Annotated in this window: 92 protein-coding genes, 1 tRNA gene and 1 pseudogene (2 of these 94 only partly in view); 59 read left to right on the forward strand and 35 right to left on the reverse strand. The window is 65.1% G+C overall.

Going from position 1 to position 115,343, the window contains the following annotated elements:
- From apbC to dcd, 3 genes are all read left to right on the forward strand, one after another.
- A protein-coding gene (gene apbC / locus WQQ_RS15680; protein WP_007186203.1) for an iron-sulfur cluster carrier protein ApbC crosses the window boundary here: on the forward strand, nucleotides 1-812 show its 3' portion. 265 nt of this gene lie to the left of the window's left edge; 812 of the gene's 1,077 nt are visible here — the last part of the coding sequence; the start codon falls outside the window, past its left edge; its stop codon occupies nucleotides 810-812.
- An 11-nt stretch (nucleotides 813-823) separates the two neighbouring features.
- Nucleotides 824-1,726 (forward strand): aldo/keto reductase, encoded by a 903-nt coding sequence (locus WQQ_RS15685; RefSeq protein WP_007186204.1) that lies wholly within the window; start codon nucleotides 824-826, stop codon nucleotides 1,724-1,726.
- 124 nt (nucleotides 1,727-1,850) lie between these two features.
- On the forward strand, nucleotides 1,851-2,417 hold the full coding sequence (gene dcd, locus WQQ_RS15690; RefSeq protein ID WP_040454237.1) for a dCTP deaminase: 567 nt from the start codon (nucleotides 1,851-1,853) through the stop codon (nucleotides 2,415-2,417).
- A 239-nt stretch (nucleotides 2,418-2,656) separates the two neighbouring features.
- On the opposite strand, the gene WQQ_RS15695 is transcribed toward dcd, so the two are convergent.
- On the reverse strand, nucleotides 2,657-3,208 hold the full coding sequence (locus tag WQQ_RS15695) for a mechanosensitive ion channel family protein (RefSeq protein WP_007186206.1): 552 nt from the start codon (nucleotides 3,206-3,208) through the stop codon (nucleotides 2,657-2,659).
- 508 nt (nucleotides 3,209-3,716) lie between these two features.
- On the opposite strand from WQQ_RS15695, the gene WQQ_RS15700 reads away from it, so the two are divergent.
- A complete protein-coding gene (locus WQQ_RS15700) occupies nucleotides 3,717-5,822 on the forward strand; it encodes an amidohydrolase family protein (protein ID WP_007186208.1) in 2,106 nt (701 codons plus the stop codon).
- Nucleotides 5,823-5,855: 33 nt separating this feature from the next.
- Here WQQ_RS15700 and glgA read toward each other — a convergent pair whose 3' ends face one another.
- Nucleotides 5,856-7,292, reverse strand: coding sequence for a glycogen synthase GlgA (gene glgA / locus WQQ_RS15705; protein WP_007186209.1), 1,437 nt, complete (start codon nucleotides 7,290-7,292; stop codon nucleotides 5,856-5,858).
- A 116-nt stretch (nucleotides 7,293-7,408) separates the two neighbouring features.
- Here glgA and glgB point away from each other — a divergent pair, with 116 nt between their 5' ends.
- The 14 genes from glgB (at nucleotide 7,409) to WQQ_RS15775 (ending at nucleotide 21,917) form a co-directional block, all read left to right on the forward strand.
- Nucleotides 7,409-9,304, forward strand: a complete 1,896-nt coding sequence (gene glgB / locus WQQ_RS15710; protein WP_007186210.1) for a 1,4-alpha-glucan branching protein GlgB — start codon at nucleotides 7,409-7,411, stop codon at nucleotides 9,302-9,304.
- 715 nt (nucleotides 9,305-10,019) lie between these two features.
- Nucleotides 10,020-10,805, forward strand: a complete 786-nt coding sequence (flgG, locus tag WQQ_RS15715) for a flagellar basal-body rod protein FlgG (protein ID WP_007186211.1) — start codon at nucleotides 10,020-10,022, stop codon at nucleotides 10,803-10,805.
- A gap of 4 nt (nucleotides 10,806-10,809) precedes the next feature.
- Entirely contained in the window at nucleotides 10,810-11,463 is a 654-nt protein-coding gene (gene flgH, locus WQQ_RS15720; RefSeq protein ID WP_007186212.1) for a flagellar basal body L-ring protein FlgH, read from the forward strand.
- Nucleotides 11,463-12,566 carry a flagellar basal body P-ring protein FlgI gene (locus WQQ_RS15725; protein ID WP_007186213.1) on the forward strand — a complete coding sequence of 368 codons (1,104 nt, stop codon included), beginning with the start codon at nucleotides 11,463-11,465 and terminating at the stop codon, nucleotides 12,564-12,566. Before flgH ends, WQQ_RS15725 begins: the two co-directional genes overlap by 1 nt.
- A 12-nt stretch (nucleotides 12,567-12,578) precedes the next feature.
- Nucleotides 12,579-13,487 carry a flagellar assembly peptidoglycan hydrolase FlgJ gene (gene flgJ, locus WQQ_RS15730; protein ID WP_007186214.1) on the forward strand — a complete coding sequence of 303 codons (909 nt, stop codon included), beginning with the start codon at nucleotides 12,579-12,581 and terminating at the stop codon, nucleotides 13,485-13,487.
- Between the two features lie 8 nt (nucleotides 13,488-13,495).
- Entirely contained in the window at nucleotides 13,496-15,376 is a 1,881-nt protein-coding gene (gene flgK, locus WQQ_RS15735) for a flagellar hook-associated protein FlgK (RefSeq protein WP_007186215.1), read from the forward strand.
- Between the two features lie 12 nt (nucleotides 15,377-15,388).
- Nucleotides 15,389-16,588, forward strand: a complete 1,200-nt coding sequence (flgL, locus tag WQQ_RS15740) for a flagellar hook-associated protein FlgL (protein ID WP_007186216.1) — start codon at nucleotides 15,389-15,391, stop codon at nucleotides 16,586-16,588.
- A gap of 54 nt (nucleotides 16,589-16,642) precedes the next feature.
- Nucleotides 16,643-17,518 carry an alpha/beta fold hydrolase gene (locus tag WQQ_RS15745; RefSeq protein ID WP_040454650.1) on the forward strand — a complete coding sequence of 292 codons (876 nt, stop codon included), beginning with the start codon at nucleotides 16,643-16,645 and terminating at the stop codon, nucleotides 17,516-17,518.
- A gap of 164 nt (nucleotides 17,519-17,682) precedes the next feature.
- A complete protein-coding gene (locus WQQ_RS15750; protein WP_007186218.1) occupies nucleotides 17,683-18,063 on the forward strand; it encodes a hypothetical protein in 381 nt (126 codons plus the stop codon).
- A gap of 167 nt (nucleotides 18,064-18,230) precedes the next feature.
- Nucleotides 18,231-18,542 carry a 50S ribosomal protein L21 gene (rplU, locus tag WQQ_RS15755; RefSeq protein WP_007186219.1) on the forward strand — a complete coding sequence of 104 codons (312 nt, stop codon included), beginning with the start codon at nucleotides 18,231-18,233 and terminating at the stop codon, nucleotides 18,540-18,542.
- 29 nt (nucleotides 18,543-18,571) lie between these two features.
- Nucleotides 18,572-18,829: a 50S ribosomal protein L27 gene (gene rpmA / locus WQQ_RS15760; protein WP_007186220.1), complete on the forward strand. Its 258-nt coding sequence runs from the start codon at nucleotides 18,572-18,574 to the stop codon at nucleotides 18,827-18,829.
- Between the two features lie 68 nt (nucleotides 18,830-18,897).
- The gene (gene cgtA / locus WQQ_RS15765) at nucleotides 18,898-20,004 is read left to right on the forward strand and encodes an Obg family GTPase CgtA (RefSeq protein WP_007186221.1); all 1,107 of its coding nucleotides are present in this window, start codon (nucleotides 18,898-18,900) and stop codon (nucleotides 20,002-20,004) included.
- 7 nt (nucleotides 20,005-20,011) lie between these two features.
- Nucleotides 20,012-21,133 (forward strand): glutamate 5-kinase, encoded by a 1,122-nt coding sequence (proB, locus tag WQQ_RS15770; RefSeq protein WP_007186222.1) that lies wholly within the window; start codon nucleotides 20,012-20,014, stop codon nucleotides 21,131-21,133.
- Between the two features lie 88 nt (nucleotides 21,134-21,221).
- Nucleotides 21,222-21,917: a DUF2490 domain-containing protein gene (locus WQQ_RS15775; protein WP_007186223.1), complete on the forward strand. Its 696-nt coding sequence runs from the start codon at nucleotides 21,222-21,224 to the stop codon at nucleotides 21,915-21,917.
- A gap of 76 nt (nucleotides 21,918-21,993) precedes the next feature.
- On the opposite strand, the gene WQQ_RS15780 is transcribed toward WQQ_RS15775, so the two are convergent.
- Together WQQ_RS15780 and rpsT are read right to left on the reverse strand one after the other, a co-directional pair.
- Nucleotides 21,994-24,264 (reverse strand): TonB-dependent receptor family protein, encoded by a 2,271-nt coding sequence (locus tag WQQ_RS15780; RefSeq protein ID WP_083844589.1) that lies wholly within the window; start codon nucleotides 24,262-24,264, stop codon nucleotides 21,994-21,996.
- Nucleotides 24,265-24,444: 180 nt separating this feature from the next.
- Entirely contained in the window at nucleotides 24,445-24,708 is a 264-nt protein-coding gene (gene rpsT, locus WQQ_RS15785; protein ID WP_007186226.1) for a 30S ribosomal protein S20, read from the reverse strand.
- A gap of 109 nt (nucleotides 24,709-24,817) precedes the next feature.
- Here rpsT and murJ point away from each other — a divergent pair, with 109 nt between their 5' ends.
- The 5 genes from murJ to ispH are packed head-to-tail and all read left to right on the forward strand — an operon-like array spanning nucleotide 24,818 to nucleotide 31,752.
- Nucleotides 24,818-26,374: a murein biosynthesis integral membrane protein MurJ gene (murJ, locus tag WQQ_RS15790; RefSeq protein WP_007186227.1), complete on the forward strand. Its 1,557-nt coding sequence runs from the start codon at nucleotides 24,818-24,820 to the stop codon at nucleotides 26,372-26,374.
- A 37-nt stretch (nucleotides 26,375-26,411) separates the two neighbouring features.
- Nucleotides 26,412-27,332 carry a bifunctional riboflavin kinase/FAD synthetase gene (ribF, locus tag WQQ_RS15795; protein WP_007186228.1) on the forward strand — a complete coding sequence of 307 codons (921 nt, stop codon included), beginning with the start codon at nucleotides 26,412-26,414 and terminating at the stop codon, nucleotides 27,330-27,332.
- Between the two features lie 45 nt (nucleotides 27,333-27,377).
- On the forward strand, nucleotides 27,378-30,257 hold the full coding sequence (gene ileS, locus WQQ_RS15800; protein ID WP_007186229.1) for an isoleucine--tRNA ligase: 2,880 nt from the start codon (nucleotides 27,378-27,380) through the stop codon (nucleotides 30,255-30,257).
- 10 nt (nucleotides 30,258-30,267) lie between these two features.
- Entirely contained in the window at nucleotides 30,268-30,774 is a 507-nt protein-coding gene (lspA, locus tag WQQ_RS15805) for a signal peptidase II (protein ID WP_007186230.1), read from the forward strand.
- 18 nt (nucleotides 30,775-30,792) lie between these two features.
- A complete protein-coding gene (gene ispH, locus WQQ_RS15810; protein ID WP_007186231.1) occupies nucleotides 30,793-31,752 on the forward strand; it encodes a 4-hydroxy-3-methylbut-2-enyl diphosphate reductase in 960 nt (319 codons plus the stop codon).
- 4 nt (nucleotides 31,753-31,756) lie between these two features.
- On the opposite strand, the gene WQQ_RS15815 is transcribed toward ispH, so the two are convergent.
- The 6 genes from WQQ_RS15815 to WQQ_RS23165 are packed head-to-tail and all read right to left on the reverse strand — an operon-like array spanning nucleotide 31,757 to nucleotide 38,972.
- Entirely contained in the window at nucleotides 31,757-32,230 is a 474-nt protein-coding gene (locus WQQ_RS15815; RefSeq protein ID WP_040454653.1) for a type IV pilin protein, read from the reverse strand.
- Nucleotides 32,231-32,235: 5 nt separating this feature from the next.
- The gene (locus tag WQQ_RS15820; RefSeq protein WP_007186233.1) at nucleotides 32,236-35,991 is read right to left on the reverse strand and encodes a pilus assembly protein; all 3,756 of its coding nucleotides are present in this window, start codon (nucleotides 35,989-35,991) and stop codon (nucleotides 32,236-32,238) included.
- A gap of 14 nt (nucleotides 35,992-36,005) precedes the next feature.
- Nucleotides 36,006-36,614: a pilus assembly PilX family protein gene (locus WQQ_RS15825; protein WP_007186234.1), complete on the reverse strand. Its 609-nt coding sequence runs from the start codon at nucleotides 36,612-36,614 to the stop codon at nucleotides 36,006-36,008.
- Entirely contained in the window at nucleotides 36,611-37,771 is a 1,161-nt protein-coding gene (locus tag WQQ_RS15830; protein ID WP_007186235.1) for a PilW family protein, read from the reverse strand. The genes WQQ_RS15825 and WQQ_RS15830 overlap by 4 nt, the downstream gene beginning before the upstream one ends.
- Nucleotides 37,768-38,382 (reverse strand): type IV pilus modification protein PilV, encoded by a 615-nt coding sequence (gene pilV, locus WQQ_RS15835; RefSeq protein WP_007186236.1) that lies wholly within the window; start codon nucleotides 38,380-38,382, stop codon nucleotides 37,768-37,770. Before pilV ends, WQQ_RS15830 begins: the two co-directional genes overlap by 4 nt.
- Entirely contained in the window at nucleotides 38,373-38,972 is a 600-nt protein-coding gene (locus tag WQQ_RS23165; RefSeq protein WP_007186237.1) for a GspH/FimT family pseudopilin, read from the reverse strand. Before WQQ_RS23165 ends, pilV begins: the two co-directional genes overlap by 10 nt.
- Nucleotides 38,973-39,157: 185 nt before the next feature.
- On the opposite strand from WQQ_RS23165, the gene thiO reads away from it, so the two are divergent.
- On the forward strand, nucleotides 39,158-40,240 hold the full coding sequence (thiO, locus tag WQQ_RS15845; protein WP_007186238.1) for a glycine oxidase ThiO: 1,083 nt from the start codon (nucleotides 39,158-39,160) through the stop codon (nucleotides 40,238-40,240).
- An 11-nt stretch (nucleotides 40,241-40,251) separates the two neighbouring features.
- On the opposite strand, the gene WQQ_RS24665 is transcribed toward thiO, so the two are convergent.
- Nucleotides 40,252-40,668: a type IV pilin protein gene (locus WQQ_RS24665; RefSeq protein WP_007186239.1), complete on the reverse strand. Its 417-nt coding sequence runs from the start codon at nucleotides 40,666-40,668 to the stop codon at nucleotides 40,252-40,254.
- A gap of 117 nt (nucleotides 40,669-40,785) precedes the next feature.
- On the opposite strand from WQQ_RS24665, the gene WQQ_RS23170 reads away from it, so the two are divergent.
- The 10 genes from WQQ_RS23170 (at nucleotide 40,786) to WQQ_RS15900 (ending at nucleotide 48,349) form a co-directional block, all read left to right on the forward strand.
- On the forward strand, nucleotides 40,786-41,370 hold the full coding sequence (locus WQQ_RS23170; protein WP_007186240.1) for a GspH/FimT family pseudopilin: 585 nt from the start codon (nucleotides 40,786-40,788) through the stop codon (nucleotides 41,368-41,370).
- Entirely contained in the window at nucleotides 41,364-42,239 is an 876-nt protein-coding gene (locus tag WQQ_RS23175) for a hypothetical protein (protein ID WP_007186241.1), read from the forward strand. The genes WQQ_RS23170 and WQQ_RS23175 overlap by 7 nt, the downstream gene beginning before the upstream one ends.
- 49 nt (nucleotides 42,240-42,288) lie before the next feature.
- Nucleotides 42,289-43,515 carry a hypothetical protein gene (locus WQQ_RS15865; protein ID WP_157534713.1) on the forward strand — a complete coding sequence of 409 codons (1,227 nt, stop codon included), beginning with the start codon at nucleotides 42,289-42,291 and terminating at the stop codon, nucleotides 43,513-43,515.
- The gene (locus WQQ_RS15870; RefSeq protein ID WP_007186243.1) at nucleotides 43,515-44,069 is read left to right on the forward strand and encodes a prepilin-type N-terminal cleavage/methylation domain-containing protein; all 555 of its coding nucleotides are present in this window, start codon (nucleotides 43,515-43,517) and stop codon (nucleotides 44,067-44,069) included. Before WQQ_RS15865 ends, WQQ_RS15870 begins: the two co-directional genes overlap by 1 nt.
- An 86-nt stretch (nucleotides 44,070-44,155) precedes the next feature.
- Nucleotides 44,156-44,231 (forward strand) — tRNA-Thr (locus tag WQQ_RS15875).
- A 276-nt stretch (nucleotides 44,232-44,507) separates the two neighbouring features.
- Nucleotides 44,508-45,134, forward strand: a complete 627-nt coding sequence (locus WQQ_RS15880; RefSeq protein ID WP_007186244.1) for an energy transducer TonB — start codon at nucleotides 44,508-44,510, stop codon at nucleotides 45,132-45,134.
- A 26-nt stretch (nucleotides 45,135-45,160) separates the two neighbouring features.
- A complete protein-coding gene (locus tag WQQ_RS15885) occupies nucleotides 45,161-46,027 on the forward strand; it encodes a MotA/TolQ/ExbB proton channel family protein (protein ID WP_007186245.1) in 867 nt (288 codons plus the stop codon).
- Between the two features lie 37 nt (nucleotides 46,028-46,064).
- A complete protein-coding gene (locus tag WQQ_RS15890) occupies nucleotides 46,065-46,493 on the forward strand; it encodes an ExbD/TolR family protein (protein WP_007186246.1) in 429 nt (142 codons plus the stop codon).
- Nucleotides 46,494-46,669: 176 nt separating this feature from the next.
- Nucleotides 46,670-47,104, forward strand: a complete 435-nt coding sequence (locus WQQ_RS15895) for an ExbD/TolR family protein (protein ID WP_007186247.1) — start codon at nucleotides 46,670-46,672, stop codon at nucleotides 47,102-47,104.
- 9 nt (nucleotides 47,105-47,113) lie between these two features.
- Nucleotides 47,114-48,349, forward strand: a complete 1,236-nt coding sequence (locus WQQ_RS15900; protein WP_157534715.1) for a hypothetical protein — start codon at nucleotides 47,114-47,116, stop codon at nucleotides 48,347-48,349.
- 123 nt (nucleotides 48,350-48,472) lie between these two features.
- Here the strand turns inward: WQQ_RS15900 and WQQ_RS15905 are convergent, their stop codons facing one another.
- The gene (locus tag WQQ_RS15905; RefSeq protein ID WP_007186249.1) at nucleotides 48,473-50,257 is read right to left on the reverse strand and encodes an acyl-CoA dehydrogenase; all 1,785 of its coding nucleotides are present in this window, start codon (nucleotides 50,255-50,257) and stop codon (nucleotides 48,473-48,475) included.
- 193 nt (nucleotides 50,258-50,450) lie between these two features.
- Between WQQ_RS15905 and WQQ_RS15910 the strand changes: the two genes are divergently transcribed.
- The 4 genes from WQQ_RS15910 (at nucleotide 50,451) to WQQ_RS15925 (ending at nucleotide 55,154) form a co-directional block, all read left to right on the forward strand.
- On the forward strand, nucleotides 50,451-51,692 hold the full coding sequence (locus WQQ_RS15910; protein ID WP_007186250.1) for an AraC family transcriptional regulator: 1,242 nt from the start codon (nucleotides 50,451-50,453) through the stop codon (nucleotides 51,690-51,692).
- Nucleotides 51,598-52,548, forward strand: coding sequence for a lysylphosphatidylglycerol synthase transmembrane domain-containing protein (locus tag WQQ_RS15915; protein WP_040454247.1), 951 nt, complete (start codon nucleotides 51,598-51,600; stop codon nucleotides 52,546-52,548). Before WQQ_RS15910 ends, WQQ_RS15915 begins: the two co-directional genes overlap by 95 nt.
- A 119-nt stretch (nucleotides 52,549-52,667) precedes the next feature.
- The gene (locus tag WQQ_RS15920; protein ID WP_040454249.1) at nucleotides 52,668-53,939 is read left to right on the forward strand and encodes an NAD(P)/FAD-dependent oxidoreductase; all 1,272 of its coding nucleotides are present in this window, start codon (nucleotides 52,668-52,670) and stop codon (nucleotides 53,937-53,939) included.
- A 123-nt stretch (nucleotides 53,940-54,062) separates the two neighbouring features.
- Nucleotides 54,063-55,154 carry an acyltransferase family protein gene (locus WQQ_RS15925; RefSeq protein WP_007186254.1) on the forward strand — a complete coding sequence of 364 codons (1,092 nt, stop codon included), beginning with the start codon at nucleotides 54,063-54,065 and terminating at the stop codon, nucleotides 55,152-55,154.
- Nucleotides 55,155-55,204: 50 nt separating this feature from the next.
- Here the strand turns inward: WQQ_RS15925 and WQQ_RS15930 are convergent, their stop codons facing one another.
- Nucleotides 55,205-57,379: a malate synthase G gene (locus tag WQQ_RS15930; protein ID WP_007186255.1), complete on the reverse strand. Its 2,175-nt coding sequence runs from the start codon at nucleotides 57,377-57,379 to the stop codon at nucleotides 55,205-55,207.
- A gap of 148 nt (nucleotides 57,380-57,527) precedes the next feature.
- Between WQQ_RS15930 and WQQ_RS15935 the strand changes: the two genes are divergently transcribed.
- A complete protein-coding gene (locus WQQ_RS15935) occupies nucleotides 57,528-58,274 on the forward strand; it encodes an SDR family oxidoreductase (protein WP_007186256.1) in 747 nt (248 codons plus the stop codon).
- An 8-nt stretch (nucleotides 58,275-58,282) separates the two neighbouring features.
- On the opposite strand, the gene WQQ_RS15940 is transcribed toward WQQ_RS15935, so the two are convergent.
- The 3 genes and pseudogenes from WQQ_RS15940 to WQQ_RS25275 all read right to left on the reverse strand — a co-directional run.
- Nucleotides 58,283-58,612 carry a hypothetical protein gene (locus WQQ_RS15940; RefSeq protein WP_157534716.1) on the reverse strand — a complete coding sequence of 110 codons (330 nt, stop codon included), beginning with the start codon at nucleotides 58,610-58,612 and terminating at the stop codon, nucleotides 58,283-58,285.
- Nucleotides 58,613-58,722: 110 nt separating this feature from the next.
- A complete protein-coding gene (locus tag WQQ_RS15945) occupies nucleotides 58,723-60,099 on the reverse strand; it encodes an endoglucanase (RefSeq protein WP_366489872.1) in 1,377 nt (458 codons plus the stop codon).
- Between the two features lie 240 nt (nucleotides 60,100-60,339).
- Nucleotides 60,340-60,681: pseudogene (locus tag WQQ_RS25275) on the reverse strand (endoglucanase); the annotation flags it as partial.
- Nucleotides 60,682-60,759: 78 nt separating this feature from the next.
- Between WQQ_RS25275 and WQQ_RS15950 the strand changes: the two are divergent.
- Entirely contained in the window at nucleotides 60,760-62,118 is a 1,359-nt protein-coding gene (locus WQQ_RS15950; protein ID WP_007186260.1) for an MFS transporter, read from the forward strand.
- On the opposite strand, the gene WQQ_RS15955 is transcribed toward WQQ_RS15950, so the two are convergent.
- Nucleotides 62,108-62,821 carry a TetR/AcrR family transcriptional regulator gene (locus WQQ_RS15955; protein ID WP_007186261.1) on the reverse strand — a complete coding sequence of 238 codons (714 nt, stop codon included), beginning with the start codon at nucleotides 62,819-62,821 and terminating at the stop codon, nucleotides 62,108-62,110. The genes WQQ_RS15950 and WQQ_RS15955 overlap by 11 nt on opposite strands.
- 100 nt (nucleotides 62,822-62,921) lie before the next feature.
- On the opposite strand from WQQ_RS15955, the gene WQQ_RS15960 reads away from it, so the two are divergent.
- From WQQ_RS15960 to WQQ_RS15985, 6 genes are all read left to right on the forward strand, one after another.
- Nucleotides 62,922-64,541, forward strand: coding sequence for a carboxylesterase/lipase family protein (locus WQQ_RS15960; protein ID WP_007186262.1), 1,620 nt, complete (start codon nucleotides 62,922-62,924; stop codon nucleotides 64,539-64,541).
- 24 nt (nucleotides 64,542-64,565) lie between these two features.
- Nucleotides 64,566-66,158, forward strand: coding sequence for a tannase/feruloyl esterase family alpha/beta hydrolase (locus WQQ_RS15965; RefSeq protein WP_007186263.1), 1,593 nt, complete (start codon nucleotides 64,566-64,568; stop codon nucleotides 66,156-66,158).
- A gap of 12 nt (nucleotides 66,159-66,170) precedes the next feature.
- Nucleotides 66,171-67,919 carry an AMP-binding protein gene (locus tag WQQ_RS15970; protein WP_007186264.1) on the forward strand — a complete coding sequence of 583 codons (1,749 nt, stop codon included), beginning with the start codon at nucleotides 66,171-66,173 and terminating at the stop codon, nucleotides 67,917-67,919.
- 106 nt (nucleotides 67,920-68,025) lie between these two features.
- The gene (locus WQQ_RS15975; protein ID WP_007186265.1) at nucleotides 68,026-70,557 is read left to right on the forward strand and encodes a TonB-dependent receptor; all 2,532 of its coding nucleotides are present in this window, start codon (nucleotides 68,026-68,028) and stop codon (nucleotides 70,555-70,557) included.
- A gap of 28 nt (nucleotides 70,558-70,585) precedes the next feature.
- On the forward strand, nucleotides 70,586-71,515 hold the full coding sequence (locus tag WQQ_RS15980; RefSeq protein WP_157534717.1) for an alpha/beta hydrolase: 930 nt from the start codon (nucleotides 70,586-70,588) through the stop codon (nucleotides 71,513-71,515).
- A gap of 18 nt (nucleotides 71,516-71,533) precedes the next feature.
- Nucleotides 71,534-74,893: an alpha-L-rhamnosidase gene (locus WQQ_RS15985; RefSeq protein ID WP_007186267.1), complete on the forward strand. Its 3,360-nt coding sequence runs from the start codon at nucleotides 71,534-71,536 to the stop codon at nucleotides 74,891-74,893.
- Here the strand turns inward: WQQ_RS15985 and WQQ_RS15990 are convergent.
- The 3 genes from WQQ_RS15990 to WQQ_RS16000 are packed head-to-tail and all read right to left on the reverse strand — an operon-like array spanning nucleotide 74,871 to nucleotide 79,101.
- Entirely contained in the window at nucleotides 74,871-75,644 is a 774-nt protein-coding gene (locus tag WQQ_RS15990; protein ID WP_007186268.1) for a DeoR/GlpR family DNA-binding transcription regulator, read from the reverse strand. The genes WQQ_RS15985 and WQQ_RS15990 overlap by 23 nt on opposite strands.
- A gap of 52 nt (nucleotides 75,645-75,696) precedes the next feature.
- Nucleotides 75,697-76,995 (reverse strand): sugar isomerase, encoded by a 1,299-nt coding sequence (locus tag WQQ_RS15995; RefSeq protein ID WP_007186269.1) that lies wholly within the window; start codon nucleotides 76,993-76,995, stop codon nucleotides 75,697-75,699.
- Between the two features lie 12 nt (nucleotides 76,996-77,007).
- Entirely contained in the window at nucleotides 77,008-79,101 is a 2,094-nt protein-coding gene (locus WQQ_RS16000) for a bifunctional rhamnulose-1-phosphate aldolase/short-chain dehydrogenase (protein WP_007186270.1), read from the reverse strand.
- A gap of 88 nt (nucleotides 79,102-79,189) precedes the next feature.
- Between WQQ_RS16000 and WQQ_RS16005 the strand changes: the two genes are divergently transcribed.
- Nucleotides 79,190-80,590, forward strand: a complete 1,401-nt coding sequence (locus WQQ_RS16005; protein ID WP_007186271.1) for an FGGY-family carbohydrate kinase — start codon at nucleotides 79,190-79,192, stop codon at nucleotides 80,588-80,590.
- A 59-nt stretch (nucleotides 80,591-80,649) separates the two neighbouring features.
- On the forward strand, nucleotides 80,650-81,723 hold the full coding sequence (gene rhaT, locus WQQ_RS16010; protein WP_007186272.1) for an L-rhamnose/proton symporter RhaT: 1,074 nt from the start codon (nucleotides 80,650-80,652) through the stop codon (nucleotides 81,721-81,723).
- Between the two features lie 47 nt (nucleotides 81,724-81,770).
- Here rhaT and WQQ_RS23180 read toward each other — a convergent pair whose 3' ends face one another.
- Both WQQ_RS23180 and WQQ_RS16020 read right to left on the reverse strand, forming a co-directional pair.
- Complete coding sequence (locus tag WQQ_RS23180; protein WP_007186273.1) at nucleotides 81,771-84,224, reverse strand: serine/threonine protein kinase; 2,454 nt, start codon at nucleotides 84,222-84,224, stop codon at nucleotides 81,771-81,773.
- A 154-nt stretch (nucleotides 84,225-84,378) separates the two neighbouring features.
- Complete coding sequence (locus WQQ_RS16020; protein ID WP_007186274.1) at nucleotides 84,379-86,655, reverse strand: acyl-CoA dehydrogenase; 2,277 nt, start codon at nucleotides 86,653-86,655, stop codon at nucleotides 84,379-84,381.
- Nucleotides 86,656-86,904: 249 nt separating this feature from the next.
- On the opposite strand from WQQ_RS16020, the gene WQQ_RS16025 reads away from it, so the two are divergent.
- Nucleotides 86,905-87,534 (forward strand): TetR/AcrR family transcriptional regulator, encoded by a 630-nt coding sequence (locus tag WQQ_RS16025; protein WP_007186275.1) that lies wholly within the window; start codon nucleotides 86,905-86,907, stop codon nucleotides 87,532-87,534.
- 41 nt (nucleotides 87,535-87,575) lie between these two features.
- Here the strand turns inward: WQQ_RS16025 and WQQ_RS16030 are convergent, their stop codons facing one another.
- Genes WQQ_RS16030 through WQQ_RS16040 form a run of 3 tightly spaced genes read right to left on the reverse strand, consistent with a single transcriptional unit; the run spans nucleotide 87,576 to nucleotide 90,600 of the window.
- Nucleotides 87,576-88,739, reverse strand: a complete 1,164-nt coding sequence (locus WQQ_RS16030) for a response regulator (RefSeq protein WP_007186276.1) — start codon at nucleotides 88,737-88,739, stop codon at nucleotides 87,576-87,578.
- Entirely contained in the window at nucleotides 88,736-90,049 is a 1,314-nt protein-coding gene (locus WQQ_RS16035) for a two-component system sensor histidine kinase NtrB (RefSeq protein ID WP_007186277.1), read from the reverse strand. Before WQQ_RS16035 ends, WQQ_RS16030 begins: the two co-directional genes overlap by 4 nt.
- On the reverse strand, nucleotides 90,046-90,600 hold the full coding sequence (locus tag WQQ_RS16040; RefSeq protein WP_007186278.1) for a heme NO-binding domain-containing protein: 555 nt from the start codon (nucleotides 90,598-90,600) through the stop codon (nucleotides 90,046-90,048). Before WQQ_RS16040 ends, WQQ_RS16035 begins: the two co-directional genes overlap by 4 nt.
- 148 nt (nucleotides 90,601-90,748) lie before the next feature.
- Here WQQ_RS16040 and WQQ_RS16045 point away from each other — a divergent pair, with 148 nt between their 5' ends.
- A complete protein-coding gene (locus WQQ_RS16045) occupies nucleotides 90,749-92,584 on the forward strand; it encodes a DEAD/DEAH box helicase (protein ID WP_007186279.1) in 1,836 nt (611 codons plus the stop codon).
- A 15-nt stretch (nucleotides 92,585-92,599) separates the two neighbouring features.
- On the opposite strand, the gene WQQ_RS16050 is transcribed toward WQQ_RS16045, so the two are convergent.
- Nucleotides 92,600-93,520 (reverse strand): peptidylprolyl isomerase, encoded by a 921-nt coding sequence (locus tag WQQ_RS16050; RefSeq protein ID WP_007186280.1) that lies wholly within the window; start codon nucleotides 93,518-93,520, stop codon nucleotides 92,600-92,602.
- A 76-nt stretch (nucleotides 93,521-93,596) separates the two neighbouring features.
- Between WQQ_RS16050 and WQQ_RS16055 the strand changes: the two genes are divergently transcribed.
- Entirely contained in the window at nucleotides 93,597-94,628 is a 1,032-nt protein-coding gene (locus WQQ_RS16055; RefSeq protein ID WP_007186281.1) for an isocitrate/isopropylmalate dehydrogenase family protein, read from the forward strand.
- Between the two features lie 124 nt (nucleotides 94,629-94,752).
- Here the strand turns inward: WQQ_RS16055 and WQQ_RS16060 are convergent, their stop codons facing one another.
- Nucleotides 94,753-95,598 (reverse strand): transglutaminase-like domain-containing protein, encoded by an 846-nt coding sequence (locus WQQ_RS16060; RefSeq protein ID WP_007186282.1) that lies wholly within the window; start codon nucleotides 95,596-95,598, stop codon nucleotides 94,753-94,755.
- Between the two features lie 105 nt (nucleotides 95,599-95,703).
- Complete coding sequence (locus WQQ_RS16065) at nucleotides 95,704-96,498, reverse strand: N-formylglutamate amidohydrolase (protein ID WP_007186283.1); 795 nt, start codon at nucleotides 96,496-96,498, stop codon at nucleotides 95,704-95,706.
- A 146-nt stretch (nucleotides 96,499-96,644) separates the two neighbouring features.
- Between WQQ_RS16065 and WQQ_RS16070 the strand changes: the two genes are divergently transcribed.
- The 5 genes from WQQ_RS16070 to rssA all read left to right on the forward strand — a co-directional run bounded on the left by WQQ_RS16070 (nucleotide 96,645) and on the right by rssA (nucleotide 101,955).
- Complete coding sequence (locus tag WQQ_RS16070) at nucleotides 96,645-97,844, forward strand: zinc-binding metallopeptidase family protein (RefSeq protein WP_007186284.1); 1,200 nt, start codon at nucleotides 96,645-96,647, stop codon at nucleotides 97,842-97,844.
- 143 nt (nucleotides 97,845-97,987) lie between these two features.
- Entirely contained in the window at nucleotides 97,988-99,223 is a 1,236-nt protein-coding gene (gene serA, locus WQQ_RS16075; RefSeq protein ID WP_007186285.1) for a phosphoglycerate dehydrogenase, read from the forward strand.
- Nucleotides 99,224-99,328: 105 nt separating this feature from the next.
- Entirely contained in the window at nucleotides 99,329-100,417 is a 1,089-nt protein-coding gene (gene dinB / locus WQQ_RS16080) for a DNA polymerase IV (RefSeq protein ID WP_007186286.1), read from the forward strand.
- 111 nt (nucleotides 100,418-100,528) lie between these two features.
- The gene (locus WQQ_RS16085; protein WP_007186287.1) at nucleotides 100,529-100,864 is read left to right on the forward strand and encodes a BON domain-containing protein; all 336 of its coding nucleotides are present in this window, start codon (nucleotides 100,529-100,531) and stop codon (nucleotides 100,862-100,864) included.
- A 110-nt stretch (nucleotides 100,865-100,974) separates the two neighbouring features.
- On the forward strand, nucleotides 100,975-101,955 hold the full coding sequence (gene rssA, locus WQQ_RS16090) for a patatin-like phospholipase RssA (RefSeq protein ID WP_007186288.1): 981 nt from the start codon (nucleotides 100,975-100,977) through the stop codon (nucleotides 101,953-101,955).
- 62 nt (nucleotides 101,956-102,017) lie between these two features.
- Here rssA and WQQ_RS16095 read toward each other — a convergent pair whose 3' ends face one another.
- The 5 genes from WQQ_RS16095 to WQQ_RS16115 all read right to left on the reverse strand — a co-directional run bounded on the left by WQQ_RS16095 (nucleotide 102,018) and on the right by WQQ_RS16115 (nucleotide 110,119).
- Complete coding sequence (locus WQQ_RS16095; RefSeq protein WP_007186289.1) at nucleotides 102,018-103,700, reverse strand: AMP-binding protein; 1,683 nt, start codon at nucleotides 103,698-103,700, stop codon at nucleotides 102,018-102,020.
- 40 nt (nucleotides 103,701-103,740) lie between these two features.
- Entirely contained in the window at nucleotides 103,741-105,468 is a 1,728-nt protein-coding gene (locus WQQ_RS16100; protein WP_007186290.1) for an AMP-binding protein, read from the reverse strand.
- An 8-nt stretch (nucleotides 105,469-105,476) separates the two neighbouring features.
- Nucleotides 105,477-106,985, reverse strand: a complete 1,509-nt coding sequence (locus WQQ_RS16105; protein WP_007186291.1) for an aldehyde dehydrogenase family protein — start codon at nucleotides 106,983-106,985, stop codon at nucleotides 105,477-105,479.
- Between the two features lie 95 nt (nucleotides 106,986-107,080).
- A complete protein-coding gene (locus WQQ_RS16110) occupies nucleotides 107,081-109,213 on the reverse strand; it encodes a PQQ-dependent dehydrogenase, methanol/ethanol family (protein ID WP_007186292.1) in 2,133 nt (710 codons plus the stop codon).
- Nucleotides 109,214-109,255: 42 nt separating this feature from the next.
- Nucleotides 109,256-110,119, reverse strand: a complete 864-nt coding sequence (locus WQQ_RS16115) for a transporter (RefSeq protein WP_157534749.1) — start codon at nucleotides 110,117-110,119, stop codon at nucleotides 109,256-109,258.
- 325 nt (nucleotides 110,120-110,444) lie between these two features.
- Here WQQ_RS16115 and WQQ_RS16120 point away from each other — a divergent pair, with 325 nt between their 5' ends.
- The gene (locus WQQ_RS16120; RefSeq protein ID WP_040454256.1) at nucleotides 110,445-112,355 is read left to right on the forward strand and encodes a sigma-54-dependent Fis family transcriptional regulator; all 1,911 of its coding nucleotides are present in this window, start codon (nucleotides 110,445-110,447) and stop codon (nucleotides 112,353-112,355) included.
- Nucleotides 112,356-112,364: 9 nt separating this feature from the next.
- Here WQQ_RS16120 and WQQ_RS16125 read toward each other — a convergent pair whose 3' ends face one another.
- Nucleotides 112,365-113,033: a glutathione S-transferase family protein gene (locus tag WQQ_RS16125; RefSeq protein ID WP_007186295.1), complete on the reverse strand. Its 669-nt coding sequence runs from the start codon at nucleotides 113,031-113,033 to the stop codon at nucleotides 112,365-112,367.
- Between the two features lie 31 nt (nucleotides 113,034-113,064).
- Nucleotides 113,065-113,886, reverse strand: coding sequence for an ion transporter (locus tag WQQ_RS16130; protein WP_007186296.1), 822 nt, complete (start codon nucleotides 113,884-113,886; stop codon nucleotides 113,065-113,067).
- Between the two features lie 210 nt (nucleotides 113,887-114,096).
- On the opposite strand from WQQ_RS16130, the gene WQQ_RS23185 reads away from it, so the two are divergent.
- Both WQQ_RS23185 and WQQ_RS16140 read left to right on the forward strand, forming a co-directional pair.
- Nucleotides 114,097-114,837 (forward strand): MbnP family protein, encoded by a 741-nt coding sequence (locus WQQ_RS23185; protein WP_157534718.1) that lies wholly within the window; start codon nucleotides 114,097-114,099, stop codon nucleotides 114,835-114,837.
- Nucleotides 114,838-114,840: 3 nt separating this feature from the next.
- On the forward strand, nucleotides 114,841-115,343 hold the 5' end (the start) of the coding sequence (locus WQQ_RS16140; protein WP_007186298.1) for a cytochrome-c peroxidase. It continues 535 nt past the right edge of the window; 503 of the gene's 1,038 nt are visible here — the first part of the coding sequence; it begins with the start codon at nucleotides 114,841-114,843; its stop codon lies beyond the right edge, outside the window.

Consider the following 115,343-nt stretch of genomic DNA (forward strand, 5'->3'; position numbering starts at 1 on the left):
ATCTTCAGCCGCTCGCGCAGATTCGCAACATCATCGCCATCGCGAGCGGCAAGGGCGGTGTCGGCAAGTCCACCGTCGCGGTCAACTTCGCGCTCGCGCTGCAGGCCGCGGGTGCGCGCGTCGGCCTGCTCGATGCCGATATCTACGGCCCGAGCCAGCCGCGCATGCTCGGCAGTTCGGCGCGCCCGAGCTCGCCGGACGGCAAGATCATGAACCCGGTCGTCGCGCACGGACTGCAGGCGATGAGCATCGGCTTTCTGGTCGACGACACCCAGCCGACGATCTGGCGCGGACCGATGGTCACCTCGGCGCTCATGCAGCTGCTGACGGAGACGCGCTGGCAGGATCTGGACTATCTGATCATCGACATGCCGCCGGGTACCGGCGACATCGCGCTGACGCTGTCGCAGCGCATTCCGCTGTCGGGCGCGGTGGTGGTGACCACGCCGCAGGACATTGCGCTGCTCGATGCGCGCAAGGGCCTCGAGATGTTCAAGAAGGTCAACGTTTCGGTGCTCGGCGTGGTCGAGAACATGAGCGTGTTCTGCTGCCCGAATTGCGGCCATCAGACCGCGGTGTTCGGCACCGGCGGTGGCGACAGGCTTGCGCAGGACACCGGCGTCGAAGTGCTCGGCCGCCTGCCGCTGGACGCGCGCATTCGCGAACTCGCCGACAGCGGCAACCCGACCGTCGCCGCGGAGCCGGATTCCGATGCGGCCAAGCTTTATGGCGAGATCGCCTTGCGGGCGGTGGCACGGCTCGCGCACGGAGCGGTCGAGGCGTTTCCGAGCATCGAGATGTCGGACGACTGAGGCGCTCTTCGATGAAGCGCCGAACGCTGCTGCGGAGCGTCGCTGCGATGGCGGCGTTACGGCAGATCGGGGCCTGGGCGCAGGCATCCGCAGAGCCTTTGCTCAAGCGGCGCATTCCAGTCTCGGGCGCGGAGCTTCCGGTGATCGGTCTCGGCACTTCGGGGGCCTTCGAAGTCGGCGATTCGGCAGCCGAACGCGAGCCGCTTGCCGCGGTGCTCGATGATCTGCTGAAGCAGGCGGGCAGCGTCGTCGATACGGCGCCGAGCTATGGCAGCGCCGAAGCGGTACTCGGCTCGCTGCTCGCCGCAAGGGCCCAGCGCGAGCGCTGCTTTCTGGCGACCAAGATCTCGTCCTATTCACCGCAGGCCGCCAAGGCGCAGTGGCAGAATTCGCTCGCGCGTCTGCGCACCGACAAGGTCGAGCTGCTGCAAGTGCACAGCCTCGTCGACCTGCAGTCGAACCTGCGCTTCTTGCGCGAGCTGCAGCAGGCCGGCAAGACGCGCTACATCGGCGTCACGCACTACCGCGACGAGGCGCACGCGGAACTCGTCGACGTGGTGCGCAGAGAGAAGCTCGACTTCGTGCAGATCAACTATTCGGTGGTGTCGCGCTCGGTGGAGCGCGAGCTGCTGCCGCTGTGTGCCGATCGCGGGGTCGCCGTGCTCGTCAATCGCGCGTTCGAGGACGGGCGCCTGTTCGCGCAGGTGAAGGGCAGGCCGTTGCCGGAGTGGGCCGGCGAGATCGATTGCGAGTCCTGGGGCCAGCTCATGCTCAAGTTCGTGCTCGCGCAGCCGGCGGTCACCTGCGTCATTCCGGCCACGGCCAAGCCCCGCAACCTGCTCGACAACCTCGGCGCCGGTCGCGGGCGCATGGCCGACGCCAAGCAGGCGCAGCGGATCGCGGCGCTGTTCTGAGTTTCGGCTGCCGAGCGATCGCGAATCAGGGGCTCGGCCGTGGCTTGGCCCCGGCAGCCCGCTGGCTCACAATGCACGTCCCGAGCCGCCCGCCGGCTCTTTCCCGAAGCAGACCGCATTGACGATGAGCATCAAATCCGACCGTTGGATCAAGCGCATGGCCCGCGATCACCGCATGATCGAGCCTTTCGAGGAAGGCCAGGTGCGCACCCACAACGGCGGCCGCATCGTCAGCTACGGCACCAGCAGTTACGGCTACGACGTGCGCTGCGCGGACGAATTCAAGATTTTCACCAACATCAACTCGACGATCGTCGATCCGAAGGATTTCGACTCGAAGAACTTCGTCGACTTCAAGGGCGAGGTCTGCATCATTCCGCCGAACTCGTTCGCGCTTGCGCGCACGGTGGAGTATTTCCGCATCCCGCGCTCGGTGCTCACGATCTGCCTCGGCAAGAGCACGTATGCGCGCTGCGGCATCATCGTCAACGTGACCCCGCTCGAACCCGAGTGGGAAGGCCACGTCACGCTCGAGTTCTCCAACACCACACCGCTGCCCGCGAAGATCTACGCCAACGAAGGCGTGGCGCAGATGCTGTTCCTCGAATCCGATGAAGTCTGCGAAGTCAGCTACAAGGATCGTGGGGGCAAGTATCAGGGTCAGACTGGCGTGACGCTGCCGAAGACCTAAATTCGCTGCGGGTTTGCGCCGCGAAACCCACGATCGGGCGCCACTCGCTTAACGCTCCGATCCCGCGCGTTGCGCGGGGCCCTCGTCGCTGCTCGCGTCGCCACCGCTTGGGCAAGTACCAGGGCCAGACCGGCGTGACGCTGCCGAAGACTTGAAGCGCCGGGAATCGTAAAAGCGGGCTCCGGCTTCTACGATTCCCGTCTCCCGTCTCCCGTCTCCCGTCTCCCGTCTCCCGTCTCTTAGCGATAGCGCCGCAGAATCCGTTGGAAGAACTGGCTGTTCGGAATCTGCAGCATCGCCGCCGGCTTCTGCACGCCCTCTTCGTGGACTTCCTCGAGCGTGGTGTAGATCAGGTTGATGTCGATCACGCGGCCCTTGGCGCCGGGCTTGTCGCTGGCTTCGACGAGCTCGATCTGGTCGCCGATGCGGAACGAGCCGGTGATCGCGATGAGCAGCGTGCAGAAGATGTTCGACAGCACGCTCCAGGCCGCGAAGAACGCGACGGCCGCCACCGCGGCGAAGCCGGTGAACGCGGTCCACAGGACCGAGCCCGAAACACCGAAGCGCCCGAGTGCGGCCAGCACTGCGGCCAGGTAGATCAGAAAGCCGCTCAGGCGGCGCGTCATGATTACGACTTCACGCGGCAGGGCGTAGCGCTGGCCCAGGCGCTGAATGAGCTGGCGGACCAGCGTGCGTAGCAGCCAGGCGCCGACCAGGATCAACAGCACTTGAGTGGTCGGCACGATCACGTCGAGCCAATCGTGCGCCCAGGCGGGAAACCATTCTTTCATCGGTGAGACGCCGGTATTTGCAGCGGGCGCGCATTTTAGGCCGGATGGACCGGCTGCGTCCGTTGCCGAGGCCGCTCGCCGATATGGAGCAGGGTCCGGCCTGGAACGGCTTTCCCCGGCGGGTTCATGCCGTGCCTGCCTAGATCGTGATCGAGCATCAGGCCGGTCGGCAGCCGGGCCACTCGCGAGAGCGATCCATTTCCTGGGGAACTATGTCGAAGGCGCTCGGCACGACGACCGGTCCGCGAGTTCCATCGAGCGAGTTCGGGGGGCAGGTCGATGCCGCAGAGCTCCTGAAAGCCGCCAGGCATCGAGCCCCCGCTCCAATCAAGCGCCGTCGAGCCGCGCGATTGGTCGACGTGCCGCGTGGCGAGGTTCAGGTCGTCGAGCCCCACGGCGATCCCATGGCCTTCGCGCGCGGGTGTGATCCGGCAGGAAAACCCCGTCGCGGCAGGGCCCTGCTTCGGCTAGCCTCGCGCGCTTACTGATCATCCAACGAAGGTCTCGAATGTCTTGCAGCGGATTGCGTCGCCTGGCGGTGGTCGTCGGGCTGTCGTGCGCCGGTTTCTTCGGTTTCGGCAGCAGCGCGGCCTGGGCCGCGCCCGAGGAATTCGAGGTGCTGTTCCAGGGCGAGGTCGCCGGTTCGATGAAAGTCGAGCGCAAGGCCGATCGCATCGCGGTGGATTTCCGCTATCGGGACAACGGCCGTGGCCCGGATTACCAGGAAACCATCCGGCTCGACGCCGCCGGCCACCTGCTCGAATACCGCATCCAAGGCACTTCCACATACGGCGCCCCGACGCGTGAAAGCTTTGCGCGCACGGGCGCGCAGACGCGCTGGACCTCGATGGTCGACAGCGGCTCGGCCGTCACCAAGGAGCCGGCCGGCTACGTGCCGGTGGAAGCTTCGCCGTACATGACCGCGCTGCTCGTGCAGCAGGCGCTGACGATGCCCGAAGGCCGTATGGGCGTACTGCCGATGGGTTCGCTGCAGGTGCGCCGGCTGAAGGCGCTGCCGGCCAATGGGGCGATACCGGCGCTGGTGATGGTGGAAATGACCGGCCTCGATCTGCAGCCCGGTTATCTGTGGTTCACCGACGGCCCGCTGCCGCGCTTTTTCGCGATGGTCTCGCCGGGCTATGTCGCGATCCTGCCGCGCGGCAGTGCGAGCCTGGTCCAGGTGCTCGAAGCCGCGCAGCTCGAAGCCGAAGACGCCTGGGCCGGCGAGCTCGCGAACACGCTGCCGCACCATCTGCCCGAGCCCATCGTGATCCGCAACGCGCGCGTGTTCGATTCTGAAAACGCGCGCCTGTTGCCGGATCTGCACGACGTCTACGTGTTCCGCGGGCGTATCGCCGAGATCAAGCTCGCGGGCTCCGATGCGCGCGAACCGGGTACCGAGATCGATGCGCAGGGCCGGACGCTGTTGCCGGGGCTGTTCGATCTGCACGCGCACGAAGATCCCAACGCGAGCGCCCTGCAACTCGCGGCCGGCGTGACGACGGTGCGCGACATGGGCAACGACAACGATATGCTCGATTCGCTGGTCCGGCGCATCGAGGTCGGCGATCGCATCGGCGCGCGCATCGTGCCGGCCGGTTTCATCGAAGGACGCAGCGAGTTTTCGGCGCGCGGCGGCTTCGTCGTCGACAGCCTGCAGGAAGCCAAGAACGCGGCCGACTGGTACGCGCAGCGCGGCTACAAGCAGCTCAAGCTCTACAACTCGGTGAAGTCCGAATGGGTCGAGCCGCTGGCGACCTACGCGCACGACCAGGGCCTGCGCGTGAGCGGGCACATTCCGGCTTTCATGCGCGCCGAGGAAGCCGTGCGCGCCGGCTACGACGAGCTCACGCACATCAACCAGGTGCTGCTCAATTTCCTCGTGCAGCCCGGCGACGACACGCGGACGCTGCAACGCTTCTACCGCATCATGGAGAACGCGCATGCGCTCGACCTGAACTCCGAACCCGTGCGGCATTTCATCGACCTGCTCAAGCAGCGCGGCATTTCGGTGGATGCCACGCTTGCGGTGTTCGAGGACATGTATCAGCGCCAGGGACAGATGCACCCGAGCTACGCGATGGTGGCCGATCACTTTCCGCCCGCGATGCAGCGCACGCTGCGCAAGAGCTCGTTCGATGTCACGCCGGCCAACGTAGCGCGCTACAAGGCCTCGTACGACAAGATGGGCGAGATGGTCGTCGCGCTGCATCGCGCCGGGGTGCCGCTGGTCGCGGGCACCGATTACATCCAGGGTTTCACCTTGCATCGCGAACTCGAGCTCTACGTGCGCTACGGCATTCCGGCCGCCGAAGCGCTCAAGATCGCGACCTACAACGGCGCGCGCTACACCAACACACTCGATCGTCTCGGCACCATCACGCCCGGCAAGCTCGCCGACCTCGTGCTCGTCGACGGCGACCCGACGCGCGACATCAACGCGATCCGCTCACCGATGCTGACGATGCAACAGGGTGTGGTGTTCTTTCCGAACGAAATCTATCCGCGCTTCGGCATCCAGGCCTTCGTCGGCCAGCCGCTCATGAAGATTCACGAGGATCGGAATTCCGCCGAATCCAGGCCCTACGCACCGATGCGCCATCGTCATCACTGACGGGACGGCGCATCGGGCGGGCGACAGGAACGCTCAGGCTCGGTAGAGCTTCAGATACTCCGCGGCCGCGCGTTCCCACGAGAAATCGCGCTCCATGCCGGCGAGCTGCATCTGCTTCCAGACGCGCGGGTTGTTCTGCTTGAGTTCGATCGCGCGCTCCACGCCCCAGAGCACGCCGCCGATGTCGGCGTTCTCGAAATGCACGCCGGTGGCGCTGCCGTTGGCGATATTCTCGATGCTCGCATCGGTGACCGTGTCCGCGAGCCCGCCGGTGCGGCGCACGACCGGGATCGTGCCGTAGCGCTGGCTGTACATCTGGTTGAGTCCACAGGGTTCGAAGCGCGACGGCATCAGGAAGATGTCGGCGCCGGCCTCGACGAGATGCGCGAGCCGCTCGTCGTAGCGCAGGTGCGTGCCAACGCGGCCCGGATAGCGCGCGGTGGCGTCGCGCCAGCCTTGTTCCTGCTCCTTGTCGCCCGAGGCGAGCACCGCGAACTGCAGCCGCGGATGGCGGATCAGCAGTGCGTCGAGCGCGCCGAGCACGAGATCGCTGCCTTTCTGCTCGGCCAGCCGCGTGACGATGCCGACGACGGTCGCCTCGCTGTCCTCGGCGAGCCGCAGCTCGTGCTGCAGCGCCTTCTTGTTGGCGTTCTTGCCCTGCTTGAGGCTCGCCGGTGAAAAGCGCCGCGCGATGAGCTTGTCGGTGGCGGGCGACCAGGCCTCGGTTTCGACGCCGTTGACGATGCCGACGAGCTGGCCCGAGCGCCAGCGCAGCAGGCCGTCGAGCCCGTTGCCGTACTCGGGCGTCTGGATTTCGTGCGCGTAGTTCGGGCTCACCGTGGTGATAACGTCGGCGGCCGAAAGCCCGGCCTTCATGAAGTTGAAGCCGCCATGCATTTCGACGCCGTCGATGGACCAGAGCTGGCGCGGCAGGCCGAGGAAATCGAAGGCCTCGCGCCCGAACCAACCCTGATACGCGATGTTGTGGATCGTGAAGATCAGGCGTGGACGCGGGTTCTCGGTCGACAGCCAGGACAGCGCCGGGCCGGTCTGCCAGTCGTTGGCGTGCACCACGTCGGCGCGCCAGCCGGCAGCGCCGAGCGCAAGCCCGTGCACGGCCTCGCAGAAGCAGCCGAAGCGCCAGGCGTTGTCGGCGAAATCACGGCCGAACTCGTCGCGGTACGGATCGCCCGCGCGGTCGTAGAGATACGGCGCGTCGACCAGCCAGATCGTCAGCGAGGTGTTCGGGAGCTGGCCTTCGATCACGCGGAAATGCTGGCCGCGCAGGTGCAGGCTGCCGATCTCGCGGATGTTTTCGAGTTTGCCAGGCAGGCCGCGATAAGCCGGCAGCACCACGCGCACGTCGACGCCGGCACGGGTCAGGGCCAGCGGCAGGGCGTAGGCCACGTCGGCGAGACCGCCGGTCTTGATCAGCGGCCAGCATTCGCTGGCGGCGAAAAGCACGCGCATGAGGTGATCCGGGTCCTGGGTTCAGTTCATTGGGGCGGGGTTGCCCGTAGGATAGTGGCCGAGGGCTCGCCCTGCGACCCAAACCACCGCCGATCTCAGGCAAGGACTTCGACCGCGTGACCTCCAAAGTGCCCGCTGCGCTCGCCGATTTCGACCTGCATCTGTTTGGAGAAGGCCGGCACTGGCACGCCCAGGAATTTCTCGGGGCGCATGCTTCGGAGGCGCATGGCATCGCGGGAACGCGTTTTGCTGTCTGGGCGCCGCATGCCAAGGCCGTGAGCGTCGCGGGCGACTTCAATGCCTGGAGCCACACCGCGCATCCGCTGCGCGGCAGCGACAGCGGCGTCTGGGAAGGCTTCATCGCGGGCATCGGCTCTGGCGCGCTCTACAAGTTCGCGATCCAGACGCCGCACGGCGAATGGCTGCTCAAGTCCGATCCGTATGGCCGCCTGTTCGAAATGCGTCCCGCGACTTCGAGTGTGGTGGTCGCGCCATCGGCGCATGCCTGGACCGATGCGGACTGGATCGCGCGTCGCCGCGAAACCGATTGGCAGCGCGAGCCGGTTTCGATCTACGAGCTGCACCTGGGCTCCTGGCAGCGAAGTGCCGACGGCGCGTTTCTGAACTATCGCGAGATCGCGCGGCGGCTCGTTCCGTACGTGGTCTCGATGGGCTTCACGCACGTGGAGCTGCTGCCGGTATCCGAGCACCCGTTCGACGGCTCCTGGGGCTACCAGACCATCGGGCTCTACGCGCCGACGCGCCGCCATGGCGAGCCCGACGATTTCCGCTGGTTCGTCGATCACTGCCATGCGCACGGCATCGGCGTGATCCTCGATTGGGTGCCCGCGCATTTCCCGAAGGATGCGCACGGCCTGCGCCGCTTCGACGGCCTGCCGCTCTACGAGTATCCGGAACCGCATCGCGGCGAGCATCCCGAATGGGGCACGCTGATCTACGACTACGGTCGTCCGCAGGTGCGCAATTTCCTGATGTCCAACGCGCTGTACTGGATCGAGGAATTCCACCTCGACGGCCTGCGCGTCGACGCGGTGGCCTCGATGCTCTACCTCGACTACGGACGCAATCCGGGCCAGTGGCAGCCGAATCGGTACGGCGGCCGCGAGCATCTCGAAGCCGTGCAGTTCCTGCGCGACTTCAACCAGGCGATGCATGATGTGCATCCCGGCGCGCTCGTGATTGCGGAGGAATCCACCTCGTGGCCCGATGTCTCGGGCGCCGTGGAGTACGGCGGACTCGGCTTTTCGATGAAGTGGGACCTGGGCTGGATGCACGACTCGCTCGACTACTTCAAGCGCGACCCGATCCACCGGCGCTACCACGCCAACCACCTGACTTTCGGCTTCATGTACGCCTGGACCGAGCGCTTCGTGCTGCCGCTCTCGCATGACGAAGTCGTGCACGGCAAGAGCCCGCTAATCTACAAGATGCCCGGCGACGAGTGGCAGAAGTTCGCCAACCTGCGCCTGCTGTTCGTATTCATGTGGACGCGGCCCGGCAAGAAGCTGCTGTTCATGGGCGGCGAGTTCGCGCAGACGCGCGAATGGGATCACGACCGCGAACTCGACTGGTGGCTCGATCGGCAGCCGCTGCACGCCGGCGTGCGCGCGCTGATCGGCGATCTGAACCGCCTGCATCGCGAGCTGCCGGCGCTGCACGAGCTCGATGCGGAGCCGCAGGGCTTTACCTGGATCGACTGCAACAACGTCGACGAATCGATCTTCGTCTACCGGCGGCGCGACTCGGCCGGGCGCGAGGTGGTGATCGTGATCAATGCGACGCCGGTGGTGCGGACGAATCATCGGATCGCGTTGCCGAGCGCGGGCGTCTGGATCGAGCGGCTCAACTCCGACGCGCTGGCTTATGGTGGCAGTGGAGTGGGCAACTCGGGGCGCGTGGTGGCGGTCGAGGAGCCGTGGATGTCGCTGGACTGCAGTGCCTGGATTACGGTGCCGCCGCTGGGGGCTTTGGTGCTCGAGGGGCCGGGATGAGCTCTGTTGTTTGTGTCGTTGGGGCTGTTGTGAGCTGAGGGCTTTTGGCCTTCCCGGCCGGGGCTTACTTTCTTTGCTCCTGCAAAGAAAGTAAGCAAAGAAAGCAGGCCCCGAGTCCGCGCCCGTTCGTCGCGGAGCGACGAACGGGTCCCCGGCTGGAGCGACGTGCTCGGGGTCGCTTCGACGCGACATCCTGTCGCGACGAAGCTCAGGCGGACGTCCTGTCCGGCTGCCCCGCTGCGCGCGCCGCTCCGGCCGGCGCTGCCAGGGGGTGAACATCTACGCAACGGCACAACGGCACGCAACGGTGCTGCCGTTGCTTTTGACTTTGATCCCTTGTGAGGCACCGAGCAGCGGAGCGCGCGCAGGGGTCGGCGGGCAGGGATGTCCGCCGAGTTTCGTCGCGACCAGAATGTTGCCTCGCGTCGAAACTCTTGCCCCGAGCACGTGAGCAGCGCAGGGGACTTTCGCGTAGCGAAAGTGCGTCACCAGGGTGTGCGCTCGATGCCTACTTTCTTTGCACAAGCAAAGAAAGTAGGGCCCGACCGGCGAGGTCGAAAGCCATCAGGGCACAGCTGGCCTAGCCACCAGCCGCCAGCGCCCAAACCTCGCTAAAGTCCGCCGCCGTCTTTTTGACACGCCCTCCCCAGCACCCCTGGCCCAGGACTTGTACTGGCAGGCCAAACGCCGACTCTCCGGCGTGCGGAGCCGCCACATGAACTCAGCCCTCTGGGTCGCCAAGACCGGTCTCGATGCGCAGCAGACGCGCATGGCCGTCGTCTCCAACAACCTCGCCAACGTCAATACGACGGGTTTCAAGCGCGGGCGCGCCAACTTCGAAGACCTGCTCTACCAGAACGTGCAGACCGCCGGCGCCCAGAGCAGCACGCAGACGCAGCTGCCGACGGGGCTGTCGATCGGCACCGGCGTGCGCATCGGGGCGACCGAGAAGATGTTCGCGCAGGGCAATCTGCTGCAGACCAACAACTCGCTCGACCTGGCGATCAACGGCCGCGGCTTCTTCCAGATCCTGATGCCGGACGGCACCATGTCGTACTCGCGTGACGGCAGCTTTGCGCTCGACAGCCAGGGCCAGGTCGTCAACGACCAGGGCTTTCCGCTGCAGCCGGGCCTGCAGATTCCGCAGGGCGCGCAGGACGTCAGCATCTCGGCCGACGGCATCGTCTCGGTGACGCTCGCAGGGCAATCGACGCCGCAGCAGGTCGGTTCGCTGACGCTGGCCGATTTCATCAACCCGGCCGGCCTGCAGCCGCGCGGGGACAATCTCTATGCGGAGACCGCGGCTAGCGGTTCGCCGCAGACCGGCACGCCGGGGCTCAACGGCATCGGCTCGCTTGCGCAGGGCTCGCTCGAATCCTCGAACGTCAACGTCGTCGAGGAAATGGTCAGCATGATCGAGACGCAGCGCGCCTACGAGATGAACTCGAAGGCGATCTCGACCACCGATCAGATGCTGCAATTCATCACCAGCAATCTGTAAGGCCATGCGCGCTTTGCTCCTCACCGCGATCGCCCTCGCGATCAACGTTCCGCTGGTCGGCTGCGCCGCGAATGCGAGCCGGCCCGTGGTCGAGACCTCGGCACCGAGCTTGCCGGTGGCGAGCGTCGAGCCGGGCGCCATCTACTCGAGCGGCGGCGGACTCGCGCTGTTCGAGGACAACAAGGCGCGCAACGTCGGCGACGTGCTGACCGTGGTGCTCGTCGAGAGCACGCAGGCGAAGAAATCGGCGGCGACGAGCACGAGCAAGAAGCAGGATGTTTCGCTCGGCGACATCAGCGCCTTCGGCAAGGACCTGACCTACGGCGTCGGCTTCAACGGCGATCGCAGCTTCGCCGGCAAGGGCGATACGAGCCAGAGCAATTCGCTGTCGGGCAGCGTCACCGTGACCGTGGTGCAGCGCTATGCCAACGGTAACCTGCTGGTGCGCGGCGAGAAGCAGTTGCAGCTGAATCAGGGCTCCGAAGTGGTCAAGCTCGAAGGCCTGGTGCGCGCGGCCGACATCAGCACCGCCAACACGGTGTCGTCGGATCGCGTCGCCAACGCGCGCGTGACCTATGCGGGGCGCGGAGCGCTCGCCGATTCGAATGCGCAGGGCTGGCTCGCGCGCTTCTTCTCTTCGCCCTGGATGCCGTTCTGATGAACAAGCTCAAGATCATCATGAGTGTTGCGCTTGGCGTGCTCGCATCGAATGCACACGCCGAGCGCGTCAAGGATCTGGCGAGCGTGCAGGGCGTTCGCACGAATCATCTGGTCGGCTACGGCCTGGTCGTCGGCCTCGACGGCACCGGCGACCAGACCACGCAGGCACCGTTCACCGTACAAAGCCTCAAGAGCATGTTGCAGCAGCTCGGCGTAACGGTTCCGCCCAACGTCAATCCGCAGCTCAAGAACGTTGCGGCGGTTGCGCTGTCCGCCGAGCTTCCGCCGTTTTCCAAGCCCGGCCAGATGATCGATGTCACGGTTGCCTCGATCGGCAATTCGGGTTCGCTGCGCGGCGGCGCGCTGCTGATGGCGCCGCTCAAGGGCGCGGACGGCCAGGTCTATGCGATCGCGCAGGGCAACGTCGTCGTCGGGGGCCTCGGGGTGTCGGGCAAGGACGGCTCGCGCGTGAGCGTGAACGTGCCGAGCGCCGGCCGCATTCCGAACGGCGCGTCGGTGGAACGCTCGGTGCCGGGCGCCTTCGATGGCGCCGGCGATCTGCTGCTGAACCTGCACACGCCGGATTTCACCACCGCCGCGCGGCTCGCCGACGGCATCAACAACGCGCTGCATTCGCCGGTGGCGCGTGCGCTCGATCCGGTGACGGTGTCGGTGCAGGCGCCGAGCGATTCGAACCAGCGCGTGCTGTTCATGGCCTCGCTCGAAGCCATCGACGTGAGCCCCGGCGATGCGCCGGCGCGCGTGATCGTCAACTCGCGAACGGGCACCGTCGTCATCAGCAGCCTCGTCACCGTGAGGCCCGCCGCAGTCGCCCACGGCAGCTTGTCGGTGACGATCGCCGAGCGTCCCATCGTGAGCCAGCCTTCCGCGTTCTCGGATGGCCAGACCGTCGTCGTTCCGCAATCCGCGATCGAAGTGACGCAGTCGGGCGGAACGATGTTCAAGTTCGCCTCGGGCGTGAATCTCGACGACATCGTGCGCGCGGTGAACCAGATCGGCGCCGCGCCGGGTGATCTCGTCGCGATCCTCGAAGCGCTCAAGCAGGCCGGCGCGCTGCGCGCTGAGCTCGTGGTCATCTGAGCGCCGATCGCCATGTCCGCCCAGCCGGTCAATGCACTCGATTTCTCGCAGTACGCGGGATTGCGTGCGGCCGCCCAGCAGAACGATCCGGCCGCGCTCAAGCAGGCGGCGCAGCAGTTCGAGGCGCTGTTCATGCAGATGATGCTCAAGAGCATGCGCGACGCGCTGCCGGGCGATTCCACGCTCGGAAGCCAGGGCGATTTCTACACGGGCCTCTACGATCAGCAGCTGTCGACGACGCTGGCGAGCGGCAAGGGCATGGGCCTGGCCGACCTGCTCGTCAAGCAGCTCGCGCAGTCCTCGAGTGCGCCGGGCGCGGCTTCGGCGTCGGTGAATTCCGCCAGCTCGATCGCGGCGTATACGAAGACCGCGAAGAGCGCCGGCATCAGCGAATCCGGCGAAGCCGGCGCTTGCGAATGGACGCCCGGCGATGCCGACAGCTTTCTCGATGCGATCCGTCCGCATGCCGAAAAGGCAGCGCAGGCGCTCGGCGTTCCGACGCGCGCGATCATGGCCCAGGCCGTGCTCGAGACCGGCTGGGGACGCCGCATTCCGCGCGACACCGACGGCCGGCCGACGCTCAATCTGTTCGGCATCAAGGCCGGTTCGAGCTGGAGCGGCAAGACCGTCGAAACCGCAACGAAGGAATACGTCGACGGTGGGTTCCGCAACGAATCCGCGAGCTTCCGCGCCTATGGATCGCTGTCCGAAACCTTCGACGATTACGTCCGGTTCCTGAGCCGCAATCCGCGCTACGTCGACGCCCTGCGCGAGGACAGCGTCGGCGGTTTCGCGCAGGGCCTGCAGAAAGCCGGCTATGCGACCGACCCGGCCTACGCGCACAAGATCGTCGATGTCGCCAACAGCCGCGACATGAGTGCTGCGCTGACGCGTGGCAAGCCGCGCCTCCATAGCGTCTAGGAGAACACATGAGCTCCGATCTGCTCGGTATCGGTTCTTCCGCGCTGATGGCGTATCGCGCGGCGCTCAACGTCACGGGCCAGAACGTCGCCAACGCGAACACCGCGGGCTACACGCGCCAGCGCATCGAGCTGCAATCGAGCACGCTCGGCACGACCGCGGCCGGCGTCAGCGTGCGCAGCATCGCGCGGCTCGGCGATCAGCTCGTCACGCAGCGGCTCATCGCGCAGGACAGCGGCCATTCGCGCATCGCCACCTTGTCGTCGCAGGCCGCGCAGACCGACGGCTGGCTGTCGGGTTCGACGACGGGCCTGTCGCAGCCGCTCGAGAATTTCTTCGACGCGATCAACAGCCTCGCGGCAAGTGCCTCGTCGACGGCGTCGCGCCAGGTGGTGCTGCAGGGCGCGCAGACGCTGGCGTCGCGCTTCAACGATCTGCAGGCCAGTTTCAACACCAGCGATCGCGACGTCGATGCGCGCCTGGTCGATGCGACCTCGACGATCAACGTGCTGGCCAAGCAGGTCGCGACACTCAACCAGCGCATCAGCGAAGCGACGACGACCACCCCGGGCCGGACGCCGAACGAGCTGCTCGACCAGCGTGACCAGCTCGTGCGCAAGATCGCCGAGCAGGTCGGCATCGAGACGAGCACGGCCGACGACGGCTCGGTCAACATTTCGCTCGGCAGCGGGCAGCCGCTCGTGCTCGGCAACCAGGCATCGACCTTGAGCGTCGCGAACGACGAATTCGGCCGTCCGCGCGAGCTGATGCTGAGCGGCGGTGGCGGCGCTCCGGTTTCGGTCAGCAACCAGGTTTCGGGCGGCGTGATCGGCGGCCTGCTCGATTATCGTCGCGAAGTGCTCGATCCGGCGATGGCGCGGCTCGGCAGCATGGCGGCGGCCTTCGCTTCGGCGATCAACGCGCAGCACGCCGAAGGCATGGATCAGTTCGGTCAGATGGGTGGCGATCTGTTCACGATGCCGACCGGCACGGTCAGCGCCGCGAGCGCCAACACCGGCACCGCGAAAATCGCGGCCGCCTTGAGCGACGTCGACACCGCGGGCGCCCAGGACTATGTGCTGGGCTACGACGGCGCGCGCTGGAACATGAGCAGCGTGAGCAGCGGTGCTTCGATCGCGCTGAGCGGCAGCGGCACGGCCGACGATCCGCTCGTCGGTGGCGGCCTGAGCCTGACGCTGAGCGGCAGCGCGAACGCCGGCGATCGCTTTCTCGTGCAAGCCACGCACAGCGCGGCCGGCCAGCTCAAGCTCGCGATCAGCGATCCGGCGCGGCTCGCGGCCTCGAGCCCCGTGCGCACGAGTGTCGGTGCGACCAATACGGGCGTTGCGACGATCGGCACGCCCGAAGTGCTCGATGCGGGCAACGCTTCGCTGCTGAGCGATGCGACGATCGCGTTCACCTCGGCCGATCGCTTCACGATCAATGGCGGTGGCGACTACGCGTACACATCGGGCGGCGCGATCGAATTCAACGGCCTGCGCGTGCAGATCAGCGGAACGCCCGCGAGCGGCGATACGTTTTCGCTGAGCCGCAGCGACGGCAGTTCGGGCGACAACGGCAACGCGGTGTCGCTCGCGGCGATCGCCGACCTCGGCCTGCTCGACGGCGGCCGCTTGAACCTGGCGGGCGCCAACAGCGCGCTGGTTTCGAAAGTCGGTTCGCAGGCCGCGCAGGCGAGCGTGCAGCTCGATGCGCAGACCACGCTGCGCTCGCAGCTGCAGAGCGAGCGCGATTCGCTGTCCGGCGTGAATCTCGACGAAGAAGCCGCCGATCTCATGCGCTATCAGCAGGCCTACCAGGCGGCCGCGCAGGTGGTGTCGATGGCGAACACGCTGTTCGATTCGCTGCTCGCGGCCGTGCGGCGATAAGGGAGTTCAACGATGAGCATTCGGGTCACCAGCGCGGGTATGGCGGAGCAGGGCATCGCGGTGATGCAGGCGCAGATGCAGGCGCTGTCGAAGGTGCAGACGCAGCTCGCGACCGGCCAGCGCTTCCAGCGCGCGGGTGAAGATCCGGTCGCGGCGGGGCAATCGCTCAACATCGAGAAGGCGCTTGCGGACATCGGCCGCTGGAAGAGCAACATCGGTTCGGCGAACGACCGCTTGTCGCTCGAGGAGACCACGCTCGCGAGTTCGGTCGCCACGCTCGATCGCGTGCGCCAGCTCGCCTTGCAGGCCAACTCCGACACGCTGAGCGATTCCGATCGCGCCTCGATCGCCAAGGAGATGAAGGAGCGCCTGAGCGAGCTCGTGGCGCAGGCGAATACGCGCGACGGGCAGGGCGTCTACCTGTTCTCGGGCAGCCGCAGCGACAGCCGGCCGTTCGAGCGCACCGCGGGCGGCGTGCGTTATCAAGGCGACACCCTGAGCGCCTCGCTGCCGATCGGCTCCAATCGCAACGTCGCGCTGAGCGACAACGGCCAGGACGTCTTCATGACCTTGGCGTCGGGCGACGGCCGGCTCACGGTCGGCGCGGGAACCGCGAACAAGGGGCTCGCGAGCGTGCAGGACGTGCACTTCACCGATGCGAGCCAGTGGGACGGCGGCCGTTATCGCGTGCGCATCGACGATGGCCAGTACAGCGTGCTCGATGCGAACGACGGCGTGGTGGCCGGCGGCCGCTACGAATCGCAGGTCGCGATCCAGTTCCGCGGCGCTTCGATCACGCTCGTCGGCGAGCCGTCCGATGGCGACGAATTCACGCTGGGCCCAAGCCGGCAGCAGGACGTCTTCAGCACCGTGCAGAACCTCGTCGACCTGGTCTCGAGCGGCGGCCGCAGCCCGGCGCAGCGCACGCAGGACCAGACGCGCATGTTCGACGCGCTCAAATCGCTCGACACCGCGATCGATCATCTCGGCAACGTGCGGGGCGGCGTCGGCGCCAGGCTCAATGCCATCGAAGACGCCGAGGCCCAGCTCGACACGCGTTCGACGCAGTTGCAGGAGCGGCTGGCCGGCTTGCGCGAGGCCGATTACATCGAAACGGCGGCACGCCTGTCGCAAACCGAAACCGCGTTGCAGGCCGCGCAGCAGAGTTATCTGAAGGTTCAGGGGCTCAGCCTGTTCGACTACATGAAGTGACCCCTTCGTTCCGGGCGGTTGGGGTGGCGGCGCGCTCGTCGCTACTATGGCGGCATGAACGATAGAACCAGCTCAGGCGCCGTGTTCGAAGTGCGCCGCTACCCCGTCCCGGGCGGCATCGCAGTCACCGCCGACGTCGGCGGCGACCCGCGCCACCCGGCCGTCATCCTGACCCACGGCGGCGGCCAGACCCGGCATTCCTGGCACGGCGCGATGCGCGAGCTCATCGCCCAGGGCTACCACGTCATCAATCTCGATGCGCGCGGCCATGGCGACAGCGACTGGTCGCCGGATGGCGTCTATTCGGTCGAGCTGCTTTCCGACGATCTCAAGGCGGTGATCGCCACGCTGCCGAACGCGCCGGCGCTCGTCGGCGCCTCGATGGGCGGCATCACCTCGCTCCATGCGGTCGGCACCAGCGATCGGCGCATCGCCAGCGCGCTGATCCTCGTCGACGTGGTGCCGCGCGTGGAGGCGACCGGCGGCGCCAAGATCATGGCGTTCATGCGTGCCAGGCCCGAAGGCTTCGCGAATCTCGAGGAAGCGGCCGACGCGGTCGCCGCCTACAACCCGCATCGTCCGCGCCCGCGCGACATCTCCGGGCTCATGAAGAACCTGCGTCTGCGCGAAGACGGCCGGCTGCATTGGCACTGGGACCCGCGCTTCCTGAGCATGGACCCGCCCGAGCCGCCGATCGTCACCGAGCGCCTGCTCGAGGCCGCGGCCCGCGTGCGCGAGCCGACGCTGGTGGTGCGCGGCCTGCAGAGCGACATCGTGTCCGAGGCCGGCATCGAGGAGTTCCGCCGCTACCTGCCGACGCTCGAAGTCTTCGATGTGCCGGGAGCCGGGCACATGGTCGCGGGCGATCGCAACGACGCGTTCAACCAGGGCGTCACCGACTTTCTGCGCCGGCATCATCCGGCGCGCTGAGCGCCGGGGCGTTTTGCACTGGACTTCGAGGCCGGCCAGCAGAATGCCGGGCCCGGCCCGGTCGCCGAAAAAATAGTCAGGGTCCCGGCGCCGTCCGCCGATGCGGCTCCCGACGCAGGCACCGCTTTTGCGTATGGAGGTGACGATCCTGCCGAGGCGACGCCATGACCACCCTGCGCGAAAGCACCCATACCGACCTTCCGATCGCCATCGGCCTGCTTCCGGTTCGCACCAACGGCCAGCTCGGCGACGGCGTCGACGCCAGGGCCCTGGTCGACCTGATCGATCGCTGCCTCGAGCACGGCAGCGCCGAGAAGCGCCGTCATTACATCGATGAAATCGTCGTTCGCACCGAAGCCTGCGTAGACGCCGGCGTGATCGAGGCGATGACCTCCGACGATGCGCTGCCGATGCATTGGGCTCACCTGAAGGACATCACCGACGAGATGACGCGCGTGCCGCTGGGTTCGCGCCGGCTCGACCAGTGCCTGGGCCGTCTCAAGCTCGCTCTGCGACATATGTCCGGCGGCCCGTTCTCGGCCTGAAAGCAGCTACGGGTGCCGGTCGTCGGCCGGCTTGGAGCCCGCCAGCGCCGTTGTGACAAAAGCATTGACGATTGGTGGCACGCTCACTAGAATCCCGCCTCCCTACGGCAGCCCCTGACTTTCCGAAGTCTGCTGCCACCGCTCGGAAACGTCTTTTGGAGCAGCCGATGTACGCCGTCATCAAGACCGGAGGCAAGCAGTATCGCGTTGCCGCTGGCGAACAGCTCAAAGTGGAAAGCCTGGTTGCCGAAGTCGGCGCGACCATCTCCTTCGAACAGGTTCTCCTGGTCGGCGAAGGCGAAAGCGTCAAGGTCGGCGCTCCGTTCGTTTCGGGTGGTGTCGTGACCGCTGAAGTGGTCCGTCACGGCCGTGGCGACAAGATCCGCATCATCAAGCACCGTCGCCGCAAGCACTATCACAAGGAACAGGGCCACCGCCAGAACTTCACGGAAGTGAAGATCACCGGCATCTCGGCCTAAGTCCAGACTCAAGATTTCGGAGCACAGTCATGGCACACAAAAAAGCAGGCGGTAGTACCCGCAACGGTCGCGATTCCAAGTCCAAGCGTCTTGGCGTGAAGCTGTTCGGCGGTCAGGCCGTCATCGCAGGCAACATCATCATCCGTCAGCGTGGCACGCAGTATCACGCTGGCACCGGCACCGGCATCGGCAAGGATCACACGATCTTCGCCAAGGTCGATGGCAAGATCGCTTTCGTGGCCCGTGGCCCGAAGAACCGCACCTACGTGGACGTCGTCGCGGCTTAAAGCCCGGCGCCACGCAAGGTGCAAAGAGCCCCGTCTCGACGGGGCTTTTTTGTGGTCGGAGTATTGCAATGAAATTCGTCGACGAAGCGCTCATCGAGGTTTACGCCGGTGATGGTGGCAACGGCTGCGTGAGCTTTCGGCGCGAGCGCGCGATTCCGTTCGGAGGACCGGACGGCGGTGACGGCGGTGACGGCGGCAGCGTCTACGCGGTGGCCGATTACAACCTCAACTCGCTGGCCGATTTCCGCTTCACGCGCGTGTTCCGCGCCCAGCGTGGAGAGAACGGCCAGACCTCGGAATGCACCGGCCACGGTGGCGCGGATCTCGAAATTCCGATGCCGCTCGGCACGCTGATCTACGACACCTCGACCGAGGAACTGATCGGCGAGCTCACGCGTCGTGGCAGCCGCATCAAGATTGCGCAAGGCGGCTTCCATGGCCTGGGCAACAAGCGATTCAAGTCGAGCACCAACCGGGCTCCGCGAAAATCGACGCCGGGTTCTCCGGGCGAACAGCGCGAGCTGCGGCTCGAGTTGTCGCTGATGGCCGATGTCGGGCTGCTCGGCATGCCCAACGCGGGCAAGTCGACCTTGCTGTCCTCGGTGTCGGCTGCGCGCCCGAAGATTGCGGACTATCCGTTCACGACGCTGTATCCGCAGCCCGGCGTGGTCGCGGTCGGCGAGCATCGCTCGTTCGTGATGGTCGACGTGCCGGGGCTCATCGAAGGCGCTGCCGACGGCGCGGGGCTCGGCATCCGCTTCCTCAAGCATCTGCAACGCACGCGACTGCTGCTGCACATGGTCGATGTGATGCCGCCCGATGGCAGCGACATCGCCGAGAACATTCGCGTGATCAACGCCGAGCTCGCCGAGTTCAGCGAAGAACTGTCGAGCCGCGAGCAGTGGCTGTGCTTCAACAAGATCGACGTGCTCGCGCCCGAAGAACGCCAAGAGCTCATCGACAGGACGCTCGCCGAACTCGACTGGCAGGGCCGCTGGTTCGCGATCTCGGCGGCGACGCGCGAAGGCTGCGACGTGCTCGCCCGCGAGGCGATGGCCTGGGTCGAGGCGCATGCGCCGGTCATCGAAGACGAGCCAGAAGACGAGCCGGAAGTGATGCCGGAGCGTCCGCCGCACGAGCAGCAGCTGTCCGACGAAGACGACGACAACCAGTAAAGGCTGCATGGACCGTCAAACCCTGACCCGCGCCAAGCGCTGGGTGATCAAGATCGGCAGCTCGCTGGTGACCGCCAAGGGCCAGGGGCTCGACCGCGAGGCCATCGCCGACTGGTGCGCGCAGATCGCCGCATTGCGCGCCGAAGGCCGGCAGATCGTGCTGGTGTCATCGGGCGCGGTCGCCGAGGGAATGGCCCGACTCGGGCTCAAGAAGCGCCCAAGCATCCTGCACGAGCTGCAGGCGACGGCCGCGGTCGGGCAGATGGGCTTGGTGCGTGCCTGGGAGCTCGGTTTCGAGGCGCACGGCCTGCGCGCGGCGCAGATCCTGCTCACGCATGAGGACGTGGCCGATCGCGGCCGCTACCTCAATTCGCGCAGCACGCTGACGACCTTGCTCGAATTCGGCGTGGTGCCGGTGGTCAACGAGAACGACACGGTCTCGACCGATGAAATCCGCCTCGGCGACAACGACACGCTCGGGGCGATGACGGCCAACCTCATCGAGGCCGACCTGCTGGTGATCCTGACCGACCAGGAAGGCCTGTTCGATGCCGATCCGCGCAACAACCCGGACGCCAGGCTGGTGTCCGAGGCTTCGCTCGCCGAGCCGCAGCTCGCGGCGATGGCCGGCGACAGCAAGGGCGTGCTCGGTCGCGGCGGCATGCGCACCAAGCTTTCAGCGGCTCACATCGCGGCGCGCAGCGGTGCGGCGACGGTGATCGCGCACGGTCGCGCGCCCGAGGCGCTGCTGCAGATCGCGCGCGGTCAGGCGATCGGCAGCCTGCTCAAGCCCGCGCAAACGGTGATGGCGGCGCGCAAGCGCTGGATTGCGGGCCAGCTGCAGGTTCGCGGTCAGCTGCATCTCGACGAGGGCGCCGTGCAGGTGCTGCGCGCGCAGGGCAAGAGCCTGCTGCCGGTCGGCGTGAAACGCGTCGAAGGGCAGTTCGATCGTGGCGACCTGGTCGCCTGCCTCGATCCCGAAGGGCGTGAGATCGCGCGCGGCCTCGTCAACTACGGGCACGTCGAAGCGCTGCGCATCCTCGGCGCCAAGCGTGAAGAGCTCGCGCAGCGGCTCGGCTATCCGGGCGAGCCCGAGCTCGTGCATCGCGACAATCTGGTTCTGGTCTAGCGCCCGAAAGCGAACGTCGTCGTCGAGACGACGTATCCTTGGGCGCTCCGGCACTTCGCTGCCGCTGCATCGACTCCAAGATCCAAGGATGAAAAAGACGCTCCTGCTGCTCGCCGGCCTGCTGATCTCCTCGCAGGCTTTGGCCGAAACCATCACGCAGCAATCCGGCTGGGCCGGCTGGAACGGCAGCTTCAAATTCAGTGAGCACTGGGGTTCACTGAGCGACGTTCAGATTCGCTCGGGTGACAACTGGGCCGACACGCAGAACCTGATGTTCCGGCCCGGGCTCACGTACTTCATCAATTCGCGCAGCAACTTCACGGTCGGCTATCTCTGGAACGGCACCTTGAACACGCCGGGCCACGATCTGGTCGAACACCGCATCTGGCAGCAGTACATTTACACGCAACAGCTCGGCTCGGTGCCGCTCACGCATCGCTTGCGCCTGGAGCAGCGATTCATCGAGCAGGCTTCGGGCGGTGACCGGCGCTTCGCACAGCGCCTGCGTTACTTCGCGCGTTCGGTGATCCCGCTCGGGCACCCGGACGGCGCGTTCACGCGCGGGCCTTTCATCGGGCTGCAGAACGAAATCTTCTTCAACGTCCAGCACCGCGATGCAGTCAACGGCGCCTTCTTCGACCAGAATCGCGCCTACCTTGCGGGCGGCTATCGACTCAGCAAGCAGATCGATCTCGAGCTCGGCTATCTGAACCAGTACATCAACGGCCGCGTCAACGACACGCTCAACCACGTCGTGCAGTTCGCGCTGTATACGCGATTTTGACGCGGTTTTGAGGCGGCTCTGACGCGCCGATGGCGTGCGCGCATTGCGCGAGCACGCCATCGATTTGCAGTATCGATCAAAAGCGCAAGGTCGCTCCCGCCATCACGGAACGCTCGGCGCCCGGGCGCAGGCCGTTGACGTGGTCGGTGACGTAGAGCTTGTCGCTCAGGTTGCGTCCCTGCAGCCACAGCGTCGTGCGCGGCTTGCTGCCGAAGCTGTAGCTCGCGCGCGCCGAGAAAATCGTGTGGCTTGCGACTTCGCCGAGTACGGCGGGTTCGCGGATTTCGATGTTGTCGCCGGCTTGCAGTGGAACGCCGTCTTCGTCGGCGAGCGTGCGGTTGCGCGTGTTCGCCAGATCGGTGAAGAAGCTGCCGAAGTGACTCGCGGTGGCGCTGATCTCCCAGCCCGCACGATGCGCGATGCCGAGCGTGAGGCTGCCCGCATTGAGCGGCACTTCGGGAACGCGATTGCCGTCGAGTTCACCTGCGGTGAATTCGGCGCGCGTGTAGTTGTAGGCGAGTTCGGCGAACGGAGCGAGGCCGCTGTGCGTGTCGGCCGGTGAAAGCCCGAGACGAAGGCCCAGGTCGATGCCGTAGGCGATCGAATCTTCCGCGTTGACGACCAGGTTTTCGCCGTCGATCGTGTATGGCTCCTGCACCACGGTGTCGCGAATCACGTTGTAGAACACCGCGCCGTCGATGCGCAGCGAGCGCGCAGGCGCGGTGCGAAAACCGACCTGCGAATTGATGCCGGTCTCGGGCTTGAGCGGAAATTCTTCGGCCGTGCGAGCGAACGCCGGCGTGTAGCCGCGCGCGACGTTGCCGTAGAGCTGCGTGCGTTCATCGAGATCGTAAAGCGCCGCGATACTGGGCAGTACGAGCGTGTGATCGTCGGCTTGGCGCTCGTTGATGAGGGTGTCGGCTTCGAACTTGAGATCCTTGCTCTGCGTGTAGTGCTCGACGCGAACGCCCGGTGTGATCGACAGCCGGCCGAAGCGCAGGGTGTCCTGGAAAAAGCCGGAAACCGCCGAGGCCTGGTACTTCTCGAGCATCGCTTCTTCGAACTCGTTCTCGCCGAAGTAGTGGCCGCGATTGTTCACGTTGAGCACTTCGCCGACGTCTCCGAAAGACTCCGCGTTGTCGAGGAAATGCCGCTCGAAGCGTATGCCCCACTGCAGGTCGTGGCGGGTGCCGAAAGCCCACAGGTCCGAGAGCTGCATGCGCGAATCGACGCCGTAGGTGTTGTACTGGCGGCTGCGGCTGATCATCACGCCGCTTTGTCCGCGTACGAATTGGCGCGCGGGATCGTCGTAGACGAAGTCGGGCAGGGCATCGAGCTCGATTTCATCGGGGTCGACCGTGAAGCGCGGACGATCGATGTCGGTGGCGAACAGACTCGTCGACATCGACAGCCGCTCGCTGATCTGGAAATCGTGCGTGAGCGCGTACTTCTGGTAGTCCACCGCCATGGTGTTGTACTGCTGGCCGAAGCGATCGCGCTTGCGGCGCGGGGCCAGATCGAACTCGATCGGCGTCAGATTGCTCTCGTCGTAATGCGAGCGCTCGCGCAGGTACGTGGCAGAGGCGCTGAGCGTCTGCCGCGACGACAAGGCCCAGTCGGCGCGCGCGTAGAAGTCGTCGAACTGCGTGTCTTCGGTGTCGAACACGCCATCGGCATTCATGCCCGTGTACGAGAACACGGTGCCGAGCGCGCCGTCGGTGCGCGAGTGCATCAAATGCCGCTTGAAGCTGCCGAGATTGCCGCCGGCCGCTTCGACCGTGGTCTGCGGCGTCAGCGTCGGGCGCTGGTTGATGAAGTTGACGATGCCGTGATTGTTGAGCGGACCGTGCAGCACATGGCCGGCGCCCTTGAGCACGTCGATGCTCTGCAGGCGCTCGACCGGCGGCGTGTAGTGCGCGCTCGGATCGAGATAGGCCGAGGCGTTGATCGGCACGCCGTCTTCGAGCAGCAAGGTCTTGCGCGAGCGACGCGACGGGGCGCCGCGAACGCCGATGCTCGATCGGCGGCCGAGTGCGTCGTCGTCGATATGGCGCAGGCCCGGAATGAAATCGAGCGCATCGTGCAGCGTGTACGGACGCAGGGCGTCGATCTGCTCGGCGCTCAGGCGCGCGGCGGCGCCGGGCGTTTCATCGATATGGTCGGGCAGGCTGCCTTCGACGTTGATCGGCGCCAACAGAACCGTTGGAGGCTCATGGGTCGCGCCGGACTGAGCCGGCGTGGCGGCGGCGCGTCTGCGGCGGTCTTCCGATTCCTGGGCCGAGGCCCCGTCCATTGCGCCGCACAGTCCGGCGAACATGACCAGCGCCCCACGCGTGGCGAGTGACATCGCTTCCTCCCTTTGCCTTGCGGCATCTCATCGGTTCCTTGACGAGGGGCAGAGTAGGAAAGCGGGGTGCGCCGGTAATCGGGAAGTTCTCCCGATTTGGAATCCGGGACAAACGCCGGACAAACGAAAACGCGGGCCTTGCGGCCCGCGTCGTACCACTTTCAGCAGAACGGCGTCAGATCAGGCGAGAGCCTTGATGTGCGCGATCAGGCGGCTCTTGTGGCGAGCGGCCTTGTTCTTGTGGATCATGCCGCGGTCGGCGTAACGATCGAGAACCGGCACCATTTCCTTGTAGGCGGCTTCGGCAGCGGTCTTGTCCTTGGCGTCGAGGGCCTTGACGACCTTCTTGACGTAGGTGCGGATCATCGAGCGCTGGCTCGCATTGCGGGCACGGGCTTTCTCGGACTGACGTGCGCGCTTGCGGGCGCTAGCGGTGTTGGCCAAAGTGAAACTCCAAAAATGAGGCGACAAATCGAAGGGGCGCTAGTATTGTGATCGACCCCCTGGTTGTCAATCTTCCCGACGGCCGAAAAGCTCGTCCAGACGGCCTCGCATGTCCCGATCCCTGCTCAAATCCACGAGTATCGTCAGCGGCCTGACGCTCGCCTCGCGCGTGCTCGGCCTGGTTCGCGAGATTACGCTCGCCCGGGCTTTCGGCGCCGGACCGCTGCTCGATGCCTTCTTCGTCGCGCTGATGCTGCCCAATCTGGGCCGCCGCATCTTCGCCGAAGGCGCGTTCTCGCAGGCCTTCGTGCCGGTGTTCACCGAGACCCACAAGAGCCAGCCGCACGAGGAGGTGCGCGATCTGGCCGCGGTGGTCATGGGCACGCTCGGCGGCGTGCTCGCGCTGGTGACCCTGATCGGCTGCCTCGCGGCTCCGCTGCTGGTCTGGGCCTTCGCGCCGGGCTTTCGTTCCGACCCGGCGCAGGAAGCGCTCGGGGCCGATCTGCTGCGCTGGACCTTTCCTTATCTGATGTTCATTTCGCTGACCTCGATGGCGGGCAGCATCCTGAACAGCTATGGGCGCTTCGCGGTTCCGGCCGCGGCGCCGGTGATCCTGAACCTCTGCATCATCGGCTCGGCCTGGATTTCGGCCGATTCGGTCATGGTGCTGGCCTACGCGGTATTTCTGGCCGGGGTGCTGCAGCTGCTGTCACAGCTGCCTTCGCTGGCGCGGCTGCGATTGTTGCCCGCCCCGAAGTTTTCGCTGCGCGACGCGCGCGTGAAGCGCATCGCCGGTCTGATGCTGCCGGTGGTGATCGGCTCGTCGGTGGCGCAGGTGAGCCTGCTGCTCAACACGAGCCTGGCGACGCTGATCGCCGACGGCGCGGTGAGCTGGCTCAATTTCGGCAGCCGCCTGATGGAGTTCCCGACCGGCATCTTCGCGATCGCGGTCGGCACGGTGATCCTGCCGGCGCTGTCGGCCAGGCACACCGATCGCTCGCCCGAGCAGTTCTCGGCGACCCTCGACTGGGGCCTGCGCACGATGCTGCTGCTCGGCCTGCCGTCGGCCGCGGGCCTGATCGTGCTCGGCGGGCCGCTGACGGCGACCCTGTTCGGCCACGGCCGCTTCGGCGCGCACGACGTGCTCATGACGACCTGGACGGTCTGGGCCTACGGCTTCGGCTTCATGGGCTTCGCGCTCGTGAAGGTGCTGGTGCCGGGCTTCTACGCGCGCCAGGAGACCAAGCTGCCCGTACGTTTCGCGACCATCGGCCTGTTCTGCGGCATGGCGCTGAGCCTGACCACCTTCCTGGTCTCGCGCCGGCTCGGCGTCGAGGGCGCGCACGTCGGCCTGGCGCTGTCGACCTCGCTGACGGCCTGGGTCAATTCGATCCTGCTGTATCGCCGGTTGCGTCGCGACGGCATCTACACGCCTTCGGCCGGCTGGATGCGGTTCGGCGCGCAGCTGTTCGTCGCCACCGCGCTGATGGCGATCGTCGCCTGGGCCGGCGCGCGAACCGACTGGATGGCCCTGCCGGTGACCGGCCGCGTGCTGCGACTGTCGGCGACGGTGACGGTCTGCGGGCTCGCCTACTTCGGCAGCCTCGGGCTCATGGGCCTGCGCCCGCGGCATCTGCTGATGGGGCGACGCGGCGGAGCGGTATAATTTCGGCCCTTCCTTGTTCCGGCACGCCCGAAGTCCCATGGAGCTGATCCGCGGCTTTCACAATCTGCGTGACGAGCATCGCGGCTGCGTGCTGACCATCGGCAATTTCGACGGCATGCACCTGGGCCATCTGGCGCTCGTGCGCAAGACGCAGGAGCTGTCGCAGCGCTTCGGGCTGCCCGCCACGGCGCTGACCTTCGAGCCGTCGCCGCGCGAATTCTTCCAGGGCGACAAGGCGCCGCCGCGCGTGACGACCTTCCGCAGCAAGGTCGCAGCCCTGGCGGCGAGCGGGCTCGATCGCGCCGTGATCGCGCGTTTTTCGGGCGAACTTTCCAAATGCCCGGCCGGCGATTTCGTCGACGAATATCTGGTGCGCCGGCTCGGCGTCGCGGCCATCGTCGTCGGCTACGACTTCCGCTTCGGCCAGAAGCGCGAAGGTGACGAAACCGTGCTGCGCAGCCGCCACGGCCACGAGGTGCATGTCGTCAGCCAGGTGCTCGTCGGCGGCGAACGCAGCAGTTCGACGGCCTTGCGCGAAGCGCTCGCGGAACCCGATTTCGAGCGCGTCGAGCGCCTGCTCGGTCGCCCGTACGCGCTCCTCGGCCGCGTGCGCCACGGCTTGCAGCTCGGCCGCACGCTCGACATGCCGACCGCGAACATCGACCTGCATCGCCCGCTGGCCTTGCGTCACGGCGTCTACGCGGTGCGCGGCAAGGTGCGCGGACGCTGGTGGGATGGCGTCGCGAGCATCGGCGTGCGCCCAACCATCGGCACCACGCGCTGCCTGCTCGAAACCCATCTGTTCGGCGACTGCGGCGATATCTACGGCGAGGAGATGGTCGTCGAATTCCGCGCTTGGCTGCGGCCGGAGCTGAAGTTCGATTCGCTGGCCGAGCTCGCCGCCCGCATGCAGCAGGATGCCGAAGACGCCCGCCGAATCCTGGGCGCCGCCGCCTGAGACTGGCGGCCGGCGCCTTATCCCGATTTTCTTGAAGTGACCACCGTGAACGACGCGACAAAAGACACGACCCAAGCCGGGGCCGAATACAAGACTACCGTCAACCTGCCGGAAACCGCGTTTCCGATGCAGGCCAACCTCGCCAAGCGTGAGCCGGACTGGCTTGCGCGCTGGGAATCGCAGGGTCTTTACGCGCAGATCAGCGCGGCCACCGCGAAGCTGCCGGCGTATCACTTCGTCGACGGCCCGCCGTATGCGAACGGCGACATTCACATCGGCCACGCGGTCAACAAGGTACTCAAGGACATCGTCGTCAAGAGCGCTCGCCTGGCCGGCCATCACGCGCCGTTCGTGCCGGGCTGGGATTGCCACGGCCTGCCGATCGAGCTGCAGGTGGAAAAGAAGTTCGGCAAGGTCGGCGAGAAGCTCGACGCTGCCGCGTTTCGCGCCAAGTGCCGCGAATACGCGCTCGAGCAGGTCGAGCGCCAGCGCGTCGATTTCAAGCGCCTGGGCATTCTCGCGGACTGGGAAAAACCCTATCTGACGATGCAGCCGGCCTACGAGGCCGAGCAGCTGCGCGTGCTCGCGCGCATCGTCGACAACGGTCATGTGGTGCGCGGCTTCAAGCCCGTGCACTGGTGCCTCGATTGCGGATCGTCGCTCGCCGAGGCCGAGGTCGAATATCAGGACAAGCAGTCGACCGCGATCGATGTGGCGTTTCCTGTCGCAGACGAATCTTTGGCCAAGTTCGCTCGGGACTTTGGTGTTTTAGAGGCTCCCGCCGCATTTGTGATCTGGACGACGACGCCTTGGTCGTTGCCCGGTAATCAGGCAATCAGTGTTCACCCTTCGCTGCAGTACGTACTCGCCGACTTCCATTTCGAAGATTCTGAAGTGCGCCGTCTTGTCGTGGCCGAGGGCTTGCTCGAAGCGTGCGCTGCAAGATGGAAGGTTTCCAAGTGGGAGGTTCTGGGAAAGCTGAGCGGCAACGAGTTATTCGGCCTCAATGCGAAGCATCCCTTTGCCGATCGTTTCAGCCCGATCTTGACCGGTGAGCATGTCACGCTCGATGCCGGCACCGGCCTCGTTCACACCGCGCCCGCTCACGGCGTCGATGACTTCGTTGTTTGTCGAGCGCACGGAGTCGAAGTGCTTAATCCGGTAGCGGTGAACGGGACATACAAAGCCGACACCCCAGTGGTTGGCGGCATCTTCCTACGCAAGGCAGAGGGTCCCATTCTCGATGCGCTACGCACTGGCAACGCGCTCGTACATGCCAATTCAATTTCGCACAGCTATCCGCATTGTTGGAGGCACAAGACTCCGCTAATCACGCTGGCGACGCCGCAGTGGTTCATCGCAATGGACATCGCCGGCCTGCGCGGCGCGGCGCTCGAGGCCATCGACCAGACGCGCTGGATTCCGGGTTGGGGCCGCGACCGCATCCACGGCATGGTGGCCGACCGTCCCGACTGGTGCATCTCGCGCCAGCGCACCTGGGGCGTGCCGCTGTCGCTGTTCGTGCACAAGCAGACGCAGGAAAAGCATCCGAAATCGGGCGAGCTGCTGCGCAAGGTCGCCGATGCGATCGAAACCGGCGGGCTCGAAGCCTGGTTCGGTTCGACGGTTGCCGACTGGTTGCCGGCGGGCGAAGCCGAGCAATACGACAAATGCCCCGACACGCTCGATGTCTGGTTCGATTCGGGCAGCGCCTTCCAGTGCTCGTTCAAGGCGACCAATCCCGCTGCGCTCGACGCCGACGGCCTCGCGCCGCAGGCCGACATGTATCTCGAAGGCTCGGACCAGCATCGCGGCTGGTTCCATTCCTCGCTGCTCAACTGCGTCGCCACGCGCGGTGCGTCGCCTTACAAGGCCGTGCTCACGCATGGTTTCACGGTCGACGAGCAGGGTCGCAAGATGAGCAAGTCGCTCGGCAACGTCGTCGCGCCGCAGCAGGTGCTCAAGACGCTCGGTGCCGACGTGCTGCGCCTGTGGGTTTCGGCCAGCGATTACAGCGGCGAAATCGCGATCAGCGACAACCTGCTCAAGCGCATGGCCGATGCGTATCGCCGCATCCGCAACACCGTGCGCTATCTGCTCGGCAACCTGCATGGCTTCGACGTGACGAGCGATCTCGTCGCGCCGAGCGAGATGCTCGCGATGGATCGCTGGGCGATCGCGCAGGCTGCAAAGCTGCAGGATGAAATTCGCGATGCCTATGCGGTGCAGCAGTTCCATTCGGTCTATCAGAAGCTGCACAACTACTGCGTCGTCGATCTCGGCGGCCTGTATCTCGACGTGCTCAAGGATCGCCTCTACACGACGGCGCCGAAGAGCCTCGCGCGCCGCTCCGCGCAGACCGCGCTGCTGCACATCGCAGAGGCAATGGTGCGCTGGATCGCCCCGGTGCTGTCGTTCACGGCCGACGAGATCTGGCAGCTGCTGCCAGGCGATCGCTCGCAGTCGATCTTCGCGCAGCAGTTCTACCAGCTGCCGAGCGTCGATCTGTCGGGCGACGGCATCGACTGGACTCGCCTGGCAGCCGCGCGCGAAGCGGTGAAGAAGCAGCTCGAAGAGCTGCGTGCCGCCGGCATCATCGGCTCGGGTCTCAACGCGAGTGTGCAGCTCTACGCTGACGGGGAACTCGCGCAGACACTCAGCAAGCCGGGCGACGAGCTGCGTTTCTGGTTCATCACTTCGGGCGCGAGCGTGCGTCCGTTCGCCGATGCGCCTGCGAGCGTAACGACGGTGACGCTCGAGAACGGCGATCGGCTCGCGCTGCAGTCGCAGGCCTCGCCACACGAGAAATGCGAGCGCTGCTGGCACCAGGTCGCCGATGTGGGCTCCAATGCCGAGCATCCGACGCTTTGCGGACGCTGCGTGAGCAACGTATTCGGTGACGGCGAAAGCCGTCGCGTGATCTGAGCGCCGCGCCGTGACTTTCCAGTTCCGCAACGTCTATTGGCTCTGGCTCACGGTGCTGACCTTGCTGCTCGATCAGGTCAGCAAGCAGCTCGTCGCCAAGAACATGCAGCTGTTCGACGAGATTCCGCTGCTGCCGTACCTGAACCTCAAGCGCATGCACAACACCGGAGCCGCGTTCTCGATGTTCAGCGATTCGTCGCCACTCGTGTTCGTGGCCATCGGCGTGGTCGTCAGCGTGGGCATCCTGATCTGGCTGCGCCGCAATCCGCGCGGGCAGACGCTGGTCGCGGTGGCGCTGTCGCTGATCATGGGCGGCGCGCTCGGCAACGTCATCGATCGCGTCACCCGCGGCTATGTCGTCGATTTCATCGATTTCTACATCGGCGGCTGGCACTTCGCGGCCTTCAACATCGCCGATACCGCGATCAGCGTGGGCGCCGGCTTCATGGTGCTCGACATGCTGCTCGAAATGTTCCGCAAGAAGCCGCAAGCGCAGCCGCCCGCTGCGAACGGCTGAGTCGCCGAGGATCTCGCCGTGGAAATTCTGCTCGCCAATCCTCGTGGTTTTTGCGCCGGCGTCGACCGCGCTATCGAAATCGTCGAGCGCGCGCTCGAACAGCTCGGTGCGCCGATCTACGTGCGCCACGAAGTCGTGCACAACCGCTTCGTCGTCGAGAGCCTGCGCAACAAGGGCGCGGTGTTCGTCGAGGAAGTGGACCAGGTGCCCGAAGGCGCGGTCTGCATCTTCTCGGCGCACGGGGTCTCGCAGCAGGTTCGCCAGGACGCGAGCGCGCGCAAGCTCACGGTGTTCGACGCGACCTGTCCGCTCGTGACCAAGGTGCACATCGAGGTCAAGCGCTACTCGCGCGAAGGCCGCGAGGTGGTGCTGATCGGCCACGCCGGGCATCCGGAAGTCGAAGGCACGATGGGCCAGTTCGACGAGTCGCAGGGTGGGCGCATCCATTTGGTCGAGACGCCTGACGACGTGCAGACGCTGCCGATCCGCAAGCCCGAGCACATGGCCTACGTGACCCAGACCACCTTGTCGATGGACGACACCGCGCGTGTCATCGATGCGCTGCGTGCACGCTTTCCGATGATCAGCGGGCCGCGCAAGGACGACATCTGCTACGCCACGCAGAACCGCCAGGATTCGGTCAAGGATCTGGCGGCGCAATGCGATGTGCTGCTGGTGGTCGGCTCGCGCAACAGCTCCAACTCGAATCGCCTGCGCGAACTCGCCGAAAGCCGCGGCACGCCGGCCTGGCTGATCGACGGTCCCGACGATATCCAGCCCGAATGGATGAACGGCAAGCTGCGCGTCGGCGTCACCGCTGGTGCCAGCGCGCCCGAGGTGCTCGTGCAGCAGGTCGTCGGCCGGCTCAAGGAACTCGGCGGCAGCGTCGCCAAGGAGCTCGCGGGGCGCGAGGAAACCATCGTGTTCTCGCTGCCGCAGGCTCTGCGCAAGGCCACCGGAGCGGTGCGCAGCAGCTAGGGACTCAGCGGCTCCAGCAGGTCGCCGCGGTGCCCACCGAAGAAAGCCGGATGCCGGTGGAAGTCAGGCACAGGTTCATGCACGTGCTGTCACTGGTTTGGGTGCCGACCGGCTTTGCCATCACCATGTAGCTGGTGCCGACCGCACCGCTCTTGGCTGCGCAGCTGCTCGAATCCATCGCTTCGATGGAGAGCTGGTAGATGGCGTTGGTCGACGCATCCGCGGTGCTCCCGTCACGCGAGAGGTACTGCTGCAGCTGGATGTCCGACAGTGTCCTCGTATAGCTCTTGTGCACGATGAAGTAGCTCTCGAGCCGAGAAGACGCATCGACGAGCGCCGTCTTGGCGACGGTGCGATTCGCGCGCATGACGTAGCTGCGGTAAGACGGCACCGCGATCATCGTCAGAATGCCGACGACGACGACCGTCACCATCAGTTCGATCAACGTAAAGCCACCTTGCGTCCTTGCTGTGGTCATGTCGTTCACGGTTGTCTGATCGCCTTTTCTTCGTCGCCACGCCGCTCGCGCCAGAAGTAAGGGTAGGTGGGAGGATTGATCGTGCTCATGGTCTGCGCGTTGGCGGTCAGCGCGCTCGCGGTCAGCGGACTGAATTCGCCCGGCAGCCCGGGCGATACACCGGCGCCCTGGCGCAGATCACCGAAGCTGTCGGTCATGAATTGGCTGTAGCGCGGCCGCGAATCGCTTAGCGCGACGCCGTAGAGACGGCTCGATCCTTCGGACGGTTCGCAGGATTGCGTGGTCGTGTCGGGCGGCACGTAGGTGCTGAAGAAGCTCGTGCCGTCGGTGCTGAGCGGCTGCGACAGCAGCTTCTCTCCGCTCGCCGACAGCCGCAGTCTCCAGCCCGTGCTGAGGTCGGAGGAGTTCGAGCAGCTGTCGCTGGCGGTGGCGCAGGCGGTGGTCAGATCGGCGAACGCGCTTTGCCCCTTGAGCCCGGCTTCGGTGGTGATGACGTCGTCCTTGGTCAGCGAGCTGGCGGTGCGGAAGTCGCGATAGGCGTAGAGATAGTTTTCGGTGGTGACGTTGAGCGGGTCTTCGCGATCGCCGGAGCCGAACAGCACGACGTCGAAGCTGCCGACGATGGCGGTGCGATACGGCGCGTAATCCGGTGCGTGGAAGAAGCGGCGATCCTGAGTGACGGTGCTGGTGCTGGCGTTGTGGCGGCCGACGCTCGCGAGTGGCGTCGCCACCCACTTGCTGCGATCGCTGCCCGGAAAATCGGCGCGCCACAAGCGGCCGCCGGTGTCGGCGACATAGAGACGATCGGTGATGCCGTCACCATTGGTATCGACGATGGTGACATCGGCCGGAATGCTGTTGACGAGCAGCGGATGCTGGAATGCCTTGGTGCTGCTGTTGTACGGCGTGCTGCTGCTGAACGTGCCTTGCCTGGCCTTCCAGATGAGGTCGCCGGTTTCGGCGTCGACGATGTACAGCGCGTTGCCGACGCTGTCGTCGGTGCCGATGCGTCCATCGCTGCCGCGTGCGTAATCCTTGCCGATCCTGTTATTGCTGCTGTCGCGGCCGCCGTTGTAGCCGCCCGCGAAGATCAGCACCGGCTTGGTCGACGTGCTGCTGCCTTCGGTGACGCTCATGCGGCCGATCTGCGGCGACGAGAAGGTGAGGCCGAGCTCGCTGTAGTTCGATGCCGTGCCCGAAACCAGACCGCTGCTTCGATACAGGCCATCGGGTCCGATGCGCCAGAGCAGCGACGGCGAGTCGGGGTTGGTGACGTTCATGCCGTAGACGTAGCGTCCGCTGCGGCGCAGTCCGAAGAACATCCAGGCGCGGTCGTTGGCGTTGCCCGATTCGATCCTGCCGTCGGCGGGGCCGCCGCTGCTGCTGCGATCCTGCACGAGCACCGCGGGCGCACCGTCGACGCCATACGGGAACTGCGCGGTCGCCACGTTCTCGCGCAGCACCTGCTGCTGGTTCATGACCACGCGCGGCATGAAGCCCCAGTTCTCGACGCCGTCGCTGTTGCGGACCATGCGCAGGTAGCCGTCGGCGGCACCGTAGACGACGCGAATGTCCGGGCTCGCCGCCGTGTAGCCGCCGCGCGCGCCGTAGTTGATCGCCACCGGCCGCGAATGCAGCAGCGCGCCGTGCATCCAGCTGCGACCCGTCACGCCGGTGACGCTGGTTCCGCTGCCCTTGGGCGTCGCGGCGGTGCCGACGTCGAAGCCGCGCGCGTAGAGCAGCAGCGAACGGCGCAGGGTGTCGTCCGCGGTCGCGGTGCCGGTGACGCCGAGATCGGCCTTGAGCTCGTCGCGCACGGTCTGGCTGTCGGCGTCGAGTGCGGCGAGCGACAGCTGCCCCGAGGTTCCGAGCCGATCGAAGAACAGCTGGCGCTGGTTGTCGCCGTTGACGCGCCCCGGGTTGCCTCCGCCGGCGAGCGCGAAGCCTGGAATCTTCTGCCCGGCGCCGCCGAGCGCGGTCGCGCGCCCATCGGCGGACAGGGAGCCGAGCAGGCCCGTGTTGGTCCAGTAGGTCACCGCGCTCGACTTGATGCGGCCGTCGCTGCTGTCGATCGCGAGCGCATTGCGCGCGTCGTAGTACTGATAGTTGTTGCTGCCGTCGACCTTGACGTTGAGCTTCTTGAGATTGCCGTCCCAGCGCGGCGTCTTGTCGACCGAAGGCTTGAACAGCGTGAAGAAAGCCTCGGGACGCACGATCGACGCCTGCGTGAGATCGGCCGTCAGCGTCGGCGTGTTCAGCGAGGCATCGACGCGCAGCACCGGCTTGAGCAACTGCGCCGCGGTCTGCCCGAGGCCGAGCAGGCCGAGGCTGTCGACATAGGTGAGCAAGGTTCCGCCGGCATTGGCGAGCGAGCTCGTGCTCGTCAGCAGGTCCTGGATCAGGAAATACGAATTGAGGCTGATGTCGCGGCCGGTGATGTCCTTGAAGCCCGGGCTCTTGGCCTGCTGCACGACATCGGCGAGCGTGATCGCACCGCTCGGCAGGCCCGGGAAATACGAGCGCAGCGTCGCATCGGACTCGGTGTCGCGAATGTTGTTGGTGAGCATGATGTTGAGCACGTTCGCGGTGCGGCATTCGAGCGGCGGCTGCACGTAGTTGCCGTTGGCGAGCTCGATGCTCGTGTCGCGCGTGAGCAGGCCCGTGAGCCCATCCCAGCGGGCCAGCGGCGCGTTGTAGACATCCTTACCGGCGAGGTAATGCGTGAGCTCCGCATAGACTTCCTTGCCCTGGTACGGCGGCAGCAGCGAGGCCGGCGTGGTCAGCGCGGTGCCGACGAGCGCGGTCGTCGAGTTGAGCAGGTTGGTCGGGTTCAGCGTGTTGGTCAGCAGCGTGGTGACGCGGCTCAGCAGCTGCGTGATCGAGCCTTGATCGACCAGCGAGGTGAAGCCCACGAGCATGTAGGCGCCGTTGCTGCATCCGCTGGTGCTGCGTCGGGGGCCTGGAATGCTCGCGCTGTCGGCGAAGCTGCAGTTGGCGCCGGGCGATCCGGTCAAATTGCTGCGGTCGGCATGCGACAGCATGATCGCGACTTTCGAATTGATCAGGTTGTTGAGGATCGATTCGAGCAGACCGAGCAGTCCCACCTGGCCGAGATTCAGGATGCCGCTGAACGTGCTGTTGAGCAGGCCGAGAATCGCGGCCGGCAGCTGGCCGACGACGGTGGTCAGCAGGGGGCTCACGAGCCCGGTGACGAGCTGGCCGACGAATCCGCCGAGCAGGCCGTTGACGATGGTGCCCAGCAGCGGAATGCCGAGCAGGAAATTCAGGGTGCCGCAGGTCAGGGTCGACACGCCGCCGAGCAGCGGGGCCAGCAGCGGACCCAAGAGCGGCAGCTGCACGACCGGCGAAGTCACGCCGAGCAGTCCATACAGGTCGCACAGGGCCGTTGCGCTGCCGCTGCAGGTCGTGCTGCTGGTGCAGGTGTAGTTGCCGATGAGCAGGTTGGTCAGGAACTGCGCCGGATTGCTGGTGATGCCCGCCAGCAGATCACTGAGCACCATCGTGTTGGTGATATTGAGGCAGAGCTGCGGCGCGCTCGGATTGTTCGGGTTGCTGGTCTGCGTCAGCACGCTGTTGCAGATGCCGAGCAGGTTCAGGTCGAGCACGATCACCGTGTACGGCGGCTTGATGCTGTTGTTGGCCGGATTGGTGTAGATCTCGATGTCGTCGGCGACGGCGTACTGCGTGCAGACGATCAGCCCGAGCAGCAGCGCGCAAAGACGATGCACCCATTTCTTCATGGCCGATGTCCTCATCATTGCTGTGTCAGACCCTTGATCTGCGCCACGCGCACGTAAATCCCCTGCGCTACTTCGGCACCGCCCTGCGGGGCAGAGCCATCGTTGGTCGAGACCCGGTCGTAGCCGGCGATCAGCGTGAACGATGCAAGCTGGAAGCGATCGCCGCTGTCGCCGCGGCGCAGCGCGTTCACCGGAGCGTAGTCTCCGCTGCCGACCGACTCGCGGCGCAGCGCGGCGTACGAATAACCCTTGTGGATCGTCGCGGGCAACAGGTTCACGTCGACCTTGTCGGACGGGCAGCTGAAACCCTGCTGGGCCGACAGATCGCTAGAACTCAGCTTGTCCCCGATCGCGCAGCCCTGCACGTAGTTGGAGCCCGGCAATACCGGCAGGCGATCGACCTGGGTCTTGCGATAGGCCCACATGCCATCGAGCGCGGTCTGTCCGTTCTGCAGCGCATCGACGCGCCCGACCTCGTTCTGCGCGAGTCGCAGGTCGATGTTGCCCGCGCGCATCGCCGCCAGTCCGAGCAGGGTGATGATGACGAGGAAGAACACCGCGGTGGCGAGGGCCGCGCCGTGTTCGTTGCGGGATGGCGGTCGGGCGTGCGCGTGATGGTTCATGGCGATGTCTCGGCCCCCGGGTTGCGCAGATAGACCGTGGTGGAATAGACGCGCCGATAGTAGCGCTTGGCCGTGGTGTCACTGTCCGACGCGGGCGCGTAGCTGTCCGCGTCGCCGAGCTTGTAGGTCTTGTCGTCGGTGTACGAGCCGTCGGACGTCGACGAGCGTACGCGTAGGGCGATCTGCGCGGTGACGGCGTTGACGGCGATGCTTCGATCGCTCGGCGTATCGGTGAAGCTGTCCGGCGCGCCGTCGTTGTTGGTATCGAGCCCCCAGGTGATCTGCAGGTCTTCGATGCCTTCGGCTAGGCACTCGGTGTAGAAGCCGAGCGCGCTGCTGCTGCCGCTGCAGCTCGCGGTTTCGCCGCTGCCCGAGTAGCCGCTGCTGCAAAGTTCCTTGCGGCACAGCGAAGGAATTCCGTCACCATCCGTGCGCGCGTAGTTACGCACGTAGTAGATGCGCGGCAGAAAGCGCGAGTAGCTGCGCGGTGCGGATATCGGTGGATTGATGCCGGTAGTGAATGCCGCGTCGCTGGCGTTGTCCGCGGCGGTCGCGGCCGAGGGCCAGCGCACGAGCGCGCCGGCGACGCCATTGGTCATCAGGTAGAAGCCGTAGGGAGTGCCGGTGATCTGCGAGGCGGAAGACGCTTGGGTGAGCGAGACTTGGCCGACCGCGCGGCGGATCGCGACCGCGTCGGTACCGCTGCGATAACCGCCGACGCAACGCCATTTCGAAGCGATGCCTGCGGTTTCCTTGTGATTGCGAAACTCGACGCGGTTGCTGCGCACGCCGGTGCTGTCCCTGACCTTGAGCCTCAGCGCCCAGCGATCGGTGGCGGCGGCTCCGCAGTCGAGTGCGGCGGTCAGTGCGGTCGAGGCCGAGGTGTCGCTGAACGCGGCGGCGTCGAAATCGGGTTGCACTTCCTCGACGCGGCCCATGCCGCCCCAGTAGCCGGCCATGCTCAGCTCGCGCGACAGCGTCGACAGCGCGAAGCGCGCCTGGTCCTGCATGCTCGCGAGCATTTCATTCTGGCGGTTGCTGCGATTGGTGTAGACGAACAGCGTGCCGACGCCGACCAGCAGCACGAGACCCAGCGTGAGGCTGATCATGAGCTCGACGAGCGTCAGGCCGCGTTGCGAGTGGAGCGAGCGTTTCATACGAACTCGATGACGATGTACTGGCGGATCGCATCGGCCGTGCCGCTGGCCGGATCGGTGTAGCGGCCCAGGCCGGTGCCGCAGCTGTCGTAGCCATCCTCGCTCGACAGCAACTGCGTCTGCGTGTTGTTGAAGCTGCGCCAGGCCACAACCACGCGATATTTGCTGCCGATCCTCTTCACGCAGCCGGTCGGCGAAACCAGACCGCCGACCGCGTCGCTGCCGATTTTCTCCTCGCTGCCGAGCAGCTTCTGACCCCATTGTTTGAGATCCCAGCCGGCCAGCTGGCTCAGTGTGCAGACCGAGCTCGAGCAGTCGGTTGAGGAGGTGATGGCGGTCGCGTCGTTCGTCAGCACGCCATCGAGATACAAGGCTTTGTTCGCATCGGAGACCAGGGCATTGGAGGATACCGCGCGGATGCGCTCGATCATGTCCTGGGCCAGCGCCGCGGCCGCCGTCCGCTGCGTGGTTTCGTAGCCCACTTTCTTCGAGGCCGCCTGCAGGCCGGCCACGGTGAGCAAGCCCACCGCAGTGACGAAGATCGTGATCAGCACTTCCACCAGCGTGAAGCCGGCGGCGCCTCGCGGTCTGGCGGGCGGGATCAGGCGCATGCGCCGGTGGTGTCTGCGGTACCGATCGCACGCAGGCTCACGTAACCGCTCAGCGCGATCTCGACGCGCCGGCTGTCCTTCAGGCGCCCGCTTTTGTCGCAGAGCGTGAAGTTCAAGGACTGCGCGGTGCGCCCGTTGCTGCCGAACTGCACGACCGGCGTGTCGGCGGTGGCGCTGAGCTTGATGGTGAAGGCATCGCCGCTGCCATCGGCAGTCACCCGGCCCACCGGATCGAACACGCCGATGATGTCGTCGGCGCTCGCGGGTTCGCTCGCGTCGACGCTGCCATTGGTGTCGCGATAGATGATCCAGCCCTGCGACCACCTGCCGCTGGCGATCGCGCAGCTCGGTGTGGAGCCGGTGGTGAAGTAGTTGCGCCGGCAGACGCTGATCGTGGTGTTGCGCGCGATCGCTTCGCTGCGCGCCTGGTTCAGCGCGGCCATCAGCAGGCGTCCACCCTGAGCCCGTGATGCGCCGAGCCCTTGCGTCTGGAACTGCGGAACCGCAATCGCCATCAGGATGGCGGCGATGCTCACGGTGACCAGCAGCTCGAGCAGCGTGAATCCGGAGTGTCGAGGGATGAACGGCATGTCACCGTTATACCAACGGCCCAAAGGCCGACCGTAGAGCCCTGACGGGCGGTGTTGCTTTGCAGGCTCAAGGGAAACTGCGGACAATTCGCCGCGTTTTGTGGCCCGGGGCGCATGCAACGGCCCCGGGCCGCTCCTTCGATCGAATTGACTTGCGCATTTCGTTCCGCACTCCGAGTCGAGTCTTGGCACTGTCTCCTCCGCAACACGTCATCATCGTCGGCGCCGGTGCGCTCGGCATGCTTACCGCGCTCGAGCTGCATCGCCGCGGCCTGCGCGTCAGCCTGGTCGAGAAAGGGCGGGCGGGGCGCGAATCTTCCTGGGCTGGCGGCGGCATTCTGAGCCCGATCCTGCCCTGGAACTACCCGGAGCCGATCTGGCGGCTGAGCCGTCGCAGCCTGGACCTCTACCAGGCGCTGGGCATCGAGCTGGCCGGGCGGACGGGCGTCGATCCCGAGCTCAGCGCGAGCGGCGCCATTTCGCTCGACCCGCAGCCACGCGCGCAGGCGTTCGCCTGGTGCGAGCGCGAGCGGCTCGAAGCGCGGCCCTGGCGCGGACCGCTCTATATCGGCGGCCCGGAGCAGTCCGGCGTGGCGCTGCCGTGGATCGGTCATGTGCGCAATCCCCGGCTCTGTCGCGCCTTGCGTTCGCATTTGCTGCAGCTCGGAGTCGAGTTGCTCGAGCATTGCGCGGTGACCGGCTGGTACATGAAGGCCGGTCGGGTCGTCGGCGTGCGGACCGCTGACGGCGAACGCCGTGCCGATGCGGTGGTGCTCGCGGCCGGGGCCTGGAGTGCGCAGCTCGAAGCGTCGCTGCCGGTGGCGCCCGTGCGCGGCCAGATGCTGCTGCTGGCCTGTGAGCCCGGGCGACTCGCGAGCATCGTGTTTCGTGACGGGCGTTACCTGATTCCGCGCCGTGACGGGCGCATCCTCGTCGGCAGTACGGTGGAGCACGGTGGTTTCGACACGGCCGTCAGCGCACAGGCACGTGAGGAACTGCTGGGCTTCGCGGTCGAAGTCCTCGGCCGCGAGGTGGCCGGCAAGGTCGAGCATCACTGGGCTGGCTTGCGTCCGGGAACCCGCGACGAGCTGCCCTACATCGGCGAGCACCCCGATCTGCCGGGGCTATTCCTGAATACCGGACACTATCGAAACGGACTCATCATGGGCCCGGCGTCGGCCGAGCTGCTCGCCGATCTGATGCTCGGCCGTCCGACGCGCATCGACGCCGCGCCGTACCGTGCGGAGCGTGCCCGGCGGCGGGCCTGAGCGGCGGAGCCTCAGCGCCAGCACTCGTTCGGATGGTGCTGGCCGCTCTGGTCGACTTCTAGCACCTTGCAGTCGATCGGCCCCTGATGGTCCTGGTTCTGCGCCCCGATCGACGTCGCCGTCGCGCGCAACACGTAGCTTGTGGCGTTGGCGACGGGAACCGACCACTCGTAACGACCGTCTCTCGACTGCTGGGCCAGGCCCAGCTCGCTGGCGTCGGCATAGCTGGGATTCACTGCGCGCCAGCGCTCCTGCTGCAATTGCAGTTGCGTCAGGCTGGCCTGCGCCTCGCTGCGTCGTGTCTTGATCAAACCGTCGCGATAGCTGCTGGCGGCCATCGACGCGAGCAAGCCGATCACGAGCAGGGTCATCGCGAGCTCGACCAGGGTGTAGCCCGGCGAAAGGGAGGGAATTCGGTTCGTGTGCATCCGTGGCTCCGTGTTTGAACGGATTCTGCGTGCGGATGCGCCGCGAATCGGTGAACTCGCGCGCATTTGAATGCGACGGCGACGTTTAGATTGATGCGCATCGCAAACGGATGCGCCATGAGATCGTTCCCTGAACCCTGCGACCGCGTCGTCGGTTATTCGCTGATCGAGGCGATGGTCGTCGTGGCGGTGATCGCGATCGTGTTGTCGATCGCCATTCCGTCGTATGCCGCCATGACGGCGAGAGCACGGCTGCGCTCCGCGGCCGACCATCTGCGCAACGATCTGGGCGAAGCCAGAACCCAGGCATTGCAGCGCGGACAGCCGGTTTACCTGAGCTTCTCGCGCAGCGAGGACGGAGCGAGCTGGTGTTGGGGCATGAGCCTGCAAAGCGGATGCGACTGCACTCGGCAGGACGAGAGCTCGGCCCGCTATTGCTATCTCGACCTCGACGCCACGCGCTCGCCGGCTCGCCGTTTGTCTCGCGTGGTCGACAGCAAGCGCTATCCGCAGGTTCGTCTCGACGGCTTGCCGTTCGGAGGCTCCTTGCGATTGAGCCCGGTGCGGCCGGAAACACTGGCCGGCAACGCGAGTTTCAGTGCACGGGGACAAAGCCTGCGCCTCGTCGCGAGCCGCTCCGGGCGTTTGCGCCTCTGCTCGCCAAGGGGGGCGCAATACCTGGCAGGGATGCCCACATGCTGAGGCAAGGTGGCTGGACGCTGATCGAGCTCATGCTTTCGCTGAGCCTCGGCCTGATCGTCACCGGCAGCGCCCTGGCGCTGCTCATGACCACTTTGGCGACGAGCCGCGATGCACTGGATCTGGTTCGCCTGAATCAGGACGTACGTCACCTCGTGAACAGCATGCAGCGCGATTTTCTGCGGGCCGGATACTGGCAGGCGATGGACGCGGTCGCGCATGTATCGGCTCGCTGTGATCTGCAGATACTCGATGCCGGAGCAGGCAGCCTCACGGTTCGCGCGATCGTCTCGGGTGGCGGTTCACCGTGTTCTGCATTTGGTGCGCCACTATCCGCCGACCTGCTGCCGGGACGCGGCCTGGTGATCAGTCAGCTCGATCCGCAGGGCCAGCCTGTCGTGAAAAAACTGCGCATCGAAACGGTGGTCGATGCCAGCCGGCTCATGGTCGCGGGTTCGCTGGCCCTGCCACTGGTCGCGGCCGGCAGCTGGACCATCGACAATCCGTTCTCGACGATCGCCCAAACGGGTGATTGCCTGGTGTTCGGCTACGACGAGGACGGCGACGGCCGGCGCAGCGATCAGGAGTGGTTCGGCTATCGCCTCGATGCGGGTGCGCATGCGGTTCGCGGCGTCAACAATGCACGTAACTGCCAGTCCGGCGATTGGGAGAACATCAGCGACGAGCGAACCGTGGCGGTTTCCGCGTTGAGACTGCAGCTTCCTTTCTCCGTGCTGCAGACGGGAGCGGGAACCGACTTGCGCCGCAACGTGGCGACGCTGCAGATGGAAGCCAGCCTCAAGCGCGATGCGCGGGCCGATCGACAGCCGCAAGCGCGTGCGCGGATTCGCAACGATGCTCAGGCCTGGTAAGCCTGCGATGTTTCAACGTGGAGCGGCCGCGCTCGCGAGCGTGATCGTCATGCTCGGCCTGATCAGTCTGGTCACGCTCGGATTCGTCGTCGCCCTGCTCGGGGAGCAGCGCAGTCTGGCGAGCGAGGAGAGATCGCAGCTGGCCGCGATGCTCGCCGACTCCGCGCTCGATCAAGGGATCGCCTACCTGCGCCGCAATGCCTGGGACATCACGGGGCAGGGCGGAGCGGGTCCGGTTCCGGCGCACTGGAGACCGTGTTCGGCATCGAACATCGATCCGCCTTGCGGTGATGGTACTCGCAACCTGTACGACCACCGCTGGCTCGCCTACGCCGATGTTCCAGGTCTGAGACCGGTCTCGTCGGGATCGTGCCGCGTTCACTACCTGGTACGGGTCGTCGACGGCGACGCTGCCGCATTCGAAACCGTCACCGTCTTATCGCAGGGATCGACACGGGATGGAATGGGGCAGGCCCGGCAGCGCGTTTCCATTCGATTGAATCCCCGCGTATCCGCCGTCGCGGCGGCTCCGCTGATCGCGGCAGGCGCGCTGACGGTGAGCGACGATGTGAGCGTCGTCGTCGACGATGCGCTCGGCAAGCCGAGGTCGGCCTGGGCTTCGGCCGATGCACGCTTCATCGGTGCTTCCCGAAGCTGTCTGCGCAGTGAGTACCTGGCGGGCGCGCAGGAGCCGACCGCCGATTGCGGCGCCTGCCGCTGTCCCGACGAACCTACGCGCTTGCTCAGCAAGGCGGCCGCGGAAGGCGCTGATGTCTTCGATCGCGACGGCAATGTGGGACACAACCCCGATGTCACCTCGTACATTTCCGATCCGCTGCTGCAGTTTTTCGGCCTGTCGCGATCCAGGGCGGCGCTGTTGTATGGCGAAGCGGTCGCAATCGCCGGCTGCGCTGCGTTGACCGAGGCTTCTAACGGACTGTTCTGGATCGATGGTCCTTGTTCGATACCCGCGAACCGGCTGGCCGGTGCATCCGACGCGCCGCTGGTCCTGATCGTCGGGGGCGGAGATTTGAGCTTGGGAGCGGGCAGTCGTCTGCATGGCCTCGTGATCATGCTGCCCGCGCCGGGGATCGCCGCGCAGATCGACTTGTCCGAGAGCGCAATCTTCGTTGGCGCGCTCGTTTCGGCCGGGGGCATGACCGTTTCGGGTGCCGGAGCGCTGATCCATGACGTGCCCCTGCTGCGCAAGCTCGCACAAGGGCGTGGAGGCCTGATCGCCCTGGCGCCGGTTCCCGGCAGTTGGCGCGACTGGTGATGGTCTCGATCGAACGACAGCGCGGACTCGGCCTCGTCGAAGTGCTGCTGGCGCTGCTCGTGCTCGGAATCGGCATGCTCGCGCTCGGCCGACTCACGGCGCTGGCCTTGCGTGAGATCGAGATCGGGCGGGCGCGGGCCGTGGCAGTGCAGCTGGCGCGAGAGAAACTCGAAGATTTACGAAGTTTCGCGCAACTTGAGGCGGGGCCTGCCGGAATCTTCGGTTTCGACGAGATCGGTTCCTCCGACGGTGGTGCGGAAACCGAGCTGGGCAATCTGCAGTTGCCTGCCGGAGGGCTGGAAATCGACGGGCTGAAATTCACGCGAGAATGGACGATCCGCCCGTTCTACCTCTGTGATGCAGAAACGGCCGCCACGGAAGAAGCCTGCATCCCCGGGCGACGTGCCGACCTGCTCTGGATCACGATGACGCTGTCATGGATCGATCTGAGCGGCGCTGCGGGTTCGGTGATCGTCGAGGCCGCTATCGCTGCATTCGAGCCGGCGCTCTCCTCCCAAGCCCTTCTGCGCCCATCGCCCGTTCTTGCACCGTAATTAGACATGCCGGGAATACTGAAATAACGTCACTGGGTGACGGAACGTTGTCGCCCGCGGATCACCGCCCTATAATCCGCGCCCCTGCCGGGATAGCTCAGTCGGTAGAGCGACTGATTCGTAATCAGTAGGTCGGAGGTTCGATTCCTCTTTCCGGCACCATCGATGAAAAACTTAGAAAGCCGCTATCGTTTCGTATAGCGGCTTTTTTTGTTGGGCCGAAGCAAAATCAGTGCACGCCGGTTTGAAACCGTATAGTGGACTGGCTATCATCGGTGACGGGTATTGCCGAAGATGCTCAATCTTGGCTAGACCTGTCGGTTCAAAAGTTCAACAATCAAGGTAGATGGCAGTCTTATGCCAATCAGCCGGTAATAAATGAAGCGCTTTTAAAAGTGGCTTCATATTGAGACTGCAATAGTCACTTGGAGGAGCTGGATGGAATTCGGTCAACGTCGAGATCCTACTCGGCGCGTTGTCGGGCTTGTCGGTGTGGTGCTGTTCCACGTACTGCTGGTTTGGGGCCTCGTGAGCGGTTTGGCACGCAAGGCCGTAGAGCTGCTGCCTGCACCGATTGAAACCAAGATTCTCGAGGACGCTCCGGTCGAGGAAGAGCCGCCGCCTCCGCCTCCGCCCCCGAAGCTGGACGTTCCGCCGCCGCCGTTCATCCCGCCGCCGGAAATCACGATCCAGACGGCGCCGCCACCGACCAATACGATCACGACGACGCAAACCCCGCCGCCGCCGACCCCGGCTCCGCAGCCGGCACCGCGTCCCGCGGGCGTCAGCAAGGCTCCGGTCGTCAAGGCCAAGGCCTGCCGCGAACCCGAGTATCCGGCCGTTTCCGAGCGTCTCGGCGAGACCGGCACGGTGCTGCTGCAGCTGCTCGTCGGTGTCGATGGCAGGGTCACTGAAAGCAAGATCGAAAAGAGCAGCGGCTTCGAGCGTCTGGACAAAGCCGCGCAACAAGCGTTGTCACGCTGCAAGTTCGAACCCGGTACGACGGACGGTCAACCGACCGCGGCCTGGGCTCAACTCAAGTACACATTCCGCAAGCAGAACTGATCACGATTTTTTTGAGGAGCCAACAGATGTCTTTCACGAAGCACCTGCTGCAGGCCCTGACCGTCGCCGGTCTGATGGCCTTGTCGCCCACCATTCTGGCCCAGGATCCGGCTCCGGCCGCCCCGGCTGAAACCGCCGCTCCCGTTGAAGCGGCTCCCGCAGAGGCCGCCCCCGCAGAGGCCGCCCCGGCTGCTCCCGCAGGTGACCACGAGACGATCGCCGTCGAAAACCCCTACGGCATCGGCGCACTGTGGGCGCAGGGCGACTTCGTCGCCAAGGGCGTACTGGTGCTGATGCTGATCATGTCGGGTGCCACCTGGTACATCATGATCGTCAAGTTCATCGACCAGCAGAAGCTGAGCAGCCAGGCCAAGGCGGCCAACGCCACGTTCTGGTCGAGCCGCTCGGTCGAGGAAGGCGCCAAGTCGCTCAAGGCCGGCACGCCGTTCTGGTACATCGCCGACCGCGGCATCGCGGCGAGCAACCATCACGAAGGCACGCTGGTCGAGCAGATCGACCTGTCGAGCTGGATCACGATGAGCATCAACCGCGCCGTCGACGAGATCCAGAGCCGGCTGCAGGGTGGCCTGGCGGTTCTCGCCACCGTGGGTTCCACCGCACCGTTCGTGGGTCTGTTCGGCACGGTCTGGGGCATCTACCACGCACTGACCGCCATCGGTATCTCGGGCCAGGCCTCGATCGACAAGGTCGCGGGTCCGGTCGGTGAAGCACTGATCATGACCGCCATCGGTCTGGCGGTCGCCGTGCCGGCGGTCATGGGCTACAACTGGCTGGTCCGTCGCAACAAGGCGGGAATGGAGACGGTGCGCAGCTTCAGCGCGGACCTGCACTCGGTGCTGCTGTCGGGCACGCGCGTCGGCGAAAAGAAGTAAGGCCTAGAAAACTCCCAGCCAGAAGCAGGAGAACGCCATGGCCATGCAAGTAGGCGGAGACGACGAAGGCGAAGACGCCGTCGTCTCCGCGATCAACACCACGCCGCTGGTCGACGTGATGCTGGTGCTGCTGATCATCTTTTTGATCACGATTCCGGTGGTGACGCAGACGGTACCGGTGAAGCTGCCGAACGAGCGCAACCAGGCGCTGCAGACCAAGCCCGAGAACATCGTGATCGCGATCGACAAGGACGGGAACATGTACTGGAACGTCACGCGCATTCCGGATACCAACGCCCTGTTCGAGAAGCTGAAGGTGGAAGCGGTGAAGGTCCCGCAGCCGGAAGTGCACATTCGCGGTGATCAGACGAGTCGTTACCAGGCTGTTGGGCAAGTGATGGTGACGTGCCAGCGTGCGGGTATCGCGAAAGTCGGGTTCATTCTCGAACCGCCGCCGAGAGGCTAAGCAACAAGATTGTCCCCTCTCCCGCGTGCGGGAGAGGGTGGTGCGAAGCACCGGGAGAGGGGCTGATCGGAAAGTGCGCTCACTTTTCAGGCGAACCCTCTCTCCCCTTGCTCACGCAAGGGACTCTCTCCCGCAAGCGGGAGAGAGGACCAATCAAATCGAACGGAGCAATCCCAATGGGCATGAACGTAGGAAGCGGCGGTGGCTCCGGTGATCCGGAAGTCGTTGTCGACGTCAATACCACGCCGCTGATCGACGTGATGCTGGTGCTGCTGGTGATGCTGATCATCACGATCCCGATCCAGACGCACGCGGTGAAACTCGACATGCCACAGGCGAACAGCCCGCCGAGCGACGCGCCGCCACCGCCCGCGGTGGACCTGGAGATCGACTTCGACGGCACGATTCTGTGGAACGGCTCGCCGATGGACCGCGGCACGCTCGAAGCGAACTTCCGTCGCGAAGGTCATGCCGACGTCGCCAACCAGAGCGAGTTTCACATTCGTCCAAACAAGCTCGTGGAATACAAGTACGTTGCGGGTGTCTTAGCCAGCGCACAGCGCAACGGCGTGACCAAGATCGGCATCGTCGGCAACGAACAGTTCATGTAGGTATAGACCATGACTCAGACTTTTAAGCGAAACCGTCTTTCGGCCCTCGTTCTGCTCATGGCGGCTCAAGCCGCAGTGAGTGGCGTGGCATTCGCGGCCGGCAAGCAGACCATCAGCGCCGAAGTGGGCGCTCCGCTGCAGGAGGCACAGAAGGCACTTCAGTCCAAGAACTACAAGGAAGCCTCTGCCAAAATTTCAGCCGCCGAAGCAGCCGGCAAGGGAAAGCTCACTTCGTACGAAAGCTTTGTCATTGAACAGCTGAAGTCTTCGGCCGCGTTGGGGCAGGGCGACTACAAGTCCGCGTTGGCCGCTTACGATCAGATCCTGGCTTCGCCGGAACTGCCGGAAGGCGAAAAGGTTCAGCGCCTCGATGCCTACGTGAAGATCGCCTATACCGCCAAGGATTACGCCAAGACGGCCGAAGCGATCCAGAAGTACAAGGCGGCTGGCGGCACCAGCCCCGACACCCTCGGCCTGTACGCGCAGAGCCTGTATCTCGCCGGCAAGTACAAGGAAGCCGGTGCCGAACTGACGAGCCAGATCAATGCGCTCGAGGCGGCCGGCAAGAAGCCCACCGATACGCAGCTGCAGCTGCTGGCCTCGTGCGCGCTCAAGCAGAACGACATGAACGCGTACGCGGCGGCGCTCGAGAAGATCGTCACCTTCACGCCGAAGCCCGAATACTGGCTCGACCTGATCGTGCGTACGGGCAACAAGGCTGGCTTCTCGCCGGCGCTGACGCTCGACACGTATCGCCTGCGCAAGGCCACCGGCACGATGGAAAAGACCGGCGACTACATGGAAGCCGCGCAGCTCGCGCTGCAGGCCGGCTATCCGGCTGAAGCCAAGGGCTTCGTCGACGAAGGCTATTCCAAGAAGCTGCTCGGTGAAGGTGCCGATGCGCCGCGTCATCAGCGCCTAAAGGATCTGGTTGCGAAGAAGCTCACCGAAGATCAGGCCACGCTGGCCGAAGGCGAAAAGGCCGCTGCCGCGCAGGCCACCGGCGACGCGCTCGTCGCCACCGGCTTCAACCTCGTGACCTACGGCCAGAACGACAAGGGCCTGCAGCTGATCCAGCAGGGCATCGCCAAGGGCGGTCTGAAGGCTCCGGAACAGGCCAAGCTGCATCTCGGCGTGGCGCAGGTGCTGGCCGGCAAGAAGTCCGAGGCGAACAAGACTTTCGCAGGCGTCGGCGGGACCGATGGCTCGAAGGATCTCGCCCGTCTTTGGACGCTCGTCCGCTAGGACTGGGACTTAAGCCTTCGACATAAGGAAAATGGCCGCGAGAGCGGCCATTTTCTTGTGCTGCGTTCCGGAGAGGCTGATCCGGCCGACCGCACGCAGCCGGATCAGCGCGACCGCCGACGATCAGAACGCCTGGTCCGAGATTTCGAGCGTCCCCCCAGCTCCGTTGACGACCGCATGCGCCAGGCCCGGGGCTTGCGACAGTACGTGGTCGGCGTAGAAGCGGGCGGTGATGAGCTTGGTCTTGTAGAAATCCGAGCCCTTGCCCGCCGCGATATGGCCGGCCGCAATCGAAGCCGAGCGCGCGAGCTGCCAGCCGCCGGCGACGATGCCGAACAGCTTCAGTAAGGGCACCGAGCTCGCGAGCACGCTGCGCACGTCCGGGCCGTAGTTCGCCACGACGTACTGCACGCTGCGATCGAAGGCATCGATACCGGCTGACAGCGTCTCGCGCAGGGCGGCGAATTCCTCGCCCTTCAGCGACTCGGCCGTCTCGCGCATGCTCGCGATCACGGTCTTGGCGGCATGGCCATTGTCACGCGCCATCTTGCGGCCGACGAGGTCGGCGGCCTGGATGCCGGTGGTGCCTTCGTAGATTGCGGTGATGCGTGCATCGCGCAGGTGCTGGGCAGCGCCGGTCTCCTCGATGAAGCCCATGCCGCCGTGGATCTGCACGCCGAGCGAGGCGATGTCGATCGAATTCTCGGTGCTCCAGCCCTTCACGATCGGAATCATGAGGTCGACGAAAGCCTGCGCCTTGGCCTTTTCGGCCGCATCGGGAGCCAGTTGCGCGGTGTCCATTGCCGCGGCGACCACGGCCGCGAGCGCGCGCATGGCCTCGGTCTGCGCCTTCATGAGCATGAGCATGCGGCGCACGTCCGGGTGGCGAATGATGGCCGCCTTGCCGCCGCCCTTGACCCCGGCCTCGGCGCCCTGGACGCGATCGCGCGCATAGGCCAGGGCGCGCTGGTAGGCGCGCTCGGAGATGCCGATGCCTTCGATACCGACCGAATAGCGGGCCGCGTTCATCATGATGAACATGTATTCCAGGCCGCGATTCTCTTCACCGACCAGATAGCCGACGGCGCCGCCGGCCTGGCCGAAGGCGAGCACCGCGGTCGGGCTGCCATGGATGCCCATCTTGTGCTCGATCGAGACGCAGCGGACATCGTTGCGCTCGCCAAGGCTGCCGTCCGCGTTGACCATGAACTTGGGGACCACGAAGAGGCTGATGCCCTTCACGCCTTCCGGCGCGGTCGGCGTGCGCGCGAGCACGAGGTGGATGATGTTGTCGGTCAGATCGTGCTCACCGTAGGTGATGAAGATCTTCTGGCCGTCGATCTTGTAGCTGCCGTCGCCCTGCGGAACCGCGCGCGTACGCACCGCGGCGAGGTCCGAGCCGGCCTGCGGCTCGGTCAGGTTCATCGTGCCGGTCCATTCGCCGCTGACCATCTTCGGCAGATAGGTTTCCTTGAGATGCTCCGAGCCGCGCAGCTCGATCGCCTCGATCGCGCCTCGCGTCAGCATCGGGCATAGGGCGAAGGCCATGTTCGCGCCGTTCCACATCTCCTCGACCATCGCCGAAACCAGGCGCGGCAGGTTCTGGCCGCCGATCTCGCCCGGGCAGGCGAGCGCGTTCCAGCCGCCTTCCACGAACTGGCCGTAGGCGTTCTTCCAACCCGGCGTGGTGGTGACTTCGGTGTCCTTCCACCTGGCGCCGTTGGTGTCGCCGGCGCGGTTGAGCGGGGACAGTACGCCGCCAGCGAACTTGGCGGCCTCTTCGAAGACGGCTTGAACCAGGTCGGGCGTCGCCTCCTCGTAGCCGGGCAGCTTGTTCACGGCATCGAGCCCGGCGAGCTCCTCGACGACGAACTGCAGATCGCGCAGTGGGGCGGTGTATTCGCTCATGGGAAGTCCTTGGCGGATTGAGGGTAGGCCGTTACGAACGGCTAAGGCAGCGAACGATAGTGGGCGCCTGGGTTGGAAGCGACACCCATCGGGGTAGCCCCCGCGTTCGCGATAAGGCGACAAGTTTAAAAAGCCTCCATTCGCCGGCGAATGTCGAAAACCGCCATCCGCGATGAGAGAATTGGTCATTCCTATGGGAACCCAGAAAAACGAGACCGTGCAGGACCATACCGCGGGCACCGTGTCGATCGCCTTCGTGCGCGAGGTGATCGCCTCGGCGGCTCGGCGTGGCCAGCCGGCTGCTCCGCTGCTGGCCGCAGCGCAGATTCCATCCAAAGCGCTCGAGAACGACGCGGCGCGCGTCTCGCCGGGCCAGTTCGGTGCCCTCTGGCTCGCCGTAGGCCGGGCGCTCGACGATGAGTTCTTCGGCCTCGACTCGCGTCGTGTGAAGGTCGGCAGCTTCGCGTTGATCGCACGCAGCGGGCTGCAGGCGCGGAATCTGCGCGAAGTGCTGGTCGGCATCTCGCGTTTCTTCCGCATCCTGCTCGACGATATCCGCATCGATTTCGAGACGGGTGCCGAAAGCGCCGAGTTGCGGCTCGTCGATCTGCTGCCGCGCGGCCCGGCTGGCGAGATCGACCGAGTTCTCGCCCACGAAACCCTGCTGACCCTGATTCACGGCCTGGCCTGCTGGCTGATCGCGCGGCGCATTCCGGTTCGGCGAGCGCTGTTCGCCTATCCGCGCCCGCCCTGGGGCGAGGAGTACAAGGCGGTGTATTCGAGCGACTCGCAGTTCGATGCGCCCGTCACGCGGATGATCTTCGATGCCCTGCTGCTGGAGACGCCGGTTGCCCAGACCGAGCGCACGCTCGGGGATTTCCTGCGCGGTGCTCCGGGCAACTTCATCCTCAAGTACAAGAACGAGAACAGCCTCTCGAGCCGGGTGCGCCGCCATCTGCGCTCGCGGCCGCCGTCGGACTGGCCGAGTTTCGAGGTGCTGGCCGATGAGTTCCACATCGGCGCGACCACGCTGCGACGCCGGCTCGAACGCGAAGGCACCAGCTTCAGCGCCATTCGCGACGCGGTGCGTCGCGATCTGGCGATTTCGCATCTGCAGCGCTCGGACGCCAGCATCGCGGATATCGCGCTGACGCTCGGATTCGCCGAGCCGAGCGCCTTCCATCGCGCGTTCAAGCAGTGGACCGGCGTCAGGCTATCGAGGCGACGGAAGGCAGGCCAAGGCGCGCGAGCCGATCTGAGCGAGGACGCCGCAAGTCACTGCTCATTCAGTACCTACCGACAGACTAGGCCCCGAATCCCTGGGTCGGACCTTGCTCGGCATGGACAAAGCAAAGTGGCAGCAACGCGGCAAGCTGATCCTGTCGATCGTGTTCCTGGTGGCCGTCGCGTGGATCGTCATCGATCGGGGTTCTGAGCTCGACTGGAAGGAAATCACCACCTCGCTGCTGCGCTACGACGCGCTGACGATCGCGGGCGCTTTCGGGCTCGCCTTGATCGGCTATGTCGCGTGCAGCGCTTACGATCTGCTGTCGAAGCATTACGTCCATCACGACATTCCGGCCCCGACCGTCATGAGTATCGCGTTCGTGAGCTACGCGGTGAACCTCAATGTCGGCGCCCTGCTCGGCGGCCTGGGCTTTCGCTACCGGCTGTATTCCCGCTACGGCCTCGAGACCGCACGCACGACGCAGATCATCGGTCTCTCCGTACTGACGAACTGGGTCGGGTTCATCCTGCTCGCGGGCCTGGTGCTGCTGATCGCCCCTCCCAAGCTGCGTGATTCCTGGCACATGGGGTCGGCCGCGCTGCAGGGACTCGGCTTGCTGATGCTCGGCATCGTCGCGGCTTATCTGGTGTTCTGCGCGAGTTTCCACGGGCGTTCGCGGGAGATCCGGGGCGTGCATTTCGAATGCCCGACGCTTCCGTACGCGGGCGCTCAACTGGCGCTCTCGTCGGTGAACTGGCTCGCCGCATCGGCAGCCGTGTATCTGTTGCTGCCGCGCGAGGTGGCGTTTTCGCAGGCGATGATCGCGTTCATGGCGAGCGGCCTGGGCGGGCTCATCGTGCGCCTGCCGGCCGGCATCGGCGTGCTCGAAGGCACTTTTCTGGCGATCCTGGGCGGCACGATCGGCCACGGACGCCTGCTCGCGGCGCTGCTGGCGTTCCGGGCGGTGTACTACATCGCGCCATTGATCGCAGCCCTGTTGCTGCACTTCTGGCTCGAGATCCGGGCCAAGCGCTCGGCCGCGGCGGCTGCCGCGCCCGGCTGAGCGCCCCGCCTCGAACCGGAATCTGCTCGCCTTATCTAAGGCGGCGCCTTGAGCGTGACGCCCAAGATGCCTACTCTTGTCAGGTTACAGAGGCCTAATAACGACGAGAGAAGGGTGCAATGACGACAGAGGAAACGTCCCAGCCGGTGTTGATCGTGGGGGCTGGTCACGCGGCGGGCGAGATGGCGACCGCGCTGCGCATGAATGGATACAAAGGGCCGATCACCCTGATCGGCGAGGAACCGCATCTGCCGTATCAGCGCCCGCCGCTGTCGAAGGCGTTTCTGTCGGGCGACATCACCCACGAGCGTCTTTATGTGAAGGGGCCGGCGGTCTACACCAACGCTGCGATCGATTTCATTCCGAACAGCCGCGTCACCGCGATCGACAAGGCCGCCAAGACGGTCACGCTCGAAGACGGGCGCACGCTGTCGTACAGCAAGCTCGTGCTCGCCACCGGGGGCCGTCCGCGCCAGCTCTCGCTCGGCGACGAGCGCGTCAACAAGGCGCCGAACCTGCACTACCTGCGCACGATCGGCCACGTCGACAACATGCGAGAGCAGTTCAAGCCCGGCAACAAGCTCGTCATCATCGGCGGCGGCTACATCGGCCTCGAAGTGGCTGCGGTCGCGCGCAAGAAGGGCATCGACGTCACCGTGTTGGAGGCGATGGATCGCGTGCTGCAGCGCGTGACCGCGCCGGAAGTTTCGGCCTTCTACCAGCAGGTGCATGGCGAAGCCGGCGTCAACATCCTCGTCAACACCGCGCTCACCGGCTTCGAGTTCGACGCCGAGGGCAAGGTCACCACGGTACTGACGGCCAATGGGCACAAAATTCCGGCTGACGTGATCATCGTCGGCATCGGCCTGATTCCGAACGTCGAACTTGCCGAGCAAGCGGGCCTTGCGCTCGAGAACGGCATCGCCGTCGACGAGTACGGCCAGACCTCCGATCCGGACATCCTCGCCATCGGCGATTGCAGCAGCCATCCGAACGCCTACGCGGGCCGCCGCCTGCGCCTGGAATCGGTGCCGAGCGCGCTCGAACAGGCCCGCTCCGCGGCCGCCCTGCTCGTCGGCCAGAAGAAGCCGTACAACGCGGTGCCGTGGTTCTGGTCGGACCAGTACGACCTCAAGCTGCAGATGGTCGGGCTCAACCAGGGTTACGACACCGTGGCGCTGCGCGGCTCGCCGGCGAATCGCAACTTCCTCGCGTTCTACCTGAAGGACGGCGTGGTGCTGGCGGTGGATTCGATCAGCCGTCCGCAGGAGTTCATGGTCGCCAAGAAGCTCGTCGCCGAGCGCGTCAAGGCGGATCCGATGGTGCTCGTGGACGAGTCTCAGCCGCTCAAGGCCCTGGTGCCCGCAGCGCCGGCTCCAGCGGCTTCCTGAACCGCATCGAGTGACCAGAGACGGCCCGGAATTCCGGGCCGTTTTGGTTTTCGCGCTCGTCGGGCCAGAGCTTGCGGCAGGTCGGTTCACGCGCAATTCAAGCGGCGACGGTCCAATGGGCCGATGGCTCGCCAGATCGAATCGCTCACCGGCTTGCGCGGCATCGCCGCGATCGCCGTCGTCGTCCATCACGTCAACGTCTTCGTCATCGGTGGGGACATCGTGCTGCGCGGCCAGCCGTTCGTCGATCTGTTCTTCGTGCTGTCGGGCTTCGTCATCGGCCTCGCGTATCTGAAGCCGGGCTCCAGGCATTTCGATTGGAGCGGGTTTTTCCGTGCGCGCTTCGCCCGCATCTATCCGCTGCACCTGGTGACGACGCTCGCGATGGCGGCCGGTGTCGCGATGCTCGCGTATCAGCACGGCGAGCCGCTCGACGAGCGTTACTCCGCAATGTCGGCGCTGCGCGAACTCACGCTGCTCGGCGCGATGCCGATGATCGCCGCCGAGCGACTCTGGAATTATCCGTCGTGGTCGATCAGCGTCGAGTGGTGGAGTTACTTCACCGTGTTCCCGCTGATCCTGTGGCTGCGCGGCTCAGTCACGCGAACGCTCGCGATCGGCTTTTGCGTGCTCGCCTGCGGCGTCGGCGTCGGGCTTCATTTCTTCGATCCGACGCGTGTCTTCATCGGCTGGCCCGCGTTCCTGCGTGCCGCCGTGGGCTTCGGCCTGGGTTGGGTGGTGTGGGAAATCTGGCGACGCGGCGCCCAGCCGGTTCGAGCGGGCTATCCGCTCGCCTTGCTCGCTGCGATGCTCGTCGCGATCTATGCGATTCCGGCGATGCGCGCGGACGATCACGATGCCTGGTTCCTGATTCCGCTGTATCCGCTGCTGATCTACGCGCTCGCGAGCGCCGATCGCCAACCGGGCAATGGGCTCAATCGCAGGGCTGCGGTCCGGCTCGGCGAGATCAGCTATTCGATCTACCTCGTGCATCCGCTCGTGCTGCTGCTGTTGCAGACGCTGCACCCGCGCATCGCGGCGCTCGCATCGCGCAACGAGCTGCTGGTGATCGAAAGCCTGCTAGCGCTCGCGGCGACGGTCCCAATGGCGGCGATGACCTATGCGCTGATCGAAAAGCCAGCGCGTCAGTGGCTGACGGACAAGGCAGGCAAGCGCATCGGCAGTCCGGACGCCCCAAACGCACATCGCGCCTGATGGCTCAGGCGCGATGTGGTGTAGAGCGGCAGTGGCGACTGCGCTGAAGCTCAGCCCTTGAGCTTGGCTTCCAGTCGACGCTGATGCAGCAGCGGCTCGGTGTAGCCATTCGGCTGCGAAGTCCCCTTGAACACGAGGTCGCAGGCCGCGGCGAACGCAACGCCATCGAAGTTCGGCGCCATCGGGCGATAGAACGGATCGCCGGCGTTCTGCTTGTCGACGACCACGGCCATGCGCTTGAGCGTCTCCATGACCTGCGCCTCGCTGGTCAGGCCATGGCGCAGCCAGTTGGCGATGTGCTGGCTGCTGATGCGCAGCGTCGCGCGGTCTTCCATGAGGCCGACGTTGGAGATGTCGGGCACCTTCGAGCAGCCGACGCCCTGGTCGATCCAGCGCACCACGTAGCCGAGGATGCCCTGCGCGTTGTTGTCGAGCTCCTGCTGGATCTCTTCGGCCGTCGGACGCGCATCGCCCATCAGCGGAATCGTCAGGATGGTATCGACCTTGGCGCGACGGCCGCCGGCCGCGATTTCCTTCTGGCGCGCGAACACGTCGACCTGGTGATAGTGGATCGCGTGCAGGGTCGCGGCGGTCGGCGAGGGCGTCCACGCCGTCGTCGCACCGGCTTTCGGGTGGCCGACTTTCTGTTCGAGCATCGCCGCCATGAGGTCCGGCATCGCCCACATGCCCTTGCCGATCTGCGCCTTGCCGGGCAGGCCGCAGGCCAGGCCGATGTCGACGTTCCAGTCTTCGTAGGCGCTGATCCACGGCTGCGACTTCATCACCGCCTTGCGCACGACCGGACCGGCTTCCATCGAGGTGTGGATCTCGTCGCCGGTGCGATCGAGGAAGCCCGTGTTGATGAACACCACGCGCTCGGACGCCACCTTGATGCAGGCCTTGAGGTTCACCGTCGTGCGGCGTTCCTCATCCATGATGCCGATCTTGATCGTATTGCGCGGCAGGCCGATGAGGTCTTCGATGGCGCCGAACAGATCGACCGCGAACTGCACTTCCTCCGGGCCGTGCATCTTCGGCTTGACGATGTAGATGCTGCCGGTCTTGGAGTTGCTGAGCGTGTTGAGCTTCTTGACGTCGTAGGACGAGATCAGGCTCGTCACCACGCCATCGAGAATGCCTTCCGGAATCTCGCGGCCCTGGCCGTCCAGCACCGCCGGGTTCGTCATCAGGTGGCCGACGTTGCGCACGAACAGCAGGCTGCGGCCCGGCAGCGTGAACTCGCCGCCGCTGGGCTTCACGTAGGTGCGATCGGTGTTGAGCTTGCGCGTGATCGTACGGCCGCCCTTCTGCAGTTCTTCGACGAGGTCGCCCTTGATCAGGCCGAGCCAGTTCGAATACGCCACGACTTTGTCGGTGGCATCGACCGCCGCGACGGAATCTTCGCAGTCCTGGATCGTGGTGATCGCCGATTCGAGCACCACGTCCTTCACGCCGGCCGCATCGGTCTTGCCGATCGGGCTCGCGCGGTCGATTTCGATCTCGACATGCAGGCCGTTGTGCTTGAGCAGGACCGAGGTCGGCGCGGTCGCATCGCCGGTATAGCCGACGAACAGCGACGGCGTGGCGAGCCCGGTCTTGCCGGCGGCCGTCGTCACCGACAGCTGGCCGCCCTCGATCGTGTAGGCGGTCGCATCGGCGTGGCTGCCGCTGGCGAGCGGAGCGGTGGCATCGAGGAAGGCCTTCGCATAGGCGATGACCCTGGCGCCGCGCACTTCGTTGTAGCCCGGGCCCTTGGTCGCGCCGCCTTCTTCGGAGATCGCGTCGGTGCCGTAGAGCGCGTCGTAGAGGCTGCCCCAGCGCGCATTGGCGGCGTTGAGCGCGTAGCGCGCGTTCATCACCGGCACCACGAGCTGCGGGCCGCACTGCTCGGCGATTTCGGCATCGACGTTCTGCGTGCTGATCTTGAAGTCGGCCGGCTCGGGCAGCAGGTAGCCGATCTCGGTCAGGAACTGCTTGTAGGCCGCCGCATCGTGCGGCTGGCCGGCGCGCTCGCGGTGCCAGGCATCGATCTGCGCCTGGATGGCGTCGCGCTTGGCGAGCAGCTCGCGATTGCGCGGGGCGAAGGTATCGACCAGGCTTTCGAAGCCCTTCCAGAACGCGCCGCTGTCGACGCCGACGCCCGGGAGGATGCGCTGTTCGATGAGATCGTGGAGGACCTGGGCAACCTCGAGGTTGCCTTTGCGAATGCGGACGGTCGTGCTCATGCGGCTTAAGCTCCGGCAGGCGTGGAAGAGGGGCAGGCATTCTACACATTTAAGCTGTCAGTCCGGCGAATGGATAGCACCAGTTTTGCCTATAACGTGCGGACCTAGACCAAAGGCTAGTGCGCCGTACCCGACGAGGAATTTCCGCATGCGACGCAGCATTCTGATCACCGGGGCGAGCTCCGGCCTGGGCGAAGGCATGGCTCGCGAATGGGCTGCCAAGGGCCGCGATCTCGCGCTCTGCGCCCGTCGCCTCGACCGGCTCGAAGCCCTGCGCGACGAGCTGGTCGAGCGCCATCCCAACATTCGCGTCAGCATCCGGGCTCTCGACGTGAATGACCACGAAGCCGTGTTTCGCGTATTTCGCGAATTCCACGACGAATTCGGCACGCTCGATCGAATCATCGTCAACGCCGGAGCCGGCAAGGGCGGGCCGGTCGGCACCGGGCTCTTCGAAGCCAATCGCCACACGGCCGAAACCAACTTCGTCGCGGCGCTCGCCCAGTGCGAAGCGGCGATGGAAATCCTGCGCGAGCAACGCCAGGGCCACCTCGTGATCATCTCGTCGATGAGCGCGATGCGCGGCATGCCGCGCATCATGGCCACCTACGCGGCGACCAAGGCCGGCGTCGCCGCGCTGGCCGAAGGCCTGCGCATCGAAATGCGTGGCAAGCCGATCAAGATCAGCACGATCTACCCGGGCTACATCGACACCGACATCAATCGCAAGATGAAGAGCCGGCCGTTCGTCGTCGACACCGTCACGGGCTGCAAGGCGCTCGTCAAGGCCATCGAACGTGAGCCCGACAAAGCCTATGTGCCGGGCTGGCCGTGGACGCCGATCGGCTTCGTGATGCGGCGGCTTCCGCTGTCGGTGCTGGGCAAGCTGAGCTAGCCACGCCCTCAAGGAGCGAGGCCGCCCCTGGCGTCGATCGCCTTCCGCATCGCCGCGATGGTCTTGGTCGCACGGAACTCGGCGACGTCCCTGGCCCACTGCGCCATTGGCTTCTTGTCCTCGATCCAGACGCCGTCGGTCGTCGCGAGGTTCGCCTTCACACGCTCCTTCGCGGCATCCGGGTCGGCACCCCTGACTTCGATCTCGACCGCTGGGGCGTCATGCACGTGGTCGCTGGCCTGGCATTCCTTCATTACGCCTTTGCTGCGCAGAAAATCGTAGACGCTGCGGTATTCGTAGTATTCGGCAGATGGGCGACCAGAGGCGCCGCGTTCCACTGTGCGTTGAGCTTGCGGGCCACCGCGTCCAAGTCCTTATCCAACAGTCGCTCCGTACTTTTACCGATGGCCTTGAAGCACGGAGCCAACACCTTCGTCGGGTTCCCTCATCAACGGCAGTGTAGGACGCCCTCGACTATGCCGGCGGCAGCCGCTCGCAGCTTCAGCAATTGCCGATCTGGCGAATGTTGCTGCTGAACTGCGGCCCCAGATAGAGCGATCGATGGTGCCGTGCGTGCAAACCGTGCCGGAATGAATATTTCGGTATCACCCTCGATTTCAGGATCGAGATCGATCGAAAAGCGGAATACACCTTCATCCTGCGAGTAGTGGACTTGGAGAATCCGGCCTTGGGCGCGCTGGAGGTAGGGCCGGCAGAATCCCGCTACGGCGCGACCTCCGTCGTCGTCGCCAGGCTGCTGGTCGCACGAGAAAATCGACAGATCCTCCTGATTCCAGCCGTCGCCGACGCGAAGATCGTTGCGGTTGGATGCGGTGTAGTTCCATTGCGTGGACGACAGCAGCAGCGTGTCGAGCGTGTCGTAGACACTCTGCAATGCCAGCGCCTGGGCCTGCCAGACTGCGCTGTTGCGCTCGCCTGCGCTCCAGCGGTGGAAGGATTCACCGTCGTTGAGGTCGAAGGGCACGCCGAATTCGCCGATCAGCGTCGGCGCGCCGCCGTTGAGTCGTTCGCCTATGGTGCGGAAGTAGGCGAGTTGCAAGCCGTAGAGCTTCCTTTTTTCTGTTTGATGCGCGGCATTCGGCGTCGATGGGCTGCGCTTGCTCCATAGCAGTGCCAGATCGTACCAGTGGCTCGCATTGATGGTTGCCGGTGGCATGTCTTTCGGAAAGCTGCGCCCCTGCGCGATCAGATGCGGATTGATCTCGGCGAACAGCAGCCAATCCGGATTGTGGCTGCGGATGGCCGCTGCCATGCGATGAAAGAACGGCTGCATGAAATCGCGTTCGTGATCGATACGCTGCCCGGCGTTCTTGATGAAGAAATCCTCGTCGACGACCTGCGCTGCGGTTTCGCCTGCGCGCCAGGCACCGGCCTGCTCGAACGGATCGGAGCCGTCCGACAGCCAGATCGATGTCCTCGAGCTGTTGTATTCGACTTCGTGTACCGCAATGCTTCCATCCGCGGCGCGCGAATAAAACGGAACCTTCGTCGTCAGCCCGCGTGCTGCCCTGAGTCCGTCGAACGGCGTCCACATCGGGCCCAGGCGCAGCGGCGAGTGATCGCTGATCGGTGGCGGTGCCGGACGCTGCGACATCTTCTGCCCCACCCAGCCGATGCCGGGCTCGTTGAGACTGTCGAAACCGATCACGTTGGGTAGCGAGGCGACACGCTTTGCGATCGCGGCGACAGCGCCGAAATAGTGGCGCTGCAAGTAGTGCTGCACGTTTTCGCCATCGACCTGCCATTGCGGCGTCAGGGTGGCGCCGGCGAAGAACGCGGTCCACATGATGCCGTTGGCTGCCATGCGATAGTTCACCGGCCAGCTCATCGCCGGATAGCGCGATTCCTGGCGCCGTTCCGGGTTCGAATAGTCGTAGCGATACTGCATCACGTGCGCGGCCGCAGCGGCATCGAAGCGGCGGAAATCGATCCCGAGCTTTTCGAAAGTCCAGCCGGGCGCGCCGCTGCCGCCCGACATGCGGCTCCACGCGTCCTGATGAAAATCGATGAACACCGCGAGCCCGTGCGCGGCCGCGCGTTCGCAGATATGGCCGACGTAGTCGACGTAGTGGGCATCATGCTCGCCAGGGCCGGCGTGCTCGACGGCTTCCCAGGTGACCAGCAGGCGCAGTGTGTTGAAGCCCCAGCGCGCGATACGCCCCAGATGCGTGTCGGCTTCGGCGAGTGGAAATGGGCGCCCGACGAAACTGACGCTGCGATGATCGCTGAAATCGGAAGGACGATCGGTGCCGCCGTCGGGATAGGGCAGCTTGCAGTCACCACCCAGATTGACCCCGCGCAGGATCAGGTGCCGGCCTTGCCGATCGACGAAACGCGTCCCTTCGATTCTCACCCAGAGCTTTGACATTTTGATGTGATCCCCCATACTTCGGAAAACTCATTATACAAATGGTGAGTGAAAATGCATGCACATAATCATGAGAGCTCCCGGGAGAGAGTCGACATGGAACTCAACATGGGTCTGGGGCGCCGCTTTGCGCTGGGCGCGGGTGACTTCGGCTTCAATCTGTATTGGCAGACGGCGTCGATCTACCTGCTGTTTTTCTATACCGACGTGCTCGGTCTGGCGCCTGCCGTCGCGGGTGCGATCTACATGGCGGCTCTGATCTGGGATGCGGCGCTGGACCCGTTGATCGGCTCGCTGGCGGATCGCACGCGTACGCGCTTCGGCCGCTATCGCCCGTATCTGCTGTTCGGCGGCTTGCCGCTGGCGGTGATCTTCGCGGCGATGTTCGCCGGTCCGGCGGGTGACAGCACCGCAGGCATGGTGTTCGCCGCAATACTGCATGTCGGCTTTCGCAGCCTGTATGCGGTGATTTCGATTCCCTATGCCTCGCTGTTCGCGCGCGTGACCCGCGATGCGCGCATTCGGGCTGATCTCGCCGGCATTCGCATGGTGTTCGCGACGGTCTCGGCACTGCTGGTCGCCAGTCTGACTTTGCCGTTGGTGAAAGCGCTCGGAACGGAGGATGCGCCGCGTCGCGGCTGGGTGATGCTGGCGCTGATCTTCGGCGTGATCGCGAGCTTGAGCCTACTGCTCGCCGCTTGGGCCGCGAAGGGCTACGACAAGATCGAGGATCAAGCTCAGCAGAAGCCGCCGATGAAGGCGCTGCTGCGCTCCTTGTATCTGAATCGTCCGCTGATGCTGGTACTCGGGGCGGTCATGATCGCGTCGATATCGTCGACGCTGTTCGGAAAAAACCTGCTGTACTACTTCAAGTACGTGGTCGGTCGCGCCGAACTCGGCAGCGCGGCGATGGGTGTGGTGGCGCTGGTCGCGGCATTGTCGGTCCCGATCTTCACCTGGTTGGCACGCACCTACGGCAAGCGCCGCGCCTGGCTTGTCGGTGCGGTTCCCGCGATCATCGGTATCTGCTGCTGGCATTGGTCCGATGGCATGCCGCTGCCGTTCCTGTTCGTATCGCTGGCGCTGTGTGCGATGGGCACCGGCGCCTACGGTGTCTGCTTCTGGTCGATGCTCCCGGATACCGTGGAATACGGTGAATGGCGTAGCGGCGTGCGCGCCGAATCACTGATTTTCGGTTGCGGCGTGCTCGCGCAGAAAGTCGCGCTCGGCGTCGGTGCAGGCGTGCTGGGCCTTGCACTGAAGCAGATCGGATACGTGCCCAACGAGCTGCAGTCGGCGGCGACCTTGAACGACCTCAAGCAGTTGATGTTCTGGGTGCCGCTGATCGGCGGCCTGGTATCGGCCGCGCTGGTCTATTTTTATCCGATCGGGCTCAAGGAGCATGCGCGCATCGTCGAGGAAATCGCGGCGCGCAAGCTGCCGGTCAGCGAATGAAAACGCCCAGCACCGCTTCGATGTGTGCTTCGATGACGGCGTCGTCTGCCGGATCGATGTTCCAGACGCGCCGCACTTCCGGCGCCAGCGTGTAGAACGACTGCGCGGCGCCAACGATCACGTAGACCAGTGCCGGGGCCGAGGCTTTCGGCAGAATGCCTTCGCCCTGCAGCATGCGCACGAAGCGTTCTGCGGAACGCGAGGTTTCGCCGATGAAATGATCGGCTGCCCAGTGCAGCCTTTCGCTGTCGCGCACGCTCTCCTGGACCATGAGACGCGCATGCTCGGGATGGCGCGCGCAATACAGCACGTAGCGGCGCAAAGCCTCGCGCGCGAACTGGCGCCGGCTTTCGCGTGTGCGCAGCTGCACCGTGGATGGCGGCGCCGACAGTTCGGCGAATTGGCGCGCGAACAGAAACGTCACCGCTTCGCGCCACAACGCGTCCTTGCTGTTGAAGTAGTACTTGATCAGCGCGTGATGCACTCCGGCCAGCTCCGCAATATCGCGGGTCGAGCTGCCAGCGAAGCCGTGCTCGGAGAACACCTGCAACGCAGCCTGCAGGATCGCGGCGCGTGTCGCTTCTTTCTGCTGCAAACGCAGGTTGACGCGCGGTTCATCCGGCTGCGCACTGGCGTGAGAGGCCGTTTTTGCTTTCGGCTTTGCTTTTTTTTTCTTCTGAGCGGTCTTGAGGGCTTTTGACATCGGTGTGGCCTGGGTTATGATCGATCTCATTATACAACTGGTGAATAAGAGGCGTGACTCTTTCCGAGAGTCTAAGCCGCGAACTGGTGAGGAGAGTTGGATGCGCGTTTCAAGTCATCATTTGTCGATGTTCGTGTTGTTGGGCAGCTTGCACATTGCCAGCTCCTGCGCGGCCCCGCAGTCGACGACCGCGGTGGAGCGGCAGGCTGCCGTTGCGGTACCGGGCACCGGTCAGACCACAGCCACGGTGCGTGTCGAGACCGGCGTGTTGCAGGGCGCGGTCAGCGAAGCCGGCGTCTCGTACAAGAACATTCCGTACGCCGCACCGCCGGTCGGTGATCGCCGCTGGCGCGCCCCGGCGCCGGCCGAGCCTTGGGACGGCGTGCGTGATGCAACGCGTTACGGCCGTGACTGCATGCAGAATCGGCAGTCGTGGGACTCGATGGCGCCAACGCAGCCGCAAAGCGAAGACTGCCTGTATCTCAACATCTGGTCGCCCGCCTCGGCCGGCGAAAAGAGCAAGCTTCCGGTGCTGGTCGCGATTCATGGCGGTGGCTTCGTTGCCGGCGCCGGCAGCCAGGCGGTACTCGACGGCAGCAAGCTCTCAGCGCGCGGCGCGATCATCGTCACCTTCAACTATCGGCTCGGACGTTTCGGCTTCTTCGCGCATCCCGCATTGAGCGCGGAGAGTCCGGGCAGCGCGGTCGGCAATTACGGCTTCATGGATCAGATCGCGGCGCTGCAGTGGGTCCAGCGCAATATCGCCGCGTTCGGCGGCGATCCGGCGAACGTGACGGTGTTCGGCGAATCCGCCGGCGGTGAATCGATCAACTATCTGATGCTCGCCGCCGATGCACGGGGTTTGTTCGCCAAAGCCATGGTGCAGTCCGGCGGAGGTCGTTCGCCGTGGCCCAAGCTGAGCGAAGACCGGCCGAATCTGCCGTCGGCGGAAGCCGTGGGCCGCAAGTTCGCGACGAAGGCCAAGGTCGCCTCGGACGATGCGGCCGCACTGCGCGCGGTGTCGGCGGCCAAGGTGCTCGGCGGCATCAGCCTGATCGACAACGACGGCGGCACCTACAGCGGCCCGATGATCGACGGACGCATCGTCACCGCTGCGGTCAGCGACGGATTCGCGCAGGGCAGGCAGGCCCAGATTCCTTACTGGATCGGCAGCAACAGCAACGAGTTCGGTTTTCTGCCGGGCTTCTTGCTCGGCCGTTCGAACAGCAAGCTCGTCGAGCAGTTCGGTTTCGACGAAGCACAGCTGATCGCGGGCTACGGCAGCAAGGACGCGTACGAAGCGAATTTTGCCAGCGACGTCACTTTCACGGAGCCGGCGCGTTATCTCGCGACCGCCGCGGCCGCGAAGCAGCCGGTTTATCTGTGGCGTTTCGCCTACGTGGTCGAATCCAAACGCAAGTCATCCAAGGGGGCGGCGCATGCCACCGATCTGCCGTTCACGCTCGGCAATCTCGCGGCCAACGGCGACAAGATCGGCGATGCGGATCGGCTTGCCGCTCAGCAGTTCGGCGATGCATTGATCGCCTTCGCCCGGACTGGCGTGCCGGCGATCGAGGGTCAGCCGGCGTGGCCACGGTATGCCGCAAAAGAAGGGCGAATGGTGGAATTTTCCGAGAAGGGCATCGTGATCACCAGCGCTGCGTCCCTCGCGCTCGATGCGATCGCTCAGCAGTTCGCCAAGCGCACCAGCGCGCCTTAAGTCGCGCCTCTCAGGAATCGACATATGAAAATCATTGCAAAAACGCTGACGATGTTCGCTGCGCTGTCGGCATTTTCACTGCCGCAACAGGCGCACGCTGCGGACGACGCCTGCCTGGCTCTGAAGGATTTCAAGCTCGCTGGAGGTCGCATCGACAGCGTCGGTACGATGACACCGCCGGAGCCGCTGGACCTCGGCATCAAGGGCGTGCCGCCGCTGCCGGTGTTGAACACGTATTGCCGCGTACAGGGCCGGCTGACACCCACGCCGGGGTCCGATATTCGCATCGAAGTCTGGTTGCCGCCGAAGGAGAAATGGAACGGCAAGTTCCTGGGTGCCGGCAACGCCGGTTATGCCGGCAATTTCACCTCGCCGTACCTGTTCATGGGCAATGCCGTCGGTCACGGTTATGCGTCGGCCGGTACCGACACTGGACACGTCAACGGCCAGATGGGGGATCGCGCCGCCTCCGGCGCAGGCTGGGCGCTGGGCCAGCCCGAAAAAGTGATCGACTACGGCAACCGCGCCAATCATCTGACCGCCGCCGCGGCGAAATCCCTGGTGCAGGCTTACTACGGCAATGCGCCGAAGTATTCGTACTTCCAGGGCTGCTCGAATGGAGGGCGCGAGGCGCTGATGGAAGCACAGCGCTATCCCGAGGACTACGACGGCATCATCGCCGGCGCGCCGGCCTACGATTGGATATCGCTGGTCGCCGGCATGGCCTGGAACACCTTGGCACGAGACGCCTTGCCCGACGGCATGCTGCCGGTCGCCAAACTCACCGTGCTGCAGAACGCGGTGCTCGAGCAGTGCGATGCGCTGGATGGTGTCAGCGATGGCTGGCTCGACGATCCGCGTCGCTGTGCGTTCGACCCGGGCACCGTGCAGTGCAAATCCGGCGACAGCGATGATTGTCTGAGCGCGGCCGAAGTCGTTGCCGTGCGCAAGATTTATTCGGGGCCGAAGACCGCGGCAGGAAAGCAGATCTATCCGGGTTTCCCGCCGGGCTCGGAGGCCGCGCAATGGAACCAGTGGCTCACCGGTGCGGAAACCGACGCGGCGATGTTCTCGACCGAATACTTCCGCAACATGGTCTTCGAGAAGCCGGATTGGGAACTGGCGCAACTGAACCTGGATCGCGATCTGCCGATCGCGCGCGCCAAGCACGACAAGATCATGGTGTCGAACAATCCGGATCTTCGCGCGTTCGCCAAGCGGGGCGGCAAGCTGATCATGTATCACGGCTGGGGTGATGCCGCGATTCCGGCGCAGAGCACGATTGCCTATCGCGATGCCGTACGCGCCAAGCTTGGCGCGGCTGAAACCGACAAGTTCATGCAGTTGTACATGGTGCCGGGCATGAATCATTGCCTCGGTGGGCCCGGCCCGAACGACTTCGACATGATCGCCGCAATGGAGCGCTGGGTCGAAACCAAGACCCCACCGAAGGAAATCATCGCGGCCAAGTACGCCAACGAATACGCCGGTCTGCTCGGCCTGCCTCCGGGCGATCCGGTAGTGTCGCGCCCCTTGTGTCCTTACCCGCAAGTCGCGCTGTACAAGGGACAGGGCTCGACCGACGAAGCCGCCAACTTCAGTTGCGGTCTGCGCTGAGCGAGAACCGCGATGAGCGCGAATCAGCAGGCACGCCATCTCGATGCCGCTGCCGACAGGACGATGTCCGGCAGTCAGGTACGCGGCGTAGCGACATTGCCGCTGCTGGAATACACCATCGGTGAAGCATTGCAGCGCGCAGTGCAACGCTGGCCGGAGCGAGAAGCCTTGGTATCGGTACATCAGGGCATTCGCTTGAGCTACGCGCAATTCGGTGCGCGTGTCGACGAAATAGCGGCGGCATTGCTGGCGCTGGGGCTGTCGCCGGGTGATCGCGTCGGGGTTTGGGCCTGCAACTGCGTGGAATGGACCTTGGCCCAGTTCGCGACGGCGAAAGCGGGCTTGATCCAGGTCAACATCAACCCGGCGTATCGGCTCAGCGAAGTCGAATACACCTTGAACAAGGTCGGTGTGAAAGTGCTGATCGCGGCCGAGTCTTATCGCAGCAGCGACTACGTCGGCATGATCGAGGCGCTGGCGCCTGAAATCGCGGACAGCACCGCTGGCATGCTCGATGCGGCGCGCCTGCCCACGCTCAAGACGGTGATCAAGATCGGTGGCGCCCCACGCGCCGGATGGTTGCGCTTCGACGATCTGCCGCAGCTGGCGCGGCCGGTCCAGGTCGCGAAGCTGCTCGCGTTGCAGCCTTCACTGCATGCGCGCCAGGCGATCAACATTCAATTCACCAGCGGCACTACCGGATCGCCGAAAGGCGCGACGCTTTCGCATCGGAACATTCTCAACAACGGTTACTTCGTCGGTGCCAGCATGGATCTGCGCGAAGGTGACCGCCTGTGCATTCCGGTGCCCTTGTATCACTGCTTCGGAATGGTGATGGGCAATCTCGCCTGCATCACGCGTGGTGCCACGATGATCTATCCGGCGCCGACTTTCGACGCACTCGCAACGCTCAAAGCCATCGAATCCGAACGCTGTACCGGCCTGCATGGCGTGCCGACAATGTTCATTGCGCAGGTCGAGCACCCAGAGTTCAAAAGCTTCGACCTGTCGTCTTTGCGCAATGGCGTGATGGCGGGTGCGCCCTGTCCCGAGGAAGTGATGCGCAAGCTGATTGCGCACATGAACCTGCGCGATATCACCATCGCTTACGGCATGACCGAAACCAGTCCGGTGAGCTTTCAGAGTTCGCCCTCTTCGCCGCTGGATCGTCGCGTCAGCACGGTGGGGCGTGTGCAGCCGCATCTGGAATGCAAGGTGATCGACAGTGACGGCAAGGTGGTCGCCCATGGTGAGCGTGGCGAGCTGTGTACGCGCGGCTACTCGGTGATGCTGGGTTACTGGAACGATGCCGAGAAAACCGCCGAGGCGATCGATGCCGACGGCTACATGCATACCGGTGATCTGGCGACGATCGACGCGGAGGGTTACTGCGCGATCGTCGGCCGCATCAAGGATCTGGTCATTCGCGGTGGCGAAAACATCTATCCGCGCGAGATCGAGGAATTCCTGTTCAAGCATCCGCTGATCGAAGACGCGCAGGTCGTCGGCGTGCCCGACGAGAAGTACGGCGAAGAAGTCTGCGTGTGGGTCAAGCTGCGTGCCGGCGCGACCATGAGTGAGGCGCAGCTACGCGAGTTCTGCCGTGAGCGCATCGCGCACTACAAGGTGCCGCGCTACGTGCGCTTCGTCGAAGAATTTCCGATGACGGTCACCGGAAAAATCCAGAAATTCATGATCCGCGACGCGATGACGCGCGAGATCGCCAGTACCAGTCAACCGATGTACAGGTCGCAGGGCTGATGACGGCCCGCTTCCTGTAGCACGCCGAGCGCGTTCACAGCGCGCTTTTACACGGGCCGACCGCGGACGACAGATCCGCGCGGCTTGTCGTTGGGGAGGAGAACCCATGTTCCGAGCGAACTACTCGCATGCTTTGCCTGTTGCGGCCGGTTTTGTGGTACTCGGCAGTAGTCTTCATCCACCGCTCGCCCATGCACAGACATCGGCGGCGGTTTTCGAGGAGGCTGTCTACACGGGTGCCGCTGCGGATGCATCGACACAGCCTTTGAAGGTGATTCCGGTCAGCCAGGAAGTGACGGCCGATCCCGTGCCAGAAAAGCACGATAGGGAAGAACCGGTACTGGAAGAAGTCATCGTCACCGCACAGAAGCGCGAGCAGAAGCTGCAGGACGTGCCGATCGCGATCACCGTGGTCAGCGGCAAGCAGTTGCAGCAGCAGAATATCGGCAACGTGCAGGATCTGACGCGTACCGCGCCGTCCGTCGAAGTGTTCGGCCAACCCGGAAACCCGGATACGCGCACCAGCATTCGCGGTATCTCGACCAACTCCTTCAGTGTCACGGCCGAGCAGGCGGTGTCGTTCGTCGCGGACGGTGTCGTGCTCGGCAAGACGCCGGCGGTCAGCCTGTTCGATGTTGCGCAAATCGAAGTGCTACGAGGGCCTCAGGGCACTTTGTTCGGCAAGAATTCTTCGGCCGGCGTCATCAGCATCACCACGAACAAGCCCGATCCGACGGCGTTCGAAGTGATTGGCCATGCCGATCTGTCCAACTCCTACGACTATCGATTGGTGCAGGGCACCGTGAACGTGCCGCTGGGCGACCATGCTGCGGTACGACTCAGTGGCGGACAGACTTACCAGAAAGGGTTCATCACCAACGTGGTGCGCGATGAAGACAGCGTGGCCGACATCAAGGGCGGACGCATGCGTTTCATGTGGGAGCCCAGCGATGTGCTCACCTTCAACGTGATCGCCGACTACGAAAAGGTGCTGACGACCGAGCAGCTGTACCTGCAGTACGCGCGCTACGACGACCCCGATACCGAGGGCCCGGATCCGATCCCGGGTTGCAAGGGCACGTTCGCCTCATCGGGAAATCGCCGCTCCTGCGCGGCCGATCCGACCACTTACGATAACGAGAGCTGGGGCTTTTCGGGGCAGGCGGACTGGCTCATCGGCGATCACACGGTCACCTCGATCAGCTCGTTCCGTCGTTATCTGCAGCAGGGCGAACTCGATGTCGATGGCATGCCGGGCAACTACTACAACAACGGCAACGTGTTCGACAACCGGGTTTTCACGCAGGAAGTGCGCATCGCATCGCCAGGCGGCGAAGATCTGGAGTACGTCGCCGGCGTGTTCTATTCGAGCTCCGATGTGCACAATTTCCTGACTCAGATCATCGGTGCCGATGCGCTCGCGTCGGTGGCGACGTCGGGCAACCTCGGGCTGTCGCTCTGCACCAATCTCGGCTTGTGCTTGAACGATCTGGTCTCGCTGAACAATCCGAACCAGTACGACGCTTCGCTGAAAAGTTCGGCGGTGTTCGGGCAGGTCACCTATCGCCTGTTCGATTCGCTGCGTGTGATCGGCGGCTTGCGCTACACGCACGACGACATCTCGATGACCTCGGTTTCGCTGATCGGTGTCGGGCTTTCGCTGATGCCGACGCCACCGGCATTGATTCCGATGAACGATCCCTTGAGCGGTGCCGACAAGGTCGACAATCTGTCCTGGCGTGCCGGCCTGCAGTACGACGTCACGCCGGTGTCGATGGCTTATCTGACGGTCTCGCACGGCTACAAGGGCCCGCAGGTGGTGTTCAATCCGCCGGGCATCCTGCCGACCTTGAATCTCGCGCAGGGCGAAGCCGCGCTGCCGGCGCCCGCGTCGATCTCGATCGTCAAGCCCGAGTATCCGATGGATTACGAGTTGGGCTTCAAGACGCTGCTGTGGGGAGGCTTCTTTGCGAACCTCAATCTGTTCCACACCAGCATCAAGGATTTCCAGTCGTCCACGTTCAACGCGCAGGGCACCTCGACGCCGAACAACATTCCCAAGATCGTGACGCAGGGTATCGAGATCGATTTGTTCGGCAAGCCGATTGCGGGGCTGACCCTGACCGGCGCCGCGCTGTACAACCCGGTGGAATACCCGCGCTACTACGTGCAGTGCTCGACGACGGTGCCCGGCCCGCAGTGCGGCGACAACCCGGAGACCGAGCCCGAAGAAGACGATCAGGAGAACGTCAAGGGCACGCAGCTTACCGGCGCACCACGCTGGAAGTTCACGCTGTCGGGTGAGTACGAACATGCGCTGCCCTACCTGAAGTGGAACGGCTTCGTCTCCAGCGACGTGGTGTATCGCTCGAACATCCGCTTCGTCGCCTCGCGCAATCCGGAAGCCGAGTCCGGCGCGCACGCGATCGTGGGTGCCCGCATCGGGGTACGCAGTCCGCAGAATGCCTGGAGCGTCGCACTGTTCGCGCGCAACCTGTTCGACGAGCGCTATTCGCAGTTCACTTACGCGCCTTATCTGCTGTCGGCGCTGAGTTCGCCGGGCATCGAGACCTCGGGGCATGCGCTGAGCACCGAGTCTTTCCGTTTCGTCGGCCTGACGCTCGATGCGCGCTTCTGAAGTCTTCGCAATGAAGGAAACCGTCACCGTGAAAAAAACGCTGCTGATGGCATTGGTCATCACCTTGCTCGCAGGCTGCATGGCGACTGCGACGCAACCGGAGTCCAAGTCGGGACCGGCACAGCCTGCGCGTCCCGCGCAGGGCACTCGCATCATGCTGTCACCGGACGCAGCCGGTACGGCGTCCAGCGAGCGCGACACGCAAGCGCCTTGGGGTGAGGCTATCGTGCGTAACGTCACCGCGGCCAGCCTCGAAGTGCACTGGCCCGATCCGGCGATCGCCACCGGTGCGGCGATGATCGTGGCACCAGGGGGTGGCTTTCGTTTTCTGAGTATCGACAGCGAAGGCGAGAAAGTTGCGCAGTGGCTCAATGCGCAGGGTATTGCCGCGTTCGTGCTGCGGTATCGCGTCATGGAGACGCCGGTGAGCGACGAGGATTTCAACGCCAGACTCGGCGTGCTAATGGCGCCCTTGTTCGGGCCGGGCATCGTGCAGGAAATGCAAAAGCTGGCACCACCGGCGATCGCCGACGGCGTTCAAGCAATGAAGCTGCTCAAGTCCAAGGCGCAGTCGTGGTCCCTGAAGCCGGAGCGCATCGGCATGATCGGTTTCTCCGCGGGTGCGGTGGTCACGCTCGGCGTCTGTCAGCAGGTCGACGCGGCCGACCGGCCAGCTTATGCGGCGGCGCTGTATACCGGGCCTTGGGCGATCGACAAGCTGGTCGAGGATGCGCCGCCGCTGTTCATCGCCGCAGCGAAGGACGACGTGCTGACCGCGTTTTCGACACCTCCCGTGGTCAAGGCCTGGAAGCAGGCTGGCCGGCCGGTCGAATACAAGCTCTACGACAGTGGCGGACACGGCTTCGGCATGAAACAGCAGGGCAAGGCCAGCGATCGGTGGACCGACGACTTCCGCGTCTGGCTGCAGGCGCAGGGCGTTGTCGGTGCAGGCGGCTGAGCCGCTCGGGAGCTCACGATGACTGATCGACGAATTCCGTGGCTGGCGATCGGGCTTGTCATGACGATCGGATCGCTGCTGCTGGGCTGCGCCGTCGGCTCGACTCGGCAGCAGAACCCTGCGGAAGCCGTTTCGGCGACCGCGCCTTACGCACTGAGTACCGAGTACGCGGCGAACCCGCTGGGACTGGATTCCCCGCAGCCGCGACTTGCCTGGAAGCTGCCCACGAATCTCGGCGGCGGACAACAGACCGCATATCGTATCCGTGTCGCAGCCTCCGCTGCGCAATTCGACAGCGCGCCGTTGTGGGACAGCGGTAAGCAGCTGTCGGCGAATGGGGTGCAGGTCGCGTATTCCGGCCCACCGCTGGAATCACGCCGCCGCTATTTCTGGCAGGCGCAGGTTTGGGATGCGAACGATCGGGTCTCGCACTGGAGTGAGCCCGCGTATTGGGAGATGGGACTGCTGCAGTCGTCGGACTGGTCTGCGCGATGGATCGCCGGCCGGCAAACGCTGGATCACGAGTGGAGCGATGCCCGCATCGCCGTCGATTTCACCTTGACCGGCAAATCGCTGGGCCTGCTGTTTCGCGCGCGCCCCGTCGGCAAGACTTATGGCGATGCGTACTTGTGGAATATCGGTGTCGACAATGGCCGGCCGGTGCTGATGACGCAACAGCGGCGATATTCCGGTGGCAGCGCGGCGAAAGTCGATGTCGTCAACCTGCGTACCGTGCCGGTCGCGGACGCGCCGGCGGATTGGGCTTCGCGTCGCCATCAGCTGATCATCGAAGCGCGCGGCAACCGCATCGTCACGACGCTCGATGGCGCGGTGCTGGACACGTACAACAATGCGCGTAGCGATGGCGGCACGATCGGTTTCGTTTCCAGCGAGCCGAATGCGGCGATCGTGCATGCGGTGAAAGTGGAGGCAGAGCAGGGTTTCGCCACCGACTTTGCGGATGGGGTGAATCCTTTCAGCGGCGGCAGCCTGGTCGCGGATGGCCTGCAGATCGCGGCCGGCGTGCCGGACAAGGATCTGGTTCTGCCGATCGCAGCACCGGCGCCATTGCTGCGCCGTGTGTTCGATGCGCCGGGCAAGCCGGTTTCGGCACGTTTGTATGTCGCTGCCGGCGGCCTGCCGAAATTGCAACTCAACGGCACGCAGGTCGGCGAGGCCTTGCAGGACGGCTACACCGACTATGGCAAGCGCGTGCTGTATCGCAGCTTCGACGTGACCGCGCTGATTCGTTCTGGCGCGAATGTGATCGGCGCAGAACTCGGTCGCGGCTGGTACAGCGTGACCGAACCCAATGAATGGTACTGGCACATGGTGCCCTGGCGTGCTGCGCCGACGCTGCGGGCACAACTGGAACTGAACTACGCCGATGGCCGGCGCATCGTCGTCGCCAGCGACGAGAGCTGGCGCAGCATCGATGGGCCGACACGTCATGATTCGGTTTATGCGGGTGAGCGCTATGACGCGCGACTCGCGCCCGAGCATTGGCTCGAAGCCGGTTTCGATGACAAGAGCTGGGCACCGGCGGCGCTGGTATCCGGGCCGCGAGGCCGGCTCGTTGCGGCCACGCAAGAGCCGATCGCAGCCGTTGCGACGCTGCGACCAATCGCGATGCGCGAACTGCGCCCCGGCGTTTTCGTATACGACTTCGGCCGTATCTTCGCCGGACGTCTGAACCTGAAAGTGTCGGGCCCGCGTGGTCACACGGTGCGCATGATCCAGACCGAACGCGTCGGCGCCGATGGTGGAGTCGAGATCGCCAGCGGCCTGGTCGACGCGCAACTGCAAACAGACCAGTACACGCTCGCAGGCCGCGGCATCGAGCATTGGAGTCCGGCTTTCAGCTACAAGGGTTTTCGCTACGTGCAGGTCGAAGGCTGGCCGGGCAAGCCCACGCTGGAGGCCTTGAGCGGTGAGATCGTGCACTCCTCGGTGGCTTCGAACGGTCGTTTCGAAAGCTCCAACGATCTACTCAACAAGATCCAGGCGGCGGCGCGCAACACCGTGCTCAACAACATGCACGGCAACCAGACCGATACGCCGACCTACGAGAAGAACGGATGGACCGGCGACGCCCAGGCTTCCGCGCTGGCTTCGGCGCTGAATTTCGATACCGCGCGTGTCTGGAGCAAGTGGCTCGCCGATTTTCGCGATGCGCAATCGGACAAGGGCGAAATGCCGGTGATCGTGCCGGCGACACCGTTCTACGGTTACGAGAAGACGCCGGGCTGGGGCATGGTCTGGGGTGCGATCCCGTCCTGGGATGCGGCCACGTTCGTGCTGCCCTGGGATCTTTATCAGCTGCGCGGTGACCGCCGCATTCTCGAAGACATGGCGGCGACGCAGAAGAAACTGCTCGATTACACCGCGAACTACTTCAGCAGCGCGCTCGCGTACAAGAACGCGGGCAACTTCCTGCTCGGCGAATACGCCTACCCGATGCCGCAGGGCGGCATCATCGCCGCGCTGCGTTCGCAGCCGGTCGGGCCTATCGATGCGACTGCGGCGGCGTACTACTTCCACATGCTGGATCTGTATGCGCGCAGCGCGGCGCTACTCGGCCGCGCGGATGAGCAAGCGCAATACAGCGCCTTGGCGGCGCGCGTGCGTGAGGCCTACAACCAGCGCTACTGGGATGTGCAGGCGCAGATCTACCGCATGCCGGCGATCGCCGGCACACCGGCGAAATACGCGCAGACGCCGAACATCCTCGCGGTCGCCTTCGGCCTGGTGCCGGACGGACAGGCGGTGGCGGTGATGCAGCATTTGAACGACGACGTCGTCGCGCAGGGGTATCAACTTGCGACTACGGGTGTCTACGCGGGCCGTTACGTGATGACGCTGCTCAGCGACTACGACCATGCCGACACGGCGTATCGGGTCGCGACACGCACCACGTTCCCGGGTTGGGGTTACTGGATCGACAATGGCTTGTCGACGATGGCCGAAGGCTGGGAGCTGTCGTCGCGCTCCTACGATCATCACTACTGGGCATCGATCAGCTCCTGGTTCTATCAGAGCCTCGCCGGCATTCGTCCGGGCAGCCCCGGCTATGCGCAAATCGTGATCCGCCCACGCTTGCCCGACGGGCTCGATCGCGTCAGCGCGAGCCTGGAAACGCCTTACGGCACGGTCTCGTCGCAATGGCAGCGAAGCGCAGAGGCGTATTCGCTGGAGGTCGAAGTACCGGTCGGAGCTGTCGCAGAAATCTGGGTCGCGACCGCCGGTGCGCAGCCGAAGACCACACCCGCTGGCGCGGAGTTTCTTCGCATGGATGGCACCGAGGCGGTCTATCGCGCCGCGGGTGGGCGCTATCGCTTCGGTTCGTCGCTGAGCCTCAGTCCTCGAGGCCGGCCATGATCAGGCGCACACCGGCCTGCTCGAGCATGCGCGCATGCTCATCGCGGATATTGCGGTCGGTGACGACGATGTCGACCTCGTCGAGCGTGCAGATGACATGGCCGGTGGGCGCTTCGAATTTGCTGCTGTCGACCAGCAGTACGAGTTCGTCGGCGCGCTCCAGCAGCCGGCGTTCGGCCTGCGCGAGGATCACGTCGGACTGCATGACGCCGTGGCGGCCGACGGCGGCCGCGCCCATGAACATGCGCGACGCACGATAGCGGCCCATGCCGTCGTCCTCGAACGGCGACAGCACGATGTTCTGCTCGCGAAACACCGCGCCCGCCGGGATCGCGATTCGCGTTCCAGTCTGCGGCAGCAGCGCATCGATGATATGCAGCGAATTGCTCAGCACCTGCAATTCGAGTGATTCCAGATGCGGGCACATGCACAGCGTGGTCGAGCCGCCGTCGATGATCACCGATTCGCGCGGCTTGCACAGTGCGGCGGCTGCGCGGCCGATCGCCAGCTTGGCCTCATGGTGGCGGGCGACGTTCTGGTGGAACGGCACGCCGCTCAACTTCGGAATCTCGGCAGTCGATGCGCTGCTGCTGTCGCCGACCAGCCTGGCGCCACCACGCACACGAACGATGCGTCCGGCGTTTTCGAGTTTCTCCAGATCGCGTCGCAAGGTTGCCGGTGAAGCCTGCAACTGGCGATCGAGCTCCTGGAACGCGACGAAGCCGCGCTGCTGCAGCAGCTGGAGGATCATTCGTTCACGGTCGGCGGAATGCATGTGGGTGATCGGTGAGGGCAGAGTGGATTCAGACGATGCCGGCGCCGGCCGATGTCGCGCGACGCTCGCGTGCCTTGCGTGGGCGCCAGCCGCTTTGGCGATAGGCCGCGATCGTGTCGATCGCGCCGCCGCGTTCGTAGCGTGCCATCGCCACGATCGGCGTGACGTCGACATTATAGGCGCGGCGCAGGGTCTGGAACGCCATCATCACGTCGTTGCCCTGCTGGTACTCGGTCAGCGCGGCGCGATCCACCAGCAGTGCGCGGGCGTAAGCGCCGGCGATGGCATCCGCACTCGACAACAGGCTTTCGATCGGATCGGTGACGTTGTGGGACTGGTCGATCATGTAGGCGGGGTCGAAGTCGGCGGGCGAGCGCAGCTCGGCTTCGACCAGCTCGTTGAACACCAGGAACAGCTGGTGCGGATTGATCGAGCCGGAATCCAGGTCGTCGTCTCCGTATTTGGAATCGTTGAAGTGGAAGCCGCCGAGTTTTCCGAAGCGATGCAGACGGGCGACGATCTGCTCGATGTTGACGTTGGGTGCGTGGTGTCCCAGATCGATCAGGCAGCGCGCCTGTGGTCCAAGCTGCTGTGCGGCGAGCATGCTGGAGCCCCAGTCCGAAATCACGGTGGAGTAGAACGCCGGCTCGTAGAGTTTGTGTTCGAGCAGCATGCTCCAGCCGGGCGGCAGCGCCGCGTAGATCTGGGCGGCGGACTCCAGATAGCGATCCAGCGACGAGGCCAGCGACTGCTGGCCCGGAAAGTTGGTGCCGTCGCCGATCCAGACCGTGATCGCCTTCGAGCCCAGCGCCTCGCCCACGCGGATGCATTCGATGTTGTGCTCGACCGCCTGTGCACGCACCGCTGCGTCGGTATGCGCCAGCGAACCGTGACGGTAGCTCAGCGCCTGTCGCGGGGCGTCCTGGAAAGTATTCGAGTTCACGGCGTCGAAGCGCAGCCCCAGGCTCGTCGCCCGTTCGAGCATTGCGCGCGCATCTCCGATCTTGTCCCACGGAAAATGCGGAGACACGCGCGGCGTGATGCGCGACAGTTGCTGCACTACCGCGCAGTCTTCGAGCTTCTCGTTGAGATGGGTCGGTTCGCCGGCCAGCGGAAAGCGCGCGAAGCGGGTGCCGCCCACGCCCGTGCCCCAGCTCGGTTGTGCGAGCGAGAAGCTCAGCAGGCGCTGCTTGATCGCGTCGATGGCACAGCCGCGGCGTTCCAGTACACGGCCGAGGCTGTGGTATTCGTCCTGCAACGCGGCGAGGTTCTGCGCGTTGAGGCTGTCGATCAGATCGCGGCTGAGGGGCGGGGCGGTGGGGCTCATGAGGTCTCTCTCCTAGCGCGTGAACGCCTGGGCGTTGCCGGCGTCGACGTTGATGATATTTCCGGTGGACTTTGCCGATGCGTCGGATGCCAGAAACAGGACGGCTTCGGCGATGTCCTGCGGCAACACATCGCGCTTGAGCAGGCTGCGTTCGCGGTAATGCCGTTCGAGTTCGTCGCCGGAATCGACGCCGTAGGCCTGTGCGCGTTCCTTGCGCCAGTCTCCGTCCCAGATGCGCGAGCCGCGGATCACCGCGTCCGGATTGACGACGTTGACGCGAATGCCGCTGGCCGCGCCTTCCAATGCAAGACAGCGCGCCAGATGCACCGCAGCGGCTTTCGCCGACGCGTAGGCCGAAGCGTTCGGTGTGGCCGACAGCGCGTTCTTGGAGCCGATGAATACGATCGCGCCGCCCTGCTGTTTCATCAGCGGGAACGCGGCGCGCGCACTGAGGAAATAACCTTCGGCGAGTACGCCGTAATTGCGTCGCCACAGATCGATCGTGGTTTCTTCCAGCGGCGCGGACGAGGCCAGGCCGGCGTTGGCGACCAGGATGTCGAGGCCACCGAATTCGCGTGCACAGCTGGCGAAGCTCGCCGCGATCTGACTTTCGTCGGTGACGTCGCAGGTGGTGGCGCGCACCGGGTCGGCGCCGTATTGCCTGGCGAAGCCGGCGCGCACTTTCTCGAGCGCGACCGCATCGCGATCCGCCAGCATCAGGCAGGCGCCCTCGTCCAGCAGTCGTGCCGCGGTTGCTGCGCCGATGCCGCCGGCCGCACCGGTGACCAGGGCGATGCGGCCCGCCAGCGGCTTGGGCTTGGGCAGGCGTTGCAGCTTGGCTTCTTCGAGTGCCCAGTATTCGATGCCATAGGCCTCGCGCTCATCGAGGCCGACGTAGTCGCCGATCGCACCGGCTCCACGCATCACATTGATCGCGTTGCCATAGAACTCGCCGGCCAGCCGCGCGGTGGTCTTGTCGGCGGCGAAGCTGAAGCGGCCGACGCCGGGCAGCAAGACGATGACCGGGTTGGTGTCGCGCATCGCCGGATCGCCGGGTTTTGTGCAGCGCTGGTAATAGGCGGCGTAGCCGGCGCGGTATTCGGCGATCGCGTCGCGCAGATACGCACTGTCGTCGATGCGCTGCGGATCCAGGGTCAGAGGCGCGATCTTGGTGCGCAGGAAGTGATCGGGGCAGGAGGTGCCGATCGCGGCCAGGCGGCGGAAGTTGCGGCTGCCGGTGAATTCCAGCACTTCGGCATCGTCGCTGAAATGCCCCACTTTCGGCCGCTCCCGGCTCATCAGGCCACGCAGCTGTGGCATCAGCTGCGCTGCGATGCGTGCGCGCTCGTCCGCAGGCAGCGGCGCAATGGCCGCGCCGCCGAACGCCGGGCCGCTGGAAAGACGGGCGTTCAGATACTCCGCGGCGCGCGCGATCAGCGCGATCGAGTTGTCGTAGCAGGACTCGGCGCTGTCGCCCCAGCAGATCAGGCCATGGCCCGCCATGACCACTCCGCGCAGGCCGGGCCGCGTCGCCACGTAATCGCGCAGGCGCAGGCCAAGGTCGAAGCCGGGACGTTTCCAGCCGATCCAGCCGACTTCGCCGCCGTAGGCCTCTTGCGTCGCCGCTTCGCCATTGCTGGATGCGGCCAGCGCGGTCACCGAATCCGGATGCAGGTGGTCGACATGCGCGAACGGCAGGAAGGCGTGCAGCGGCGTGTCGATCGAGGCCGCGCGCGGGTTCAGTCCGAACGTGCAGTGCGGCAGGTAGCCGACCATTTCGTCCTCGTGTTCGACGCCCCGGTACAAGCGCTCAAGTCCGAGCAGTCGCTGCTGATAGAGCGTCGCGAAGCCATCGAGCCGCATCGAGCCGATGTCGCCGCCGGACCCTTTGACCCACAACACCGGTACGTCGGCGCCGGTCAGCGGGTCGCGGCCGACCAGCTTGGCCGAGGTGTTGCCGCCGCCGAAATTGGTCACGGTCAGATCGGAGCCGAGCAAATTGGATCGGTACAGCAGCAAGCCCTCCGGCGTCAGCCCGGCGGCGTCTTGCGCCGACCAGCGATGAGAGGGAATGGCGAAGGCGGTGGCGATGGTGGCAGTGCTCATGCTTCAAATTTAATCTTTTAACTTGCCTTTATCAATCAAATTAAATAAAAATAAATCAATAACAATCATTAAAATGAAAGGAGGACCTGTGCTGCCGGGCCGAGTGATCGTGTTGGATGTCGGCAAGACGCTGGCGAAACTCAGTCTCTGGGATGCTCAGGGCCGTCTGCTGGAGCAACGTGCGCGGCCGAATTACCGTTCACTGGCGGCGGCCGGCTATCGCGCGCTCGACACGGAGGGCATCGAGGCCTGGGTTGCTGACGTGCTGGTCGAGTTCGCGAAGCTCGGCCCGGTCGCCGCGATCGTTCCGGTGGGGCATGGCGCTGCGGCGGCCGTGATTCGTGACGGCCGGCTGGCCTGCGCAGTGCCGGACTATGAAGACAAGCCGCCGCCGGCCATGCGCGCTCGCTACGATCAGGATCGCGACGCTTTCGCACTCACTGGCTCTCCAGCGCTGCCCTGCGGGCTGAACCTCGGCGTGCAGCTGCACTGGCTGGAGTCGCAGTGGCCGGATTTGTTGAGCGGTGACGCGCTGATCCTGCCGTGGCCGCAGTTCTGGGCATGGAAACTCAGCGGCGTGGCGGTGTCCGAAATCAGCAGCTTCGGCTGCCACAGCGATCTGTGGATGCCACTCGCTGGACGGCCGTCGATGTTGGCTCAGCAACGCGGCTGGGCCGCGCGCTTTGCGCCGCTGCGACATGCCCGCGATGTGATCGGAACCCTGTCGGCTCAATGGTCGGCGCGCACCGGCCTGTCGTCCGACGTCCAGATTCTCTGCGGCCTGCACGATTCCAATGCCGCGCTGCTGGCTGCGCGCGGTCATGCCGAAATTGCCGGGCATGAAGCGACGGTCGTCTCGACCGGAACCTGGTTCGTCGCGATGCGACTGCCGGCTACCGCCGCCAAGCTTGAGATCGCCTCGTTACCCGAGCGGCGAGACTGCCTCATGAATCTCGACGTCGACGCCGGCTTGGTGCCTTCGGCGCGTTTCATGGGCGGGCGCGAACTGGAAGTGCTCGGCGGTATCGGCGAAACGGATCAGCAGGCCGCGGCGCTGGATGCGATTCCCTCGCTGCTGGCTCGCGACGTCATGGCGCTCCCCAACTGGGCACCCGGCGTCGGGCCTTATCCAGCGCATCGGGGGCGTTGGCTCGTGGAGCCCGCGTCGGCCTCTGAGCGATGTGCGGCGGCGGGCTTGTATGCGGCGCTGATGACCGACGTCCTGCTGGAACTCATCGATGCGCGGGAGTGCCTGCTCATCGAGGGCCGCTTCGCGCAGTGCGACGTGTATGTGCGCGCACTGGCGACGATGCGTCCCGATTGTCCGGTGTATGTCGGCGGAGCACACGACGGCGTGGCCTACGGCGCACTGCGTCTGCTCGCCGCTTCGCTGCAACCTGTGATGTCGCTGCAAAAAGCCGTGCCGCTGCCGGTGGACCTGTCTGCATACAAGACACGCTGGCGCGCCAGCGCCGAACGCCCGCAATAAGACGAAACCCGTCCGCGCGGATCACTCGATCACGCACCGACGAACGAGGAGAGAGCTGCATGCTGCCGAATCCGCTGCTGGGCGTGATGTTCCATTGGCTGGGCGGGCTCGCATCCGCCAGTTTCTACGTGCCCTACACCGGGGTGCGTCGCTGGTCCTGGGAGATTTTCTGGCTGGTCGGCGGAATTTTCAGCTGGGTATTGTCTCCTTGGCTGTTCGCTGCACTCCGCACTCAGGATCTGTATGCGGTGCTGGCCTCGACGCCCGGTCGCAGCTTGCTGATGTGTTGGTTCTGGGGCGCGCTGTGGGGCTTCGGTGGGCTGACGTTCGGGCTGACGCTGCGCTATCTCGGGATGTCGCTCGGGATGGCGGTGGCGCTGGGCCTGACGACGGTGATCGGCACCTTGGGGCCGCCCATCATGGAGGGGCTTTTCGGTGCGCTTGTCGCCAGCGCCAGCGGTCGCGTGATTCTGTGCGGCATCGCGGTTGCCGTGCTCGGCATCATCGTCGTCGCTTCCGCGGGGCGCGCCAAAGAACGCGAATCCGCACACGGCGCTACAAGCTCGGGCGTCACCGATTTCAATTTCCGCAAGGGTATTGCGGTCGCCATTTTCTCGGGTGTGATGAGCAGTTGTTTTGCGTTCGGACTGGCGGCGGGCGAGCCGATACGCCAGCTGAGCTTGCAGGCCGGCACCGCGCCGATCTGGCAAGGCCTGCCGGTGTTGTGCGTGGTGCTGCTCGGCGGATTCGCGACGAACTTCGTCTGGTGCTTCTACCTGATCCTGCGCAACCGCACGGGTGGTGAGTTCCTGCGGCGCAGCGCAGGTGATGAGCCGCGTCCACTGCTTCGCAATTACGCACTCTGCGCGGCTGCCGGCACGCTGTGGTACTTCCAGTTCTTCTTCTACACCATGGGCGAGAGCCAGATGGGGGCATACGGCTTTTCGAGCTGGACGCTGCACATGTCCAGCATCATCGTGTTCTCGACGCTGTGGGGATTCGCGCTCAAGGAATGGGCGGGTTCCAGTCGTTTCGTGCGTCGACGCGTGTGGATGGGCATCGCAATGCTGATCGCTTCGACGCTGGTGATCGGCTACGGAAATTCATTGGCAATACTGTCGACGGATGCCTGAACGCGTCTGACTTTCTGCGCCGGGGATCGCCTGCCGGGCAGGCTGCCTCACTTGCCCATGATGCGCTTTCGCACCGGCTCGAAATCCGGCGGAGCCGGGCCGGCCTTTCCGCTCGCGTAGACATCGATTACGCGTTGCAGCGCCTGCCGCGCTTCGACGCTGCGCTTCTCCGCGAACAAGACCTCGGCTTCGACCGTCGATGCCATCAGCCAGGTCGGTGAATCGGGCTTGTAGCTCTGAGCTACGACCGGCTGTGCGCGATCGAACACGCGCCGCGCTTCGCCTGCATTGCCGAGCCTGGATTCGACGCGCGCACGCGACAGGCTCATGCGCAGCATGCCTTCGCTGTCGGGCTTGAGCGTGACGCCGCCCTGGGCGAGCAGGCCTTCCACTTCGTTGATCGCGTCGAGTGCTTCGCGCGTCTTGTCCTGCATGAGCTGGGCGACGACCAGATTGAAGTAGAGCGCGACGAGCCTCGCCGAAGGCCCGTACAGCGTGCGCATCGTCGCGATCGCCTGATGCAGCACGGCTTCGGCCTGATCGGGCTTGCCGGCTTCGCGCAACACGATCGAGTAGCCGTTGGCGACCGCCAGGCCCATCACCGTGTTCTGCTGCTGCGTGCGCTCCATGATGGACCAGGCTTCGCCACCGGCTTCGAGCGCGGCCTGCGGACCTTCGGTGTCGAGCAGGCGCACGGCGAGCGAATTCAGATAGCCCGCGGTGCGATAGTGATCAGGCCCGTTGACGAGCCGGCTCAGGCTCACCATGCGGCGCCAGATGTCGATCGAACGCTCGCGCTCGTCGCGTTCCCACAGCAGCTTGGCCTGGATGTCATAGGCGCGCAGCAGGTCGACTTCGGCCTTGGGGGCGGGCGAATCCGCGAACCAGGCGACGGCCGCTTCGATGTTCTGCTGACCTTCGTCGAGCCGGCGCATGTAGAGCTGGCAGGTCGCGAGCTCGAGCTGCGTGTGGGCGCGTTGCTCGCCGGGCTGGTCGCCGAGGCTCGCGAGCAGTTCTTCGAGCAGCGGCGCGGCTGCGTCGTGATCACCGATCTCGATGTAGAAGTCCGCGATCACGCTGAGCGCGGCGGCCTTCTCGTCGGGTTTGCCTTCGAACGAGGTCGCGAGTTCGTTCGCGCTGCGCTCGAGCACCTGGCGCATGCTCGCGGGCTGATCGGACGGTGCCGAGCTCACTTCTCTGAACATGTGCTGCAGGTACGACAGCACGGCGACGATGCGATCGTTCTCCTGCTCGGCGTGGATGCGGGCCTGATCGGCTTCGCGCGCATAACGCAGCGCTGCGAGCAGGCCGATGCTGATGCTCAGCACGAGCGCGAACGAGAACGCCGAAACCACCCAGTGCCGGCGCAGGAAACGGCGCAGCAGGTAGCCGGTTTCGCCGCTGCGTGCGAGCACGCCCTGATGCTCGCGATGGCGGCGCAGGTCGTCGGCGAGCGCGGCCACCGAATCGTAGCGGCGCTCGGGCTCGCGGCGCAGGGCCTTGAGCACGATGGCGTCGAGATCGCCGCGAATCGCTTTCGCCGGGACGGGGGGCGATTCCTGTTGAGCCGCGATCTTGCTCGGCGCGGGTGGATCGCCCGCGAGGATGCGGCGCACGAGCGCCGGCATTGACGAATTGCGCGTGGCCCAGGGACTGACGCCGGCGAGCAGTTCGAACAGCAGCAGGCCGAGCGCGTAGACGTCGGTCGCCAGGCTCACGGGCTCGCCTTCGAGCTGTTCTGGCGAGGCGTATTCGGGCGTCAGCAGCGGTTGTGTGCGCGCCGCGTCGGACTCGGCTTCGAGCATGCGGGCGACGCCGAAATCGAGCAGCTTCACGTCACCGCGCGCGGTGACGAAGATGTTGCGCGGCTTCAGGTCGCGGTGCACCACGAGCCGCGAATGCGCGTAGCGCACGGCCGCGCAGACCTTGTTGAACAGGGACAGGCGATCACCGAGATCGAGCCTGCGGTCGCGGCACCAGCTGACGATGTCCTGGCCGTCGACGTATTCCATGACCATGTACGGACGAGCATCCGCCGACACGCCGCCATCGAGCAGGCGTGCGATGCCCGGGTGTTCGAGGCTCGCCAGGATGCGCCGCTCGGCGTGGAAGCGATCGAGATGCGCGACCGCGTCCGGACTCACGAGCTTGATCGCGACCTGCTGCTCGAAGGCGCCGTCGCTGCGCGCGGCCAGGTAGACCTCGCCCATGCCGCCGCGGCCGAGCAGGCGCTCGATGCGCCAGCTGCCGACGATCGCGCCTTGGGCGAGCGAGGCCGGGGCGGACGCATTGGACCTGGGCGCGGTGATGGCCGATTCGAGGTAGTCCGGCGAGCCTTCGAGCGCGGCGAGCAGATCGCGCACGCGCTGGATCACGACCGGGCTCGCGCTGCTGCGCGCGAGCGCCTGGGCGCGCAGGTCGGCCGGCAGGTCCAGCAATTCGTCGAGCAGCTGCTGGACCGGTGTCCATTCTCCCGACGGGTCCGCTTGATGTTCGTCCATGCGCCTCGATTCCCCTTGGCTCCCCACGACCCGCCGACAACTCCCGGTGGCGAGTGTCTGCAAAGCAGAACGAGGTCTCAAGCAAAAAGCGGACGCCCGAAGCCAAATCGCTTCGGACGTCCGCTCGGAGAACCGGCGGAAACGGCGCGACTGCCTAGGCTGCGGCGCGGTCTTTGCCGGAGCCGTACTGCAGGCCGCCTTGCTCGGTCACGGTCGCGAAATACTGCTCGGGCGTGAAGCTGTCCACTTCGATCGCCTCCATGCGCGCGGCCAGCGCGGCCTTGAGCTGGTCGGCCTGCGCGGCGTCGATGAGCCCGGCCTTGAGCGCCTCGTCGGCGATTTCGGCGGGCAGGTAGCCGCGCGGCAGCTTGCGCGCCCTCTGCGCCTTGATGATGGTCTCGGCGGCCGGATGCGCGATCGAAACGAGCCTGAAGGCCTTGAGCAGGCGGCCCATGCCGAGCTTCTCGTTCTTCGGCAGATAGACCGCGTAGGCCAGGCGCTGCCATTGCTCGTTCGCGTTCTGGATGCACAGCGCGGCGCGGCGGCTCTGCTCGTCGGTCGGCGCGCTGCCCATCGGGTTGAGGCGCAGCCAGAAACCGCCGAAATACTTCAGGAAAAAGCCGACCGGCCCGCCGAAGTTCCGATAGATGCCCGAGAACGCCTCCTGCACCTGGTGCAGCGCATGCGTGAGCGCGTAATGCACGAGCGGCAGATCTTCCTCGCGCCGGCCTTCGGCCTCGAAGCGGCGCAAGGTCGACAGGCCCAGCAGCATCCAGGCGAGGGCATCGCTGTAGCGGCCCGTGAGCTTGCCGCGAATCTTGAGCTTGCCGCCGATGGCGAACATCGCCAGGTCGGTCATGAAGCCGAAGCGCGAGCCAGCCCAGCCGAGGCGGCGGTAGTAGCTGCGCGTGGAGGGCTCGACATCGGGCACCGAGACCGTGAGTCCACGCGTGAGTCCGCGTACGACCACGCGCAGGATGCCCATGATGAAATGGCCGATCCAGCCGAGCAGGTTGGCGCGGAACAGCGCGACGTCGTTCTTCTCGACGCCTTCGACGACTTTGAGCGCATACGGATGGCAGCGCGTGGCGCCCTGGCCGAAGATCATCAGCGTGCGCGTGAGGATGTTCGCGCCTTCGACCGTGATGCCGACCGGCGCGCTCTTGTAGGCCATGCCGAGGATGTTGTTCGGCCCCTGCATGACGCCGGCGCCCGAGAACACGTCCATGCCGTCGATGATGATTTCCTGGCTGATGCGCGTCGTGTAGGCCTTGAGCACGCCGGAGACCACCGGCGGATGCTCGCCGTTGTCGATCGCCGAGCAGCCGTAGATGCGCGCGGCCTCGATCATGTACGCGAGTGCGGCGACGCGGCCGACACGCTCTTCGACGCCTTCCATGCGGCCGATCTGGATACCGAACTGCTGGCGCACCATCGAATACGCGCCGGTCGCCACGGCGGCGGCCTTGGCGTTGCCGACCGCGCCCGCAGGCAGCGAAACCGCACGTCCACCGGCCAGCTGCTGCATGAGCATGAGCCAGCCTTTGCCGGCGTATTCGGGGCCGCCGATGATGTTGTCGAGCGGCACGACCACGTCCTTGCCGATCAGCGGGCCGTTGTAGAACGGATCGCCGATCGGTTCGTGATGGTCACCGTTCGTGAAGCCCGGCGTGCCCTTGTGGATCATCACGCAGGTGATGCCCAGATCGTCGTGCTTGCCGTCGTTCTTGCCGAGCAGGTTGTCCGGATCGCGCAGCTTGCAGGCCAGCGTCGCGAGCGTCGCCACCGGTGCCAGCGTGATGTAGCGCTTGCGGAAGTTGAGCTTGATCTTGATCTCGCCGTCGTTGTCGCGAAACACCAGGCCGTCGGCCTTGATGCTCGCCGCGTCCGAGCCGGCGGTGGGTTCGGTCAGGCCGAAGCACGGTACGTATTCGCCGCTCGCGAGCTTCGGCAAATAGTGGTCCTTCTGCGCCTGCGTGCCGTAGTGGATGATGAGCTCCGCAGCGCCCAGCGAATTCGGAATCGTCACGAACGTGGCGACGGCCGAGTTCCAGGTGTTGAGCTTGGCCAGCACCGTCGACACGCCGAGCGTCGACATCTGCCGGCCGCCATACTGCTTGGGTATCAGCAGGCCCATGAAGCCGTTGCGTTTGATGAAGTCGATCGCCTCGTCGGGGATGCGACGCGTGCGCGCAACCTCGTAGCGATCGACCATATTGAGCAGCTCCTCGACCGGCCCATCGAGAAACGTCTGCTCGTCGGCTGGCAGCGTCGAATAGGGCTCGCGCAGGGCGCGTTCGAAATCGGGGTTGCCGCGAAAGAAGTCGCCGTCGATCCAGACCGAGCCGGCCTCCAGCGCCTGGCGTTCGGTATCGGAGATGGAGGGTAGGATGCGCCGCGCCTTCATCCACTTCATGAGCATTGCGAACATTGCTTACTCCAATGTAAGGGATCGCACCGTTCGCGGGTCGGAACTGCCAAAGCGAGCCCGTATTCCGGGGCGAATCAGGCGATCTTCAGGAAGGTGTCAATACGGTGCCGGGCGCCGCCTGCGCCCCCGCGTACTGTCCCAGAGGTAGCCCGATGCAGGCTGAACGATAAGCGGGCTTGTCGTTTGCCTTGCGCTCTTCCATAGTTGCTCTCGAGGAGCTGGTCATCACTACTACTAAAGAATCCATCCATGCAAAACGCCATCGATTTGCCGGACCTGACGAGGCTCGATCCCGATACCCGTACGCGGATCGACCGAACCGTTCTCGAGATCTTCTCTTCACGCGAGTTCCACCGCATCGGTCTCATCGAGATCGCGCGTGGGGCCAACGTGAGCCTGCAGACGATCTACAAGTACTACGGAAGCAAGGAAGCGCTGCTGTTCTCGGGCCTGGATTTCTGGCTCGGCCAGCTGACCGATGAGCTGCTTCCGCATCTGGAGCGCTCCGGAGATACCAGGACGCGGCTGCGCGGCTTGTTCGATACCGCGCTGAGCTTCTTCGAGCGCAATCCCAAGGTCATGCAGATGATCATGAGCTCGATGTATCTGAACACCTGGCGCGAGTCGAAGACCTATCGCAATCACGAGGCCTTCGGCCCGTTGATCAAGCTGCTCGCCGAGGGCCGCGCCAACGGCGAGCTGCGTACCGACGTCAGCGAGATCATCCTGCTCGATTACCTGCAGGGCATCATGTTCCGGCTCGTGCAGGCCTACGTCGCCGACGACCAGCGCGAATCGCTGACCGCGCAGAGCAATGCCTTGTTCGACATGCTCTGGCGAGCGGTCGAGGCGCCCACATCGATGAAGGCAGCCGCCTAGGCGAGTCTCAAGATCCCGTGCCGACATGGCGCGGGATTTTGCTATGGGGCGGTCGAAGTCGAGGCGGGTGCGCGCAGCAGGCTCACGCGCACGGGCTCCCTGAGCGAGCCCGCCCGCAGGTTGCGAATCCGTTCCACGAGCCCCGCGTTGACGGTGAAGCCTCTTGGCACGAGGCGCTGGCCGGCCTGCGTGTACAGATCGTCGCAAAGCACCATGCCGGCTTGCAGCAGGCGCACCGGCAGGCTGCGAATTTCGACATGATCCGCTTCGGCGCCCTTGAGCTTTTCGAGCGCGGCGAGCAGCTCGGGCTGGTCGACGTGTCGCGCGCGCATCTCGGCGAGCGCGATGCCCACCGAATCGCCGCGTGACTCGCGGTCGACGTAGTCGGTCGCGAGCCGCAGCACGCGTCCGCAGCGTTGCCAGTGCCGTTCGTCCGGACCTTGGAGGGTGTCATCCACCACGGATCGCGTCGCGGCGAATAGAACCGAACGCACCGGCTCCAGACGTGGAATCGGCGCGAGCAGTCCTTGAGTCACTTCGGCGACTTTCGCGAGTGCCGCGCGCTCGCTCGTCGTCAGCGGGTCGCCGCGTTGTTCCTTGTGGTGGATCTCGGGTGGCAGGCTGACCCGCCCGAGCGGAGCGAGCAAGGCCGCGAGTTCGAGTGGCCAGATGGGTATCAGGCCGAGCTGCCGCGCCAATGCCAACGCGAGCTTCTGCACACTGATCGCGTGACCGTAAGCGACCGCGTCGGCCAGTGAAAGCACTTCGGCGAGCGCTTGCACGGTGCCGCGCAGCGTGCGTTCCAGCAGCTCGCGTTCGGCGGTGATCAGGCGATACTGCGTGACCGCATCCTGCAGTGCGCGCAGCAACACCGGCGGTGTGCAGGGCTTGATCAGGAAGCGAAAGACCTGCCCTTCGTTGACGGCCGACGCAGCGGCTTCCATGTCCGCGTATCCCGTGAGCAGCAGACGGACGCTGTCCGGGTGCCGCTTGCGGACTTCGGCGAGCAACTCGGCTCCGCTCATCTGCGGCATGCGCATGTCGCTCATGACGATCGGATAGTCCTGCGCATCCAGCCGGCGCAAGGCTTCGGCCGCGCTGTCGGCGATCGTCACGTCGAAGCTGCGCCGCAAGGTCAGTGCGAGGCCATCGAGCACCGCAGTATCGTCGTCGACGCAGAGCAGGCGAGGGCGTTGTTCGTTCATGAAATGACGCTTGGCGTTTCGGTCGAGGTGGGCGGTGCGTGGTGCAGCGGCAGGCGAATGAAGAACGTCGTGCCGTGGCCTTCCTCGCTGTCGAAGCTCAGGCTGCCGTGGTGATGGTCGACGACGACACTGCGCGAGATCGAGAGCCCTTGTCCGGTGCCTTTGCCGACTTCCTTGGTGGTGAAGAACGGATCGAACACGCGGTGCCGTATCTCGCGGGGAATGCCGCAGCCGTCGTCGGCGATCGCGAATACCGCGGTGTCGTGCTTGCGCCAGCTGCGCACGTGAATGCGTCCGCGCCGCTTGTCGTCGCCGCGCTGGCGCGTTGCGATCGCATGCGCGGCGTTGACGATGAGGTTCAGGAACACCTGGTTCATGTCGCCGCCATTGCAGACGATGGGCGGTAGTTCGCCGAGTTCGCACCGCACGTCGGCGACGTATTTGTACTCGTTGTGGGCCACCGTCAGCGTGTCCATCAGCCCCCGGTTGAGATCGACCGCAGTCTTCTCGGTCTGCGGATGCGAGAACGCGCGCATCGCCTCGACGATGTGGCTGACGCGCTTGACGCCGTCGAGCGCACTGACGATCGACTTGGGCAGGCGCTTGCGCAGAAATTCGAGATCGGCCCGTTCGCTGAGCTCGCGCAGGCGTTGCGCGCTCTGGGCTGGCAGCTCCGATTCGAATTCCGGCAAGGCATCGAGCAGGGGCCGCAGGCCTTCGAAGGCCTCGCAGACGTAGTGCAGGTTGTCGCCGATGAACTGCATCGGCGTGTTGATCTCGTGCGCCACGCCGGCCGACAGCTGGCCCAGCGATTCGAGTTTCTGCGCCTGGCGCAGCTCGATCTCGAGACGCCGCCGCTCCGAGATGTCGAGCGCGACGAACACCAGCGACAGCACCCGGCCCTCGATATCGCGCTGCGTCGCCGCCGAAATCAGCACGGGTATTGCGCGATCATCGTGCGTGATCCATTCGGCTTCGTCGCGCAGCACCTGCGCGCCGGAGCTCAGGCAGCGCCGGATGAAATCGGTGGCCGCCGGCCAGATGCGGCCCAGCGGCATGCCCGACAGCGCCGTGGCCGGGTAGCCGAGCAGCTCCTGCGCGCCGCGATTGGCGCGCGTCACCAGGCCCGAGGTACTCGCCCCGATCAGCGCGCCAGGCAGCACGTTGTTGAGCCCGAGCAGATAGGACTGGACGGCCGAAGCCTGCTCCTGGGTGATGGCCAGGTCGCGATTGCGCTCCTCGACGAGCCGGTCGAGCAGTTCGATGCGGCGCTCGGCCCGATGCCGGCAGAAGGCGGCCGCAGCGCTCATGCAGCGAGCGTCTCGGGCAGGCCGATGCGAAAGCGGCAGCAGTCGTCGCCGCGGCCTTCGCATTGGACATGCTCGATGCGCCACCGCACGTCGAACTGCTCGCCGAGGCCCTGCAGCGCACCCTCGAACAAGGCGCACAGCTCCCCGCGAGAGCGATAGGCGAGCTCGGCCCGGGTCTCGCCGCATTCGAGCTCGATCTCCGGCTGTTGCATGAGCAGCAAGCTGCGCTGGAGCTGCGGCAGCAGCCGCTCGGCGAGCTCGGGCAACAGGGCTTTCGGCGAACCGCTCTCCAGGCCCAGCAGGGCGTAGCGGCGCAGCAGACGGGGCATGGCCCATCGCCCGAGGCGAAGTAGCAAGGCTTCGGACGAGCACTGGTCGACGGCCGCACAGGATTCGATCCAGCGGTCGAAATCCGCGTCGGCGTAGTCGAGGGAGTCTAGCCAGGGTTCGGCAGCGGAGAGGCCGGATTGCTGCAGCGCCGCCACCAGGGCCTCGTCCCCGTGCGTCTCGAGCAGGTAGCGCTCGGCGAAATTGAAACCCAAACCGATCATGCGTCCTCCGCGGCGGCTCGTATCGGTCTGAGCCGCCTGTTCGCCTTATCGGCCCCTGCGCATGCTTCTGTAGGGCGCTCGCACGGAGATGAAAACGTCAAGGGCGCAAGCGAGTACAATGCCGCGCCGCGTCACGCCAGGACCCCTCATGGCTACTCAGCCAACCGACGAATCCCTCTCTGCGGCCCAGACCGTCCGCTTTGCCGATCTGCAGCTCGCGGCGCCGGTGCTCGAGGCCTTGTCCCGTGTCGGCTATGAATCGCCGAGTCCCATCCAGGCGCGCACCATCCCGCCGCTGCTCGAAGGCCGCGACGTTCTGGGCCAGGCCCAGACCGGCACCGGCAAGACTGCCGCGTTCGCGCTGCCGATCCTGTCGAAGCTCGACCTGAAGCAGTCATCGCCCCAGGCGCTGATCCTCGCGCCGACGCGCGAGCTCGCGATCCAGGTCGCCGAGGCGCTACAGACCTACGCCGCCTGCATGCCGGGCTTCCACGTGCTGCCGATCTACGGCGGCCAGAGCTACGAGCCGCAGCTGCGCGGACTCAAGCGCGGAGCGCACGTCGTCGTCGGCACGCCGGGGCGCGTGGTCGACCACATCAAGCGCGGTTCGCTCAAGCTCGAAGGCCTGCGCCATTTCGTGCTCGACGAAGCCGACGAGATGCTGCGCATGGGCTTCATCGAGGACGTCGAATGGGTGCTGCAGCAGGCCCCGGCCGAACGCCAGATCGCCCTGTTCTCGGCCACCATGCCTTCGCAGATCCGCCGCGTGGCGACGACCTACCTGCGCGAGCCGGTCGAGATCAGCATCAAGGCCAAGACCACCACCGCGACCAACATCCGCCAGCGTTACTGGATGGTCAGCGGCATGAACAAGATCGAGGCGCTGACCCGCTTCCTCGAAGCCGAAACCTTCGACGCCATGATCGTGTTCGCGCGCACCAAGGCCGCGACCACCGAACTCGCCGACAAGCTCGGCGCACGCGGCTTCTCGGCGGCGGCGCTCAACGGCGACATGCAGCAGAACGATCGCGAGCGCACCATCGCCAAGCTCAAGGACGGCCAGCTCGATATCGTCGTCGCCACCGATGTCGCGGCGCGCGGACTCGACGTCGAGCGTATCAGCCACGTCGTCAACTACGACATTCCGACCGACACCGAATCGTATGTTCACCGCATCGGCCGCACCGGCCGTGCCGGGCGCAGCGGCGACGCGATCCTGTTCGTATCGCCGCGCGAGCGCCACCTGCTCAAGGCGATCGAGCGCGCCACTCGCCAGCCGATCGAAGCCATCGCCGCCCCGAGCAGTGAGGCGATCAATCGCCGCCGCGTGCAGCGCTTCAAACAGTCGGTGGCCGATGCCATCGAGAAGGCTCGCAACGATCGCGAGGCTGGCGGGCGCTTCGAAGCCTTTCGTGGCGTGCTGGCCGAGATCGAATCCGAATCCGGTGCTGCGCTGATCGACATCGCGGCCGCGCTGGCCTCGATGGTGCAGGGCGATCGTCCGTTGCTGATGGCGGCTGACGAACCCGCGCAGCCCGAGCGCCGCTCGGAGATTCGCATCATCCCATCGCGCGAGGCGCGCGCTTCACAGCCGCCAGCGGCTTCGTCGTTCCCGATGCCGGCCAAGCTGCGCGAGCGCGCCGACAAGGAAAGCAAGGCGTCGTTGGACAAGCCGCAGGATCGCGCCGACAAGCCGCGCAAGCCCAAGCCGGCGGACGAGGAAAGCGAGACCTTCCGCATCGAAGTCGGCCACCAGCACGGCGTGAAGCCATCGAACATCGTCGGCGCCATCGCCAATGAGGCCGGCCTCGAAAGCCAGCATATCGGCCGCATCGAAATCTACGACGACTACAGCACCATCGACCTGCCGGTTGGCATGCCGCGCTCGGTGTTCCGCGATCTGCAGAAAACCTGGGTTTGTGGTCGCCAGCTGCGCATCAGCAAGTTCGAGGGCACGCCGCCGCCGAAGAACAAGCGCCGCTAGGGATTGCCGAGATCGCTACGGCGCGGCTCTGACCGGCACTCCGACGTTGCAGACATCGGCGTGGCCGGTGGGTTCGATGAACCAGGCATCGCGCCGGAACCGGCGCGTCTCGACGTAGGCTTTCCACGTTGCCGTGTCGGTGCGCAGCACCTGCAGCGCGACGCGCTCGCTCTCGGGCAGGTCGGCCGCCAGGCGTAGGGAGCGGATCTTCACGTACTGCTCGGGCTTCTCGTAGAAGCCGAGCGTACCGGTGCCGCGTGGCAGCGCGCTCAAGTGCTCCATGCCCTGCAGTACGCGGCCTGCGAGCGTGATGTTGCGGTCGAGGTGTCTCGGCGCATGGCCGATGACCACATAAAGCTCGGTGCCGCCGCCGCTGTCCGCGCCCATCGCGCGGCCGACACCGAGCGCCGCGTAGCAGTGCGCGAGCCAGGCTTGGCCGCGCTGTCGATCGCGTGCCGCCGGAAAGCCGTCGACGTAGCCGACCTCCGGCGCATAGACGTCGGCGTCGGGTAGCGCGCTGAAGTTCAAGCCGCTCGCGGAACGAAAGAATTCCCCCGGCAGAGTGCGCTTCGCCGTCCTGACCTCGCGCTTGTCGCCATCGGGATCGCCCCACTGCACTACGTAATTCTCTTGAACTCGCATGATGGCGAGGCCGTCGAAGTAGTGTTCGCGTGCGAGCGCGCGAAGATTGTCCGCATGCTGCGGCGCGAACGCCGGGGCGAGTTCCATCACCACGCGCGCGCCGTCGTCGTCGTCGAGCGTGAGGATCAGTAGATCTACGGCGTTCGGCGTGCGCCAGTCGGATGACTGGCTGTTGTCGAGCACGTCGCTCGTCGTCAGTGGTTTTGCGCTGGGTGCCGCTGCGGATGCCGTTGCGGACATCGTGGCCAGAAGGGCGAACATCGCGGTGAAGCAGGTTTTTCCGATCGATTGCATAGGAATTTCCCGTTCGATTTTGCAAGCTTGCAGCGTTAAAGTTTGGGAGTATCCACAGAAAGATCAGCAGGAAACCATGAGCAATCTTATTCGCGCAACTCTCATTCCAGGCGATGGCATCGGCCCCGAGATCATGCAGGCGACGCTCGCCGCACTCGAAGCGCTGGACGCGCCGTTCGAATGGGATTGGCAGGTTGCGGGCCTCGCCGGCATGCAAGCCGCCGGTGATCCGGTTCCGCAGGCCACCATGGATTCCATCCGCAGCACGCGCCTGGCGCTCAAGGGCCCGCTCGAGACGCCGTCCGGCGGCGGATATCGCTCCGCCAACGTGCGCCTGCGCGAAGCGTTCAAGCTCTTCGCCAATGTGCGTCCGGCCAAGACCATCATTCCGGGCGGTCGCTACGAGAACATCGATCTGCTGGTGTTCCGCGAGAATGTCGAAGGCCTCTACATGGGCTACGAGCATTTCATTCCGATGGACGGCGATCCCGAAGCGGTTGCGATCGCAACAGGCGTGAACACGCGCCAGGGTTCGCGCCGTCTGCTCGAGTATGCGTTCGAGAGCGCGATCGCGTTGGGCCGCAAGAAGGTCACCATCGTGCACAAGGCCAACATCATGAAGGCGCTCACGGGCATCTTCCTCGATGAGGCGCGCAAGCTCTACAAGGCCAAGTACCAGGGCAAGATCGAAATGAACGAGGCGATCGTCGATGCCTGCTCGATGAAACTCGTGCTGAATCCGTGGCAATTCGACACGCTTGTCACCACCAACCTGTTCGGCGACATCATTTCCGATCTGGTCGCCGGTCTCGTCGGTGGCCTCGGCATGGCGCCGGGTGGCAACATCGGTGAGGACGCGGCAGTGTTCGAAGCGGTGCACGGCTCGGCTCCCGACATCGCGGGAAAGGGCATCGCCAATCCGATCGCGCTGATGCTCGGAGCGGCGATGATGCTCGACCATGTCAAGCTCAACGACAAGGCTGCGCGTCTGCGCAAGGCCATCGACGATACGCTCAATATCGACAAGATCCGCACCGGCGACCTCGGCGGCACCGCGAATACCAAGACGTTCACCGACGCGCTGATCGCTCGCATTCACAACGGTTGATGCGCTGATCAAACAAAAAAGCCGGTTGGCGTTTACGCGCCAACCGGCTTTTTTGTTGACATCATTTATTTAGATGTTTTGGTTACATGCTGGGTTGCAGCGGTCTGTTGGCAACCGTCTGGACTCAGGCCGCGACCGCGTACAGCGTTTCGGTTGCTTGGGCTTCCGGTACTTCTTCGGTCCAGACCTTGAAGCTTTCGAGAAACGCCGAGCCGTAGGACGTGCTGATCGCGACATCGGCTGCATCGCGTCCATGGGCAATCAGCACGCGGCCGATGCGACGCGCGCCGTTGCGCGGATCGAAGAAGTGCCAGGCATCACCGACATAGGCTTCGAGGCAGCCTGCGAAATCCATCGGCGCGTCGACCGGCGGAACGCCGATGTCGCCGAGGTAGGTCGTGCAATAGCGCGCCGGAATGTTGAGTGCGCGCAGCATCGCGATCGCCAGATGCGCATAGTCGCGGCACACGCCCTGTCGTTCGTTGAACGTTTCGAGCGCCGTCTTGGTCGGGCGGGCGTATTGATAGCCGAACTGGATCGAGTTGTGCACCCAATCGCAAACGGCCTGTACGCGAGCCCAGCCTTCGGGAACCTGCCCAAACAGCTGCCACGCCGTTTGCGAAAGCAGATCGCTCTCGCAGTACCGGCTCGGTAGCAGATACATCAGGGTTTCCGGCGGCAGCTCCTGAATCGGAACCTGGCGCGCATCCGGAAACGCGGGCTCCGGAAGCCCGGAATCGCGAATGATCGTATCCGCCGTGATCTTCAGGCGACCGGCCGGAGCGAGCAGGCGCGTGCACTGGTTGCCGAAGCTGTCGGGATACTGGGCCAGCGGAATCGGCGGCTCGGTGACGATCAGATCGGGTTTCGTGAGATCACGAACGCGGGCCTGGTCGACATTGAGATGCAACACCATCGGAGTGGGTTGCGGGCACTGGAAGACGATTTCGTAACCGAGTCGGATCAGCATGGTCGAGTCCTTTCGATTTACCGCATGCGCGGTCCATCAGTCAATTGACAGGCGCGAATCTTGAATTCTCCAGCTTGCCTGGACCTGAAGTGTGAGGCGTCATTTTCAGATGCCCGTGGACTTCAATGCCGTGGCGAGCGTTCGCGCCCATAGGTCTTGTCCGCTCGCATTGGAGATCAAGTCTTGTCTAATTTCGAGCTCGACCACGGGCAGGCCGCGTGCTTCTCCGTGATCGATCAGCGCGACATCGGTGCCATCCTGCGCCGAATACGGCTCGTTGTCTCCGATGACGAAATCGGTTTGCTCCGCCAAGGCCTTCAATAGCGGTCGCGCCAGGCGTTCGTCACGGTTGTAGAGCACGCCGGCATGCCAGCGTCTCGTGATGCCGCCGAATACCGGCGTGAAGCTGTGCAGCAGGACCAAGGCGGTGCTGCGCTGCGACCGCGGGTCGAGGAGCGCCGTGATGGCTTGGTGATAAGGCGTATAGATTTCGCGCCGACGCACTTCGATCTGCTCATGCGCAAGGCCGATGTTGCCTGGAATGCGGGTTCCATCGCTGGTGTGGGGAATGCTGTCTTCTGCATCGGGACGCCGGTTGCAGTCGATGACGAGGCGCGAATAAGTCTGGCCGATGCAGGCCGCGTCGAGTTCGCGGGAGAGCGCAACGGCCAGACCGGCGACGCCGATGTCCCAGGCGATGTGGCGCTCACGTTCGTGCAGCGGCAGTCCAAGCTCGTTCAAGGCTGACGGAACACGATTGCCTGCGTGATCCGCGATCAGCACGAAAGGCGAGCTGCCGCGCTCGTTCTCGATCCACACCGGCGCAGGATCGTCGGCGCCCAACAAGCGCGGGCGGTTGCGATTTTCGGTGGCTTCTATTGTATCGGCAGGCTTATTCATGTTTCGATCAGCTCGGCTACGCAGTATCGCGGCCGACGCGTTCAGCCGTTGTCATGAGCGTGCGCCGCACCATACAGCAAGCTCATGCCACGCCGATCGCCGAGCTGCCGTCTCCTGACTCCGACTCATCTTCCCGGTAGAGCGCCATGAAAGTCTTTCACTGCCAGAACTGCCAGCAAACGGTGTTCTTCGAAAACACCAACTGCACCAACTGCGGTCATGCACTCGCGTTTCTGCCCGATACGCTCGAGCTGGCGACCCTCGACCCGCACGAGGGCGACCACTGGGTTTCGATGTCGCCGCTCTCCAAGAACCAGCACTACCGGTTGTGCGCGAATTATCTGCAGCATCAGGTCTGCAATTGGGCGGTGCCTGCGGACGATCACGACACGCTCTGCGTGTCCTGCAGACTGACGCGCGTACTGCCCAATCTCGACATCGAAGGCAGCCTCGAAGCCTGGCGCAAGCTCGAAACCGCCAAGCGCCGGCTGATCTACAGCCTGCTCGATCTGAAGCTGGCCCTGCGCAACCGGCGCGAAGACCCGCAGCATGGTCTGGCCTTCGATTTCCTGAGCGACGAGCTCGCGGCCGAGGGCCCGGTGCTGACGGGCCACGACGAGGGTGTGATCACCATCAACGTGGCCGAGGCCGACGATCTCGAACGCGAGAAGCGCCGGCTTTCGCTGCACGAGCCGTATCGCACGCTGCTGGGCCATTTTCGCCATGAGGTCGGCCACTATTACTGGGACGAATTGATTCGCGACAGCACGCGCATCGAAGCGTTTCGCGAGCTGTTCGGCGACGAGCGCCAGGATTACGCGACCGCGCTCAAGCAGCACTACGAGAAAGAGGTCGGCGGCGACTGGGCGCAGGAGTTCATCAGCCACTACGCGAGTTCGCATCCCTGGGAAGACTGGGCCGAAACCTGGGCGCATTACCTGCACATGATCGATTCGCTCGACACCGCCGCCGCCTGCGGCCTGCGGCTGAAACCCAAGCGCGAAGACGAGCCCACGCTCAAGCCCGACCATGCGCCGCTGCCGCAGCGCGATTTCAACCAGATGATCGAAGATTGGCTGTCCTTGACCTACGCGCTGAACAATCTCACGCGCAGCCTGGGCCAGGCCGACAGCTATCCCTTCGTCATCACGCCGCGCGTGGTCGAGAAGCTGCGCTTCGTGCACGAGAGCCTGGTTGCTCCGGTGCAGGAAACGGCCGAGGCTCCCGAGGGCGGCGGGACGGCCGCGGAGCCTGTAACCGAGCCTGCACCGCCGCGCGGTATCGCGCCGGGCCAGGTCCCGAGCATGCAGGAGCCCAAGCTCGCGCCGGTGGCCGCCGCCGCGTAGGGACGCCCGGGTTGGCCGCCGGTTTCTGGCGGCTGGGGCCTGGACCTTCCGTCCAATGGCCTCGCCGGTTCCCCTCTGGCAATATGCGCGCCCCGTACGACCTCCGATCGGGGAGGTCGCGGTTGCCAGGGCATCGTTGAGCCATGAAAAAAACCTCGTTCCCCAAACAGGACATCAAGGTGTTGCTGCTCGAAGGCGTGAGCCGCACGGCGCTCGACACCTTTCGCTCGGCCGGTTACACCAACATCGAATTCCACGAGAAGTCGCTGCCCGAGGCCGAGCTGGCCAAGGCGGTGGCCTCGGCGCACATCGTCGGCATCCGTTCGCGCAGCAACCTGACGGCTGAGATGTTCCAGAACTCGCGCCGGCTGATGGCGGTGGGCGCGTTCTGCATCGGCACCAACCAGATCGCGCTCGACGCGGCGCAGGCGCGCGGCATTCCGGTGTTCAACGCGCCGTACTCGAACACGCGCTCGGTGGCCGAACTCGTGGTCGCCGAGGCGATCATGCTGATGCGCCGGATTCCCGAAAAGGACAAGCAGTGCCACGTCGGCGGCTGGTCGAAGTCGGCGGTCGGCAGCTTCGAGGTGCGCGGCAAGACGCTCGGCATCGTCGGCTACGGCCATATCGGCACGCAGGTCGGCGTGCTGGCCGAGAGCCTGGGCATGCGCGTGATCTATTACGACATCGAGACCCAGCTCGCGCTCGGCAATGCGCAGCCGGTGGGCTCGCTGCACGAACTGCTCGGCAAGAGCGACATCGTGACCCTGCACGTGCCCGAAACGGCCGGTACGCAGTGGATGATCGGCGCGCCCGAACTCGCGGCGATGAAGCCGGGCGGTCTGCTGATCAACGCCTCGCGCGGCACCGTGGTGGTCATCGAGGCGCTCGCCGAGGCGATCAAGAGCGGTCACGTGGGCGGCGCGGCGGTCGACGTGTTCCCGGTCGAGCCCAAAGGCAATGCGGAGGCCTTCGTTTCGCCGCTGCAGAACCTGCCGAACGTGATCCTCACCCCGCACATCGGCGGCAGCACACTCGAGGCGCAGGAGAACATCGGCTTCGAAGTGGCCGCCAAGCTCGTGCGCTACAGCGACAACGGCTCGACGCTGTCGGCGGTCAATTTCCCCGAAGTGTCGCTGCCGGAGCACCCGCGCAGCCGCCGCCTGCTGCACATCCACCGCAACATGCCGGGCATGCTCACGCAGATCAACAACCTGTTCTCGGACCAGGCCGTCAACATCGACGCGCAGTTTTTGCAGACGGCCGGGCAGGTGGGCTACGTGGTGATCGACGTGTCGGCATCCGAAGAACAGGCCGAAACGCTCAAGGACAGGCTCGCGGCGATTCCGGGCACGCTCAAGACGCGCCTGCTGTACTGACACTTCGGAAGGTGGGTTGACCGCGAGGCGGCCAACCCACCGTTTGTTCGGCTCGCTGCATACGGCGGTTACGCGCTTAACGCCAACCCGTCCTACGATGTGCGCATGAGTGCATCGCCACCTGCGCAGCGCAAAATCATCCACGTCGACATGGACGCCTTCTACGCGTCGGTGGCGCAGCGTGACGATCCGTCGCTGCGCGGCAAGCCGGTGGTGGTGGCCTGGCGCGGCGGGCGCTCGGTGGTCTGCGCGGCGTCGTACGAGGCGCGCAAGTTCGGGGTGCGTTCGGCGATGCCGGCCGTGCGTGCCGAACGCTTGTGCCCCGACGCGATCTTCACCCCGCCCGACTTCACGCGCTATCGGGCGGTGTCCAGACAGGTGCGCGAGATCTTCCTGCGCCACACCGACCTCGTCGAGCCGTTGTCGCTCGACGAGGCCTATCTCGACGTCACCACCAACAAGACCGAGCTGCCGACCGCGACCGCGGTGGCCCAGTGCATCCGCGAGCAGATTCGCGAAGAGCTGTCGCTGACGGCCTCGGCCGGCGTCGCGCCGAACAAGTTCCTCGCCAAGATCGCGAGCGACTGGAACAAGCCCGATGGCCTGTTCGTGATCCGGCCCGGCGACATCGATCGCGTGCTGCCTCCGCTGCCCGTGGGGCGCCTGCCGGGCGTCGGCAAGGTGATGGAAGGCAAGCTCGCCGAAATGGGTATCGGCAGCGTCGGCGACCTGCGTCTGCGCACCGCGGCGGAACTCGAGGCGCGCTTCGGTCGCTACGGCCTGCGCCTGCATCAGCTCTCGCTCGGCATCGACCACGGCGAGGTCAAGCCCGATCGGCCGACGCAGTCGATCTCGGCCGAAGACACCTTCGAGCGGGACATTCCCTTGTCCGAGCTCGAGCCGCATATCCGCCGCATGGCCGAGAAAGCCTGGAACGCGGCGCGCAAGACGCCCCGCATCGGTCGCACCGTGGTGCTCAAGCTCAAGACCGCAGACTTTCAGATCCTCACGCGCAGCCTCACGCCGGGCCGGCCCCCGGAGTCACTCGAGCGGTTCGCGAACATCGCCGTGGAACTGCGCGACCGCGTGAACCTGCCGGCCGATCGGCTTTATCGGCTCGTCGGCGTGGGCCTGGGCAATTTCTGCGATGCCTCCGAGCTCATGGACACGCCCGAGCAACCACCGCTGTTCTGAGCGCCGGCTGAATCGGACTGCCCGAAAATTCATATCCGGCTCATTGCGCTGCGGCACTCTGCGGCCGTGACAGGAAGTCACGATAAAAATATCGATCCAGGAGTGCCCCTCATGAACAAGATGACTGCTGTGATGGCTGCCGCCCTGACCGCTGCCGCGGCGATGCCGATGTCGGTGCTGGCCAATGAAACCGGCCAGCCCAGCGCCATGGACAAGGCCGCCGCCACCACCAAGGACGCGGCCACCACGACCAAGATCAAGGCCAAGCTCGCTGCCGACCGCAACCTGAGTGCCACCGACATCCATGTGGAGACCACCGCCGGCGTCGTCACGCTCAGCGGCAAGGTCGACAACGAAGCCCAGGTGGCGCTGGCCGAGAAGACGGTCAAGGGCATCAAAGGCGTCGTCGATGTACACAACGAGCTCGGAGTGAAGGGCGCCGACTGATCGGCGTCACGTTCGAGCCACGGCGCTAGAATTCCCGCGCCGCAGTGCAGAAGGCCCCGTCCAGAGGCTCTGGACGGGGCCTTTGACGTAGGATGAAGGGGAAGCGGGCAATGAGCGAACAGCACGAAGTCTTGGTGAAGCAGAAGGGGGCGGTCATCGGCCTGGCGCTGGGCAGCGGTTCGGCGCGCGGCTGGGCGCATATCGGCGTCATCGAAGGGCTCGAGAAGATCGGCATTCATCCGCAAGTGATCGCCGGCACATCGGTCGGCGCGCTGGTCGGCGCGGTGTATGCGGCAGGGCAGCTCGGCGAATTCTCCGAATGGGTGCAGACGCTGACCTCGCGCGATGTCTTCAGCCTGCTCGATTTCACGCTCTCGGGCGGCATGGTCAAAGGCCAGCGACTGTTCGGCTTCTTCGAAGAGAAGCACAAGAACCCGAATATCGAAGACCTCGATCGCCGCTATGTCAGCGTCGCCACCGACATGAAAACCGGCCGCGAGGTCTGGATCAGCAAGGGCCCGATCCTGCCGGCCGCGCGCGCCTCGTGCGCGATCCCGGGCGTGTTCTCGCCGGTGAAATACGGCGACCGCTGGATGCTCGACGGCGGGCTCGTCAACCCGGTGCCGGTGTCACCCGCGCGTGCGATGGGCGCGGACATCGTCATCGCGGTGAACCTCAATGCGCAGCTGGTCGGGGCGCATGTCTCGATCGCGAGCCAGAAGGAAGGTCTCGAAGAGGCCAGCACGCGCTCGGACAAGACGTTCTGGCAGCGCGCGACGGAGTATTTCCTGAGCAGCAGCGACGAGCACCCGAGCGTGTTCGACGTGATGGCCTCGAGCGTCAACATCATGCAGGACCGCATCACGCGCAGCCGCATGGCCGGCGACCCGCCCGAGCTCACGCTGGTTCCGATGCTCGAAGATTTCGCGCTGATGGATTTCCACCGGGCGAAGGAAGCGATCAAGGAAGGCCATCGGCTCGTCGAAGAGAACGCCGCCCAGATTCGCGCCTGGGCCGGCGTCGCGGCCGCGGAAATCAAGCCGCTCGATACGCGGGCCGAATCTCCGCTGGTGGGTGCCCGAAAAGCCTGATCCGCGTCGGTCTCGCGGCCCGCGAATCGCGAGCTCCGAGCTCACTGCGAGCATGCCGAAGATCAGCGCGCGCCGAAATCCTGTTCCCAGAATTCGAGTTCGCGTCGCGCATCGCTGCTGCGCGCAAGCTCCATGCGCCGCAATTCGGCACGCCGGATCTTGCCCGAGATGGTCTTGGGCAGATCGTAGAACTCGAGGCGGCGTATGCGTTTGTATGCCGACAGGCGGGCCGCCGCAAAGCTCAGGATGTCGGCGGCGAGCTCGCCCGATGGCGCGTAGCCGCTTCGTAGCGACAGGAAGGCTTTCGGAACCGACAGGCGCAGCGCATCGGGACTCGGCACCACGGCGGCCTCGGCCACGGCCGGATGCTCGATCAACGCGCTTTCGAGCTCGAACGGACTGATGCGGTAGTCCGACGACTTGAACACATCGTCCGCGCGTCCGACGTAGGTGTAGTAGCCATCTGCGTCGCGGCTCGCGACGTCGCCGGTCCGGTAGTAGCCGTTGCGCATGACGGCAGCGGTCTTATCGGGGTCGTCGATGTAGCCCTGCATGAGGGCGAGCGCTCGCGGTTCGAGTGCGATGGCGATTTCGCCTTCGTCGGCCGGATTCCCATCGGCATCGAGCAGCGCGATGTTGCAGCCCGGCAGCGCGCGGCCCATCGAACCGGGCTTGAGCAACTGGCCCGGCGTGTTCCCGATCTGCGCGGTGGTCTCGGTCTGGCCGAAGCCGTCGCGGATCGTCAACTTCCAGGCCGAGCGAACGCGTTCGATGATTTCCGGATTCAGCGGCTCACCGGCACCGATCAGCTCGCGTAGCTTCACGGGATACGCAGCCAGATCCTGTTGCACGAGCATGCGCCAGACCGTCGGCGGGGCGCAGAGCGAACTCACACCGCAGCGTACGAGCACGTCGAGAACGGTCGGCGCGTCGAAGCGGTTGTAGTTGTAGATGAAGATCGTCGCACCGGCGGACCAAGGCGCGAAGAAGCAGCTCCAGGCGTGCTTGGCCCAACCCGGCGAGCTGATGTTGTAGTGCAGATCGCCGGGCCGCAGGCCGATCCAGTACATCGTCGTCAGATGGCCGACCGGATAGCTCGCGTGCGTGTGCAGCACGAGCTTGGGTTTCGACGTGGTGCCCGACGTGAAATAGAGCAGCGCCGGATCGTCCGCATGCGTCGGCGCATCGGGCGTGAATTCGCTGGCTTGGTCGTAGGCGTTTTCGTAGCGCTGCCAGCCTGCGGTTTGACCGCCGACGCTGATGCCGGTGAAGCGGCCTGCGTACTGTGCGAACTTGGCGGTCTGAGATGCGCTCGCGACCACGTAGCGGGCGCCGCCACGATCGAGCCGGTCTTCGAGGTCTTCGGGCGACAGCAGCAGTGTGGCCGGAATCATCACCGCGCCGAGTTTCATCGTCGCGAGCATGGTTTCCCAGAGCGCGACGTGATTGGGCAGCATGATCAGCACGCGATCTCCGCGCCGCACACCAAGCCCTCGCAGGTGGTTGGCGACCTGATTCGAGCGCGCCGACATCTGCGACCACGAAAGCTGGGTTTCGCTGCCGTCCTCTTCGACGATCCACAGCGCAGGCGCAGTGTTGCCGAGCGCCTGTGCGTCGAAGTAATCGAGCGCCCAGTTGAATCGGGTCAAGGCCGGCCAGCGAAAATCGCGCTTGGCGGCGATGTAGTCCTCGCGATGTTGCAGCAGAAAATCGCGGGCCTCGAGAAAGGCGTCGAGTGCGCTCAAAAGTCGGCTCCGTATTGCATTGTCTTCAGATTGATTCGATTCATGAGGCACGGCCGTCCGATGGTTTCTCGGACAGGCCCAGCCGGTCGCTCATCGCCTGGCGCAGGGCGAACTTCTGGATCTTGCCGGTCACCGTCATCGGAAACTCGTCGACGAAAACGACGTAGCGCGGAATCTTGTAATGCGCGATTTCTCCGCGGCAGAAAGCGCGAATATCGTCTTCGCTGGTGGCCTCGCCGGGCTGCGCGATCACACAGGCGCACAGTTCTTCGCCGAATTTCGCGTCCGGTACGCCGACCACCTGCACGTCGCGAATGCGCGGATGGCGATAGAGGAATTCTTCGATCTCGCGCGGATACACGTTCTCGCCTCCGCGAATCACCATGTCCTTCGCGCGCCCGAGAATGCTGGCGTAGCCCTCCTCGTCGATCAGTCCGAGATCACCCGTGCGCATCCAGCCTTCGGCATCGATCGTGTCGGCCGTGCGCTGCGCATCGTTCCAGTAGCCCAGCATCACCGAGTAGCCGCGCACCAGCAATTCGCCGCGCTGGCCACGCGGCAGCGTGTTGCCGCCCTCGTCGACGATCTTGACCTCCAGATGCGGCTGCACGCGTCCGATGGTGGAGACGCGCCGCTCCAGCGGATCGTCGGTGGCGCTCTGGAAGCTCACCGGCGAAGTCTCGGTCATGCCGTAGGCGATGGTGATCTCGCGCAGGTGCATGCGCTCGATGGCCTTGCGCATGACTTCGATCGGACATGGCGCTCCGGCCATGATGCCGGTACGCAGGCTGTCGAGCGTGTAGCGCGAGAAGTCGGGGTGATCGAGTTCGGCGATGAACATCGTCGGCACACCATGCAAGGCGGTGCAACGTTCGTCCTGCACGGTCTGCAGCACCGATGCGGCGTCGAAGGAATCTGCCGGAAACACCATGCAGGCTCCGTGCGTGACGCAGGCGAGGTTGCCCATCACCATGCCGAAACAGTGATAGAGCGGCACCGGAATGCAGAGCTTGTCGTCGTGCGTCAGGCGCATCGCGCGGCCGACGAAGTATCCGTTGTTGAGGATATTGCGATGCGTGAGCGTCGCGCCCTTCGGCGAGCCTGTGGTGCCCGAGGTGAACTGGATGTTCACCGCGCTGTGCGCATCGACGGCGCTCGCGATCGCGTCGAGTCGCGCGCGTGCTTCGGCCGCCGGTTCGCTCAGCAGGGACGAGAATCCGAGCATACCGGGCGATACTTCGTCGCCCAGGCGAATCACCAGGCGCAGCTGCGGCAATCGCGCAGCGTGCAGTTGTCCGGGCGCGCACTGCGCGAGCTCGGGCGCGAGGTCTTGCAGCATCGCCAGATAGTCGCTCGACTTGAACGCGGCAGCGAGGATCAAAGCCTTGCAGCCGACGTGCCTGAGCGCGTATTCGAGTTCGTGTCGGCGATAAGCCGGGTTGATGTTGACGAGGACGAGCCCGGCTTTGGCGGTCGCGAACTGCGCGATCACCCACTCGGCGCAATTCGGCGCCCAGATGCCGACCCGATCGCCGGGCTCGAGCCCCTGTGCGAGCAACTGCGCAGCGGCGTTGTCGACCCGTTCGCCGAGCTCGGCCCAACTCCAGCGTATGCCCTGGTGACGGACCACGAGCGCGTCGCGCTCGGCCTGCCTGCGCACGGTGGTGTCGAAGGCTGCGCCGATGCTGCTTTCGAGCAGCGGCACATCGGTTGCGCCGCAAACCACGCTCAGCGCGGTAGCGGGCAGGGCGGATTCGATTCGACTCATGCGCGATTTCAGATCTTCATGAACACCGACTTGGTTTCGAGGTAGGCATCGAGCGAGACGCGTCCCATGTCACGGCCGAAGCCCGAAAGCTTGTAGCCGCCGAAAGGTACCGCAGGATCGAGCATGCTGTGGCAGTTGACCCAGACCGTTCCGGCCTTGAGCTTGGGCACCAGCCGCTGCACGCGCGACAGATCGCTGGACCAGATGCTCGCACCGAGCCCGAACGGCGTGTCGTTGGCACGGCGCGCGACCTCGTCGAGATCGTCGTAGGGCAGGGCGACCACCACCGGCCCGAAGATTTCTTCGCGCACGATGCGCAGCGATTCGTCGTCGCTCGCGAACACGGTTGGCTGCACGAAGTAGCCCGTACGCTCGGAGCGGGCTCCGCCGGTGAGCATGCGCGCGCCCTGCTGGCGCCCGAGCTCGATGTAGTGACAGACGCGATCGAGCTGCTCCTGCGATACCAGCGGGCCGAGCTGCGTCTGCGCTTCGAGACCCGATCCCATCGGCAATGCGGCGGCGTGGCTGGCGAGGCCGTCGACGACTCGATCGTAGAGGCGCTTGGGCACGTAGAGCCGCGAGCCCGCGCAGCAGACCTGGCCGTGGTTGAAGAAGATCGCGTTGGCCGCGCCTTGCGCGGCGAGATCGGCGTCGCAATCGTCGAGCACGATCATTGGCGACTTGCCGCCGAGTTCGAGCGTCACGCGCGTCATGTTGTCCATCGCCGCCCGGCCGATCAACTTGCCGACTTCGGTCGAGCCCGTGAAGCTGATCTTGTGAATGCCCGGATGCGAGACCAGCGGTGCGCCCGCGTTGGGTCCGTCGCCGGTGATGATGTTGACGACGCCCGGTGGAAAGCCGGCTTCGATGATGAGCCGTCCGAGATAGATCGCCGACAGCGGCGTCTGCTCGGCCGGCTTGAGCACCACCGTGCAGCCTGCGGCCAGCGCGGGCGCGAGCTTCCAGGTGGCGACCAGCAGCGGGAAGTTCCAGGGCACTACCGCGGCGACCACGCCGACCGGTTCGCGCCGCGTGTAGGCGAAGAACTCGCTGCCCGGCGCATACGGCACCGAGACATCGACGGTGGAGCCTTCGATCTTGGTCGCCCAGCCGGCCATGTAGCGGAAGAAATCGACGGTCAGCGCAATGTCGACCGCGCGCGCGACCACTGCCGACTTGCCGTTGTCGACCGATTCGATCTCGGCGAGCACTTGCGCATCGCGCTCGATCAGATCGGCCAGCTTGAGCAGCAGGCGCTGGCGTTCGGCTGGTCGCAGGTTCGGCCAGGCGCCGTGTTCGAACGCCAGCGTGGCGGCTTGTACGGCGCGTTCGACGTCGGCGCGCCCGGCCGAGGGAACGCTGGCGATCACCGACTCGTCGGCCGGATCGATCACGTCGAATCGTGCGCCGTCGATGGCGTCTACCCAGGCGCCGCCGATCAGCATCGGATGATTGCGGCGGTCGATGAATGCACGGGCTCCGCTGCCGAGCAGCGCGGTATTCGGCGTATTGGTCATGGTGTTCTCGGTTCGCGCATCGATCGCGCTGTTGCAATGAGGAAATGAGCTTGCGCATCGGGGCGCAGGCATTTGCCCGCGCCCCGATGCCCGGCTCAGGGCGTGGTGCTGGCGGCCTTCGGACGGACGGCGTCCGCGGTGCCCTGGATGAAGGCCTTGAGCTTGGGCACGTCGGCCGGCTGCAACTTGCCGGTGAAATCGGGCATGCCCTTCGACACGAACGGGCCGGCGAAGACGAACTTGTCGAGGTTTTCGATGATCGCCTTGTCGACGTAGCCGAGGTTTGGAATGTTGCCGCCCTTGTCGACACCCGGAACGCCGTGACAGAAGACGCAGTTGCTCACATAGAGCGCGGTGCCTTCGGCGACGTCCTTGGGATCGTAGGCGACGCCGGCGACGAGCGAGCCGAGCTGGTACTTCGTGAACGCCGGCAGCGGCGTCTTGCCGTCGAGCACGAAGGTGTAGACCGTACCCGGAGCGGAGCCGTCGGAGGCGCGCTGCGATTGTCCGAACACGCCGCCCCAGCCCGCGGCGATCGTCACGTACTGCTTACCGTCGAGTTCGTAGGTGATGGGGGCCGCGATCACGCCGGTGCCCATCGCCGAATTCCACAGCGGCTCGCCGTTGGTCGCGTTGTAGGCCACCAGACGGGCGTCGGCCGTGCCCTGGAACACGAGGTTGCCCGCGGTGACCAGCGTGCCGCCGTTCCACGGCGCGACGTTCTCGTGGGTCCAGGCCGCCTTCTGCTTCACCGGATCCCAGGCGATCAGCTTGCCGAAGGGTTTGCTCTTGGGCGGCTCGGCGTTGATCTGCATCGCCGTGTTCCAGCCGATACCGCTCATGGGCTGGCCCGGAACATTGCTGTTGTGGCCCTTCCAGCGCTTGTCCTCGGCCAGGTTCAGCGGAATGTTCTGCGCCGGGAAATAAGCCAGGCCGGTGATCGGGCTGTACGACATCGAATGCCAGTTGTGCGCGCCGAACGGCCCCGGAATCGCATCGAAAGGCTGGTCGGGCGAGCGTGCTTCGGGCACTTCGATCGGGCGGCCCTTGGCGTCGTAGCCGGTGGCCCAGTTCACGTCGACGAAGTTGTTCGCCGAAATGAACTGTCCGTTGGTGCGATCGACGACGAAGAAGAAGCCGTTCTTCGGCGCGTGCAGCACCACCTTGCGGGCTTTGCCGTCGAGCTTGATGTCGGCGAGGATCAGGTCCTGCACCGAGGTGTAGTCCCAGTTGTCGCCGGGGGTTTCCTGGTAGTGCCAGACGTAGGCGCCGGTGTCCGGGTCGAGTGCGACGATCGAGGCGAGATAGAGGTTGTCTCCACCTGCCGGGCTACGCTGGCGATGCGACCACGGCGCGCCGTTGCCGGTACCCACGTACATCAGGTTCAGCTCGGGATCGAACACCATCGAGTTCCACACGGTGCCGCCGCCGCCGTTCTCCCAGTACTTCGCGCTCGGATCCCAGGTCTTGGCGGCCTTGGCCATCGACTCGTCCTCGAAAGGCTTGGACGGATCGCCCGGCACGGTGAACCAGCGCCAGCGCTGCTTGCCGCTCGCGACGTCGTAGGCGGTGATGTAGCCGCGCACGCCGAACTCGGCGCCGCCGTTGCCGATGATCACCTTGCCCTTGAACACACGCGGCGCCCCGGTGACGGTGTAGGCGTGCGTGTGGTCGATGATGGTGTCCTGCTCCCACAGCTTCTTGCCGTTGCTGGCGTCGAGCGCGATGAGCCGTCCATCGAGCGAGCCGACGAAGACCTTGCCGTCTTCGACCGCGACACCGCGATTCACCACGTCGCAGCAGGCTTTGTAGGCCTTGTCGCGCGGCACCTTCGGATCGTAAGTCCACAAGCGCTTGCCGCTGCGCGCATCGATCGCATGCACGACGCTCCACGACGCGGTCACGTACATCACGCCGCCGGTGACGATGGGCGTCGCTTCGACTCCGCGTGTCGATTCCAGATCGTAGGACCAGGCCAGGCCGAGTCGCTTCACGTTGTCGGCGTTGATCTGCTGTAGCCGGCTGAAGCGAGTGCCCGAGTAATCGAGCCCGTTCGCCGGCCATTCCTTGCCGGTGGCCGCATTGGCGACGATCTTGTTCTGAGCCGAGCTGCCGGCCGCGGTGGCGCCGATCGATGCGCCGAGCATGCAGGCCAGCGCCGCAAACACCCATGCGGGTTTGCGCAGGCCGAGCAGGGCCCTCCCGCCCGTGGTGGGATCAAAGCTCATATCGTTTCTCCTCGTGTTGTTTTAGTGCTTGATGTGCGGTGCTCAGAACACCATGAGCACACGCAGGTTGAGACGGTTCTCTTCGCGGAAGCCGTTTTCCACCGACACGTCACGACCGTAGTTCGCGATCAGCTGCAACGTGGGCAGTGCGAACCAGGCGGTGCCGACGGTGAATTTGGCCGTCTCGATCTTGTCGTCGCTATCGGTTCCGTCGACTTCGGTTTCGCCGCCGAACGAATACGAGAAGCCGGTGCGCAGATCCCAGGTCGGCTTGAGCTTGTAGCGCAGGAAGCCCTGTAGCTGCACGACCGCATCCTGCTTGAGCGTCGCCTTGGCCGCGGTGTATTCGTCGTTCTTGCCGAAGAAGGTCACGTCACCGACGAGGTCGATCGAAACCTTGTCGGTGAGGCCGGTGATGTAGCCCGCCTGCAGCGCGAGTTTCCAGCGGTTCTCGCCGATGTTGAGCGCATCGTCCTTGTCGTAGCTGCCGATCGGCACGTAGAGAAACGGCGTGATGCCGAAGTAGGTGTCGGTCTTCGGTTGATTGACCAGCCAAACGGTTGCCGCGAGGATCAGATCGCCGACGCCGCTCGCATCGCCCAGTGCGCTGATGTCGTCCTTGGCCTTGAGCTGGCCGAACGGCAGCAGGAACTGCGGATCGACGATGTAACCGCCGATATCCATGTAGTGCACGCCACGCGCGATGCCGATGTTGGAGTCGAGCGTCGCGTTGTCCGCCACCTTGTGTCCGTCAGCGTAGATCGAATCGCGCGTCGCGTACTGGTAATACAGCAGGCCAAGATTGGTGCCGTCGGGCAGCGCGGTGTAATCGCCCGCATCGACGTCCACGGCTTGCGCCATCGTGCTGGCGAGCGAGCCCGTCAGCAGCGTGGTGACGCACAGCATGGCTTTGAGCAGGGTATTGCATGGGCTGTTCTTGATCGATGCATCCATGATGCTTTCCTCCAGTTCGTTCTTATGAATAAATGCCCCGCGAGGCTTTCTGACGAAGCCTCGGATCCAAGAGGTTTGCCTTTGGACCGATTGAGACTAGGCAGTCTCTGTGCCATTCTTTTTCAATCACGGATCGCTGCGGAAATACAGCAGTGGATCAAGGTGTTAAGTCGCCGAGAAAAGGCTCGCGAGAGGGCCGCGCATAGAGCGACTGTTTTATTTCGAAACAGGTGTGGTGACGCACCGTATTGAAGTAGATCGATGTACTGGAGGAGTCATGCGGACGAACGACACAGAGTTCGAGCGCCGGCTTACGCTGGCGCGCAATTTGTTCGAAGACGGCAGAGAGGTGCCGCAGCAACTGGTTTCGGATGCGGTTTTCAGGTCATGGGAGCGATCGCGCAGCAATGGTTTGGTGGCTTCCCACCGCGCACTCTTCAACGCCGTATCGGTCGGTGACCGCCGCCGCGTGCAGGAACGCAATCGTGTGCTGCTCGATCATGCGGAGCCCGAGATGCAACGCCTGTTCGGCGTGCTCGAAAACGCGAACTGGGTGGTGGCCTGTGTCGACGAACGCGGTTTCGTGGTGCGATCGATGGGGGAATCGAATCCGGCTTGCCGTGATCTCGGCAACGTGTTTCGTCCTGGCGTGAACGTGGGCGAGCGGGCCGCCGGAACCACCGGCCCGGGCTGTGCGCTCGCCGACGGGCGTCTGGTGGCGATCTGCGGCAGCGAGCATTTCCTCGAAGAAGCACGCCCGTTCTCCTGCGCGGCGGCGCCGATCTTCGATCCGAAGGGACAGTTGATCGGAGCGCTCGATGCTTCGCGCCTGCACGACGGGCGACCGATCGGTGTGCTCGAGGCGATCGCCTTGACCGCGCGCTCGATCGAGAACCGCATGGTGACCGCGCTCGGCGGAGCGTTCTGCCTGAGCTTTCATTACAGCGCCGAATTCAGCGGCTCGTCGTTGCGCGGCCTGCTGTCGTTCTCCGAAGACGGCTTGCTGCTCGGCGCCAATCCGGCGGCCCGGCAGATGCTGGATCTGGCTCAACTGCCGGAATGGACGTTCGAGCATCTGTTCGGCGAATCGCTCTCGCGCACGCTCGACAGGCTGCGCCGCAATCGCAGCGAGCCGACGCTGATCGAAGCGGCCAATGGTTTGAGACTGCAGGCACGCGTCGATACGGTGAAGCGTGTCGGCGACGCCGACCGATCGGTGCTGATGCCCGCCGGAGCGCAGCAGCCCGCGGCGATGCACGTCGATCCGACCGTGGCGCCTTTGCTGTCGATGGCGCGTCGCGCCTTCTTTCACGATGTCCCGATTCTGATCAACGGCGAAACCGGAACCGGCAAGGAAATGCTGGCTCAATCGCTGCACGCCGAGGGTCCGCGCCGCAACGGGCCCTTCGTTGCGGTGAACTGCTCATCGATTCCGGCGAGCCTGATCGAATCGGAGTTGTTCGGTTACGAGCCGGGAGCCTTCACGGGTGCGCGCCGCGGCGGCATGGCGGGCAAGTTCGAGCAAGCCAATCGCGGCACGTTGTTTCTCGACGAGATCGGCGACATGCCGCTGGAGATGCAGGCCCGGCTGTTGCGCGTTCTGCAGGAGCAGCAGCTGACGCGGCTCGGCGGCTCGCAGACCATTCAATTGCGGTTCTCGTTGATCTGCGCGACGCATCGCGACCTCGCCGAGCGCGTGGGGCAAGCCAGCTTTCGCGAGGATCTCTACTACCGCATCAATGGATTGCGCGTAGAGCTTCCGCCGCTGCGCCAGCGCAAGGACATCGATGCATTGATCGAAGCCCTGCTGGCTCTCGAAGCCGGAGCCCGCAAAGCGCCGAGACTGTCGGCACAGGCGAGGCAGGCGCTGCGCGATCACCCATGGCCCGGCAACGTGCGCGAACTGCGCCACGCGCTGCGACTCGGTGTCGCCCTGTGCGAGCACGGGGTGATCGAACTCGAGCATCTGCCCGCGACGATCGGCGTGGCTCGGCCTGCTGCGGCGTCGGCAACGGCCGACGGCTCGCTCGAACAGGCCGAACGAGAGGCCGTGCGCCTCGCGCTGGCCCGTCACGAGGGCAATGTATCGGCCACGGCGCGCACGCTCGGCATCGCGCGGGCGACGCTTTATCGCAAGCTCAAGCAGTTCGGGCTGTATGAGGAAGCGTCCACCCCCGACGAGGACTGAGGAGAATCCCTAGCCGAGAATGTTGTAAGGCCCACCTTTCTCGAGCGCTCGCCGATACGCCGGCCGCGACTGGATGCGTTCGACGAAGGCCTTGATGCGCGGACGCGGTGCGCCGCCGCCGGCACGCGCGCTCGCGGCTTCGAGCGGAAAGCTCATCTGGAAGTCGGCGCCGGTGAGGTCGTCGCAGACCAACCACTGGCTCTTGCCGAGTTCGGCTTCGACGTAATCGAGATGCAGCTTGAGCTGCGGTCCGAGAAAGGCCTGCTCGACGCCGCCGACGATGGCCCGGCCGATCGGCCGGATCAGCGCGGGCGTGCGGCCCGGAACGGTCGACAGCACGAGCTTCATGACCAGCAGCGGCATCAGCGAGCCTTCGGCGTAGTGCAGCCAGTAGCGATAGCGCAGGAACTCCGGCGTGCCGGCGGCCGGCAGGAACCGGCCGTGGCCGTAGCGCTCGAGCAGGTATTCGATGATTGCGCCCGATTCGGCGATCACCAGGCCGTCGTCGGACAGCAGCGGCGACTTGCCGAGCGGATGCACGGCCCTGAGCTCGGGCGGTGCGAGCATGGTCTTGGCGTTGCGCTCGTAGCGCTTGATCTCATACGCAATGCCGAGCTCTTCGAGCAGCCACAGAATACGCTGCGAACGCGAGTTGTTGAGATGGTGCAGCGTGAGCATGACGTTCTCCTGCGTCTGTATTTTGGGGAGGTCAGCGGGGTTCGCGATGGTGCTGCATCTCGTGTTCGCTTTCCTTGACGGCTTCCTTGACCGCGATCGTGCTGCGAATCTGGTCGAGCGTCTCGAACAGCACGTCGGCGACGAAGCGATCCGCGCGCGGATCGCGCAGCAGATCGCTGCTCACGCGCAGAGCCGCGTCGACCGCAGCTTCCATGATGTCGTCGTAGAACGGGATCCGACGGAAGCGTCCGGCGGTGGGGTCCTGCTTGACCTTGTCGAGAATCAGTCGGCGCAGCTCGGGCCTGTTGCGATCGAGCGCCTTGACCACGTTGGCCGTGTAGGTGCCCTTGTGCAGCACCTGCTCCACCTCTTCGAGCACCGCGAGCGTCACCGCGCCGCTGATCGAGCTCACGAGATCGCGCTTGAGGCGGCTCGTGAAGCGATAGAAGTACTCGTCGCCGAGCGTGCGGTCCACCGCCATGCCGACGCGCGAGACCAGCACCACCACGCGCAGTACCCGCAGCAAGCGGAACGCGCGCAGCGCCGGGTGCTGTACCGGAATCATGCCGAGCACGTCGTACCAGTTGCGGCGCACGTAGGCCCATGTCCAGCCGGCCCGGCGCCAGCGCCAGAGGAACTCGAGCGCAAACACGGCGCAGATGGTGGTGTCGGCCCCGAACACGAAGTACAGCTGTGCTTCGTCGAGCGGCCAGAGCCATTCCCAGCCAAGCAGCCCGAGCGAGGCCACTGCGAGCACCAGCATGACCCAGTCGAGCGCGGGGATGCGTCGCAGCACTTCGGCCAGCGAAGCGGGGGGAGCCGATGGCTCAGGCGTGGCCGGATCGGGAGTCATCGAAGGGCTCACGGGTGATCGCCAGTAGCAAAACAGGCTTTGAACGCAGCTGAACTGTTCATTTTTGACATATAAGAATCGCGAAATATTCCTTCGCAAGCTTACAGGGCTTGCCTAGAGTCGCCGCTTTCCGAGCCGGGAGTCAGGTCGATGGAAGCGGCGAACCGCGCTGCACGTTCAGCTTGTGCCCTGCTGATGGGAGCGCTGTCATTGACCGCGCTGTCCGCCTGCGGTGGCGGAGCCGACGAGGGCCTGCCGCTGCGCCTCGAGATTAGCCACGCCCTGGCCGGACAGCCGCTGAAGCTCGGCCAGGAAACGGCGCTGCCGACCAGCGAGCACCTGAGCGTCGATCACCTGCGCTATTACCTGAGCAACTTCCGCCTGCACGGCATCGATGGCCGCTGGTCCGCGGCGGCCCACAGCGATGCCGATGCGCGCGGCTATTTTCTCGTCGACGAAAGCCAGCCCACGTCCAAGCTGTTCGACATCGCCGGATTCGGCAAAGGCGAGTACGACGGCATCGAGTTCGTGATCGGCGTCGACGCGGCACGCAACTCGGCCGGCGTGCAGGGCGGGGCGCTCGATCCGGCGCAGGGCATGTTCTGGACCTGGAACACCGGCTACATCTTCTTCAAGCTCGAAGGGCATTCGCCCGAGTCGAGCGCGCGCAACCAGATCGTGGAGTACCACATCGGCGGCTCGCGCGAGCCGACGCCGGCTCGAACGGTGGTCCTGCCGCTCGGCGTGAAACCCGTGAAGCTCGATCCCAAGCTGGTCGCCACCGTGCACCTGCAAGGCGAGCTCGCGACGCTGTTCGAAGGCGAGCCCGGCCTGCGTATCGCCGACAAGCCGACGATCATGGACCCGGCCGCAGGCGCAACGGTGGCCGACCGCTATGCCGGCATGTTCCGTGTCGATCACATCCATCACGAGCCGCGGCGCGATCGCTGATCCATGCGCCGGCTGCTGCTGTGGTCATTCGTCGCGATGAGCCTCGTCGCCGCCGGCGCCGCGTTCGCGGCCCGGCATGAGCCGATCGCGCGCTGGCTGCTGCAATGGAAAACGCCGCAGCTGCGCGTGCCCGAAGGCTGGCCACAGCCGGTCTACGACGCGCAAGACAACCCGATCACACGCGCCGGCTTCGAGCTCGGGCGCAAACTGTTCTACGACCCGCAGCTGTCGATCGACGGCAGCGTTTCGTGCGCGAGCTGTCACCAGCAGTTCGCCGCGTTCGCGCACTACGACCATGCGCTGAGCCACGGGCTCGGCGGCGTCAACGGAACACGCAATGCGCCTGCATTGTTCAATCTCGCCTGGCAGCGCAGCTTCATGTGGGACGGCGCGGTGACGCATCTGGAGCTGCAACCGCTCGCGCCGCTCGGCAATCCGGTCGAAATGGGCGAAACGCTGCCGCACGTGCTCGAAAAGCTGCGCGCCGATGCCGCGTATGCGCCGCT

Origin of the sequence: Hydrocarboniphaga effusa AP103 (genome assembly GCF_000271305.1) — a bacterium.
GTDB classification, from domain to species: Bacteria; Pseudomonadota; Gammaproteobacteria; order Nevskiales; family Nevskiaceae; genus Hydrocarboniphaga; species Hydrocarboniphaga effusa.

Coding starts and splice junctions, on each gene's coding strand:
- WQQ_RS15685 (WP_007186204.1), top strand. CDS start 824: ATGAAGCGCCGAACGCTGCTGCGGAGCGTCGCTGCGATGGCGGCGTTA.
- dcd (WP_040454237.1), top strand. CDS start 1,851: ATGAGCATCAAATCCGACCGTTGGATCAAGCGCATGGCCCGCGATCAC.
- WQQ_RS15695 (WP_007186206.1), bottom strand. CDS start 3,208: ATGAAAGAATGGTTTCCCGCCTGGGCGCACGATTGGCTCGACGTGATC.
- WQQ_RS15700 (WP_007186208.1), top strand. CDS start 3,717: ATGTCTTGCAGCGGATTGCGTCGCCTGGCGGTGGTCGTCGGGCTGTCG.
- glgA (WP_007186209.1), bottom strand. CDS start 7,292: ATGCGCGTGCTTTTCGCCGCCAGCGAATGCTGGCCGCTGATCAAGACC.
- flgG (WP_007186211.1), top strand. CDS start 10,020: ATGAACTCAGCCCTCTGGGTCGCCAAGACCGGTCTCGATGCGCAGCAG.
- flgH (WP_007186212.1), top strand. CDS start 10,810: ATGCGCGCTTTGCTCCTCACCGCGATCGCCCTCGCGATCAACGTTCCG.
- WQQ_RS15725 (WP_007186213.1), top strand. CDS start 11,463: ATGAACAAGCTCAAGATCATCATGAGTGTTGCGCTTGGCGTGCTCGCA.
- flgJ (WP_007186214.1), top strand. CDS start 12,579: ATGTCCGCCCAGCCGGTCAATGCACTCGATTTCTCGCAGTACGCGGGA.
- flgK (WP_007186215.1), top strand. CDS start 13,496: ATGAGCTCCGATCTGCTCGGTATCGGTTCTTCCGCGCTGATGGCGTAT.
- flgL (WP_007186216.1), top strand. CDS start 15,389: ATGAGCATTCGGGTCACCAGCGCGGGTATGGCGGAGCAGGGCATCGCG.
- WQQ_RS15745 (WP_040454650.1), top strand. CDS start 16,643: ATGAACGATAGAACCAGCTCAGGCGCCGTGTTCGAAGTGCGCCGCTAC.
- WQQ_RS15750 (WP_007186218.1), top strand. CDS start 17,683: ATGACCACCCTGCGCGAAAGCACCCATACCGACCTTCCGATCGCCATC.
- rplU (WP_007186219.1), top strand. CDS start 18,231: ATGTACGCCGTCATCAAGACCGGAGGCAAGCAGTATCGCGTTGCCGCT.
- rpmA (WP_007186220.1), top strand. CDS start 18,572: ATGGCACACAAAAAAGCAGGCGGTAGTACCCGCAACGGTCGCGATTCC.
- cgtA (WP_007186221.1), top strand. CDS start 18,898: ATGAAATTCGTCGACGAAGCGCTCATCGAGGTTTACGCCGGTGATGGT.
- proB (WP_007186222.1), top strand. CDS start 20,012: ATGGACCGTCAAACCCTGACCCGCGCCAAGCGCTGGGTGATCAAGATC.
- WQQ_RS15775 (WP_007186223.1), top strand. CDS start 21,222: ATGAAAAAGACGCTCCTGCTGCTCGCCGGCCTGCTGATCTCCTCGCAG.
- WQQ_RS15780 (WP_083844589.1), bottom strand. CDS start 24,264: ATGTCACTCGCCACGCGTGGGGCGCTGGTCATGTTCGCCGGACTGTGC.
- murJ (WP_007186227.1), top strand. CDS start 24,818: ATGTCCCGATCCCTGCTCAAATCCACGAGTATCGTCAGCGGCCTGACG.
- ribF (WP_007186228.1), top strand. CDS start 26,412: ATGGAGCTGATCCGCGGCTTTCACAATCTGCGTGACGAGCATCGCGGC.
- WQQ_RS15815 (WP_040454653.1), bottom strand. CDS start 32,230: ATGACCACAGCAAGGACGCAAGGTGGCTTTACGTTGATCGAACTGATG.
- WQQ_RS15820 (WP_007186233.1), bottom strand. CDS start 35,991: ATGAAGAAATGGGTGCATCGTCTTTGCGCGCTGCTGCTCGGGCTGATC.
- WQQ_RS15825 (WP_007186234.1), bottom strand. CDS start 36,614: ATGAACCATCACGCGCACGCCCGACCGCCATCCCGCAACGAACACGGC.
- WQQ_RS15830 (WP_007186235.1), bottom strand. CDS start 37,771: ATGAAACGCTCGCTCCACTCGCAACGCGGCCTGACGCTCGTCGAGCTC.
- pilV (WP_007186236.1), bottom strand. CDS start 38,382: ATGCGCCTGATCCCGCCCGCCAGACCGCGAGGCGCCGCCGGCTTCACG.
- WQQ_RS23165 (WP_007186237.1), bottom strand. CDS start 38,972: ATGCCGTTCATCCCTCGACACTCCGGATTCACGCTGCTCGAGCTGCTG.
- WQQ_RS24665 (WP_007186239.1), bottom strand. CDS start 40,668: ATGCACACGAACCGAATTCCCTCCCTTTCGCCGGGCTACACCCTGGTC.
- WQQ_RS23170 (WP_007186240.1), top strand. CDS start 40,786: ATGAGATCGTTCCCTGAACCCTGCGACCGCGTCGTCGGTTATTCGCTG.
- WQQ_RS23175 (WP_007186241.1), top strand. CDS start 41,364: ATGCTGAGGCAAGGTGGCTGGACGCTGATCGAGCTCATGCTTTCGCTG.
- WQQ_RS15865 (WP_157534713.1), top strand. CDS start 42,289: ATGCTCGGCCTGATCAGTCTGGTCACGCTCGGATTCGTCGTCGCCCTG.
- WQQ_RS15870 (WP_007186243.1), top strand. CDS start 43,515: ATGGTCTCGATCGAACGACAGCGCGGACTCGGCCTCGTCGAAGTGCTG.
- WQQ_RS15880 (WP_007186244.1), top strand. CDS start 44,508: ATGGAATTCGGTCAACGTCGAGATCCTACTCGGCGCGTTGTCGGGCTT.
- WQQ_RS15885 (WP_007186245.1), top strand. CDS start 45,161: ATGTCTTTCACGAAGCACCTGCTGCAGGCCCTGACCGTCGCCGGTCTG.
- WQQ_RS15890 (WP_007186246.1), top strand. CDS start 46,065: ATGGCCATGCAAGTAGGCGGAGACGACGAAGGCGAAGACGCCGTCGTC.
- WQQ_RS15895 (WP_007186247.1), top strand. CDS start 46,670: ATGGGCATGAACGTAGGAAGCGGCGGTGGCTCCGGTGATCCGGAAGTC.
- WQQ_RS15900 (WP_157534715.1), top strand. CDS start 47,114: ATGACTCAGACTTTTAAGCGAAACCGTCTTTCGGCCCTCGTTCTGCTC.
- WQQ_RS15905 (WP_007186249.1), bottom strand. CDS start 50,257: ATGAGCGAATACACCGCCCCACTGCGCGATCTGCAGTTCGTCGTCGAG.
- WQQ_RS15910 (WP_007186250.1), top strand. CDS start 50,451: ATGGGAACCCAGAAAAACGAGACCGTGCAGGACCATACCGCGGGCACC.
- WQQ_RS15915 (WP_040454247.1), top strand. CDS start 51,598: ATGGACAAAGCAAAGTGGCAGCAACGCGGCAAGCTGATCCTGTCGATC.
- WQQ_RS15920 (WP_040454249.1), top strand. CDS start 52,668: ATGACGACAGAGGAAACGTCCCAGCCGGTGTTGATCGTGGGGGCTGGT.
- WQQ_RS15925 (WP_007186254.1), top strand. CDS start 54,063: ATGGCTCGCCAGATCGAATCGCTCACCGGCTTGCGCGGCATCGCCGCG.
- WQQ_RS15930 (WP_007186255.1), bottom strand. CDS start 57,379: ATGAGCACGACCGTCCGCATTCGCAAAGGCAACCTCGAGGTTGCCCAG.
- WQQ_RS15935 (WP_007186256.1), top strand. CDS start 57,528: ATGCGACGCAGCATTCTGATCACCGGGGCGAGCTCCGGCCTGGGCGAA.
- WQQ_RS15945 (WP_366489872.1), bottom strand. CDS start 60,099: ATGGCAGCCAACGGCATCATGTGGACCGCGTTCTTCGCCGGCGCCACC.
- WQQ_RS15950 (WP_007186260.1), top strand. CDS start 60,760: ATGGAACTCAACATGGGTCTGGGGCGCCGCTTTGCGCTGGGCGCGGGT.
- WQQ_RS15955 (WP_007186261.1), bottom strand. CDS start 62,821: ATGTCAAAAGCCCTCAAGACCGCTCAGAAGAAAAAAAAAGCAAAGCCG.
- WQQ_RS15960 (WP_007186262.1), top strand. CDS start 62,922: ATGCGCGTTTCAAGTCATCATTTGTCGATGTTCGTGTTGTTGGGCAGC.
- WQQ_RS15965 (WP_007186263.1), top strand. CDS start 64,566: ATGAAAATCATTGCAAAAACGCTGACGATGTTCGCTGCGCTGTCGGCA.
- WQQ_RS15970 (WP_007186264.1), top strand. CDS start 66,171: ATGAGCGCGAATCAGCAGGCACGCCATCTCGATGCCGCTGCCGACAGG.
- WQQ_RS15975 (WP_007186265.1), top strand. CDS start 68,026: ATGTTCCGAGCGAACTACTCGCATGCTTTGCCTGTTGCGGCCGGTTTT.
- WQQ_RS15985 (WP_007186267.1), top strand. CDS start 71,534: ATGACTGATCGACGAATTCCGTGGCTGGCGATCGGGCTTGTCATGACG.
- WQQ_RS15990 (WP_007186268.1), bottom strand. CDS start 75,644: ATGATCCTCCAGCTGCTGCAGCAGCGCGGCTTCGTCGCGTTCCAGGAG.
- WQQ_RS15995 (WP_007186269.1), bottom strand. CDS start 76,995: ATGAGCCCCACCGCCCCGCCCCTCAGCCGCGATCTGATCGACAGCCTC.
- WQQ_RS16000 (WP_007186270.1), bottom strand. CDS start 79,101: ATGAGCACTGCCACCATCGCCACCGCCTTCGCCATTCCCTCTCATCGC.
- rhaT (WP_007186272.1), top strand. CDS start 80,650: ATGCTGCCGAATCCGCTGCTGGGCGTGATGTTCCATTGGCTGGGCGGG.
- WQQ_RS23180 (WP_007186273.1), bottom strand. CDS start 84,224: ATGGACGAACATCAAGCGGACCCGTCGGGAGAATGGACACCGGTCCAG.
- WQQ_RS16020 (WP_007186274.1), bottom strand. CDS start 86,655: ATGTTCGCAATGCTCATGAAGTGGATGAAGGCGCGGCGCATCCTACCC.
- WQQ_RS16025 (WP_007186275.1), top strand. CDS start 86,905: ATGCAAAACGCCATCGATTTGCCGGACCTGACGAGGCTCGATCCCGAT.
- WQQ_RS16030 (WP_007186276.1), bottom strand. CDS start 88,739: ATGAACGAACAACGCCCTCGCCTGCTCTGCGTCGACGACGATACTGCG.
- WQQ_RS16035 (WP_007186277.1), bottom strand. CDS start 90,049: ATGAGCGCTGCGGCCGCCTTCTGCCGGCATCGGGCCGAGCGCCGCATC.
- WQQ_RS16040 (WP_007186278.1), bottom strand. CDS start 90,600: ATGATCGGTTTGGGTTTCAATTTCGCCGAGCGCTACCTGCTCGAGACG.
- WQQ_RS16045 (WP_007186279.1), top strand. CDS start 90,749: ATGGCTACTCAGCCAACCGACGAATCCCTCTCTGCGGCCCAGACCGTC.
- WQQ_RS16050 (WP_007186280.1), bottom strand. CDS start 93,520: ATGCAATCGATCGGAAAAACCTGCTTCACCGCGATGTTCGCCCTTCTG.
- WQQ_RS16055 (WP_007186281.1), top strand. CDS start 93,597: ATGAGCAATCTTATTCGCGCAACTCTCATTCCAGGCGATGGCATCGGC.
- WQQ_RS16060 (WP_007186282.1), bottom strand. CDS start 95,598: ATGCTGATCCGACTCGGTTACGAAATCGTCTTCCAGTGCCCGCAACCC.
- WQQ_RS16065 (WP_007186283.1), bottom strand. CDS start 96,498: ATGAATAAGCCTGCCGATACAATAGAAGCCACCGAAAATCGCAACCGC.
- WQQ_RS16070 (WP_007186284.1), top strand. CDS start 96,645: ATGAAAGTCTTTCACTGCCAGAACTGCCAGCAAACGGTGTTCTTCGAA.
- serA (WP_007186285.1), top strand. CDS start 97,988: ATGAAAAAAACCTCGTTCCCCAAACAGGACATCAAGGTGTTGCTGCTC.
- dinB (WP_007186286.1), top strand. CDS start 99,329: ATGAGTGCATCGCCACCTGCGCAGCGCAAAATCATCCACGTCGACATG.
- WQQ_RS16085 (WP_007186287.1), top strand. CDS start 100,529: ATGAACAAGATGACTGCTGTGATGGCTGCCGCCCTGACCGCTGCCGCG.
- rssA (WP_007186288.1), top strand. CDS start 100,975: ATGAGCGAACAGCACGAAGTCTTGGTGAAGCAGAAGGGGGCGGTCATC.
- WQQ_RS16100 (WP_007186290.1), bottom strand. CDS start 105,468: ATGAGTCGAATCGAATCCGCCCTGCCCGCTACCGCGCTGAGCGTGGTT.
- WQQ_RS16105 (WP_007186291.1), bottom strand. CDS start 106,985: ATGACCAATACGCCGAATACCGCGCTGCTCGGCAGCGGAGCCCGTGCA.
- WQQ_RS16110 (WP_007186292.1), bottom strand. CDS start 109,213: ATGAGCTTTGATCCCACCACGGGCGGGAGGGCCCTGCTCGGCCTGCGC.
- WQQ_RS16115 (WP_157534749.1), bottom strand. CDS start 110,119: ATGCTGTGCGTCACCACGCTGCTGACGGGCTCGCTCGCCAGCACGATG.
- WQQ_RS16120 (WP_040454256.1), top strand. CDS start 110,445: ATGCGGACGAACGACACAGAGTTCGAGCGCCGGCTTACGCTGGCGCGC.
- WQQ_RS16125 (WP_007186295.1), bottom strand. CDS start 113,033: ATGCTCACGCTGCACCATCTCAACAACTCGCGTTCGCAGCGTATTCTG.
- WQQ_RS16130 (WP_007186296.1), bottom strand. CDS start 113,886: ATGACTCCCGATCCGGCCACGCCTGAGCCATCGGCTCCCCCCGCTTCG.